Genomic DNA, 115,343 nt, shown 5'->3' on the forward strand with positions numbered 1-115,343 from the left:
TAGGTTTTTGGGTGTGTAGTAACTTCAATTATCCTTAGAATTCAGGGGGTGGCAATTTTTTTGCTTATAAAGCCCGCTATAAAGACATTCTATAGCCTATTTAATATAAAAGTTTTGACAATACGCGATAGGAGAGGGGGGTGGAAATATGGGAGTTATTTCTACAGATGAATGGTTGAAAGAAAGTTTTGACAGGCCATTGGAGTTATGTGAAAAATCTTATCCAAACGCGAAAAATCCTGCTCATTTTTACCAATATGCCAGAAAGTTTGGGATGTATAGGCCATCAAGAAAAACGTATGAACTTTTCCTGTCACTAAAAGAGCAAAAGGCATGGGACCATATTCAATCCTTTTATGATCACTATCGGGTTCTGTGGCAAGGGCCGGATGTGAAACTTTATATTTTTCCTGTTGAACCGATTCATCCATTTATAACAGATTTTAAAGGACGCTCAGGGCTGACATTTCCGGATAGTATCTTTTTATTTCTTTCTCCGGTCAAGGACGTAAAGTTATGGGAATCGCTTGTTGTTCACGAATACCATCATGCAGTAAGGATGAACCGTTTTCAAAAGGATCCGAAAGAGTATCATTTGCTGGATTCTCTCGTTTTTGAAGGGCTGGCAGAACAGGCAGTAAGGAAGTATTGCGGCAAAAGTTATAACGCGGAATGGATGGACTCTTTTAGTCGGGACCAGCTGCAGTTTTATTGGAAAAGGTTTTTTGAAAAGCACCTGTATGTCAAAAAAGATCATCCGCTGCATGATGATTTGTTATTTGGCGGAAAAAGAGGCCTGCCTGCTATGACGGGATATGCAATAGGTTCTGAAATTGTTAAAGGCTATAAACCCTTAACTGTACTGAATTCTTTTGAACTTCCCTCTGAAAAATTTCTTTTAGAAAGCAATGCTTTTCTCGATTAAACCTGGCAGGCATCCAATCAAACGGGTCCCTGCTTTCTTTCTGTCATGAGACGACCCCTCTTGAATATATTTATAGTAGACAAGCCTGAAAAGAAGTGAGTATTTGTTAACCGGGGGAACGCCATGCTGTTTAGAGCCGCCGTTTATTTAATTGGATTTGGACTGGCAATGGTTGGCGGGATCAATATCATCGCCTACTTAAACCTCTTGCCAATGGGGTATAGTTACTCGCAATATTTGATGTTTATAGGCAGGCGTCCTGAATGCTACTTATTTCCTGCCGGTCTCATCATTATCTGGTTTTCCATCTATGGTTTTCACTCCGGAGACGATCCTCCTTCCCGATGATGGATTTACAGGAATAAATTAACTCCAGCCTGCCCATACTGAAAAACAAATAGTTATGAAGTGAGGGGTTAAGGATGCTATATCTTCATGATGTATGGGTCAACTGGTTTGAAGGGGAAGAAAATGGATACAACGTTTGTCATTTTCATGAGTGGAGAAGAGGAGAAGATGTGATTGAGCTTCTTGATCAGGTACCACTTTTGTACATCGAGCATCAGTTATTTGATATGATTGAAAACGATATGACAGATCTCCCCCAAGAATTGTTAAATGACATTTGCAAAAAGGCTTATTTACGAAAAAACCATGAACGGATCGCATTGGAATATTGTTTCGTCGTTACAGATGGACAAGGGATCATGGCAGTGGATACGATGGGATATTCGATACCGCTTAGAAAAAGCAGGCTTATTCCCCGCCAGGAGCAGCTTGTTTTTGAGATGATTGAGGGAAATGAACAGGTAAAGTATATATTCAATCAGGAAAACAGGAAAAAAGAATATCACATTTTATCACCTGACCCAGTCTTAATGCGAGGCTTGACAAGAAGAGAACGCCATTTAAAGCAACTTCTTTTTATGGCGCTGGACCAGCTTTTTCACTCGAAAAATACGGCAGAAATCAGGTATTGGTATACAGAATGGGCTCCTCATTTGTATTCGGATATCCAAATGATGGACTTTGACAGCGTTTGGAACCATTTATATGAAGAAATAAAATATGGCTGGTCGGAAAAACATCAATTAATATGTGAGAATATGGTAAAAGGCCAGCCGTTTTTTGAAAAACTCTGGGAAATGGAGTATGATTCAAAGGTCAATTAAAAATTCCCCTTTTCAAAAGGGGAATTTTTTTTAGATTGACCTTCACAAATATTATGATCTTTTTCTGCCAAGTCCCATGGCATTTTCCATTTTTTTGAGCATCCGATTGGCTTTTTTACTTGCTTTTTCGGCACCTTCATCCAAAATGTCATCGAGCTCTTTGGAATCAACCAACTGGTAATATCTTTCCTGAATGGGACTCAAAGCTTTTACAACGACTTCTGCCAAATCTGCCTTGAAATCTCCGTATCCTTTTCCATCATATTCCTTTTCAAGCTCCTCAATGGACTTGCCCCCGAGGATGGAATAAATCGAGAGAAGATTAGAGACACCAGGCTTTTGATCCCGGTTAAACTTGATGATACCCTCAGAGTCTGTAACTGCGCTTTTTATCTTCTTCTCAATTTGCTTAGGTGTGTCAAGCAAGGTGATAAATGCCTTTTGATTGGAATCAGATTTACTCATTTTTTTCGTCGGTTCCTGCAGAGACATAATTCTGGCACCGACTTTAGGGATTCTGGCTTCCGGAATGGTAAAAATATCATTGTATTTTCGATTAAATCTTTCTGCAAGGTCCCGGGTAAGTTCCAAGTGCTGTTTCTGGTCTTCGCCAACGGGAACCATATCTGTATCATATAAAAGAATATCTGCGGCCATTAAAGGCGGATACGTTAACAGTCCTGCAGAAACAGCTTCTTTCCCCTGGGATTTATCCTTAAACTGTGTCATCCTTTCAAGTTCTCCGATATAAGCGATACATTGAAGCATCCAACTGGCCTGGGCATGTGCCGGGACTTCAGATTGGATAAATAGAGTGGCTTTCTTTGGGTCCAGACCTGCAGCTACATATAACGCGGCCAGGCCCTTTATATTTTTGCGGAGTTCCAGCCGGTCCTGCGGGACTGTGATGGCATGCTGGTCAACAACGCAAAAATAGCAGTCATAATCCTCCTGTAACTCAATAAATTGTTTGATGGCTCCTACATAGTTTCCCAGTGTAATCACACCACTGGGCTGAATACCAGAAAAAATTGTTTCCATATGATGAATCCTCCTACAGTATTGGGCGCAAAGCTTTTGTCGAGCTTTACAAAGCACCTATAAATGTTTGGTCATCGCGGCCAAGCCCCAACGGTCCAACGTTCCATAAAACCTTCAGGTGGAAAAAACCATTCGTCCCGGGCAAACCTGTGACGAATGGTTAAAGTTTGGACCGCCGAAGTAATTTTTTGGTGAAATATGTAAAAATACTGAACTATACTGCTTAATCTATGACATCATTATAAAGGTTAAACGCTTGACAATCAAGCAACTGCAGTGTTTCCCGGGCTTTTGGTATAAACGGGCAGTAAAAACAATCGTTTCTTTATCAAGCAAATATTGCTAAAATAGGTATGAATTAACGTACGGAGCATAAGGGCTTTTTACAAAAGGAGAGAACTAGTTTTGACTTTTAGAAAATTATTGGCCGTTGCCGGGGTGATGGGGATAATGTCATTAACCGCCCATCCGGTATTGGCTGAGGAAAACCTTTCCGTCCACTCTCATTCTGCAAGAGAAAGTGCAATGGCTTTGAAACCATTGCCCGTAGACTCGCCTCGTTTTGTATACGATTCAGGCCTGAATTTCGAGTACCCAGATGCGGTTAGAGGAATTTATGTAACCGGACATTCAGCTGGAGGAAGCAGGTTTGATGAACTGATGGACTTGGTTGATTCAACAGATTTAAATGCCATGGTCATCGATGTGAAAGATGACTGGGGTAACGTGACGTTTAAAGGTAAACAGGATTCTTCCTTTGCAGAAATTGGGAAAAGTTACATTCAGGATCCCAGGGCCTTGCTTGAAAAAATGGAAGAGAAACAAGTTTATCCTATTGCTAGAGTAGTAGTTTTCAAAGATTCCATTCTTGCAAAAGAAGAACCGGAGCTTTCTTTTAAGGATGACGGTAAAGTGTGGGCCAATGGGCGAGGAGAATCTTTCGTCAATCCATTTTTAAAGGAAGTATGGGATTACAACGTAAATATAGCCATAGAAGCAGCGAAGCTGGGTTTCCAAGAAATTCAATTTGATTATGTACGGTTTCCTGAAGGATTTGAAAATCGTGACGATCAATTGGAATACGGAATGGGCGAGTATAAAGATTTGGAAGAGGATAATGTACAAAAAAGGGTACATGCTGTGACTGACTTTGTTGCCTATGCACGCGAAAAATTAAAACCTTACGGAGTCAAAGTATCTGTCGACATATTTGGTTATACGGCTACGCTTCCCGAAGCTCCCGGGATCGGACAAAACTTCAGCAAAATCTCGGAGAACGTAGATGTCATATCCTCCATGATCTATCCAAGCCACTGGACTGGCTACTTTGGTATTGAAAAACCGGATTTGGAACCTTATAAGCTTGTCCGCGAATATGCGAAAGTGGAAAACAAGAAGCTGGCTGAATTAAAAGATCCGCCTATTTCCAGGCCTTGGCTTCAGGATTTCACTGCCTCTTACTTGGGGAGCGGTAACTACCAGGTATATGGAAAAGCTGAAGTAGAAGCACAAATCAAAGCACTCCATGACTCGGGCATACACGAGTATTTGCTTTGGAACGCCGGAAACACATACTCCAAAGGAGTAGACTATACGCCGGACAAAGAATAAGATGCGTTTATGCATGGAAATGTTTTGACTGGATACAGTAAGAAATAGAAAAAATGTAAGGAGGGTGTTTTAACCCTCTTTAAAAGGGTAAAATATAGCAGAAGATCTATTGTAACAGTTCCTTTGAAAGGAGGAATACAGATCGTAAAAATTCCAAAAATAACTATTCAATCAGCCGAAAATAGTGTATAATACATAATAGAAAGTGTTTAATAATAATCATTTTAAATAACTATTTTTTTATATATGTATTCACAAAGTTCTTTACAGAATTTAAATATAAAATGGGAGTGTTTCATTATATGGTCACATTATACACTTCACCAAGCTGCACATCATGCAGAAAAGCTAGAACATGGCTGGAAGAACAGAATATACCATACAAAGAACGCAACATCTTTTCCGAGCCATTAACCCTAGAAGAAATTAAAGAAATTTTAAGGATGACGGAGGACGGAACAGACGAAATAATTTCAACGCGTTCAAAAGTATTCCAAAAGCTGAATATCGATTTGGACTCCCTTCCGCTTCAGCAACTGTTTGATATTATTCAGAAGAATCCGGGACTGCTTCGCCGGCCGATTATTCTCGATGAAAAACGTCTGCAGGTAGGTTATAATGAGGATGAAATCAGACGTTTCTTACCGCGGAAAGTCAGAACGTATCAGCTTCGCGAAGCTCAAAAGATGGTCAATTAAATTGATGCCTTTAAAAACCTTCATGCTCTGGATCAGATGTATGGAGGTTTTTTTGCTAAATACAAAAAAGACCATTTATGGTTTAAAGATCAAATGGCATTTAGCCGGCTTAGCTATTTTAACGGTGTTCAGTTGAATTTTTTGAAAAATCCCTTGATTTTACTGCATATATTAGTTACGATAGGCGCAACATTGTTGATAGGCATATGATGGTTTATGAAATGGGGATAAATAATGTTTCCCTTTTTGCGCGGTTTATCATAAAATAAGGAGTACAAGGGGAAGAAAAATAATCATTTATACTTTGCACCTTGCCGGGATAATTATCCCTTCAACACGCCACCCTACAAAAGAAGGGAGAGTTGTTTTGTGGAGATCGAGCGTATTAACGAAAATACAGTAAAATTTTACATTTCGTATGTCGATATAGAAGAAAGAGGCTTTGACCGTGAAGAAATTTGGTACAGCCGCGAAAAAAGTGAAGAGCTCTTTTGGGAAATGATGGACGAAATTCATCATGAAGAAGAATTTGTGCCGGAAGGTCCGCTGTGGATTCAAGTTCAGGCACTTGACAAAGGCCTGGAAGTGTTGGTCACTAAAGCGCAATTGTCCAAAGATGGACAAAGGTTTGAATTGCCGATCCCTGACGAAAGGCTGAAAGATCTTCCAATAGATGAAAGAATTGAGGAATTTCTTGACAATCATCTTCAGTTTAACCATGATGAAAGACAAGAAGATGACTTGCTTGAATTTGTCTTGTTGTTTAATGATTTTGAAGATATCCTTGATCTTTCTAAAAGGCAGGGCCTGGATGAGATCCACACGAAGCTTTTCTCGTATGAAAACAAATATTATTTATACGTGAAATTCATGGATGATTTTTCAGACGAAGACCAAATGGAAGATGTATTAAGCATTCTTCTGGAATACGGCCATGAATCCTCTTTGACCATTCACCGTCTGGAGGAGTATGGGAAAACAATTATTGACCAGGACGTGTTCCACACATTAAGTGAATACTTCGCTTAAAAAAACCGATTTCTTATGGAATCGGTTTTTTTATGTTTCAGTGGGTTTGTCAAACGATATAGGTATGATTTTGTGTAAAATCCAGTTCCGATCGACAAAATGCCCTGGTAAGCCCTGTACATAAAGCACTGGTGTATACGATGCTGCATATAGCACCGGCCATGCTCGGGTGGTCCACCCTGTACAGCTGGTTTGTGTCCTGGATAGCTATAGGATGAACCCAATCGAGTAGTGGAGTGTGAAAAATGAAAAGCGAAAAGCAAAGCCCGCAGATCAATTCAATCAAGATGTAGAAATCCGAAGACAAAACTTAAAAAGGAAGTTGAAAGCAGTGGGTTGGCTTCAGGTGGTGGGTCAGGTAGTGAAGCAAATTTACTTTCTCAGCTTTATTCAATAAGTGACAACCCTGCTGAATCCTTAGGAGAAAAAACGTTGCTGACAGGAACGTGGATACAGGCAGCCGGGCAAGTTCTAGAGGCGCTGGGAGTACCTAAAGAAGTTGCAAAAGACAATATTGAAATAATCATTGATGGACAGAGACTCGCCATAACAGGAGACATCTTACAGGGTGCCGGTGCTTTAATTGCAGCTGCTGGTGGAACTGAAGTATTTTATGAGGAGTATACTACGAATGTACCAGACTTTATACCTTAAGGAAGGATCTATTCCAGTACATTTTTTTCCATTAATAATAAAGGCAGCCCCCGCTGACAGAACATATTTTTGTCTACCGCTGCCATAGGAATTGCGTGGGTCCAAGCGTGCAATCAGCATTATTGGATGAGCAAAAACAAAATGGTCATATTACAAGATCGGGGAGAGGGTTCCTCGCTCTGTTTTCTGGTTCCTGGAATGTGATTTAAAAGTCACAGCAGTTGTACAAGTTGGGTTCTGTTTCGGACATTATATTTTTGATAAATATTTTGCAGATGCTTTTTAACTGTATTGGCAGATATGAATAGCCGATCGGCAATCCCTTGATTTGTGTATCCCTCTTTTACTAATTTGGCCACTTCGGCTTCGCGTTTTGACAGAAGAGGATAGATATGATCCAGTCTTAACTGATGAAGTAAACAAGAGGTGATGATATCGGACAAATACTGAAGGCGCAGGCAATCCTTTTTAGAAAAGGGTCTTTTGCCTATTTTTTGTGGAATTCTAATTATACCAATCATCGTACCTTTATAGGTTAATGCCAGTACCAACTCATCGAAATATCCATAAGAGTCCATAAATTGATAGTAGGGGGACTGTAAATATAATTCAGTATCAATTATATCCGCTAATCGAATAGCTTTTTTCCTTTGATAAAGGTCAAAGTTTTTTTGGGGGTGCAAAAAGTCGTATTGATAATATTTCTCCTGATAATCAAAAAGGGCTTGTTCACATAGAAGATAAGCTTCAGGATCCTGTAAATGACCAGATCTGTCGACATGCCAAAAGATTGCTTCATCATAACCAAAATATACAGAAAGGTTTTCCAGAATGGCTGTACGAATGCTGCATGCAGGCTTTGCAATTTGAGCTGAAAATTGTAGCATCTGCTCGTATTCAGCAATCGTTAGGATCATACTTACCGCCAGCTCCTTCACTTTTATAGTAGTTTCAATTCTATTAAACTATTGTAAAAATTACAAAAAATAATACTTTTGGGTAATAGTAAACGTGGAAATTATACCTTTTAATAAAAGATGACTAATGGATTTGGAGGGGATCAATTTGGAGAAAAAAACCGGATTTATTTGCGATGAAAGTTATTTTTGGCATAATACTGGAAATGGTGCTTTATTTATGCCGCCAGGCGGATATATTGAGAGTGATATCCATGGAGAAAATCCCGCTACTAAAAGAAGGTTTAAAAACTTGCTTGAACGCAGCGGTCTCATGAAACAATTAATTCAAATAGCTCCCCGTTCTGCTACAGTAGAAGAGATTAAATATTATCATACTGAAGAATACATCCATAGAGTCAAAGAATTAAGCGATGCCGGATTTGGAGATGCAGGTGAGCTGGCAATTGTAGGAAAGGAATCCTACGAGATTGCTCTTCTGTCAGCAGGAGGAGCCATCACAGCTGTTGAATCGGTTGTCAAAGGGGAAGTGGATAATGCTTATGCCTTAACAAGGCCACCGGGCCACCACGCAGAGGCTGATTTAGGGATGGGATTCTGTCTGTTTAACAATGTGGCCATTGCAGCTAAGTATGCCCGTAAAGAATTGGGGATTCAAAAGGTCATGATATTGGACTGGGATGTACATCATGGGAATGGAACAGAATCTGCTTTTTATGATGATCCAAACGTTTTGTTTATTTCTCTCCATCAAGAGAGATTATATCCAGCCGGACGCGGAAGGGCAGAAGATGTAGGGAAAGGAAAGGGAACAGGGAAAAATGTAAATATTCCGCTTCCGGCCGGGACTGGGAATGCCGGCTATATGTATGCGATGAGGGAGATTGTACAACCCGTAGCAGAGCAATTCAAGCCAGAATTAATCATAATTTCTGCAGGTCAGGACCCCGGAATGTTTGATCCTCTTGCACGTATGATGATAAATGCGGACGGTTTCAGACAAATGGCCCGCTTTATGGTGGACTTGGCGGATGAACTTTGTGATGGGAAAATTGTAGCTTGTCACGAGGGAGGATACAGTACTGCGTACGTTCCTTTCTGTTCTTTGGCCATCGTTGAAGAAATGTGCGGACACCGAACAGATGTGGAAGACCCATTTGCGGAAGGGTTTAAAGATCTTCCAATTGAAGAATTATATGATATTCAGCGCGAATTTGTAAATAAAGTAAAGGACATACAATCAGCTTATTGGAATTTCAGCGTGAAAGTATAGAGCAAAGGAGAAAGCCCTCCCGGTAGCATTTTAACTGGGAGGGTTTTAATGCTGGCCTATTCACTGATACAAGAGAGTTTAAGGAGGACAAACAGCGATGATGAAGAATATAGTACATTAGAAAGGAGTGGTGTTTTGTTAACTGCATATACAAAAGAAGGTGAATTAGTTACTCTGATTGGCGCTGCCCGTGAGCAAATTCTTCAGTCTAGAGAAAAAGAAACATTTTTTTGCCCCATTTGCGAGGAGCCGCTTATCTTAAAAGCAGGCCACGTAAGAATTCCTCATTTTTCCCACCGGCGATTTTCCCCATGTACGTATGTCTCTACTGAACCTGAGAGCCGCAAGCACCTGAAAGGAAAGCAGGATCTTTATGAATGGTGCAAATCTCATCAGCTGCCTGTATTACTGGAGCATTATTTGCCGGAGATTAAGCAGCGTCCGGATTTGCTTGTCCGAACAGAGGACCGTACGTACGCCATTGAGTTTCAATGTACGCCTATTCCGGTAAAATCAGTGGCAAAGCGAACTTCCCGTTATCTTTCAGCAGGAATCACTCCTGTCTGGATCCTAGGGGGAATGCCTTATCATAAAAAAAGGAACAACCAAACTTTCGAATGGAATGAATATTACTGGTCTTTATCTGTCAAATATGATCAAAATATCCTCCTGGCAGGATATGAGCCTGATCATGAAATTTTTTCTTTATTAACCCGCGTAACCCCTTACACCCCAAGGAAAGTATTTGGCCGATTAAGGCAATGGCCCATCTCTCAAGTTGACTTCCCTTTCTGCCACTTCAGAGACAGCTCTGATATTCCATTGAAAAACTGGCTTGCTGAAAAACGGAATTGGATGCAGCAAAAGGTTCGTTATGGAAACTTGGCAAGAGACCCCTTCCTGGAGGCAGTGTATACAAATAAGAAAAATCCCTTCCTGTTGTCACCCGTTATCGGTATTCCTGTTTTTTATATGGAAAGTTTTATTTCCCATCCGGTTGAATGGCAGTTTTTTATATGGGCTGATTGTCTAAAACAAATAAACTTAAACAAAAATATTTCACTCAAGTATATTACTTATAAGCTTCAAACTAGAATAAAAAAAGGAGAACTGTCTCTAAGAATCCTTCCCATGCATGAAAGAGATCAGTGGAAAAAAGCAATTGCTCACTATTTTCAATTACTTGAACAACTGTTTTATTTTCAACAAGCAGGGAAAGACTTATATAGAAGTTCAGCGCCTTTTCCGTGGCCATCCCATGTGGATCAAACAGGTCGCATGGAAGCAGATCTATTTACGGCATTAGCGAAAATTCAGGACAAATGTCTGGCAGGATTTTCTATTCAGTAATAGAATATGTAAGATATATGCAAATGGGATCATGACAACGAATGGAGGATGCGAAATGAGCCAGGATTCAAATGTAAAAACTCTTCCCGGCCGATCTGAGGTGAAAGAAGAACTGACGTGGAGGCTGGAAGATATTTTTCAGACTGATGAAGAGTGGGAACAGGAATACAGTTCCATTCAGAAGGCCATTCCCGAGGGTGAAAAATATAAGGGCACGCTTCATGAAAGTGCAGAAACATTATATAACGCTTTACAATTTCAATCTCAGCTTTCTGAACGATTGGGTAAACTTTATACATATGCACATATGCGTTATGACCAGGATACGGCCAATTCGCATTACCAAGGGTTAAATGCACGTGCTGAATCGCTGTATTCACAGTTTGGAAGTGTTTTTTCTTATATTGTTCCAGAAATTCTGGCAATGGACGAAAGCAAGCTGAAAGGCTTTTTGGAAGAGAACGTGGATTTACAGCTTTACGAGCACGCATTGGATGAAATTAACCGGCAGCGCGGACATGTGTTAAGTGCAGAACAAGAGGCATTGCTTGCCGAGGCTTCTGAAGTTCTTCGTTCATCCAGCAATACATTTGGCATGTTAAATAATGCGGATCTTGTGTTTCCGGTGATAAAAGATGAAGAGGGGAACGACGTACAGCTGTCACATGGAAATTATATTCGGTTTTTGGAAAGTCAGGACCGCCGTGTACGGGAAGAAGCGTTTAAAAATGTATATGATACATATGGGAAATTTGCCAATACATTTGCCAGCACGTTAAGCGGAACGATTAAAAAGGATAATTTCTATGCGAAGGCAAGAAATTATAAATCAGCCAGGCATGCGGCTTTATCAGGGAATAATATTCCGGAGAGTGTCTATGACAACCTGGTTTCCACCATTAATCATAACCTGCACCTTCTTCAGCGGTATGTCGGTTTGAGGAAGAAAGTTCTTCAGCTGGATGAACTGCATATGTATGATCTGTATGTTCCGCTTGTAAAAGATGTAGATATGGAAATCAAGTATGAAGAAGCGAAGGAAATCCTGTTGGAAGGTTTAAAGCCGCTCGGTGATGAATATATCAAAATTCTGAAAGAAGGTTTTGACAACCGCTGGGTTGATGTTGTGGAGAACAAAGGCAAACGGAGCGGAGCCTATTCTTCAGGTGCATACGGAACCAATCCGTATATTTTGATGAACTGGCAGGACAATGTAAATAATTTATTTACATTGGCACATGAATTTGGGCACAGTGTACACAGCTACTATACCCGTAAATATCAGCCTTACCCCTATGGAAATTATTCCATCTTTGTTGCAGAAGTTGCTTCTACCTGCAATGAAGCTTTATTGGGAGATTATTTGCAGAAAACAACCGATGATAAGCTGAAACGGATGTATTTGATTAATCACGATTTAGAAGGATTTCGCGGGACCGTATTCAGGCAGACAATGTTTGCCGAATTTGAACACCTCATTCATCAAAAAGCGCAAAACGGTGAGGCGTTGACACCAGATCTCCTTACACGGCAATATTACGAGCTGAACAGGAAATATTTCGGAGAAGAACACCTTCATATCGATGAAGAGATCGGACTGGAATGGTCCAGAATTCCTCATTTTTATTACAATTATTATGTATACCAATACGCAACAGGTTTCAGTGCCGCTACTGCTTTAAGCCAGCAAATCCTTAATGAAGGGGAAGAAGCTGTAAAACGGTATCTGCAGTTCCTGCAGGCAGGTAGCTCAGATTATCCGATTGAGGTATTGAAAAAAGCAGGGGTTGATATGACATCCGCTGCTCCCATCGAAGCAGCCTGCCGAGTATTTGAAGAAAAGCTGGATGAAATGGAAAAGCTTTTAAATGAAATGTAAAAATAGTGAAAGAGCCGGCTAACGTGGCCGGCTTTTGTTTTTCCGTAAGGCCTTATGAAAAAAGGGAGGGAGGGCTACCTTCCGTTTCTAAGCTTTTGCCGGATTCTCCTAAAAACTCCAGGGGTTCCGGTATGCCATTCTGTTCGATAGGGGGCCCCCGAGTTGCTGAGATGCCCTCGTGTTGCGTAAGGTTTCTCTCAAAAATGCCCCCGAGTTTTCGAAACCACGTCATCTTCGGTTGGTTTCTTTACGAAACACTCCTGAGCTTTGAAAGAACATCCAGTTCGGAGGGATTTACCTACGAACACCTTAAAATTTTGACAAGGAGGCTATTTTACCGTAAGGATCCCGCAAAGCCCAAAGTCCCCAATCCAGAAGCTTGAAGGCTTTCCGCCCGTACTCCAAATAAAAAATTGCAGCCCGAGTGCTGCCGCAAATGCATCCGTACGCCTAATGAAATCCTCTGAACTTATTCCGGCTATTCAAAAGAGAAATGAAAATGAGTATGGATAGGAATAACAAAGGGGCTGTAATATAAATGGGGATTAACTGCATGAGTCCAAGCATATTTATATAAAAGCTAAAGATGAAAAAAAGGATGATGAAGATCATCAGGATTTTCCGCATGCTGCTTTACCCTCCTTTTCATATGCCTGCTTTAGATGGTTATGCAGGAGCCCCTTTTTTATGAACAAAAAAAAGAAAGGCAGGGAACCTTTCTTTACTAAAATGAGCCGCATCTCCAAAATGAACCATTGACTGTCTGAACTTTTTCCACCTTTTGCTGAAGTTGAAGTTTCTTCAATTTCCTTTCCATTTGCTGGTATGAGACGTCATATATAATAGACAGCTCATGAGTTGAAACAATGGTTTGACCGGAAAGATATTTTTCCAATGGAGGAATTTTGATCGGATGAGCAATACCATCCAGCATTTCCTTTAAAATTTGAACATAGATGGAATATGAATAAAGGCCAGTAATTTTCAATCCTTCATCCTCAATATGTTCGTTGAAAAATACCATGGCCGGCATTTCCGTTACATCCATTTCAGATGAAATTCTGATATCGCATTGGAAAGCTCTCGCAGCACTTGATGAATAGATGTCCCGGATAAATTCTTTGATGTCCAGTCCTGCTCTATAGGCGCATTCTTCTAACGTATTAATATCCGTTATATTTGCCTGTTCAGCAAACAGCATTTCCTGCAATCTGTGTAAGAAGCGGTTCCCGGCTTTTTTTCCCTGCAGTTCGGCAGCTTTGATGCTGATCGCAGCTAAATGGGGTACAACTTCGCCGGGCTCCGGAAGTTTTCCGGCAGCTTTCTGGCGTTTATACTTTTTGCCGCTGTTCAATACAGTAAGATCCCCGCAAAGCACATGTTTCAACGTGAAATATTCACCGTATTGAAGTTCCAGTTTCTTTATTATAGGCATGAGCAGCCAGCATTCTTCGCAAAATGGATCTATAAAAACATAGATTTCAAGCGGTTTATTCCGAATATTACTGGATTTAAGCAATTTCTGCTCTTTCCATTCCATCACAGTGCGTCACCCTGCGTATTTTCATCAGGTGTGTTGATCATATGGTTGGCTGTCATGGCAAGCCTGGAATAAAAAAAATCCCGAAAAGAGGGTTCAAGTTCAACTTCATCCATGGCATCACTCATGCAGCTTAACCAAGCTTTAGCTCGAAGTGGAGTAATTTCATGGGGTAAATGCCGTGCCCGCATCATAGGATGTCCATGTTCTTGTGTATATAAAGGAGGTCCCCCCAAGAATTGAGTGAGAAACTGTTTTTGCTTTCTGGCTACTTCTGATAAGTCATCAGGAAATATAGGAATTAAGTCGGGATGATTGCCAACCCGTTTATAAAAGGCATCCACAAGGGAGGATAGCTTTTCTTCTCCAATTGCGTCATACGGCGTCAATCTCTTTTCAACCATATGAATCGCTCCTTTTTCTAAAATAGTAAGTACATTGTATCAACGCCTATAAAATAACACAACCAAATCGCATTACAGCGATTGTTTCAAAAAAGACTGCCCCCAAAGCAGATAGATGCTTCCTGGACAGTCCTTGCAATAAAGCTTTATTTCAATGGTAAGTTGCATTTTTCATTGGTTAGCTGTTAAACGTATCCGTTACTCTTCTGACATAATTTTGAGTTTCTTTAAAAGGAGGAATGCCACCATATTTGTCAACATTGCCGGGCCCTGCATTATAGGCTGCAAGAGCCAACTTGAGGTTGCCATGATACTTATCAAGCATGCTGCGCAAGTATTTGCTTCCTCCCATGACATTTTGTTCCGGATCCATAATATCTGTGACACCCAAACCGCGTGCTGTGGCAGGCATGAGCTGCATTAAACCGGAGGCCCCCGCTTTACTGACTACTTTAGGGTCAAAGTTTGATTCATGGCGAATGACAGACTTTATTAATTTTGCGGGGAGGTTGTATGTATCCGCAGCACGCTGAATAATTTGTTCCAAGGATCCATGTTGATGTAATGGGGCCGCGTTATTGGTTTTTTTTATGGGAACTGTTTTTTCTGCAGGCTGTTGGAACGTATTCTGAAAAACCAATCCGAGTGTATTGAGCTGATCTGCCGCTTCTTTCATCGTCCCCAAATGGTTGGCTGTAATCAGCTCCTGAAGCAAGGATGCAAACGGTGGAGTGCCCGATACCATTCCGGGGTTTGCGGGCCGGCTGGAAAAGCTTTGAAGAGACTGCAATTCAAGCAAAGTTTTAATATGGCCTAATGTATTCATACAGATCCCTCCCTTTTTGCATGAAAAAACCTCTTAATTTTATTATCGGATTCCTTCCTGGGAATGTTAAGTTTATATAAAAGTTCATAAAAATCTTTTTCTCCCTGAAAGGCATTTGATTCATCGACTTCATACTCAATTTCAAAATCTTCCTTATGTAAATAAGTATTATGGTCGAACATCAGCCATCCATTTTTATAGCGGGCCTGGGATCGTTCCGTTTGAAGCATCCCCTGATATTCGATCGAGGTAAAGGATGTCTGCATCAAAGTTAATTCTTCCCTGACCTCACCTTGTGGCACTCCCTTTCCTGCCAGCATGGAAGAGGCTTCTTGGGGGGAGATGGACTGATTAATTTCCAGGTTTCCTACAGGGGCTGCTTTCTTTAATGTAAGCTCGCAGCTGCCTTCTTTTTCTCTGATCCTCAGCGCAGCTTGCTGCATCCCAAGTGAGAGGTTTTTTGTATCAAAATAGTAGTTTTTTTGAGTAATAAAATCATTTTTTCTAACCTGAAAGTATTGTAAAAGGACGTCGAAATCCTCTTTATTAACCATATTTTTAAATTCTACTTCAATATTTCTGCTCAATTTTGTTCTTCCTTTCTAACGCCATAAGTTTATTATCGCTTTTTTGAGTACTTTGTTCAATGTATGTCTGCTTACTTTTATGCTAAAATGGGTTCGTATAAGAGCCTGAGCTCAAGCAAGATCATAGAGGTGAATGACGTTTTGGATCATTGGGATCAATTTTTAGCACCATATAAACAGGCTGTGGAAGAATTAAAAGTGAAGTTGAAAGGATTGAGAGGCCAATTTGCCAATCAGCGATTTCACTCGCCTATTGAATTTGTAACTGGCCGGGTGAAACCAGTAGCAAGCATCTTAGTAAAAGCAAATTTGAAAAATATTTCGATGGATAAATTAGAGAGGGAAATTCAAGATATTGCCGGACTCAGAATTATGTGCCAGTTTGTGGATGATATCCAGACTGTCGTTCAGCTTCTTAGAAATAGAAATGATTTTCGTATCGTAGAAGAGCGGAACTACATTCATCATAAAAAGCCGAGCGGCTACCGCTCCTATCATGTGGTTATAGAATATCCCGTACAGATGGTGGATGGTGAAAAGAAAATTCTGGCAGAAATTCAAATCCGGACGCTTGCTATGAATTTTTGGGCCACCATTGAACATTCTCTCAACTACAAGTATCACGGACAAATACCTGATGAAATTAAAAAAAGATTGCAGGCAGCTGCAGAAGCAGCCTTTCATCTGGATGAACAAATGTCTGAGATTAAAGATGAAATTCAAGAAGCTCAAGTTTATTTTAAGAAAAACAGAGAAACCAGTGAATGAACAGATGGGAACTTAATATGGCTGACAGAAAGGGTGCACAGGATGAGGTTTTCAGTGCTTTCTAAAGGAGATTCGACTTCCAATGCGTTAATGCAGAGAATCATTACCTATTTGCAGGATTTTGAATTGATTTACGATGAGGAAGAACCTGATATTGTTATTTCTGTTGGTGGTGATGGCACGATTTTGTATGCATTTCACCGCTACAGCTCAAGGTTGGATAAAGTCGCTTTTGTCGGGGTACATACGGGCCATTTGGGATTTTATGCCGACTGGCTGCCCGATGAAATTGAAAAACTGGTAATTGCCATTGCAAAAACACCATACCAGGTTGTTGAATACCCATTGCTTGAAGTAACCATCCGCTACAGAAACGGCGGAAAAGAATCGAAATATCTCGGTATGAATGAGTCAACTGTTAAGAGCACTGTCGGTACGTTTGTAATGGATGTGGAAATTAGAGGAGAACATTTTGAACGCTTTAGGGGAGACGGTCTCTGTGTGTCCACGCCATCCGGAAGTACGGCTTATAACAAAGCTTTGGGAGGAGCGATTATTCATCCCGCCATCCATGCCATTCAACTTGCTGAGATGGCTTCTATCAACAATAAGGTGTTCCGAACGATTGGTTCTCCGCTCATTTTGCCTGCTCATCATACCCTTACGCTAAAACCGGTATATGTGCATGATTTTCATGTGACCATTGATCATATTAATGTGATGCATCGTGATGTGAAATCCATCCAGTTCCGGGTTGCAGACGAAGTTGTACGATTTGCACGTTTCCGGCCGTTTCCATTTTGGAAAAGAGTCCATGATTCATTTATTTCGGATGAAGAGTAGGGAGAAAGATGTCACGGTTTACACTGGAGTGGGTAATCTCCAATAATGATGCAGGAAAAGAAATTAAGACATTTTTGGGCGAGGAACACATTTCAAGAAGGGCTTTGTCGGATATAAAATTTGCCGGCGGGTCCATTTTAGTGAACAGTAAGGAGAGAAATGTCCGTTATGTATTAAAAGAAGGAGACAAACTGGTCGTTGCATTTCCTATTGAACCGGTGAATCCCAATCTGGCCAAAGAGCGGATCCCTCTGGATATAATCTATGAAGACAGAGATCTTTTAATAATTAATAAACCGCCATTCATGAGCACTATTCCTTCAAGGGAACACCCCGCAGGAAGCATAGCCAACGCATTGGCGTATTATTACGAACAGAAGGAAGCACTTGAGCCTGCCATTCATATTGTAACAAGGCTTGACCGGAATACTTCAGGCCTGCTCCTGGTGGCAAAACATCGTCATGCCCATCATTTATTTGGCCTTCTGCAGCAGGAGGGGAAAATATTTAGAGCGTATGAAGCCGTTGCAACGGGGGTTTTTAGCAGTAAAAAAGGCATGATTGATAAGCCGATAGGCCGAAAGCCAACAAGTATGATTGAAAGAGAAGTAAGAGATGATGGAAAAAAGGCCGTAACCATTTTTGAAGTGAAGAAACAAATGAAAGAGGAAGCTTTTCTGAGACTGGTTTTACAGACAGGAAGGACCCACCAAATTAGAGTGCACTTGGCTCATATCGGCCACCCTTTGCTGGGAGATGAATTATATGGAGGACCTTTAAGTAAAATATGCCGCCAAGCCCTGCACTGTAGTGAACTTTCGTTTATGCATCCTTTTAAAAAAGAAAAGATGTTTTTTCAGGCTCCGCTGCCAGAAGATATACAGCAGCTTGTCAGATTAAACACATGATCTTTTATTGGCTTGCGGGCAGTCCAGTGAGAACGAATGAGATAAAAGGACTGACCGCAGATGATGAAGTTCATTATATAAAAGCTCTGTGGTGATGGTAATAAAACTTTGTAAGACGGCAAGTGATAGATGATGTCAGCCGAACTGTTATCCAGGGAATAGTTTGTAAAGGCCGTCCAGAATCGATCAAGTTGCCCGTATAGGTGCCATAAGCTGCAAAAACGGTCGCCAAGAAATGTTCAAGCCCGCTGCTCGTGCCCTGCAAGGTTTAAAACGGCCGCATACATTCAGAACAGTTGATCAAACTCCCGGGCTGGCCGGAGGCATTGAAGTAAAATAATAAAAACCGCAGCTGGTCCTATGGATCGCATATGGTGATACTGTAAAATTTCCATGTGAGCGCAAACAGCCTGCAATGTTCTCCCGAGGACAGCCGCACCTAATTTCGGGACTCCACCCATTTCATGTATTCCACCGTCAGAAAAATGGACACTGAAAATGATGTTTGCTGTGCGATAAAGTAACTTTTTCATTCCGTTATTAAGGAAATGAACTGAATTTTTCCGGTACATAAGGCATCGTGGAGGGGACGGACACTGTTTCTCTCTCCGGATATCTTAATGCAGTCAATTTCCCGCCAAATACGCATCCTGTATCAATATTGATCGTCCGGCCTATGATCCGAGGTTCTGCCACAGGCGTATGTCCATATACAATATATGCACTTCCAGTATATTTTTTTGCCCAATCCCTTCTGACCGGCCTTCCGTCCGGGAGTGTTTCTCCGGTAATATCCCCATATAGTACAAAGGTTTTTACACTTTTATTTTTCTTTCCTATGTATTCTGCTTTTATACCGGCGTGTGCAATGACCAGACAGCGGTCATCAAGGATATGATATAGCGGAGAACCTTCATATAATTCCATAAACATTCTTTTATAATGGTTTTCTTCTTTATGTGAAAGATTGTTTAATTCGGCTACAGTTGTTTCAAGTCCGTGGGTAATTTGAACATTTCGCCCCAGAAAATATCTATACAGTTTATTGCAGTGATTTCCGGGGGAATAATAGGCCCCATGGTGTTTCCACAATTCCCAAACGGTTTTGATGACTTTCAGGGAGTCGGGGCCTCTGTCCGTCAAATCGCCGACAAATCCCAAAACTCTTCCTTTCGGGTGCAGAGGTATGCCTTTTTCCCAAGAATAACCGAGCTTTTGTGTAAGGCTTTTTAATTGAGAAAAGCATCCATGAATATCGCCGATCACATCTATTTTCAACTTCATCCACCCATTTCTGTTGGAATACATTTTACCATTTCTCTGTATAATTGATCTTTGCTATTATTATTGTATGAATCGCCCAATGAACATGCAAATATCGGGCGACAGGGGTAAAGGACTTTATTCAGGAAAGAACGAGCGGAGAGGAGGCAAGTCCAAGTGCTTGAAATCAACCAAGAAGAACAAGAACAGTTAAATGAAGAACTATTGCTGGAAGCATTGCATCAAGAAAATATTATGGAATTTCGAGAAGAGTTTTTGAATTTGCACCCTTATGATCAGGCAAAATTTTACTATAAAGCGGATCATGAGGATCGGCTGAAAATTTATCAATATTTATCTCCAAAAGAAGTGGCCGATTTTTATGAAGTGCTGGATTTGGAAGATGATGAAAATAAAGATATATTGGCAGAAATGGAGCCGCAGTATGCTGCGGATATGCTCTCTTTCATGTATACGGATAACGCTGTTGACGTGTTAAATACGCTTGATAAACTACAGGCCACAAGCTATTTGACCATTATGAACAAGGAAAGTGCGCAGGAGATCAAAGACCTGCTCCACTATGAAGAATCAACGGCCGGAAGTATCATGACAACGGAATATATTGCCATTTCAGCAAACCAGACCGTCCGCTCCGCCATGCATATTTTGAAAAATGAAGCTCCAACCGCTGAAACGATCTACTACGTGTTTGTCATTGATGATGACAGAAGACTGGTTGGGGTAATATCACTCCGTGACCTCATCATCAGCAACGATGATACGATGATTTCAGAGGTTATGTCTTCGAGGGTGGTCTCCATTACTGTGGATGCCGACCAGGAGGAAGCGGCCAAGCAGATGCGTGATTATGATCTGCTGGCCCTTCCGGTTGTTGATTTTCAAAATCACTTGCTGGGAATCATTACAGTTGATGACATTATTGATGTCATTGATGAAGAGGCATCAGATGACTATTCCAAGCTGGCAGCTGTAATGGATGTTGACACACTCGACAAGAACCCCTTATCTGCTGCAAAAAAACGTCTCCCTTGGCTGATTATCTTGTTATTTTTGGGGATGTTTACCGCCAGTTTAATCGGGAGGTTTGAAGATACGCTAAACCAGGTATCTATATTAGCAGTGTTTATTCCATTGATTGCCGGAATGGCAGGGAATACTGGGACACAGGCACTGGCCGTAGCTGTCAGGGGGATTGCAACAGGAGAACTGTCAGAAGAGAGCAAGTGGAAAATGGTCCTTAGAGAAGGCGGAACAGGATTGATTACAGGCTCTATCTGCGGAGTGCTGGTCGTTGTTGTTGTCTATTTATGGAAAGGTGAGTTGTTCCTCGGCTTCCTTGTCGGGTTCTCCATTTTAGCTTCATTATTTGTTGCTACATTGGCTGGTACCCTGGTTCCCATTCTTATGCATAAGCTAAAGATTGATCCGGCAGTTGCTTCAGGTCCTTTTATTACAACGATGAACGACCTGACTTCGATCTTGATTTACTTCGGCCTGGCCACCATGTTTATGAACTATTTGATTCACTAATAATCAAATGAGAAACTTGCGTAAAAGCAAAAAGGAAACGGGGGAAGAAGCCTATGGAATCGGAATCATCTCTTATTTCACTTGTTATTGTCATGCTGGTTGCTTTTGTAACACCGCTTCTTCTTCATCGTTTCCGTTTATTCTTTATCCCGGTTGTGGTTGCGGAAATTATTATGGGTCTTATTATCGGGAAGAGCGGGCTTAATATAATTTCTCACGGCATGTGGCTGGACACATTGTCGACACTGGGGTTCATTTTTTTAATGTTTCTCAGTGGACTTGAGATTGACTTTTCCGCCTTTGGCAGAAGTGGAAAAAGGGGAGAGCTGCCAAATGGAAAAAAAGAACCGAACCCGCTGGCTGTGTCCTTTGCCATTTTTGTGGGTATTTTCCTTTTGTCTATCATCCTTTCCTATTGGTTTGTAAGGGCAGGCTTTGTTGATAATATGATGCTGATGACCCTGATTATTTCAACAATTTCTTTGGGTGTAGTCGTTCCCACCCTAAAAGAAGCAGATCTCATGAAAACCGGTATTGGCCAAACGATCCTCCTCGTAGCAGTTATTGCCGATTTGGCAACGATGATCCTGCTGTCCGTATTTGTTTCGCTGTCCGGTGACAGCGGCGGGCAAATGTGGCTGATCCTCGTGTTGTTTGCTACAGGGGTAGTATTTTACTTTATTGGGGCCCAATTTAAAAAAGGAAACATGATTGCCCGATTGTCAAGCGGTACTGTTCAAATTGGGACGCGTGCCATATTCACGTTGATTATGGTTTTGGTGGTCCTGTCTGAATCGGTTGGAGCAGAAAATATCTTGGGAGCTTTTATTGCAGGGACACTTGTTTCACTCCTTAACCCGGACCAGCAAATGATTCGCCAGCTGGATTCATTTGGATATGGTTTTTTTATTCCTATTTTCTTTGTCATGGTTGGCGTAGACCTTAATCTTTGGGCGTTGTTGAGCAACAGGAACATGCTCCTGCTTATTCCGCTGTTATTAATGGCTTTGTTTATTTCTAAGCTGGTTCCGGTGCTCCTGTTAAGGCGGTGGTATGATAAAAATACGGTATGGGCGTCTGCATTTTTACTAACCTCCACATTGTCACTGGTCATTGCAGCAGCCAAAATTGCTGAAAGAATGAATGTGATCACTGCGGAGATGAGCGGTACACTCATATTAGTGGCAGTCATTACTTGTATTTTGACACCTGTCTTATTTAAGAAATGGTTCCCGAAAGAAAATACGGTAAAGAAAAAAACCCGCGTCAATTTTGTAGGTGCCAATCAAATGTCTCTTGCAGTCTCCAAAGAACTGAACGCAACGGAATTTGATGTGACCATTTATCATAAAAAAATCGAAAAAGCAGACTCGCCGACAGCGGATTCAACATTTGATATTAAGGAAATTGACGGGTATGATGAGGCAATATTGGAAAAGGAAGGTGTCTTTACCGCCGATATTTTATTTATTGCAACGGGGGATGAAGAATTAAATGCAACGCTCTCAATAGCGGCAAAAGAACGTGATATCGATAGGGTCATAGCCAGAACCGAGAGCCCCGATCTGGCCAAACTTTTAGCGGAACAGGATGTAGAAGTCTTTTCCATGATGCTGGCGACGACCGCGTTAATCAAAGCTTTGATAGAATCCCCCCATATTGCTGACATTATGACGAGTGAAGAGATAGCCCTGCACGAAATTCAGTTGAAAAACAGAACATATGATCAAATGACGCTCCGTGAATTCCCATTTACAGGCGATGTGATTATCGTTAGGATATTTAGGGGTAAAGATTCTATTATTCCTCACGGCGATACAGAGCTGCAATACAACGACCGGTTGATTGTAACAGGATCATTTGAATACGTTGAAGAATTGACAAGGGAACTGCAATATAAATAACAAGATCTGGGAGATTCCTGTTTACAAACCAAAAATGATTCGTGTATGATTAGTACTAGGTACTAATAACATGTAATAAAGTTTGTTTAGGGAGGAATAAATATGCTGTCTTTGGCAGGAAAAACCTTTGTCGTCATGGGGGTAGCAAACAAAAGGAGTATTGCGTGGGGAATCTCCAGGTCTTTACATAAGGCAGGCGCGCGTCTGATTTTTACGTATGCAGGAGAGCGTCTGGAAAAAAGTGTGCGCGAATTGGCTGTGACATTGGAGGGGCAGGAATCACTTGTTCTTCCGTGTGATGTAACAAAGGATGAAGATATTGAGGCTTGTTTCAGTCAAATTAAAGAACAGGCTGGTCCCATCCATGGGATTGCTCACTGTATTGCTTTCGCGAACAAAGAAGAATTGTCCGGTGATTATTTAAATGTAACCCGTGACGGATATTTGCTTGCTCAAAATATCAGCTCCTATTCTTTGACGGCTGTGGCCAAGGCCGTTCAGAAGCTGGATCTGATGCCTGAAGGCGGAAGCATTGTCACGATGACCTATCTGGGCGGCGAAAAGGTGGTCACAAACTATAACGTCATGGGAGTGGCCAAGGCTGCTTTGGATGCGAGCGTCATGTACCTGGCAAATGACTTAGGAAAGTACGGCATAAGGGTCAACGCCATTTCTGCCGGTCCGATCCGTACATTATCGGCTAAAGGAATCAGTGATTTTAACAGTATTCTAAAGGAAATTGAAGAAAAAGCACCGCTTCGGAGAACAACTACACCTGAAGAAGTAGGGGATACGGCTATATTTTTATTCAGCGATCTTTCCCGCGGGATTACAGGAGAACGTATTCACGTGGACTCCGGCTATCATATCTTGGGAAATTAAGAATAAGGCAGGGCTGTCCAGAACATCAACAAACGATTTTCTGGACAGCCCCTTTTGTTTTTCCGGAGTTGCATCAAAGCTGGAAATGCATACATATATTATGAAAGTCTCACCGATGGAGGAGAGAGTCTGGTATGAACACCGAAAAGCAACCTGCTCACCCAAAGCCGTTATTATATATTGTGCAGCCTGCATTTTCAGAACCCAAGCAACTCATACAAAAAGAATTTACCTCTGACGTTGAACAGGCTCCTGTTGAAAGGGAATTACATGAGAAGAATATGAAAGAAATAAGGACGGCAGGAGAGACCGAAGAGGAAGAAGTCATTGTGGAGGAAAATGAGGCGGCGGAAAATCCTCCTGTTTCAGCTGCAGCGGACTCCAGACCGCCCACTATTCCACCCAGAGCATTAACTGGGGGACTTACTCCTGTAAAATCCTTTAAGGCTATGACGATTAAGGAAAAGCTCTATGATTTAGCGAACCGCCCCCAATTTTATTCCTGCTTGTTTTTGACTGAAAAAGACACGGTTATTGGGAAGTTACACAAGTTGCAGGATGACCGAATCATCGTAGTCTCAAATTCAGGTGAATGGATAACAATTGAAAAAAAACAGCTGGCGGATATCCGTATCTATGGGTAATGAAAAAGACGGAAATGGCCGCTGCTCCATTTCCGTCTGTTAACATTCTTTGCTCGAAGTCATTAATCACAAAGCTGCAGGTCGACATCCGCAATGCATTGGACTGCACAGAAGCAATGAAGGTCGACTGTAATACAGCTGTTGCTGCGGCCCCAGTCTTTTACCTCGCATAGCTGAGCGTAATCAATATTGCCATTGGCATCTATGATGTTGACAACCGTTCTGCCGTCACTCTTCAAAGGCACCAGTACCCTTAATGTTGCACAGCAGTTATCAAAAATTTCCTCTACCCGGAAATAAATTGATACACATTTACCTTGGTGTCCTTTGTAAAGTCCTTTCAAGAATTCACCGTTTTTAAACGTTAATGTGAATACGCGAGTGTCTGCGTGTTTTTTACCGCGTACACCCAAATCTCCAAGCGGCTCTACAAAACAGCTGGATGTGCATGGCTCGCACTCGTCTTCTGCTTGATCTTGTATATCTTTAATGGCTTTGACTACCTGACAGACGCAATTTAGTGAACAACCGCAGCCGCCGTGTCCTTTATGTGAGGATTGGCCGCCGGTATGATCGAATGAAGATTCCATTTCTTCGAAGCCCATTATATTTTCCTCCTTCTGTGATGTTCATTGACATTAATAACATATACATCAATGGGTCATAGTGTAACGGACAAACGCCTGTTTTGGTCAAAATAGGCAAATGAGGAGCGTGAATACGTATGACTTGGCTGGAATTTGTACTGTTTGGGATGGCTGCATTTCGTCTCACCAGGCTTATCGTATTTGACCAAATTACTGATTGGATGAGACGTCCTTTTATGGATAAAGTTGAGGAGATAAACAGTGAAGGAGAGACAGAAGTTTATTTCCTCCCTAAGGAAAGCGGGCTGAGAGGATGGTTAGGGGCACTGCTCAGCTGCTACTGGTGTACCGGTATTTGGGTAACTGCCGGAATGTTTTTGGCACGCACATACACACCTCTATTATATAAACCGATGGTAATAATTTTTGCTGCTGCAGGCCTTGCTGCTCTTATTGAAACATGGGTACAATCAAAAAACATAGGATAAACTGGGAGTTTGGTAAAACTGCAATACATTTTTTTCATAAGATAGATGTAGATGCACCCTGCATCCAATATATGTACAGGAGTGATAGGATGAAAAAATACGGAACTTCTTCCAATCCGGCTGTGCCTGTCTATAAAAAAAAGAAAAGAAAAAAAGGTTGCGGCTGCGGAGGATCTATGAATCGGCCAAGATAAGGGAAGCGATCAAACAGGGATATTCTTTGTTGAATATCCCTGTTTATTTATTTAGGGCAAGACTGCTTCTTATTTTCAGTCATAATTTGCCTGGAATAGTGAAAAATAAGCGTATCATGATTCAAGCGGAGGTAGCCATGCTAACGAAATCAATCAAAATTACTGTTATAGCCGCGTTTCTTTTCATGTTTGCCGCATGTTCCTATGACAGCGGAAAAGAACATGATGAGAGTGATACGGCACTGATCAAAACGACCAGTCCTCCGCCCATTGAACTAAAAGAAAGAGAAGAGGATGATTCGGTCGCCTATCAGGTCAGGAAAGAAGTACTCAACATGGACGAGATCTATGATGCAGCAATTATTGAGGGCGATAAAGAAATTATCGTTGCCTACAAAGTAAAGCATTTTCAACGGTTCCGAATGAAAAAAATTGAGAAAGACCTGACGAAAAAATTAAATAAGAAATACCCGGAGGACAAATTTATCGTTTCAAGCGATTACAAAATTTTTTTGGAGGCCATCCGGTTAAAAGAGGATTTAGATGATGACAACTTATCCAATGATGAAGCATCCAAGCGATTCAAAAAAATTATCCGGTTAAAAGAAGAAATGACATAGGAGAGAGTATGATGTCCAGCAAAAATAAAACGAAAACACCAGAGCAGATTCAATATGGCCAGCTTCAGAAAAAATATGAAACAAAACGCCCTGTATTAAAAAATTGTCTACGAGCTTTTTGGATAGGCGGAACCATTTGTTTAATTGGGCAGGCGGTCACATATTTTTACATTTACTTTTTCGACTTTACAGAGCAGACAGCAAGCAATCCGACAGTTGCGACAATGGTATTTTTTGCTATGCTGCTGACCGGGTTCGGGATATATGATCATTTGGCTCAATATGCAGGAGCAGGAAGCGCCGTACCCGTAACAGGATTTGGGAATGCAGTGATTTCCTCTGCCATTGAACACCGAAGCGAGGGCTTTGTGTTAGGGGTGGGGGGCAATATATTTAAGCTGGCAGGTTCAGTGATTGTATTCGGAGTATTCTCAGCGTTTATTATTGCGTTAATTAAAACCATTTTGGTGGAATGGGGAGGGTTATGATGCTGGTTGGAAGCCAAACATGGGTTTTTAACGATAAGCCGGCGATTCTGTCAACAGGGGTAATTGGCGGACCTTTTGAGAAACAAAGCAGGATCGCCAATGCCTTCGATAAATTCTATGATGATTTATGGATGGGAAAGGATTCATACGAAAAAGCACAAACTGTACTGTTAGAGGATGCCGTTGACACTGCCTTAAGAAAAAAAGCACTAAAGGAAGAAGAGATCCAGTTCTTTTTGGCAGGTGATTTAATCAATCAAATTACACCAACGAACTTTGCTGCCAGAACAAATCAAATTCCACTTTTAGGATTGTTCAGTGCATGTGCCATTTCAACACAAGGACTTGCGCTGGCAGCCATGATTCTTAATAGCAGGGGAGCCGAGTACATACTGACTGGCGCTTCCAGCCATAATGCTTCTGCAGAGCGGCAATTCCGCTATCCGACTGAATATGGCGGCCAAAAACCTCCGACTGCCCAGTGGACAGTTACAGGAGCAGGCGTCGCATTGGTTGGTTCAGGAAACCTTGTTGATACACCTCATCCCAGAATTACATCTGCTACGATTGGAAAGGTGATTGACATGGGATTGACTGATCCCTTCAATATGGGGGGAGCAATGGCACCTGCTGCTGTTGATACCATTCAGCGGCATTTAGTTGACCTTGGTGTGGATCCATCCCATTACGATTTAATTGTGACCGGAGATTTGGCTGAAGTAGGAAGGAAGGCAGCATTAGCTCTTTTTGATCAAAAAGGCATTGCTATTCAAGATCAACAGTTTCAGGATTGCGGGCTCATGGTTTACGCAAAGGATCAGGAGGTTTTTGCAGGAGGGAGCGGACCGGGCTGTTCTGCGGTCGTCATGTACGGGCACTTGCTGAATGAAATGAAAGCAGGAAAATATAAGCGGATATTGGTTGCTGCTACCGGATCGCTGCTTTCACCCCTGTCAGTACAGCAAAAAGAATCCATACCTTGTATAGCTCATGCTGTTGCAATCGAATATAGTTAAAAGGAGGAATTGTATGCTGGCCATGTTTTTTTGGGCGTTTGTCATTGGCGGCGTCATTTGTGTAATTGGACAGTTGATGTTTGATGTGTTTAAACTTACTCCGGCCCATACATTAAGCACGATGGTTGTAGCAGGGGCGATCCTGGCCGGATTTGGGCTTTATGAACCATTGATTGACTTTGCCGGGGCAGGAGCGACCATTCCAATTACCAGCTTTGGTAATTCCCTCGTGGATGGTGCGATGAGAGAGGCTGAAAAGCATGGGCTGATCGGAGTCATTACAGGAATGTTTGAAGTGACCTCCTCCGGGATTTCGGCCGCGATAGTTTTTGGCTTTCTCGGGGCATTACTGTTTAAACCTAAAGGGTAACAGATATGATCTATTTTTAACTCACCAAAAATAGCTTCCTTCATAATATATAAAAGATGAAAAGGAGGCTATTTTAAGTGATGGATAACCAATTTTTTAAGAATATTGAAAGTAAAACCGGTGTAAATATGGACGAAGTACTTAAACTTGCGAATTCTCTGCAAAACGCAAACTTTAAAGATGAAAAGACAGTCCGCCAAATCATTCGGAAAGTAGCCAAAATTGCTAACCGGCCTGTCTCCAGAGAAATGGAAAATAAAATGGTGCAAACGATTATCAAAGATGGCAGCAAGCTGGATATGAACACCATCGCTGAAATGATGAACAAAAAACCATAGAGCGGCCCATGAACAGGCCGATATTGCCGGGAAAAACCGGGAGAAAAGGTGTACGGACACTTTTCTCCCGGTTTTTTAAAAAATGTAAAAATTAAGGTTTAAAGTCCAGTTTTTGGGGTAAACAATAACGATTAATAAAGAAAGGAGTGTATAGTAGAGTGGGGTATATTGCACCCATAAGAATTGTTCAATATATGGAATATCAAAAAAGAATACAGGAAAGCTCTAAAGTTCATGATCCCATGCCGGTGCATTTTACACCCCGGATCTCACTCAGCCCTCATACGAGGTTGGGGAAACAGGAATGGGGAATTCCGAAGTCTTATCCATATGAAAGCAGAAATACTGGGGGGAAAAGACTACCCCATTATACAGGCAAAGGACAGTATATAAACGAATACATTTAGTCAATCGGAGGAATGGGAGAATTGGAATTTAAGGAAATATCAGAAAAATGCTTTTATTTCAGCAGCCCGGTCAATATCGGCTATGTGTATCAAGGGGGTGAGGGATTGCTGATTGATACCGGCATTGACAGAGGAACGTCCAGGAAAATAGTTAAGCTATTAAAGGAAAAGAACTATCCAATCAACTACGCCATACTTACTCATGCCCATACCGATCACTATGGAGGTGCTGCCAGCCTGAAAAAAGATCATCAGGTCAAATTATATGCACCCCGTTTGGAAGCTGTAATCATGGAGAATCCCATACTGGAGCCGATTTATTTATGGAACGGAGCTATGCCTATTAGGAAATTAAGGAATAAGTTCCTGGAAGCAGCCCCTGTAACGTTGGACGGTGTCATCGAGGAAGGCAGGCAAATGATTGGTCCTTTTAATTTTGAGGCAGTCAGCCTGCCCGGACACAGCTACGGACAGTCGGGGATTCTAATAAACGGTATCCTGTATGCTGCAGACAGTTATTTTGGCAAAGAAGTGCTCGCGAAGCATAAAGTACCCTTTATTGTGGATGTCGATGCTGCAATCCGCTCCTTGAAAAAATTGAAGACTCTTTCTTTTGAAGGGGCCATCCCGGGGCACGGTGAATATGAAGCAGATATTGAAGAGACGGTAGAGGCAAATATCAACTGTCATTTGAACATCCGGGAATTTCTTCTTCACTGTATTGCTGATTCTAAAGAAGGTATTCCAATGGATGAATTACTGAAGAAGTTATTTAAACAATATGGGTTAGAGACAAGCGAAGTTGGCCAATGGCTCCTCTATCGCACTTCTTTTACCGCATACATATCCGATTTAATAGAGAACAATGCGATATCATTGGCAGTAAGGGAAAGTAAACTATGGCTTAGGAACAATCCCCTTAATGCATAGCAGATCATACCTTAAGGGGATTGTTTAGTCCAATTTTTTTGTCATTTTCCGGTGAGGGATACCTGCATCAAGAAATTCATCTGACACTACTTTATATCCGAGCTTTTCATAAAAAGGAATGGCGTATGTCTGAGCACTTAATACAAGTTCGTCTACTAAGGCTGTCTTGGCGTAATCCTCGATGGCCTGCATTACTTGGGCTCCAGCGCCTTTTCCCCGGTATTTGGGAAGGATGCAGATGCGTTCTACCTTCCCCTTCCCGTTCAGGATTCGAAATCTGCCTGCCCCTGCTGCCTTACCGGTTTCATCATACAGGACAAAATGGGCGGCATTGTCTTCGTGTTCGTCGATTTCAATGTCAAGCGGTACATGCTGTTCCTCGACGAACACTTTTTTCCTGATATAGAAGGCATCTTGAAGCTGTGATTCAGTTTCAGCCTGTATGACCTTCATTTACTGATGATCCTTTCCTAGACGGAATGTCTCATAGACAGTCCAAGATTGATTTTCCAACTGATAGACAAGGTGGATCCGGTCAACCATTTCTTCATGTTCTACTCCCAGCATTCTCAATTGCCCATACACGTCAGAATGTTCGTCATTTGACAGCTTTTGTCCAATAGTAATATGAGGGACGAAAGGATGGTCTGGTTTTTCCCCCGGTAAAGACTCATAAAGGTCATCATAAATTCCTTCCAGTTCAGGAGTCTTATCCGCTTTCAGATGAATCGTGTTATTAATGGGCTGGAACGAGCTCACTTTTCGGATATGCAAAGTAAACGGTTCATATTTTTTTGCAATGTCTTCTATTTTTTTAGTAATTTCTTTTACATTCATATCGGTTTCAAAAGCAGCTTTCAAGGTTACATGAGGAGGAATCAGCGCATAATTAGGGTCATATCTTTTCCGGTAGGAGTTCGCTAAATCCTGCAATGTTTTAGAAGGAAATATAACAATTCCGTATTTCATTTCAATCAAACCTCCCTATTTTAATCAATAATTCAATCTTTTTTATCTTTTAACTATAACATATTCCTACAATGATTTCCTATAGGACGTAAGAAAGAGTTAATTCCGGGGCAGCATCATGGACAAGGCTCTTTTGACATCGGGCTGCCAATATTTCCAGGAGTGCCCGCCGTCAAACTCTTCATAAAAAAATTCAAAACCTCTTTCCTGGAAAACCTTATGGAGCTTTCGGTTCGGTGTCAGAAAATCTTCCACTCTTTCTGGTGAAAACGTAATTTTATTTTCATCTTTTCCAATCACATGATACACATCCAGCAGTTGCGGATCCTGATGCGACCTGACAGCTGCCAGTACTTCATCATTTACAAATGGCGAGTGCATGATCACCTTGCCGAATGTGTGCGGATATTGAAGAGCGGCCATTAAGGACACTGTGCCTGCCAGACTGTCCCCCATCAGTGTCCGGGACTTCCCAATGCTGGACGTAGGGTATTTCTGTTCCAGCCATGGAAGCAGTTCATGTGCCAAAAATCGGATATATAACTGGTTCTTCTCACCTTCAGGATGATATTTTTCCCGGCGATCCTTTACGTTTTTATAAGGAATGCCAACAATAATGACGTTTTCAATCTCACCATTCTCAAGAAGTTCATCTGCAAAGCGTGACAGTCTTCCCATCTGAAAGTAATCTTTTCCATCTTGTACAATTAAAAGAGAATATTTGTATAAATCTGAATAGGATGCAGGCAAATAAACGAGAAGCTCCAACCGTTCATTCATCTCTTTACTGTAAAATTCAATTTCAGAAATTTTTCCTTGTGTCATTTTGTAAAAGCCTCCCTAACTTAATCTCAGTTCACATTTTACCATACGAAAATTTTTATGAAAAAGATGGGGTTTTTTATAATGGCTTCAGGGTATAAATAAAAGGAGTAAGCGAGCGGGCCGATAACTATAGTGAATGTTTGCCTGCATTGAAGCAATTATGCTAATATTTTTGCTAATAATACCAAAAAAGGGAGGAATTTACATGAAAGGTAAGAAATCTCTTTTATATGTCGTATGGGCGCTTGCACTTTTACTGCTTCTGGGAGCCTGTGGAGGTGGAGAAGGAGAAGAAAACGGTGGAGAACAATCGTCCGAGGGAGAAGGCAAAGATTATGGTGTTAAATTCCTTAGTATTGCTACCGGCGGAACCGGTGGAACTTATTATCCGTTAGGAGGAAACTTTGCCAACATGATCAAAGAGCAGACCGGAATTGAAACAAATGCGGTAACATCCGGTGCCTCCGCGGAAAATATGGCACTCCTCGATAAAGAAGAAGTGGAAATTGCTTTTACACAAACAGATATTGCTACATATGCAACAGAAGGAACAAGAATGTTTGATAAAAAGATAGAAAACATCAGCGGTTTGGGAACTTTATATCCTGAAACCATTCAAATTGTAACAACAAAGAAGTCTGGCATTGAATCGGTAGAGGATTTGAAAGGAAAAACAGTTTCGGTTGGTGCTGCAGGTTCGGGAACCCTTGCGAACGCAGAACAAATCCTGGAAGTTCACGGCATGACATTTGATGATATCAAAGCCAGAAACCTGTCTTTTGATGATTCCACAACGGGATTGCAAGATGGTACGATTGAGGCCGCTTTTATTACGGGAGGAACGCCTACCGGAGCAGTGGAAGGCCTTGCTGCGACAGAAGACGTCGTGATCGTACCAATCGCTGATGATAAAATTGCTGAATTAATTGAGAAATATCCTTATTATTCCAAAGATACAGTCAAGGAAGGAATGTACAATGTTAAAAGTGACGCAAATACAGTAGCCGTACAAGCCATGCTGGCAGTGAAATCTGATTTATCAGATGATCTTGTCTATGATATGGCAAAGGCGATTTATGATCATACGGATAAAATCGGTCATGCAAAGGGTAAGCAAATAAGCGCTGAACATGCCTTGGAAGGAATGGCCATTGACCTTCATCCCGGTGCAAAAAAATACTTTGATGAAAAGGGCATTTCTGCAGAGAATGAATGATGAACCACAGCGAAGAGAATAGACCGATTCATCTGATCGGTCTATTTTTTCTTTCTGGATATGAAATCTCGGGGGAATGAGATGAAACCCGTCCAATGGATCATATGTTCTGTATTGGCCATTATTTTATTAGGGGTGCTGTCCGCTATACCGATAACGGATGCAGTGACGATTGTATCCATAAAAGAAGAGAAGATGCTGGCTTATTTTCCTGTGGAAACCGAAGGAAGCCGGTTCGACATCGTTTATACACATTCTATTCACCTCACTGAGGTGAGAGACTCATATGTGATATTGAATGACGGAACTATACGGCAGACAGGACTGGAATTTGAAGATACCGGAGTAGGTATGCCGGCTAACGCAGAAGAAGGGGAGACATTCAAGCTGAAAGATGGAAAATATTATATTGATAACATGAAGCGGGATTTTTCTTGGATAGATCTCAGCACCGGACAAGTAAGAGCAAATCACCGTCTCGTTGTACGGGGCAAAGTCATACCGTTTTCAACTTTTGCTGAGCCGGGATCTCTCGTCAGGATCAAAAAGGAAAAGATATCTTTATGGAGACAATGGGAAGGAGTGAAGATTGTTGGCAGATAAGAATATCCATGAAACTTTATCAGAAGAAGAACAACAGAAAATATTAGAAAAATATGACCCGGAATCCGCAACAAGAAAGGTAAAAGGACCGCTGGGCTGGATAATCTTTATTGGGCTGCTGGCTTTTTCTGTTTTTCAGTTATATGCCTCGATTACGCAGGCTATACCGAGGCAAATTCTGCTATCGGTTCATTTGGGATTTGCTCTTTCTCTCATATTTCTGTTATTTCCAGCTAGAAGAAAGACGAGAAGAAAGGATACGGTTGCCTGGTATGATTTGATATTGGCACTCATATCTGTAGGAATTGGTGCCTATTGGCCGATCATGATAGATGATATTGTCAATCGGGTGGGTACGCTGACCACACTGGATTTAGCGGTAGGAACTCTTGGTGTGCTGTTGACATTGGAGGCAACGCGCAGGGCAGTGGGTCTCCCAATTACGATCATTGCAATTTTATTTCTGCTTTATGCTTACTATGGCCCCTCCATGCCGGGATTTCTTGCACATCGAGGATTGGAATTTGAAAGCTTAATCAATACGATGTTTTTTACTTCTGAAGGGATTTTGGGGACTCCCTTGTATGTATCGGCAACTTTTATCTTTCTCTTCTTGTTATTTGGAGCCTTTCTTGTCAAAACGGGCGTTGGTCAGTACTTTAATGATTTGGCACTTTCCATCGCTGGGAAAAGAGTCGGGGGACCGGCAAAAGTTGCCATTTTTTCAAGCGCCTTACAAGGGACGATCAGCGGAAGTTCTGTTGCTAACGTGGTTACCTCCGGTTCCTTTACGATCCCGATGATGAAAAGGCTTGGCTACCGCAAGGAATTTGCCGGTGCAGTGGAGGCTTCTGCTTCAACGGGCGGACAGATCATGCCGCCAGTGATGGGGGCAGCAGCCTTCTTGATGGTAGAATTCATTGGTATTCCTTATTGGGAAATAGCCAAAGCTGCAGCGATTCCGGCCCTCCTTTATTTTTCGGGCATCTGGATTATGACTCACTTTGAAGCGCGGCGAGTTGGATTAAGGGGATTGACAGATGACGAAATGCCTGACAGGAAGGAAGTATATCAGAAGATTTATTTGCTTCTGCCTATTTTACTGGTGATTGTCTTGTTGATGAGCGGGATCAGTGTTATGCGTGCGGCACTGTGGTCCATTGTCGGGACGATCGTGGTGAGTGCGATCAAAAAAGAGACAAGGCTTGGTTTGAAGGATATGATTGAGGGACTGGTAGATGGAGCAAGGACTGCCCTTGCGGTTGCTGCAGCAACTGCATCAGCGGGTATTATTGTCGGGGTTGTAACCAAAACAGGACTGGGTCTAAAACTGGCAAATGGGCTAGTCGGCCTGGCCAATGAACAGCTGTTGTTAACGCTGTTCTTTACGATGCTGACCTCGCTTGTCCTGGGGATGGGTTCACCGACCACTGCGAACTATGTTATTACCTCGACGATTGCAGCTCCGGCTATTATTCTATTAGGTGTTCCTGACTTATCAGCCCACATGTTCGTATTTTATTTTGGGATTGTGGCAGACATTACACCACCGGTCGCGTTGGCTGCCTTTGCCGCATCAGGCGTATCGGGAGGCGAACCGATCCGAACCGGGGTCAATGCTTCCAAACTGGCCATTGCCGCTTTTATTATTCCCTATATGTTCGTATTGTCCCCTGAATTACTGATGATCGATACAACAATTCCGTATCTTATTTGGATGGTATTTACAGCCTTTACAGGAATGATTGGCATCGGTGCTGGAATCATCGGTTTCTGGTTCAGAAAAATGGTTTGGTATGAGCGGATCATTTCTATCATTGCAGGCCTATTGCTGATGTATCCAGAGGGGATGTCGGACGTCATCGGACTAGTCTTGTTTTTGACCATGCTCGCTACCCAAATGATGACGAAAAATAAAGGTAAATATAAATTAGCAGAAAATGGATGAGAGGAGTGCTGCTTCTAGAGCAGCGCTCTTTCACTGTTCAAAACTATTTTCAAGAATAGCAGTTGACATTCCTTCATCACTGTTATATATTATTAATTGTCGACTTGCTAATACTAATTTGATTCCGTAGCTCAGCTGGGAGAGCGCCACCTTGACAGGGTGGAGGTCGCTGGTTCGAGACCAGTCGGAATCACTATACTTAAACGCTTGATCCATAAGGGATTGGGCGTTTTTTCTTTTTCATAGACTTAAAAGAATCCTATTTCTGCCGGCATTTTGACGGCGAACCGTTGATTCGCGTTGTTTTTAGAGTAGTTTTTATTATGCTTATTTTGCTGAAAAAAATTGGCCTGTAAACGAATTTCCTGTAAAAGCTTTCCAACCGGATGCATTGAAAACGGGTGGAGGACGATTGATTCGGCATAAATTGAAATATATAATCATACATGCTCTCCGGTATACATCAGCAACGCTTTAATTAATGAGGAGTGCATGCATGCGAAAGTTATTTCTGAACGATTGGGTCCTGCTGATATAAAAACGAAAATGAACATTTACGGTCATGCCTTAAAACTAGCCGATGAACTGGCGACACAATAATGAGATGATGCCCATGTTTCGGAACCAAGTAAAGGTATTGTATTGGACTCGATAATGGTAAAATAATTGGGAAAATAGACAAGTGCGTCCGCATGTTCATTTACCGGTATGTATACGCAAAGAGGCGCAAGATCATAGCAGTTTTCAAAGAGGTTTATTTGAATAATGGAAAATTACTCCGGCATAGTGAGGCAGGAATAATCGTACCCTTGCTAGATGAAATTTTAGAAGAAATAGAAATTCGGATTGGGGCGTACTTTTATTTTGACCGCAGAGTTTCCGAATGCTTTAAAAGGATACATCGGCATTTGCTTGGTTTACGTTGATTAAAATACATAGCCGGATGAACTCTGCTATTCATCAATCGAGAAAAGTTCCTGAATACTTTATTCGGATTTTTTTATTTTGAATATGGGGAAATATACTCTACCTCCAACAATGTTTTTGATGAAGACTGCACAAAATGACTCAGATTACCCAGAAACAATGGAAATAACTGATGCAGCAAGCATAAACATTCTTTCGAGATATATTTTACTGTATAGAACTTGTTTTTGGGAATCGAAAGGGTGGAGGCCCCGGTTCGGGACCAGTCGGAATCGCTAAATGAAAAAGGCGCTGTTCCCTAAATAATAAGGGAATGGCGCTTTTGTAATATTCACCAATTACCTCTATTTTCATACAATCATTTATCCATAAATAAAAATGGAATCAGCTTCGGTAAGTCCGATAAGTCCTCTATTTGTTAGTGCTTTAAAGCTCCGTTTGCTTCTGGAATGGAATCCTTGTCAAGGGCATTCATTTGACAGAAATATTCCAGAAAATTTTCAGCCCTTTTGATTTGCTCCTCATCTGTTTTTAGCGCGATAATATCTATTAAGATTTGAGCAATACAAACATTATCAAAATAACGATATTTACCTGAATTCCATGTCGTTCGGTGAGGATAGTTCTTATTGATATAATAATTCCAGAAAAGCATTTTCTTTGCTTCTTGATCCGTAAGTTCGATTCTAAATTCTGCATGGGACGGAACCATTCCATCATTGGTAAGATTGCCGGAAAACGTTTCATTTACCATATATAAACCAAGAATCCGCCGTTTGGTTTCCGGTTGATCCGCCTCTCTTGCAGTCAGAAGACCTGCGCTGTTCGGACCCAAACGAGATGCTCTGTTTGGCTGGCCTTCATGTTTTCCGCTTTGAACCTTGCCCGTACTTACTTGCCAGCCGGAAAATACATGTTGTTGCTCTTCTTCGTCCAACCAGAAAACAATTTGTGAGCTTTCATGAATTTTATGGGTCTTCAGTTTTTTTCTGCGCTGCTGTTCAAGCGCCCGCCGCTCTTTTTCTTCTTCACGTTTCCTTTCAAGAGCTTCTTCTTCCATTTCCCTTTTCATCAGGATTTCCTTCAAAGAATTTGCAGTATTCCGGTCATTGAGGGTGATAAATCTCCCAAAAGCATCAGGATAAACAAATTTTTTGATCTCCTTATTAAAATCAATGGTGATAATAGAGTCATCATGATCCACAATATTTCCTTCACCAAAGACTTTGTGGGTGATTTTTTCATTAATTAAATTCACTCATCAACTCTCCTTATAAAAATACTTAGTATTTATTTTGACCTATTATTTTCTAATTAGTCTGCTTTCCATAAAGTCAATTGACCGATTAGAGCGAATACAATTTTTAAAATAAAAAAATCGCACTCAAATCCTGATTGAAAGAATTGCGTACGATGATCGGATGCTTTCTCAAAATTAATATAAGTTTAGTTTATCATACAATCTAAGATAATGCAAATTTCTATATTGACAATAAGGATTTGGGTGTCTTATAATATAAATTTTGATGTGAATTTAATCAGGGGATACGGATGACATGGCAGACCTGTTGCAGCATGTCTCAAGAAATTTTGAAGGCATACATACACAGAAATTAGACACATAGAATAGGACATTTTGATTTTATACTGACAATATTAAGTTCCTTGTAGTATATTGGCATTTCATCATTATTGAAGTAAGAAGCTTAAGTATTCCGTTCATGTAACTATGGACGGTATTTCCAGTTGAAAAAATATGAAGAGTTCAATCAGAGACTAAGAACAACGGTCCCAATGTTTCGAAAAAGAACCACTGAATCATTTATTTGCCAATGGATATATATAATTGAATTCCGGAAGAGAAACTTCCGGAATTTTTTGTGCCTGAACCCGCATGTTGTGCGTCATGATACTCGCTAGTTTGCGAGTTTTAAAGGTTTTATGCCCTTACGAATGATATATAGAATGCATTTCATATAAAAAGGAGGTGCTATACAGTTAATGGAACTTGTCTTTAGCGGGTATAGAATTTCTCAGTCCTACGGCTGGAAGCCGTTTGGAAGCGGATTACAGTTTCATCAAGGTATCGACTTGGTCAAATCTCATAAATCTCCTGTTCACGCATTTACAGAAGGTACGGTTTTATATGCGGGAATGGGTAAAACCGGTACAGGTTTAGGTAACTATGGAAACGTTGTATTTGTGAAGGATAAAAACGGGAGAGGACAACTATACGCTCACCTCGATAGTGTGGCAGTGAAGGCCGGTGCTTCAATTAAAAAAGGACAGGTCATCGGGTATCAGGGGATGACAGGACAAGTGACCGGTTCCCACTTGCATTATGAAGTTCGGAAAAAAACAGCCCCTTCCTACGGGTGGGAGTCTGATCAGGTGCACAGCACCCTCGAACCGACTGCTTATCTTCAAAATTTCTATCCGCAGCCGGCTCCAGCAACATTCACGAAGTATATCGTAAAAGCAGGGGACACGCTGTCTCAAATTGCTAATCATTATCATACCACCGTAAATATCCTTAAAGCTGAAAATAACATCAGTAATGAAAACCTCATCAGGGTCGGTCAAGTATTGAGAATTCCCAATGCAGGCAACCCGGTCTACTACACAGTTAAATCCGGAGATAACTTAACCGAAATTGCCAAAAATTACTATACCACCGTAAATAAACTAGTAAGCATGAACGATATCAAGAATATCAACTTGCTTCAGGTTGGACAGAAATTGCGAGTTAAATAATATTTGTCGTTTAGCCCATCTTTTTGTAGGTGGGCTAAACGACCGAAGTCAGTATGTAAACATATTGGCAACAAAAATGAGCCCAAAATTTTCTCAATTCCTGCCTGGATTTTTTGCAGAACTTTATAGGTCCTATTTTTTAACAGATACAGAATCCTTAAACATGCCTTGGTCCTTGATTTAATTGCCTTAATGGAATATATTTATACAGTATTCATACATAGACGCTTTTTGGAAATGGGCAGATGATTTTGGCTGCTTTGACATCGCTCCGAATTACTGTAATAAAGAAGAAGCGTTTAATCTCATAAAGGTTAAACGCTTCTTTTATTCGTTTACTCTGCTGCGAATCTACCAGGAAAATATTTTAACAGACAAGAAGGCGAAGACATCATGTGGTTTATTTTTTCTTTATTGACAGCTTTATCTTGGGGGGCTGCGAATCTTTTTTATAAAAAAGGTTCAGACAGTAATGACAGGTACAGTCATTTGAAAATTGTTACAATGGTTGGGCTTGTTATGGGGATTCATGCCATTTTATATATGGCGGTGAAGGGAATCAGTTTTGATCCGTTTGATATGATCCGGTACTTCCCAGTGTCTTTTATGTATATTTTATCCATGACGATTGGATATATTGGCTTGCGATATATAGAGTTATCGATCGCTGCCCCTGTCCAAAATTCTTCCGGGGCAGTCAGTGCCGTTTTACTTTTTATTTTTTTTCCGCGTGAACTGAGTATGGTTGAAATTTCTGGCGTTGTCATCGTGACGGCGGGGGTTATCGGTTTGGCGGTTTTGGAAAAGCAGGCGGAAACAGCCGCTTGGCAAGCGGGGAATGTCGGGGTTGACAAGAAATATCAAATAGGTGTACTGGCCATCATCTTTCCGATTCTTTACAGCTTAATAGATGGAATCGGAACATTCCTGGATGGGATTTATTTGGATGAACTGACGCTGATCAGCGAGGATTCCGCTCTTTTGGCCTATGAATTTACATTTTTCATTGTAGCGATTATTTCTTATTTATATGTGACAGTAGTAAAGAAACAGAAGTTTTATATTTTCAGAGAACGTGATAAAGGGACCGCAGCCATTTTGGAAACGGTCGGTCAGTTTTTCTATGTGTTTGCCATGGCAGGCAATGCTATGATTGCTGCTCCGCTGATTGCTGCCCATGGAATTTTCTCAGTTATACTATCGCGGATTTTTCTAAAAGAGATCATGACCTCCAGACAATACATGATGATTGCTGTGGTCATGGTGGGGATCATTTTGCTGGGATTTGCCGAAGGATAATGATCAATAAAAAAAACTGAACGACAATCAGTCCCGCCTTAAAAGAGAAACTGCTGTTTAAACAAAGAATTCTTTCAGGAATCCGTGCTTTATGGCAAAACACTTGATTGATGAAAAAAAGTTATCCATGTACTCTATTGATCAGTAAAAAGCTATACACACATGAGGCCTGACGGGCCTCTATTTTTATGCCATTCGTTACGAAAAATTCAAATTTTGTTATGATGGATAAGACAACAAGAAAAGAAAGGAAGAGATATTATGCTTGATTTATTAGCCTCGCATGCATCTGTGCGAAAATACAAGGATGAACCGATTTCTGATGACACATTTCATGAACTGCTACAAGCAGCACAACATGCCGCCAGTTCCAACTTTGTACAGGCCTATTCTGTGGTAAGGGTAAAGGATCCCGGCAAGCGGGACCAGCTTGCGGAGCTTTCAAAAAACCGCAAACAATATGAATCAGCTGCTCTGCCGCTAGTGTTCTGTGCCGATTTTAAAAGACTCGAGCGGGCAGCGGCCCTTCACGGAAAGGAAATCATAGGTGATACAGCCGAAGCCTTTTTGGTTGCTGTGATTGATACTGCTTTATTTGCACAAAACTTTGTAGTTGCTGCAGAATCAAAAGGTTATGGGATTTGTTATATCGGCGGTGTCCGAAACAATCCTCAGGAGATCAGCGACCTGCTGGGGTTGCCGGACCATGTTGTTCCACTATTTGGATTGACCGTTGGAGTTCCGGATGAAAGAAATGAAGTAAAGCCGCGGCTGCCGGCCGAAGCCATTTTGCATGAAGATACATATGATGACAGCCGCTATGATGAGATTTTGAAAGACTATGATCAAGTCATGAAAGATTATTATCAGCAGCGCTCCAGTAATCGTAAAAACATTGGCTGGACGGATGGAATGGCTGCCTTTATGTCCCAGACCAGGAGAGAATATATGTTGGAATTTTTGCAGTCTAAAGGCTTTTTGAAAAAATAACGCCAATACTAAAGGTGAATCCGAATATTTATGCCAATTCAGAAGGAAAAGCAAGTTGAATATAGCTTTTTAATGGGGAAATAGCCGAAAGGGATATTGGCGTATCTCGAATAGTCCAATATTACACAAAACCCTTGATAACTCTTATTGGAGTAATCAAGGGCTCAAAAATCTACAAACTCGTTATGAAATCTTGCGTCAGCTATCTTAATTGAACCGCCGTAAATGGAACCGTTCGTACGGTGGTGTGAGAGGTCGGGAGTTGATCACTCCCTCCTACTCAATTCATTGCTTTTCCAAAACGGCAGGATTAATTAAAGTAGGAGGAATATCTCCATTCAATCCGGCATCCAGGTTTTTCGCGGCCAGCTGGGACATTTTCAGCTCGGTTTCGTGAGTGGAGGAGCCGATATGCGGTAATGTAACAACATTTTTCATATCCAATAACGGATGGTCATGCTGTACGGGTTCCTGCCGGAAAACGTCGAGTCCTGCAGCAGCAATTTCATTATTTTGAAGGGCTTCAACTAATTCATCTTCGACAACGGTTCCACCTCTGGAACCATTGATGAAAATGGCTGATTTCTTCATAAGGCCAAACTCTCTTTTTCCGATTAAATCCATTGTTTCGCCGGTTAAAGGAGTAATAAGCAGAACGAAATCAGATTCCATCAATAATTCATCCAGACCGCGGTAAGCTGCATTGAACTTTTCTTCTGCTTCCGGTTTTCTTGTCCGGCTGTGGTAAAGAATATTCATATCAAATCCAAGATGGGCACGTTTAGCAATGGCTTGGCCAATTCTTCCCATTCCAATAATCCCCAGTGTTTTATGGTGAACATCCACTCCATAGTGTTCCGGCTCTAAATCTGCCTTCCATTCTCTGGATTTGACATAATGGTCCAGTTCCGGAATCCTCCTTGCCGTTGCAATCAGAAGGCCAAATATGGCATCGGCTACTGTGTCCGTTAAGACTCCAGGCGTGTTCGTTGCCATAACGCCCCGCTTGGTCATTTCTTCTATATCCAAATTGTTATACCCAACCGACACGTTGCTGACAATTTTTAACTGAGGTGCTTTATCCAGCAACTCTGCGTTTACGGGCAGCTCCAGTCCAATAATTCCTTCAGTTTCTTTCAGCCGTTCTAAAAAAGCTTCATCAGTATGCGGGTTGATCCCTTTAAAAAACTGGACATCATACTTTTTTTTCAATTCTTCAAGTACAGGCTTCTCAACACGGTTGTATGCAATGATTTTCTTTTTCAAATTAACTGACCCCTTTCCCCAGTCATATGTTTTTCTCTTTCTTCATTGTACACGAAGTTTTTATTTGATCCAGTCAAGCATTTTCGCAAGGCCAGTGCTTTACGTCTGTGCTCTTTTGCTATGAAGGAGGATTTATCCTAAAGTTCCATTGAAAGATGCCGATAAACAATAAGTATGGTGATATATGAAAAAAGGCTCAAAAACCGTGTTTGATCTTTAATAAGGGAGGAAATGCCATGGCTCTTTTTAAACTGGGGAAGTCCCGCGAGGAACCAATCACTGAAGCAGACTTCTATCCAAAAAATATTGGTATTCATACGAATGATTCTTCGATTATAGACAAAATGAACATGATTGAACTGACGGAAAAAGATATGAAGACCTTAAAAAAACTACAACCGATCATTAAAGAACATATAGAAGAAATTGTGGAAGAATTTTACCGGGTTGTTATGGAGGTTGAACACTTACAGGCGATTATTCATCAGCACAGTACTGTAGACAGACTTCGTCAAACGTTGACCGTCCATATTATCGAGATGTTTAACGGGGTGATTGATGAATCGTTTATTGAAAAGCGGCTGAAGATCGCCAAAGTCCATTATGTCATCGGACTTGAACCATCATGGTATATGGGTGCTTTCCAAAATATTAACGACATGATATCTACCCTGATCTTTAAGGATATAAAGGATCGGAGAAAACTGCAGGCCGCACTTTCTGCAGTCAATAAAATGCTGAGCTTTGAACAACAGATAGTACTAGAAGCTTATGACAGAGAAAATATGAAAAAATTAAACTCTCAGTTTGAAGAGGGAAAAGTCTACCTCAAAAATAAAATGAATGCTGTCAGCGAGGGGCTGGTCAGTCTTGCAGAACAGACACAGGCTTCTGTTGTAACGCTCAGCAGTAACATAAGAGAAGTTAATGAAACAACGACGGAAAGCAATGAACAAGCCATGATTGCAAAAAATTACGCGGATGAAGGCCAAGCCAAACTGAGGGAATTATTGGACAAAATCAGTGTGATGGACAAGTATTCAAGGGATATGATTGACAGCATCCGCCTCCTTGGAGAATCTACTGATCAAATTTCAAGTGTCATCCATATTGTGCAGGATATTGCCGAGCAAACAAATATTCTGGCTTTAAATTCTGCCATTGAAGCAGCTAGAGCGGGTGAACACGGTCGAGGGTTTGCCGTTTTGTCTCAGGAAGTCCAAAATCTTGCGGAGCAAACGAAAAGCTCTATTTCGCAAATCCATGAGCTGATCTCCAATTCCAATCAATATAAAGAACAAGTCATTAAGTCACTCAATTATGTTGAAGAAGCACTCATGTCCGGTATATCAACGTCTGAACATACCCAGGAGGCTTTTTCTAATATTGCTCAATCCATCCAGCAAAACAGCATGACGGTTATAAAGGTACAAGAGCAAATGGACAACTTAATCCAAGTTGTCAGTGAAATTGAACGTGCTGCTGCTTCAGTAACAACATCGGCTGAAGAATTAAATGAAGCGGCCATGGCCTAATCTTCTTTAATATCCCTGTGCAAAGAGGGAGTGTGCGCTTTTAATCATATGTAGTGAAGGGTTTTACAAAGTAAATGGCCGAGGATAATCAACGAACAGGAAAAGGGATGATATCTATGAAAAAATGGTTTCTTAACCTAAAAACTTCAGTGAAACTGTTATCCACATTTATCTTTATCGCGGCTATTATGGCTGGCGTCAGTGCTTTTGCCATCATCAATATGAACAAAATTAACACGATTGGTTCGGATATGTATACCCAGGCATTAGTTCCGATGGAAAATATGGCTTTGGCGAAGAACGACCTGCTCCAGTTAAAGGCTGCCTGGCGTGACATTGCTTTAACGGAATCCACGGCAGATACTCATGTAAAGATGGAAGAAGTAAAATTATTAAGGGATAATATTGAAGAGAACATCTCCATTTATGTAGATTCATATGTGAATGAAGATGAAGCGGCGAAACAGGAAGCACAGGAATTTTTCAATACATTTATGTCAGACTTTGACACATATAATACGGCCTATGACACTTCTGTACAGTCCGTCACATCGGACAGAACGAAATTTCAGCAGCTGGATGAAGAGCTGGATGGACTTCATAACCGCTTGACAGGGCATTTGGATGAAATCTGGGAAGTGGATATGGCCATATCTGAAGAGGAACATCAGCGATCCCAAGATCTTTTCTTCACGACTACTGTGATCATGGTAATCATAGTAACGTTAACCATTGCCATCTGTATCATGCTGGGAATGATGTTAACGAGAGCTGTTGCAAGACCACTCAGAAATATATCCACTGTCATGGAAAAAGTCGCGGATGGGGATTTGACTGTTTCAGCTGATATCGATACGAAAGACGAAGTGGGATTATTGGCGCAGTCGGTAAATACAATGGTCTCTAAATTGAGGCAGACCGTTCAGAATATATTAAGCGCAGCCGAAAACCTGTCAGCATCTTCTGAACAGGTGTCAGCGAGTATGGAGGAAATTACAAGCGCAAGTACCAATCAGGCCAATGCAGCTCAAACCATGAATGAGCTTTTTGGTGAATTATCCGAAGCCATTCGGTCGGTTGCCCAAAATACAGAGGAGGCTGCTGAACTGGCAAATCAAACGGTTCAAATTGCAGAAACCGGTGAAAAAGTAGTCCTTTCTTCGGTGGATGGAGCGAATGCTGTAAGTGAGCAAATTGCAAACTTGGAGAAGGATTCTAACAAAATAGGAGAAATTATTGAAGTCATTGACGATATCGCCGATCAGACAAATCTGCTTGCGTTGAATGCGGCAATTGAGGCAGCACGCGCCGGGGATCAGGGCAGAGGTTTTGCCGTTGTCGCCGATGAGGTTCGAAAACTGGCTGAAAGAAGCAGTGAGGCTACGAAGCAGATCACTGGTATCATCGAAGAGATGCAGAAAAATACGACGCTGAGTGTCAAATCGGTTGCGGAAGGACGTGCCTTTACAGAACAGTCCGGTGTAGCCTTTGAAAACATTATTAAAATGGTAAATGACACAGGAAACAAGGTAACAGAAATTGCGGGAGCCAGTGAACAGCAGGCTTCTCAATCTGAGGAAGTGCTGTCATTTATTGAAAATATTTCTGCTGCCACCGAAGAAGCGATGGCCAGCACCGAAGAAACTGCGACTGCTGCACAGTCGCTGGCAGACCTTGCGGAAGAACTGAATCAATCCGTTGCGGTATTTAGGGTGAACAAATAAAAAAAGCTACTCATGTATGGGAGGGAAAAGAAGATCCGATTTCTTTTCCCTTTCTTATTTTTAAAAAAAAAAACGAACATTAGTTAGCGAAAACAAACATTTTATCAGAAGGCTTGTGATAACCGGCGCCATACAATTGTAATAAATCCTTTTATTATCCATTAAACAAAGTACTTTCTTTACCGATAAACCGTTTGAATATTTAATATCTGATTAGTCTTAAGGTTGTTTCATCTGATTCTGGTAGAACTTCAAGAAAGAAAAGGAAACATCAAAGAGTCAGGTGTTTTGTACCTTCATGGAAAGGGGCTTTATGGATGAATCAATAATGGATGATTGAAACAAGGCATAGATGTTGGTGTATATCACGAGTGACGATAAACATATAAAGTGAGGAGAGTTGAACATGCGGTGGTACCTGAATAGAAAAACGTCTTTTAAACTGTTATCAGCTTTTATTCTTATTGCTGTCATTCTTATTGGAGTAAGTGTATTTGCCATGACGAGCATGAAGAAAATTTATGAAAATGTTTGGATGACCTATGAGAAAACATTAGTACCCATGGATCACCTGACCCAGGCCCAAATCGATCTTTATAAATTAGATACGATGTGGAAAGAATTTGTGTTATCTGAATCAAATACAGTGAATACTGAGCAGATCAATAGTATGAGAGAGGATATTGAAAAAAACGTTCAGATATATGTAGATGTTTATGATGATTTTGGAGAAGAGATCCAGCAGCAAGGGGCAGCATTTTTGGAGGAGTTTTCTTCTAGTTTCAATCAATATAACGAAACATACGACAGTGCTATTCAGGAAATTTCTTCAGATCGGACCCAATTTCAACAGCTGGATTCAAGGTTAAACACTTTGCATGAGGATGTTACCGGTCAAATTGAAGAGATTAAAGCTGTAGATATGGAAATCAATGCTGAATCTTACGCTGCTTCAGGAAATCTATATACTGCCTCAAACACTATCATGATTGTTATTTCTCTATTGACTCTTGTAATATGTATCGCCCTCGCGATTTTACTCACGAAGGCGATTGCCCGGCCGTTAAAGGATCTGTCCAGTTTAATGGAAAAAGTTGCGGACGGAAATTTAAGTGAAACTGCCGATATTCAAACAAAAGATGAAGTGGGAATGCTGGCACAAGCCGTTAATACGATGATCTTAAATTTAAGGGAAACGGTTCAAAACATTTTAAGTGCAGCTGAAAATTTGTCGGCTTCCTCTGAGCAGGTATCCGCCAGCATGGATGAAATCGCCAGTGCCAGCAGTAATCAGGCTGATGCCGCACAAACAATGAATGAATTATTTGGAGAGCTGTCCGAAGCTATTCAATCTGTTGCCCAAAATACAGAAAAAGCGGCGGAATTAGCAAATCAAACCATACGTGTCGCACAAGATGGTGAGAAGGTAGTAATGTCTTCCGTAGAAGGAACGAACCAAGTAAGCGGTCAGATGGCTGCCCTTGAACAGGATTCAAACAAAATTGGGGAAATTATTGAAGTCATTGATGATATTGCTGACCAGACAAATCTCTTGGCGCTTAATGCGGCAATTGAAGCTGCACGTGCGGGTGACCAGGGAAGAGGATTTGCTGTTGTGGCAGATGAGGTGCGCAAGCTTGCAGAAAGAAGCGGCGAAGCGACTAAACAGATTACAGCTATTATCCAACAAATGCAGGAAAATACGAAGCACAGTGTGCAGTCCGTTCAAGAAGGACTGAAATATATAGAACAGTCAGGCGAATCGTTTGAACATATTATTCAAATGGTAAATGAAACAGGCAATAAAGTAACAGAGATTGCGGGGGCCAGTGAAGAGCAGGCTGCCCAGTCGGAAGAAGTACTGTCATTTATTGAAAGTATTTCTGCTGCAACCGAGGAAGCAACGGCAAGCAGTGAAGAAACAGCATCTGCTGCACAATCGCTGGCTGATTTGGCGGAGAAACTCAATCAATCGGTGGCGGTATTTAAGTTGTCTGGTAATAAAGAGGTTTAGCTCTTTCAGGTTTTGCGGCCTTTTTCTGAATAGGAGCTTAAGACCATCTGCTAAATAAATGAAAACAAATGCCGATAAAAACAATGTCGGTGTTTGTTTTGTTCTATATATATTTAACCAGTCTTTCTGAAAAGATAAAGTGGTCTTTTTAGATAATGGATCCGTTTTTAAATAGTGAAAAGGAGGCTGCTTCATGAGCTCACAACATAAACAGTATGTTGTATTTGCCATTCATCAAAATCTGTATGCTGTATCTATTCTTGATGTTTCAGAAATCATTCGCATGCAAACGGTCAAGTGGATCCCTAACTCGCGCGAGGAATTTCTGGGTGTGATTCATTTAAGGGAGCAAGTCATTCCAATCATGAGTTTGCACCGGATTTTTTCTGAGCCCGATAAGACCATTGATTCAAAAACGAGGATGATTGTTTTGAAAGTCAATGGGCTTGATTTTGGCTTTGTGGTAGATGAGGTAAATCATGTCAAGTTCTTGTCAGATGAGCATATCAGCCCGGCACCGCACATGTCGCAAAGTGAGTGGATCCAGGGAGTCTATCACCGTGACGGCGAGACAATCGCATTGCTTAATTTGCAGACACTAACAGAGCATGTCGATCTACAGAAAGTCTTATAAACGGAAAAAAGTGAAGAAGACTTCTCAAATATAGGGCAGCGAATGTTTATGCAAGCTTCTATAACGGTTGTGAATGTGACTGATCCTTCTGTCTGATGATCAGAATCGAACAGCAAAAAATACCGCTGCAAAGTGGCTGCAAGTCGACGGCTGGTTGGCCTGAGACTGTATTTGCTCCTTTTTAATAAGAACATGGATGCAGTCGTTTCACAACACCAATTTTGGGAGTAGTTACAAAAATGGATAGCAGGTGACGCAAGATGGGGCAAGCAACCCAAGAACAATATGTGGCCATTGGAATTGAAACAGAAAAGTATGCGATCAATATTCATGATATTGAAGAAATTATTCGAATGCAGGATATTACAAAAATACCCAATGCAGAAACGCATATTAAAGGGGTCATTAATCTGCGTGGAAGGATCATCCCGGTTATCAGTCTTAGGGATCGATTTGGCTTGAATGAAGAAGAATACACAAAGGACACACGGATCGTTGTGGTCAAATATGAAGATGAGATGGTTGGAATCATTGTAGACAATGTCAGCCAAGTCATGCAATTCAATGACATCCAGCCATCGCCTGATACTTTTGGAGGGGTACAGGCTTCCTTTTTTTCAGGCATAGGTCATGCAGAAAACGGGCTGGTCAGTATTTTAAACTTGGATAAAGTCCTCCAAAGATAGGCGGTGACAATAGATGGATACGTTTGATACGAGTGAATTTATGGGGGTATTCATTGACGAAGTAGATGAGCAGCTGGATATCATCGACCAGGAAATTCTAGCGTTGGAGCAGGAAGGAGAATCACCGGAAGTTATTCAAAGGCTTTTCCGGGCAGCACATACATTAAAGGGTTCGTCAGCTACGATGGGCTTTGATGACATGACAAAATTAACCCATGGCATGGAAAACTTGTTGGACCAAGTCCGCAATCACCAGTTGTCAGTGAGCCATGATTTAATTAATCTTTTATTCAAATGTTTGGATGAACTAAAAGTATTAAAGGAAGAAATTATTGAAGAGGCAGAAGAGAGAACTGATATAACTCCCTTGATTGATGAAGTAACAAACTTCGGATCTGCTCAGCCGAAAAAGGAAGAAAAGCATGATGATGTACTGGAAAGTTCCCCTGGTATTCAGGAAATCATAGCCTCCGGCGTGGAGCAGGGATTACATATTTTACATGCCGGGATAGTCTTATCCGAAGAGTGTGAAATGAAATCTGTCCGTGCCTTCTTAATACAAAACCAGCTGGAGTCTGAGGGAATTGAAATCCTTCAATCCATTCCTGATTTAGACCAGTCCGGCATAGAGGAAAAGGATTACGAAACGATCGAGATATTGATGGCTTCCCCCCTGGGAAGTTCGGATGTGCTGGAACTGTTGGAATCCATGACAGATGTGGATCAGGCGCTTGTCAGTGTCCATGACCAGCAGAATCCAAATCAGGGAACAAGTGAAACCGATCAAACAAAACAGGAAACGGCGGCTTCAATCCTGGCAGATCAGCAAGCCAAAGCTGTACAAAAAAAGAAGGATAAGCAGCCGGCAAGCCCCAGTCATCAAAAACCTGAAGACAAACGTTCTAAAGGGCAAAAGAAAGGGCAAACGATTCGGGTGGATGTAGAACGCTTGGAGCATCTTATGAATCTGGTAGGAGAGCTGGTCATTGATCAAACCAGGATCAGCCAAGTGAGCGGCGTACTGCACAACCGATATACAGATGATGATACGGTCAGCGATCTTGATCAGGTGTCAGACCACATAGCCCGTGTGATCGGAGAATTGCAGGAAAGCGTAATGAAAGTAAGAATGCTCCCGATCAGACAGCTGTTCAGCCGATTTCCGAGAATGGTCCGGGATCTTTCTCAATCGCTTGATAAAGAAATGAATCTTGTGATTGAAGGGCAAGAAACTGAATTGGACCGTACAGTCATAGAGAAAATTGGAGACCCGTTAATTCATTTGATACGAAATGCTGTGGACCATGGAATCGAAACAAAGGAACAAAGAGCCAAAACTGACAAACCGATAAAAGGACTTTTGCGAATTACGGCAAGTCATGAAGAAAATCAAGTGGTCATAACAGTGGAAGATGACGGGAAAGGCATTGATCCGGAAAAAATGAGAGCTTCTGCTGTAAAAAAAGGTGTGATTACCGAAGAAGAAGCTGAAAAGCTGAGTGATGAGGAAGCAGTATATCTGATTTTTCGACCGGGATTTTCCACCGCAAAAGAAGTAAGCAATGTTTCTGGCCGAGGAGTCGGAATGGATATTGTGCGCAGTCACATTGAAAGTTTAAACGGAATTATCGAACTGGATTCGAAGCTTGGAAAGGGAACTGTATTTAAAATTAAATTGCCATTGACACTTGCAATTATTACAGGATTAATCATCAAGCTGGCTGAGCGGACATTTATTTTACCTATGAGCAACGTAGTGGAGATTGTAAGAATTCATCCTGAAACCATTCAGACTCTTAAAGGCAAATCGATTGTGGTTGTCAGAGATCAAGTGCTTCCTGTCGTTTGGCTCCACGATCTGTTTAACATTCCCAGAACGGATCCGGGCGGAAGGCAGCTTCCTGTTGTGATTGTTGGTGTCGGAGAAAAGAAAGTGGCACTTATTGTAGACGAGCTTCAGGGGAATCAAGAAATCGTTGTAAAATCTTTGGGAAAGTATGTTGGCAAAATAAATGGTATTTCAGGAGCAACTATTCTGGGAGACGGACGTGTGGAATTAATTTTGGAAGTTGCGGGGATTAACAGAATGATCAATCAATCATAAATGTTTGAGACAGGGAGAGAAAAACATGCTGAGAATTTTAGTCGTAGATGATGCAGCATTTATGCGCATGACGTTAAAGAAGATGCTGGAAGAGTTTGGACATGAAGTCATTGGAGAAGCGGTTGACGGAAATGATGCAGTAGAAAAATATAAAGAGCTTAAACCGGATTTGGTCACGATGGATATCACGATGCCGAACAAAGACGGCATCACTGCAACGAAGGAGATCAAACAATATGACCCAAGTGCGAAAGTGCTCATTTCTTCCGCTATGGGACAGGAAACAATGGTTAAAGAAGCCATTATTGCCGGGGCTGTGGACTTTATCGTCAAGCCGATCAATCCTCAAAGAATGATGAATGCCGTGGCGAAGATAGCCAAATCTTAGTTAGATTCAGCACTGTTTTTGTTAGAAGACATTGAGTGAACAGGAAAATTTTGACTGCTTGCTTTCCCATTTTATCGAACGGACGGAATATCGTGTAATAAGTGAAAGGCTGAAGGTGAAGGAATGCTAGACGTTTTAGACATCAACCGTGATTACGACCTTTTTATTCAAAGAATAAAAAAGAAGACCAACATTAATTTACAATTATACAAAGAAGACCAAATGAAGCGCAGATTAACTGCATATAAAACAAGAAAAGGATTTCGTACATTTGATGATTTTTTTAAGGCAATGATGCAGAATGAGCAGCTCTATGAAGACTTTTTGAATCATATGACGATTAATGTAACAGAGTTTTTCCGCAATCCGTCGCGTTGGGGAGTCCTGGAAAAGAATATCCTCCCACAGATTTTAAAGGGTAAAAGGAGAATCAGATGCTGGAGTGCTGCCTGCTCGACAGGAGAAGAACCTTACAGTCTTGCCTTGATGCTTTCTTCATTCTTTGAATGGCAGGATATCCGGATCTTGGCAACTGATATCAATCATCAAGTGATTGCCAGGGCAAAAGAAGGAAAATATAAGGAGGAAGCACTTAAAAATGTACCTTCCTCAATGAAGGATCGTTTTTTTGAGCACCGGGACGGCCATTACGAGATAACCGCAACCGTAAGGAAAAGCGTTCAATTCAGACAACAAAATCTTCTGTCTGATCCTTTTGAGTCGGGTTTTGATTTAATCATTTGCCGGAATGTCTTAATTTATTTCACAGATGAGGCAAAGGTTCAATTGTTTAAAAAGTTCAGCCGGGCATTAAACCCGGGAGGATACCTTTTTGTCGGCGGTTCCGAGCAGATCTATCAACCTCAGAAATACCAATTAGAAGAGACCGACACCTTTTTTTACAAAAAGACGCAGGAGAGATGGACATGGTAAAAGTAAAGGTGCTGGTCGTAGACGACTCGATTTTTATGCGCAAGCTCCTTTCTGACATTATTTCGAAAGACGGACGCCTGCAAGTGGTCGGAACTGCAAAAAATGGGCGGGAAGCTATTCAACTGACGGAAGAATTAAAGCCTGATGTAATTACGATGGATATTGAAATGCCTGAAATGGATGGATTGACAGCTCTGCGCTGGATCATGCGGAAATTTCCAACACCCGTTCTGATGGTGAGTTCCCTTACCGAGCAAGGAGCATATGAAACGATTAAGGCACTGCAGTTGGGGGCAGTGGATTTTATTCAAAAGCCTTCCGGCTCGGTCTCACTGGATCTGTATCGTGTGAAGGATGAATTGCTGATGAAAATTAAGGCAGTCTCCAAGGCGAGGCTGTCCAATGAACCAGTCTCTTTGAACTCCAAAGCACAAGAACCTAAAAATCCAGCAGTCATGTCAAAGTTAGAAAAGCCCAGGCCGGGTACGAAAAAATTCAGGCAGATTTTTGCTATTGGAACATCCACAGGAGGGCCAAAAGCTCTTGAAACAGTAATTAAAGGGCTTCCGTCAGATTTTCATGAACCGGTTGTTGTTGTTCAGCATATGCCTCCTAAATTTACAGAATACCTGGCTAAGAGGCTGGACGGCATTTCAAACGTGCATGTTGTAGAAGCGCAAAATAACCAGGTGATCAGCGGGGGAACCGTTTATATTGCTCCAGGTGACTATCATATGGAAATAAGAAAAAGAGGTTTGGAATACCGGATCAAACTGAACAATGAGGAGCCTTGTAACGGACACCGCCCATCTGTTGATGTCTTATTTGATTCTGTCAGCAAACTGGATCATTTGAAGCGGCATTTTATTATTATGACCGGTATGGGCGGGGATGGTGCCAAGGGCATGATGCGTGCCAAAAAGTCTGGAGCGGCCTCTACAACAATTGCCGAATCTGAAGAGACCTGTATTGTCTATGGCATGCCAAAAACTGCGGTCAATCTGGGATGTGTCGATCATATCCTGCCTCTGCCCAAAATTTCTTCTAAAATCATTTCCCTATCTAAAACATAGAATAGGAGTTTCAAAGGTATAGGCTCCCGGAACTTTACGGGAGTCATTTTTTGTATTATTTTCATTCTCTATTTGCAAAAAAAGCGTATCGCAGGATTGGGATAGATATATAAACTATCCACAGAAGCCGTTTCATTCATCAAAAGACTATGCCGACGGTGAGACTTGCGGCAAAAAGCAAGTCTTTCCTATTGTTTTCTGATAATATAGTATAAGAATGCCTGATCAAATTTTAATGAAAGAGATGATTGACGGTGGAGACTCTTAAAATAGCTGTGATACCAGGAGATGGTATCGGACCCGAAGTCATTGCTGAAGGGGTAAAAATTTTAAAAAGAACGGCTGAGCTTGACGGCAGGTTTCAATTTGATTTTACATACTTTCCATGGGGTTGTGAGTATTATCTTCAACACGGAAGGATGATGGATGAGGACGGAATCGATCAGCTGAAGGCCTTTGATGCCATTTATTTGGGGGCTGTTGGTTATCCGGGGGTTCCGGATCATATTTCTTTATGGGACCTGTTGCTGCGCATCCGAAAATCATTTGATCAATATGTCAACATTCGCCCGATCCAGCTGCTGAATGGAGCCCCCTGCCCTCTGTTGAATGGCAGCAAGGAAAAAATAAATATGCTGTTTATTCGTGAAAATAGTGAAGGAGAATATTCGGGTGCAGGGGACTGGCTATTTAAAGGAAAACCCGAAGAAGTTGTGTTGCAGACAGGAGTGTTTTCCAGAAAGGGGACAGAACGGATTATCCGTTATGCGTTTGATACTGCAAAGAAATCCGGAAAATCCGTAACAAGTATTAGTAAAGCGAACGCATTGAATTATTCCATGGTTTTCTGGGATGAAGTATTCGAGGAAGTGAGCAGGGATTACCCGGATGTTCCGACCTATTCTTACCTTGTTGATGCGGCAGCCATGCACATGATCAATGATCCGCAACGGTTTGAAGTAGTGGTCACTTCCAATTTGTTTGGAGATATTTTGACGGACCTTGGAGCAGCGCTTGCAGGAGGGATGGGGCTTGCAGCAGGAGCAAATATTAACCCGGAAAGGGAATATCCCTCCATGTTTGAGCCTGTTCATGGTTCAGCACCTGATATTGCCGGGAAAGGAATGGCCAATCCTTTGGCAGCTGTCTGGTCCGCCAGCCAAATGGTAGATTTTTTTGGTTACGAAGATACAGGAAAGACACTCTTGGATGCCATTGAAACCTTGCTGGAAGAAAACCGTGTGTTGACACCTGATCTTGGCGGAACAGCATCTACTTCCGAAGTAGGAGACCGTGTATCCGACATTTTACAAGAAATGATTTAGAATAAGTGAGTAAACGATAGCGACAAGGAGAGGAATGTCATGTCTAAACAAGAGAAGCAGCAATTATTTAAAGAGGCACTTGGAAATTATCCGACAGGTGTCACGATCGTAACAGCAATGACAGAGGAAGGGACGCCCGTAGGGCTGACAGTAAATTCTTTTGCCTCTGTATCTCTGGATCCGCTGATGATTTTATGGTCTATTGATCACAGAGTTTCCTCAAAAGATACTTTTATCAAAGGTGAAAAATTCGCAGTCCATATTTTGGGGGCTGATCAAGTGGAGCTATGTAAAACATTTGCTACCCCGAATGTGGACCGGTTCAGTACATGTAAATGGAGCACATCCGAGCATAACACTCCGGTCATTGAAGGAGCATTTGCAGTCCTCCAGTGCAAGCTTCATCAAGCAGTTGAAGCAGGAGACCATACGATTTTAATAGGTAAAGTATTGGATATTGACATTGAAAGAAAAGATCCGATGTTATACCACCGCAGAAATTTCGGTGCCATTCCAGCTGAATTTTATACAGAAATAGAGAAAAATAAATAACAATGTTTGCCCAAAGTGAAGGCAGGTTAAAAGTTTATTATATAGACCGGTGGATGATTAGCCAAAAATGCATAAAGAAAGGGTGATAGAGGATGGACGTGTTTTTTATTACAGGTGCTTCAAGGGGAATCGGACTGGCTCTTAGTAAAGAACTGCTGGATAAAAGTCATGTGCTGGTTTGCACGGCTCGATCACGGAATGAAGAACTCCTTGACATGGCAAAGAAGAACGGCTGCCAATTGGTGTTCCTTGAATTTGACCTGACTGATGTCTCCAAGCTGGATTCATTGATGGACAAGATGATCTCATCTATTCCTGGCACACCGAGTTCGGTCACTCTTGTCAATAATGCAGGTGTGATTGATCCGATTGGCCACACAGAGGACAATCAACCGGAGGAAATTGCCAAAAGCATTCAAGTCAATTTGACTGCTCCTATGATTTTGTCATCTGCTTTTATCCGGAAGCTCAAAGGTCACCATATTCCAAAACGAATCGTGAATATCTCTTCGGGTGCGGGGCGCCATGTGTATTCCGGCTGGAGCAGTTATTGTGCCGGAAAGGCAGGATTGGATCAATATTCAAAAGCGGTTGAATTAGAACAAAAAAACAAGCCATTTGGTGTCAAAATTGTCTCAGTTGCACCTGGCATTGTAGATACAGATATGCAACATGAAATTAGAAAAAGTGATGAAGAATCTTTTGATCTGGTTCAACAATTTATTGGTTATAAGGAAAAAGGACTCCTTAGTTCTCCGGAAGAAACCGCCGGTAAACTGGCCCGTTTGATTCAAGGCGACCATTTCTACGAGATGAATGTTCTTGCGGACTTGAGAAATTACTAACAGACGGTGATCCTTTTATTATTTACGTCTATCCATGAGTCTATATTTGCGAATCACTTTGGGAGCATGTTGAATGATTTCATGAGGAGGGGTTATTCTAGTAACCTTTCTTTTTTATGAGCGTTTCAAGCAAGAGACTTCATGGATCCCGAATATTGAGCGGAGTGGAAAATTGGTTGTCAAGAGTACTTCAAGAAGCCCGAATATTGAGTGGAGTGGAAAATGGGGCGTCAAGAGGGCTTCATGGATTCCAAAGATTAAGTGAGCGATCGTTCCTGAAGGACGGAGAATTCCTGCTAAAAAAGGAAATGCATCCGTGATATTCGTTCCCCTGAAGAATCCAACGCATCTGTGATATTCATTCCTGAACAGCGGAGATTTCCCTGCAAAATCCGTAATCCAATAAAAAGTCATGTTTTTTCAATGATTTCCGTTATAGTGACATAGAACATCCGCGAGGTCTGTATTTTTAAGTAAACCCGCGGTATCTCATGAATACTTGGACTATTGGCCCAGCTTTAATCTCGTTCATTCTTACAACAGGTGAAGGACTTATTCCTTCACCTGTTTTGCATGGTCTCTCCAAATTTCATCCGATAATGGGCTAATGCCAGTAACGGGAAAATGTAATTGTAGCTGTGATAATGAATGTAAAAGGAGGCTGCCATTCCCTGACCGACGGGATAATCCCAAGTCCAATCCCGCCGGTCGAATGAGTCAGATAAATAACGAATGCCCGATTGGATCTCAGGTGTCGGCTTGTTTTCCACTGCGATTAAGGCATCCAGCGCCCAGGAGGTATGTGTCAGATGACTTTTACCCAGAGGGACATACTGATTTTGTATGTCGCTTTTACATGACTCTCCCCATCCCCCATCTTTATTTTGAATGTTCTTCAGCCAGCGGACCGCCTTCGTTATACTCGGGTGATTTCGGTCTGCTCCGACGGCCCGTAATCCTGTTACTGCTGCCCATGTACCATAGATAAAGCAAATGCCCCAGCGGCCGTACCATGATCCGTCTTTTCTCTGATCGCCGATCAGCCACTTTACAGCCGCTTTCATTTGCCGGCTTTGTCTTGGCAATCTCGTATAGTTCCCCAAAAATTCAATGGTCCTCCCGGTAAGGTCTGCACAGCTTGGATCCGATACAATCAAGTTTGCCCGGTCGAACGGCAGCAGGTTTAACAGTTGATGATCCGTGTTCTTTTCGAAGGCAGGCCAGCCTCCATCATTGTTCTGCATGGAAAGAATCCACCGGATTCCCCGATCCCAAGAGGAAAGCATCCGGGTATTTCCAGTTACTGAAGCATATAAAGCTCTTAATGCGGCAGTTGTATCATCCACATCCGGGTTGATAGTATTGATGTCGGAAAATCCCCAGCCGCCAGGTAAAGCATTTGGATTATGAAACACCCAATCCCCATATTTTGTATGCTGCTTTTTTAGTAAATACTCATTTGCCCTTTTGACAGTTCGATGATCAGGAGATAATCCTGCCTTTTGAAGCGCATAAGAAATGAGGGCTGTATTCCAGACGTTTGCCGTCGTATATTGCATATGGGGAAGTCCATCAATGGTACATTTCATTTCCTTAAGCCCCGTAACAGCTTTTTGAATCAAGGGGTCCTCTTTTTTATATCCAAGAGACAATAAGGCAAAAATCATCAAAAACGTGGAGCTAAAATAACTGTACAATGTTCCGTCCGGTTCTATATGGTGAAGCATGTATTGTTTAGCTCTCTCGATGGCAAAGGAACGGAGCTGCCAAGGTGCCAACAGGATCTGTTTGATTCCCTGATCAATGAGTGTAAAAAGCCCGCTGAATGCCCTAATCTCTTCCGTAGTGAAAAATTCCGGAGCCCTTGATACGTACAGATCTGAAAGATCCGGAGTGCCTTTTATCTTCTTTCTGTATTTCTTGGCAGCCGTAATCATGATGGGAACAAGGTTGGCCCTTCCAAATACAGAAAAGTCGTAGAGGTTAACTGGGAACGCGAGCGGCAAGAGCATGATTTCTACAGGCAGAGGAAAAAATGCCGGCCATTTGTATTGGCCTGTCAAAGCAAGCATTACCCTCGTAAGCATCTCTGTTTTTTCCAGTCCGCCATTTTTTAAGATAAAGCTTTTCGCCAGGCGCATCCGGGTGTCCGTTTTTTGGATATAGCCGGAGCAAAGCAATCCATAATAAGCCTCAACTGTATAGGATAAGTTACCTCCCGGCTCATCATAAAAAAGCTTCCAGGCTCCGTTCTTTTCCTGTTTGCTCAGGATCCGTTCCGTTAAGCCCCGAATCAAATCTTCATCATTTATTTCAAGCGCCCTTAATAAAATGATCATATAGGCGTCCGTTTTAACCCCTGTATCAAACGGATCATCCCATGACCCATCAGTTGACTGTTCCCTGCATAATATATCAATGATCTTATTGGTTAAAGCATCGGTATGATTTACCATGCCATATCATCTCCCTGATCAATCGGTTTATCTCTCCATGTTTATTCAGGAATTTACGAGTGCATGCATTTACTGGAGTGATGAGTCATATTATTCAGCAAAAAAAAGAAGCCGGATTTTCTGCCGCTTCGTCTTCATCAACTGAGAAAAAAGCTGAAAGAGCGTTTGATGAAGAAGTGTCCTGAACCGTTGAAAAAGTTAACACATGATGATTTGATCATCGTTGAAAAAATTCAATCCGTTACGCAGAAATATAATTTGAATAATATAACAAGAACGAACGCCTACCTTGACTTTTATATGCAGTATCCCGAAATCCACTGGGCATTCCTCGGTCATGCCGTATCGCGAAACGGCGGTTGGAATATGACAGATCTAAAAGGCGATCTGATATCCCGGCTGCTGGGGGAAAACAAGCAAAAAGAGTTTTTTGATTTCCTGGAGCGGGGTAACTGGCTGATTTTTCAAGATGTGTACCCGCAATTCTTGCTTTATGCAGAATGTGTAAAGCGACAAAAAAATCTATTTTATTTGCTTCCAAGCTTGGGAACTTCCATGTTTATGGAAGTGTTGTGGAATGATTTTTGGGAAACCCGAAATTCTTATACATTGGCTATGGCCCAAGTCATTAATGAACAGAATTATTTAGAAACGAGAGTGATTCAAAACAAGAAATATAAGGAGGAAGTGCTGGATACGCTGGAATTTTTGTTACAGGATTTGCTTTCAATCAACCATCTGTTATTTCCATTGTGCAAAAAAGCAACGGTAACGCCTCTCATAGGAACGACAATCCATCAATTCAGTTCCTTGCATCAACGGATTACTTTGGGCAGAAAGCTATATCAGTTGCTGTTTCGGGACCCTCAACGCCATCGGGAGCTTTTGGCATGGTGTTTGGAACATCCGCATACCGGTTCAAGGAAGGACTATTGGCCGCACCTTTTTAACGATGTTAATGAAGGGGTTCCAGGGCCCCTCCAATTTCGCAGATTACAAGAGTGCCGGTTGACCAGCGGTACGCCAAAGTTTTACAGTCCGAGATTGGAGTATGCCTGGCCGAATGTCCGGCATCATCCCCCGGAACCTGGAGACTGGTTTCATGATCCAAGTGTTGTGCGTTATCTAAAAGAAAATGATGGTCCCGTTGACGAGGACATTTCAGGTGAGTATTGTGAAACATTACAAAATCTCGAACTTGCCGTATTGGCAAAGAAAACAGTATTCCTCTAATTCATATCGGTATGCTTTATCAATGATGTATGCCGCCATGTTAGGAACATATCTGGACTTACTTTTTACCGGACTGCAGTTTTATTCATTTCCGGAAAGACCGTTTTCGGCTGTTTTTCAGATTCATATCGTTTTTACGCTGGTTATCCTTCCTTTTTTATCTTTTTTCTTTCTTTATGTGGGTAAAAGTCTAAAAAGATCGGGAAGGGTCTTGGAAATCATCTTTCTGGCTGCTGCAGGCCCGGTGTTGGAAATGGTGGCGGAGTCATATGGATTGTTTTTGCATACAAATGAATGGAAACACTGGTATTCTTTCGCAGGATACTTTTTGTTCTGGTCATCCGTATGGTTCATCTTTAGATGGACGAATGGGGATAAGGCCATTAAATAATAAAAAAGGAGTGTTGAATAAATGCCGCATTATCCTGGAGGATTTTGGAGAAGGCTTCTTGGCAACTTGTTGGATGCACTTATTGTTGGTATTCCATTGGCGATTCTTTCGTTATTATTAACGGGTCATACAGATGGAAATACATTTACGAATCTATTAAGCTTTTTATATTATTTGCTGCTCCCGGTCTTATGGGCAGGCTATACAGTTGGCAAAAGAATCGCAGGGGTACGGATTGTTAAACTGAACGGTGAAAATCCGGGCATCGGGACGATGTTGCTGCGCATTGTAGTTGGGGGACTTGTGTACATTGTTACACTGGGTATCGGTTTAATCATCAGTGCATTTATGATCGGATTAAGGGATGACAAAAGGGGGCTCCATGATCTGATTGCCGGAACGTATGTTACAACAGAGCCGCCTCAATAGGGAGCATTATCACATATGAAAATACATGTGCTATGATACAATATGGATAAACATTTTCGAACGCAGGCAGGGATCCGGATGAAAAATTGGCACTTGTATTTTCTGATTATCATGGTCATGGTGATTTGGGGTTTCAATGTAACTGCGATTAAAATCATTGTCAGTCATTTTGAGCCGGTCACCATTACAGCGCTTCGAATCTTTATTGCATTTCTTACTCTGTCACCCATGTTATTTTATCGAAGAGAACTGAAAACGTTATCTAAAAAAGATGTGTTATTTATTGGACTGGTGGCAGTATTTGGAGTTCTCGGCCACCATTATTTTGTGTCTGTCGGACTTAGTATGACCAGCGCAGCAAATGGCGGCTTGATTCTTGGGTCGGTACCCATTGTGACAACGGTAGCGGCGGTTATTTTTTTGGGCGACCGGTTAACGTTTTACCGTGTATTGGGATTGGTATTTGGATTTTCTGGGGTAGCCCTGATTATTCTGATGCAGCCAGGTGCTTCATTTAGCTTTTCTATGGGTGATATATTTATATTTTTAGCCGTATTAACACAGGCTGCCAGTTTTATATTAATCAATAAAGTTTCCAATAGAGCAGGAACCCAGATTGTTACCGGGTTTTCACTCATGATGGGGTCGGTCATGCTTTTTGGCTTAAGTCTTGTCATTGAGCCGACAGGTTTATCCTCTTTAAAAACAGGAACCCTTACCGCCTGGCTAGTATTTTTTGCATCCGGGATGATTGCCACTGCTTTTGGACATTTAGTCTATAATCATGCCATTCAGCGGATCGGTGCCGGCCAGGCATCCCTGTTTCTAAACTTGTCTCCCTTTTTCTCTTTGGTCGGTGCTTCTTTGTTTTTAGGAGAAAAAATATATGCTTTTCAGTGGGCCGGTTTTATATTTATCGTTATTGGAGTGGTACTTGGAACCGGATTTATTGAACATAGACAACATGTAAAGATGGTCAGCCATCGGCCGGAGGATTAAACTCTCATTCATAAAACTATTTTATAAGAGACGGAAACCGACCTTTCCGTCTTTACTTTTTAAAAGAGTTTGATATTCTTTTAATAATATATGAACGGAGGGATGTTCATGAAGATTGACAGTACACACCCGATACCGCTCCATATTCAATTAAAAAAACTGATTGAACAGCAAATTACAACTGGCGTCTATCCTGATCAACTTCCAAGTGAGCGGCAATTCATGGAAAAGTATAACGTGAGCAGGAGCACAGTACGGGAGGCCATTAATCTGCTTGTCAGGGAAGGAATATTGGAAAAAAGACATGGAAAGGGAACTTTTGTTTCGGTAAAACCGATTCAAGACTGGCTTGGTCACTTAAGCAGCACAACAGAGGTTATTCAGAAGATGGGAAAAAAACCGGGGGCAAGGCTTGTGACACATTATAAAACAATTCCGGACCCGTATGTCCAAGAGTTGACTGGCTTTAAAGAAGCTTACTTTATTAAAAGGATCCGCTATGCCGATGATATTGCCATTGGTGTCGAACGCCACTATTATCCCCTGGAAATAGGCGAGAAGCTGGTTAAGTATGATTTGGATAACGCGACCTTATACGATCTGGTTCAAAACGAATTGGGCATCCAGTTTGCAGAAGCGGATCAGTTGATCTCCTGCGGGCCTTTACTTGAGGAAGATAAGCAGTATTTGGATATACCATCCAACGTAGGTGTAATGACGGCAAGACGGATAATTAAAGATGCCGAAGGTAAAATCATTGAGTTGGAATCGGCTTTTTATAGAAGTGATATGTATACATTTACAATCAATCTCTCAAGGAAATTTGGGTAGAAACCTATATAGAAGGATAATAAGAATGATAAAAAATCCTGATATCTGAATTGACAAAAAATATTGAAACCTTAGTTCTAATTCGTTATACTAAGTTTAAGTTTGATATTCTAACTGGTACGGACATCCCAACGTCGTGATGTTCGAAAAAAGCATGAAACGGAGGTTATCAGGATGAAAACTGAAGTTGAATTAACAGAAGGACCGCAAACCAAAAAGAGCCACCTCTGGAATGCAATAACCCGCTACAGTCCAAATACAGAGCCCACTATGGCGGTATCAGGAAAGGGCTCCTGGTTTACGGATGATCAAGGAAACCGTTATCTGGATGGAGTCTCTGGTTTATGGTGTTTGAATCTTGGACACGGGCAGCAGGAAATTGTCGATGCAGCTGCGGATCAAATGAAAACCCTTTCTTATTTTCCTCTGACAATGAACCATCCCCCAGCTGTGAAGCTTGCAGGAAAAATTAGTGAGCTTCTCGGGGCGGATTACCAAGTTTTCTTTTCCAACAGTGGTTCTGAAGCGAATGAAACAGCATTTAAGATTATTAGACAGTACCACAATCAAACAGGAAATCCTGGAAAGTATAAAATTATTTCTCGATACAGAGGGTATCATGGTGCAACACTTGGGGCCTTGAGCGCAACAGCCCAGGCCAATCGGAGAGTGAAATATGATCCAGGTGTTCCAGGATTCCTGCACGTTCACCCTCCATATAGTTACAGGTCACTGTTTGACGGCACCCCTGAAGAAACAGATGTAAAAGCAGCCGATCTTCTGGAAAATACCATTTTGCATGAAGGCGAAGAATCGGTTGCAGCTGTCATCATGGAACCGTTCATATCCGGCGGAGGCGTGATCGTTCCATCAGTGAAATATATCCAGCGGGTTCAGGAAATTTGTAAAAAATATCATGTTTTGCTTGTCATGGATGAGGTTGTCTCCGGATATGGAAGAACAGGTGAAATGTTTGGATTTCAGCATGCGCCAGGCGTACAGCCGGACATTGTGACAATGGCAAAAGGACTGACAAGTGGTTACTTGCCTCTGGGAGCAACAGCAGTCAAATCAGAGATTTATAACGTGTTTAAAAAGGAAGGAAAAGATACGCACTTCCGTCATGTATCCACCTATGGAGGGCACCCTGCAGCATGTGCAGTTGCATTGAAAAATATCGAAATCATTGAAAGGGAAAAAATTGTGGAAAGAGTAAGGGATCTAGGGAAATCAAAGTTAGGAAAGCTTCACGAACTGAGTGATCATCCATATGTGGGAGAGGTCAGGCAGGCCGGCTTCTTATTGGGTATTGAAATGGTGGCGGACAAAGAAACTAAGGAACCGCTGGATGATGAGAAAATGGGCTGGGTATTGGCAGAATGTAAAAAACGCGGTTTGATCATCGGAAGAAACGGAGATACCGTTCCAGGTCTGAGTAATGTATTGATCATTGCACCTCCGCTTACAAGTACTGAAGAGGATCTTGAGTTCATCGTGGAGACCGTCGGAGCCGTAATCCGCAATCTTTAAATCAATCTCGGGGAGGAAGCCTTCAATGGATTATGAAAGACTAAAGACGTTTATTGCTGTTGCTGAAAAGAAAAGTTTTTCTGAAGCAGCCAAAATGTTATTTGTCACTCAGCCAACTATTTCAGCACAAATTAAGGCACTGGAAGAAGAACTGGGGACAAAGCTCTTTGAGAGAACAACCAAAAAAGTTGAAATGACACAGCCAGCTTCCATTTTACTCAGATATGCCAAAAAAATTGTTCACTTGAGCGATTCCGCCCAGAAAGAAATATTGGTTTTTGAAGACAATGTGTATGGCGACTTAAAAATGGGCTGCAGCTTTACCATTGGAGAATATGTCCTGCCCGAGTTTCTAAAATTGTTCAAAGATGATTATCCGCATATTCAAATGAGTGTTGATATCACTAATTCAAATAATATTGTTTCCAATATTAAAAACCAATTCATTGATGTGGGACTTATAGAAACACCGATTGAAGATCCGCAAATTGCAGTGGAGCCTTTTATGGGAGATGAATTAATTCTAATCGCTGCTCCCGGATATTTTCCGGATAATGAGATTACGATTTCAGCTGGCCGATTAAAAAATATCCCTCTTATTGTACGAGAAAAAGGCTCAGGAACGCGTGCTGTCGTAAATCAATACTTAAATCAGGCGGGAATGGGAGACGAGGAATTAAACATCGTGATGGAGCTGGGAAGTACAGAAGCGGTGAAATCTGCTGTAGTCTCGAAGCTTGGAGTTTCCATCATCTCCAAGAGCGCCATCCAAAAAGAGCTGAAGCTCAAACTTTTAAAGGCTTATCCCATTAAAGACATCTCATTTTTTCGCCACTTTTACATTGCATACCGTAAGAACGCAGTGTTAAAACAGGCTGCAGAGCTGTTTGTTGAACAAGTCAAAAAAACGGTGGTGGAAAGTAAAAAAGGGGTTTCTTAATCATATCCACATTCGGGTGTGAATATATAGTAGTCATTTTTAAGGAAAATAAGGGAGGAATCTTAATGGCTCAAGTAAAACAAAAAATTGCAACAGGGGTAAAAATGAAAATGACCCCCAGTGAGGCAATTGTTGAAACACTGGTACAGGAAAATGTAAAAGAAATTTACGGAATTGTCGGATCCGCCTTTATGGATATGCTTGACCTATTCCCGACAGCCGGCATCAGGTTTATTCCTGTTCGTCACGAGCAAAGCGCAGCTCATATGGCAGATGCTTTTACAAGAGTATCAGGTACTGCAGGTGTTGTCATCGGGCAAAACGGTCCCGGGATTACCAATATGGTCACTTCTGTAGCTGCAGCGTACCAGGCTCATACGCCGATGGTCGTCATCTCACCTTCTGCGGGAACACCGACCATTGGCTGGGACGGATTCCAGGAAGCCGATCAGGTGTCCATCTTTAAGTCAATTACCAAAGAAACTGTTCGGGTCACACATACTAGCCGCGTGGCGGACTGCTTGCGCACAGCATTTAGAATCGCCTATGCGGAGCGCGGTCCAGTTTTATACGATATCCCTCGCGATCTTTTCTATGGCGAATTGGAAGACCAGATTCTTGAGCCGCATCAATACCGCACAGATGCCAGAGGAAGCGGCGATCCTGCATTGATCCAAGATGCTGTTCAGCTATTGAAACATGCCAAGAATCCTGTGATCATATCAGGACGGGGTGCGGTGGATGCAGACGGAGTGGACACCGTTGTCAAAATCGCAGAGCATCTGTCCGCTCCGGCTGCAGTATCTTACATGCATAATGACGCTTTTCCTGCAGATCATCCGCTGGCTGTCGGCCCCATTGGCTATATGGGTTCAAAAGCGGCCATGAATACGTTAAAAGAAGCGGATGTCCTGCTTGCAATCGGAACCCGTCTGTCTGTATTTGGAACACTGCCGTGTTATGACATCGACTACTTTCCTAAGAATGCAAAGATCATTCAAATCGATATCAATCCACGAAACATTGCAAGGACGCACCCGATTGAAGTGGGTATCATCGGCGATGCAAAAGCTGCAGGTGAAGAATTGTACCGCCAGCTGTTAAAAGTCCAGCCGGAACCTGCCAAAAATGCCGAGCGCATGGCGGAAACCGCAAAGAGAAAAGAGGCTTGGGAGCAGGAGCTCATTGACCTTGCCATGGAACCCGGGAATCCAATAAATCCACGAAGAGCACTGTTGGAATTGACCAGAGCGCTTCCTGAAAATACGATCATTTCAACGGACATCGGAAATGTATCATCCACAGCCAATGCCTATTTGAAATTTAATCAAACGAGACGTCATATTGCAGCTTTAACATTTGGAAATACTGGTTTTGCATATCCAGCCGCCATGGGTGCCCAGCTTGCTGAGCCGGATACACCGGTTGCAGCCATTATCGGAGACGGAGCATGGGGAATGAGCTTGCATGAAGTGAGTACAGCTGTTGAGCAAAACATCCCGGTTATTGCTTGTGTGTTTAATAACAAATCTTGGGCCGCAGAGAAGAAGAACCAGGTAGATTACTATAATAACCGCTTCATAGGTTCAGATATTGAAGCTCCTGACTTTGCGGAAGTGGCCAGATCCATGGGTGCCTTAGGATATACCATCGACAAGCCGGAGGATATTGCCGGAGTCATCAAAGAAGTACTGGAAAAAAGAAAACCAGCCGTGTTGAACATTTATGTGGATGGTACACAGCTCGCTCCGCCGTTCCGCCGGGATGCTTTAAAAATGCCTATCCGCTTCTTGGATAAATACAAACACTTGGATCACGAGAATTGGGAGAAATAATATAAACGATCAATCAGCAGCCGATCCGAAAAACTGAATTGGCTGCTGATTTCTTGTGATGTCATAAAAGTAAATGTTGACTGAGCCATCTGTTCCTAACGGATGTACTTTATTTACCCCTAAAGACACTTCAGTCCTGTGCAACCGACGAACATGTTCAGGGGCTGGAAGCAAAAAAATACAGTGAAACTCTTGAGACTGCGGTAATGCTTCAAGGCCTGTTCCTGGATACAATGTTGGTCCGGCTGCAAAATTTTATGAAAATGCCTTCATTGCGATTGCCGTCTATATGTATCGTTTTACTGACTTTTGACTATAACCAGCAAATAAGGGAGGCTTCAATGCCTCCCTCTTTCCACTGTTCTGACTTTTCAAGAGGATATTAGATTTATAATCTCCTCACGTCTTTCTACAAAATCTGTTTCAGACCTATACATTCGTCCTCTGCCTTCTTCAATCTCATAAGGCAAGTCGCTGTACATTTCTTTAATAATCCGTCCGGGCCTGGAGGAAAGGACGATGATATGAGTCCCAAGTAACAGGGCCTCTTCAACATCGTGAGTAATAAAGAAGATCGTTTTATTGGTTTCTCTCCATATATTCCGAATGTTATCCTGCATTTGCTCTTTTGTCATCGCATCCAATGCACCAAATGGTTCATCCATTAGGACAATACGCGGATCGTTGGCCAAGACACGGGCAATAGAGGCCCTTTGTTTCATTCCACCGGATAATTCATAGGATTTCGCCTTTTTAAATTGTGAAAGGCCGACCATCTCTAAATAATGGTTAACAATTTTACGTCTTTCTTGTAGTGGCACATTTCTCATTTTTAAACCAAACTCAACGTTTTTTTCAATATTTAGCCAGGGATACAGCATTTGCTGCTGAAATACTACGCCTCTATGCCGATCAGGTTTAGGAGAAATCGGCTCCCCATCAAGAAGCACCTCGCCGCTTGTAGCCTGATGGAAGCCGGCAATGATCCGGAGTAATGTCGTTTTCCCGCAACCTGATGGTCCCAGCACACAAACAAAACTTCCTTCTTCAATCTGAAGGTTAATGTCTTTTAAAGCGGTAACGAATTGCTTATCAGTTTGATAGGTTAATTCAACATGCCGCATCTCGATCACGGTAGACTTGGTTTTGGGTTTTGCAATTACCTGATTCTTGTTCATGAGACTTGCCTCCTAATCCTGTTTAAGGAATTCCGGTGCTATAGCCTCTTCAAATGCTTCCAGCTCCGGCACAGATTCAATGGCGTTTTGCGTTTTCAGGAAATCAGCTGTGTTTTTTAGAGCCTCGGCAAACTTTCCTTTTTTATCCTCTGTTCCCAGATACTCCTCAGAAGCTTGTTCTTCGGCATTTAACCAGATCAACTGATCCATGAAAAACCGGGCATCCTCTTTAGAAACATTCAATTCACCTGTCAATGCTTCAGCTGCTTCATCTGTTGATGTACGGTAATACTCTACGGCTTCATCCAAAATCTTTATATATTGCTTTAATACTTCCGGGTGTTTTTCAATGAATTCTGTAGTGGCAATTCCTACATCTGCTGTAATAATGCCATCTTCAGCCAGCTCCCGGCTTGTTAAGATAATCTCCCCATCTTCAAGCATTTCACCAAGGGTGGGGTACCAGACATAACCTCCGTCTATTTGTCCTTGTTTCCATGCAGCCAGCATGTCAGCAGGTTTCATATCTAATATAGTGATTTCTTTTTCGTCTATCCCTTTTAACTTAAGGGCTGATAAAAGGCTATAGTGTGTAGTCGATCCGAAAGAAACAGCAATTTTTTTACCAACAGCATCCTCAAGCGATTTGATGCCGCTGTCTTTTTTGACTACCAATGCTTCATTATCTCCAATGACATCATGGAGCCAAATGACTTGATTTGATAATCCTTGGGCTATCCCGGAAGCTACTGAACTGGATCCGATAAGTCCTACATCAATCTCCCCGGCTGCCATTGCTGTATTCACGTCAACTGCTGCTTCAAATTGAAGCAGTTCAACTTCAACATTATCGAATTTCTCTTCGAACATATTCGTCGCTTTTGCCAGCAGTTCTGCATTAGGAATTACTTGATAGCCAATTCTAAACTTAACCGGACCATCCTCTGAATTGGATGCGGTATTCCCACAAGCACTTAAAGCGAAAAAAGCTAACATCGTTGCAATCGTCACGATCCACCTGACATATTTTTTCTTCATCCCAATGCCCCCCCCCCCCCCGAATTTAATCTTTGCCTTTCCAAGGAATTGTCTTTGCTTCAATTAAGCGAATAATTCTATCTAGTAAGATACCAGTCACACCCATTAGTATAATGCCGACATACATAATGTCACTTCGCAAGTATTTACTTGCATCCAGGACTAACCAGCCAATACCCGATACTGCAGCAACCATTTCCGAAGCTACCAGGGTGGTATAGGCAAACCCAATGGCTGTCCTTAATCCGGTGAATATTTCCGGTAAACAGGAAGGGAAAATAACATATCGAAAGGTCTACCATTTATTGGCACCAAGAGATGCTGCAGAATGAATCCGATCTTCCAATACTCCTTTTACTCCGGATACAGAAGCTATATACATGGGTGCAAATGCAGCCAGATATAATAAAGCTACTTTTGATAAATCACCTATTCCAAACCATAAGATTAATAATGTGTAGTATGACAAGGGAGGAAGAGGGCGATAGAATTCTAAGATGGGGTCCAAGGCAGCTCTAATTTTTGATGAATACCCGCTCAACAGGCCTAAAGGGACTGCTGTGATTAGCGCAAGAAAAAAGGCGGATGCTAATCTATAAAGACTGTCAAACAAATGATAGACTAAGCTATTTCCTTTATAACCATTGACTAGCAGGTCCATAAAAGCTGCCCATGTTTTAGCTGGAGATGGAATGAAAACTTCAGAGAAAAGGTTTAGTTTTGTAACAACATACCATGCCAAAAATACAGTAACGACCGATCCCCACATAATAAGTACTTCATGCGGGATTTTCTTTTTTTTCTTTTCAGGTTCTTCACTTTTAGTACCTTGTAATTGAGAAGGCTCGTAAAGCTGATACATTTCTTCATCGATTTTTTTGTCGGCATTACCATTCATGAAACTTCACCCCTATCATAACCGGATTAATTTTCCAAGATTCTGTCATTTGGTGTGATGCGCTGACTCAAATCCACTTGTTGAATTTCTGAGGTTCAATGATATCTAACTCTATATATGTTTCCGTGTAACAAATATGAATCTTTTCAAGAAATTTTCATTGATGATGTGTACGAGTGGAAATAGGAGGACTTTACATTTATGATAGCGCTTACTATGAAGAGAAGACTGGGTAGAGATTAATCAAATTATATTATTTACGGTGCAAATTATCAACAGATTGTTCATTACAAAAAACTATAGATGTCATAAGATTTTTCATTAAAATAGAGTAAAAGATCATACAGGAAGATCCTTGGTTTATTTTTAATGCTATGAGATTTCAATAAAAAGAAGCATTGGATGCTGATCAATGCTTCCGGAATGGAGTGAACTTCTGTACTCTTATTTTATAAACATTTCCTTCAATTTCCTGTTCCTTATGAAGATGTCACTTTTGTTGCAGAAGCCGTTGGCTTGTGTGGCGCAGATGGGCGTTCATTATCGTTCTTCTGGTGATCTCCCAGAATATATTGATCCAATGCCTCATCCGGAATTTCTTTATAATATTTAAACCTTGTGAGAAAGAATATGGCCCCAAGGGCGATCCAAACAAGTAAAGCAATCCATGACGGCTTACTTAGAAATCCAGGGGAGCCCGGGACAACCAAAAGCAAGAAAAATGAAGAACTGCAAATGACTCCCAGCAATGAGAAGAACTTCTTCCAGGGTGCTACGATCAGTTGTTCTTTTTGGCTGCTTGGCTGTTCAGACCAATTAAAGAGCCGATAAGCAACAAAACATGCATAAAAGTAGGCAATGGTAACCCCGAGGGAGGCCATGTCAACGACCCACAAAAGTGCTTCCCGTCCAAAGAAGGGAGCCGAGAGAGTAACAGCCATTGTAAAAAAGATTCCCATATACGGGGTTTTGTGTTTTGAATGTAACTTAGCAAAGCCAATTGGAAGGATTTTTGCCCTCCCCATGGCAAACAGCAGGCGGCTTGTCGATACATAAAACCCGTTCAACCCTGTAAAGATACCCATCAGCAATGCAAATGTCAGCAAGGAGACTCCGATTTTCCCATAGGCATTTTCAACGATAACACCTGTTCCCCAAACATATCCGGCATCCACGGCGCTTGTCCATGGCATACCTACGCCAGTAGCGATAATCATAACCGAATATGTTAATCCTGAACAAAGCAAGGCGGTTACAATCAATGAAAAAGATTTTCTTGGATGAAAATCGAACTCCTCGGCAGCCTGAGGGATATTGCCGAATCCAACGTAAGCCCACGGAGCAATTGCAACGATGGCCAGAATGGAAACAATAACCGGTTTGTCAGGATTGAAAAGAGGCTGCAGGTGGGCAGGAGAACTTGTTGGATGCATAAACATGGCGATAGTCAGTAAAATAACACCTCCAACCAGTCCGTTACAAAAAATGAATTGAGAAAAACCGGACAGGCTTGTCCCGCGTATATTCAAAAAGGCGAAAATAACTAAAGCCGAGCAGGCAAGAATGGTTTCTCCAGCGTACACTTTCCACCCGGCAATTGTGTACAGATGTCCGACTTCCACGATTGAAGGAAAAATAAACTTTCCCAGAAGTGCAAGGGCAGAGGCATTTAATGCAACGATAGACATATAGCCCAGTGTTAGAAACCAGCCGCAGAAAAAGGCATGGTACCTGCCTAAACCGTAATACGAATAAACGAATTCCCCTCCGGAAACTGGCAGTCTTTCAATTAAATATCCATAACATACTCCTATGAGAATCATAAGAAGGGCGCCTATGGAATAACCAATTATAACCCCAAGCGGGCCGGCCATCCCCATCCAATCAACCGGCAAAACAAAGGCACCCCAGCCGATAGCCGAACCAAATGCAATGGCCCAAACCCAATGAGGTTTTAACGACTTCGCCAACTGCTCACGCTGTTCCATCTGATAACCTCCTAAATGTTTGAAAGCGCATTCAATCAGCTTTCAAAGTTGTATGTACGATTTTAAAATGTCATCTATTTAAAATCAATTATTTCAGAATGTTTGTATTATTGGAAAAATTGATAGGACTGATGGTTTATTTTTATATGCTTTTAAAAAACCATCATGAATAGAATCAAGCCATCTTGATTACATGTGACCATTAGAGGGGAACTTCGATAGAAAAAAGACTATTATTTTGCCCGAAAAGATGCAAATGCTTAATGTCAGGCAGGCATATCACATGTAATCTGCTTTTGTATTTTTTTCATAACCTATACTATTCATGGCTTCTGAATTTTGGTAAGGCATAGCAGATTTAATCTATAAGATAAAGTAAGTTCTTCAAAATAATAAAATGATGATGGAAAATAGAGGAAATCATTAAAAAATAATGATTTACAGAGAAGCCAATGATAAAAATTAATAAATAATAAGGCAAGGTTTTTCCTGAAGTAAGATAAAATTGTATATTCAAATCACTTATTGAATATAGGTAAATTTAGTGTTTTAATGAAGAAAACAGGAAATTTTTACATAAATGGAGGTGGGTCCAATCCAAACAACAAGTGTGTTGGATGAATTAAAGTCGGTTATTCCGGAAGAGCGAATAACCGATCGTGTCATACGTGACCAACTCGGAAACGGAGGAAATGTGATCGTTTCCCCTCAAACTGAAGAGGAAACAGCAAAGCTATTATCATATGCCAATCAAACGGACCAAACAGTTTCGATTATGGGGGCGGGTACGAAGAGAGGGTACGGGGGCCTGATTGAAAGCACAGATATTTTGCTTTGTATGAAAAATTATCATGGAATTGTGGAGCATGTGCCAGGAGATATGACCGTCACGGTGAAAGCTGGTACCCGTTTTAGTGAACTTCAGAACTACCTTGCACAATATAACCAAAAAGTTCCGATCGATCCATTTACCCCATCTGCCTCAACAGTTGGAGGTGTAATTGCAGCCAATGACAGCGGACCCAAAAGGTTAGGATATGGCTCGGCAAGGGATTCGGTTATTGGAATGAGAATCATTTATCCGGATGGAAAATTGATTCGTACAGGCGGAAAGGTTGTTAAAAATGTGGCTGGATATGATATGAATAAATTATTTATCGGTTCTATGGGAACGCTTGGTGTAATATCTGAAGTCACATTTAAACTAAGGCCGATCCCAAAATGTGAAAGCCTTGTGCTGCTGACAATTCCAGAAGATAGCCTCGATATAATCAAGCAATTTTCCGCAAGTCTACTTGATTCGATGATTGAACCGGTGGCATTGGAGTTGATGAACCCTGCTCTTGTTGAAACGTTGGACGGAATCCGAAATACCGCACTGGCCATTGCCTTTGAAGATGTGGAAAGCTCCGTCTTATATCAAGAGAATCGTATAAAAGATATGAAACCGGATGCAGCGGAAATCAGGATTTTCTCCGAAAAGGATTCTCAAGAAGTATGGAAGCGGTTTTATGAGTATCCGCTGAAAGAATCCTCGGATCTATTACAGTCCACTATGAAAATTGGAGCAGTAAATATGGACGTGCTAAGCATCATAGAGGAAACGATGAAACTGGAAAATCCCGGAAGCTTGGATATCCAAGCCCATGGAGGATTGGGCCATGGACTGTGCAAAGTCTATTTGAAAGGGAAGCCGGGTTTGGTTTCCGATGCAATCTTGCAATTAAGAAAAAAAGCTGAGGAAAAGGGAGGATATGCGACGGTCACCCATTTACCGCTGGAATACCGCAAAGAGATAGATGTGTGGGGAGAAAAGCCGCCTTATTTTTTCCTTATGGAAGGTATTAAAAAGACGATTGATCCCAAAAGGATTTTGAATCCACAAAGATTTTTGGGAGGGATTTAATAGTGACTGTTACAGAAAAACAGAAAAATCCAGAACCGGCCTGTACCTCTATCAGTTTAGGAAACTATCTTTGGAACGATCCCCCGGATCCCAATAAATGGGCCGACTGCGTTCATTGCGGCATGTGCCTCGAATCATGCCCTACGTATGAGATAACAGGCCAAGAACAGCATTCTCCAAGAGGCAGGGTACATCTGATTCAGTCGGTTGCTGAGGGCCACCTCGAGGTGAATGAGGAGCTGATTGATCCCGTTTTTGACTGCCTGGACTGCCGGGCATGCACTACGGCCTGCCCGGCGGATGTAAATGTCGGGGGCCTGATTGAAGAAGCGAGAGGACAAATCCGCCAGGCAATGCCTCTAACAGGCCTCAAGAAGACCATTAACAATTTCTTTTTGAAAGGTATGTTTCCTTATCCAAACCGTATGAACAAGCTGGGCAGCTTGCTGAAATTCTATCAGAAGAGCGGTGTGCAGACAATTGTTCGCAAAACCCGTTTAACCCATATCCTGCCAGACCATCTCGGAGAAATGGAAGGTGTCCTGCCGAAAATAGGCCAGCCGGTACGGGAAAAATACCAAGGAGAAAAGGTCATTGAGGCCAAAGGCGAACAAAAAGCAGAAGTGGCTATACTGACTGGATGTGTCATGGATCTCATGTTCAGTGATATCAATCAGTCAACCATTCATGTGTTGACCAGAAATGGAAATGCCGTAACCATACCTCCCGGCCAAACATGCTGTGGAGCACTACATGTCCATGCCGGCGACCGGGAGATGGGCCGCAGGTTGGCCAAGCAAAATATAGAGGCGTTTGAAGAAGCGGAAACGGTGGTCGTCAATGCAGCCGGATGCGGTTCAATGATGAAGGAATACCATGAATTATTTCGGAATGATCCTGAATGGAAAACCAGAGCAGAAGCATTCTCAAATAAAGTGGTGGATATAGCAAAGTACCTTTATGATACGGGATATGATGTTCCTGAGGCCAGCATAGATACGACAATTACTTATCATGACGCCTGCCATTTAGCTCACGGGCAGGGAGTCCGTGAACAACCGCGGGAGCTCCTGCTGAATATTCCCGGTGTGAAAATGGTACACATGCCCAATGCAGATCGCTGCTGTGGAAGTGCCGGGATTTATAATATTACCAATCCTGAAATGGCTGATGCCATTCTTGAAAGCAAAATGGAAAATGTTCCGGAAGAAGTGGAATTGATTTCGATGGGCAATCCTGGTTGTATGCTTCAAATGGCCCTTGGTGTTCAAAAGTATGGCCGCAACCAAAAAGTTGTCCACACCATCCAGCTTTTGGATTGGGCCTATCAAAAGGAAAACGGGGAGGTTGAAGGTGTTGGCCATTAAAGTTCCTGTTCAAGACAGGCACATTGTTCAGCTGGCAAGACTTGTTTCAGGTCCTCGTTCCATTCTTTATAAAAAAGCAGACTTGGCAGCTTATGATTGTGACGGCTTCACGGTTCAAAAACATTTACCCAAAGCTGTGGTTTTTCCAAAAAATACAGAGGAAGTAGCAGCAGTTGTTAAATATTGCTCAGAGAACGGATTGCCATTCCTGGCAAGGGGGGCAGGGACCGGCTTAAGCGGAGGAGCTATCCCGATCAATGGGGAAGTCATTATTAGTTTAACAAGGATGAAGAGGCTGCTGAGCGTTGATCTGGAAAACAGGAGAGCGGTCGTTGAACCCGGGTTTATCAATTTAAAGCTTACAAACGCTGTATCGGATAAAGAGTATTATTATGCCCCTGATCCATCGAGCCAATATTGCTGTACAATTGGCGGAAATGTAGCCGAAAATGCCGGCGGGGCACATTGCTTGAAATATGGGGTGACCACGAATCATATATTGGGATTGGAGGTCGTGTTACCCAACGGCGAAATCATAGAAATCGGGAAAAATGGGATCCCTGATGCGCCCGGCTATGACTTGCTTGGTCTGTTGACCGGATCCGAAGGAACCTTGGGCATTGTAACGAAAATTACGGTCCGTATTCTAAAAAATCCCGAAGCCAAGCAAACAGTTCTTGCCTATTTTGACAACATTGAAGATGGCAGCCAGGCGGTATCAGACATCATTTCGGCAGGTATTGTCCCTGCAGCTCTGGAAATGATGGATCAAATTGCTATTGAAGGTGTCGAAGCTGCTGCCTTTCCCGTCGGACATCCGAAAGATATAGAAGCGGTTTTGCTTATTGAAGTGGATGGAATTAAAGCAGGAATTCAAGAGCAGATCGATCAAATTCTTGAAGTGTGCAAAAAACGGAATGTAAGGGAGGTAAGGGCTGCAAGAAATGAAGAAGAAAGAGAAAGGTGGTGGGCAAACCGAAAAACAGGATTTGGGGCCATGGGCGCCATTTCACATGATTATCTCGTACAAGATGGCGTTATTCCAAGAAGTAAACTCCCCGAGGTATTGAGAAGAATTCATAAAATCAGCAAAGATTCAGGTTTGCGGATAGCCAACATTTTTCATGCCGGAGATGGGAATTTGCATCCGCTCGTTTTATTTGACTCCAGAATACCGGGAGAAACGGAGCGGGCAATAAAAGTGGGAAGCGCTTGTTTGAAAGTATGTGCGGATGCAGGAGGAACGATTACCGGCGAGCACGGCGTCGGGATTGAAAAAAGGGAAGAAATGCGTTTTGTCTTTAAGGATGAAGAGATCAGCGCACAAACAGACATAAGGAAAGTTTTTAACCCAGACAATCTGTTGAATGCCGGAAAGTTATTCCCGACTCCCGGAAAATGCGCAGAAATGAAACAGGAGCTGAAAAAAGCATAGTGAAACCTGATAATTGAATACCTGCAAATATTCTTTGTTTCCATTCCCTGCTTGACAAACAACAGATCAACCTATGAACCGGCAATCTCTATAAGGAAGGGGAAAGTACCGAAATGAGTACTGGTATGCTGGCTATTTTGTCTCTTTTACCCATTATTGCCGTAGGTGTATTTCTTGTTGGTCTCAGGTGGCCCGCCAGCAGGGCGATGCCGATTTCCTATGTTTTGGCTGTTGTATTGGCACTTTTTGTCTGGAAGGTTCCCGGGTTAAATGTAACTGCTGCTACAATTAACGGAGTCATCGTGGCTCTGACTCTGCTATACATTATTTTTGGCGCCATATTATTATTGAATACTTTGCAGGAAAGCGGAGGCATGAAAACGATCCGCCAGGGATTTACCGATATATCCGAGGACAGGCGAATCCAAGTGATCATCATCGCTTGGCTGTTCGGTTCTTTCATTGAGGGTTCCGCCGGATTTGGTACGCCTGCTGCAGTGGCTGTCCCTTTGCTTGTCGGATTGGGCTTTCCGGCCATGGCAGCAGTAGTGGCCGGAATGGTCATCCAAAGTACACCTGTTACATTCGGTGCAGTTGGAACACCTGTTTTGGTAGGGATTCAAACAGGTTTGTCCGCAGACCCGAGCATAAGCAATGATTTTCTCCAATTGGTGACCATGATCGGCGGTAAAGCAGCTGTTTTGCACTTGATTGCAGGAACGTTCATACCACTTTTTGTAGTTTCGTTGATGACCAGATTTTTCGGGAAAAATAGGTCTTTCACTGAAGGACTGAAGGTATGGAAGTTTGCCCTTTTTGCAGCATTTGCCATGACGATTCCTTACGTAATTGTAGCCAATACGCTAGGACCTGAATTCCCCTCCATGACCGGCGGACTTTTGGGGTTGGTGATCGTTGTCTCTGCTGCGAAAAAGGGATTCCTTTTACCGCCAAAGGAAGAAACCTGGAATTTTGAGGATGAGGCCAAATGGGATCCGGACTGGACGGGGAAAGTCACTTTGCAGGATATTGCACACAAAAGCGGATCCATGAGCATGCTTAAAGCTTGGTCTCCCTATGTTCTTGTTGGTCTTTTCCTTGTCTTGACAAGGTTGAAGTTCCTTCCATTTTTGGAATGGACTCAGTCTTGGACAATCGCTTTTGAAAATATGTTCGATTCAGGAATTACAGCAAGCTTCCAGCCGCTTCATTCACCTGGTACGATTTTTATTTTGGTATCTTTAATTACATTTTTCTTACACGGAATGGATGGAAGCGCATACAAAAGAGCTTGGGCTCAATCTGGCAAAACAGCATTGGCTGCGTCCACAGCTTTGATTTTTACCGTTCCGATGGTTCAGGTTTTCTTAAATACCGGCGGGGGTGCAGCAGGATATGAACGCATGCCTATTGAACTGGCAAATGGCGTTGCGGCGCTTGCAGGAGAATACTGGCCTTTCTTTGCCACTTTCATTGGCGGAATTGGTGCTTTTATTGCGGGGAGCAATACGGTAAGCAATATGATGTTCTCCCTTTTCCAATACGATGTGGGATCTCAGATCGGAGTGGACCCTACTTGGATTGTTGCTTTGCAGTCAGTGGGGGGAGCGGCAGGAAATATGATTTGTGTTCATAATGTTGTTGCAGCATCGGCTGTTGTAGGACTCCTTGGAAAAGAAGGTACAGTGATTAGAAAAACACTGTTCCCCTTTGTTTATTACGCATTATTTACGGGGGCAATCGGTTATTCGATTGTGTGGTATTCCCAAAAAGGCCTCTTTAACCTTGGATCATGGATCGCATTGCTAATTGTTTTTGCAGCCATTTATGTCATTGCAACAAATAAAAGGCGTGCCGCGAGACTGGAAGTACCGATGTCTGATTCGATCAAGGATGTAAAATAAGTCCAGGAAGCATTCCCGCGTTTTTGCGGCGAATGCTTTTTTTATTTGGCACTGTTAATTGCAGCAGAAAAATGGATTGTCCTATCACCGGACAACCCTTTATGTTTTTTAATGATCTAATTCAATTGTTTTATTTATGTCTGATGATTCAGTACTTTGGCCTATCATGCGTTTGTAGTAATAGGCAGCCTTCTTTATAAAATTTCCTCCTTCCCAATATTCGGCTGCTTCCACTTTAACTTTTATCAAGATTACGTTTGGATCATCATAAGAAGTTTGCATAATTTCATCGTATACTTTACTCCATAATTCTTTTTTCTTGTCTAAATCCTCAATGATTTCGGCTCTTCCACGGACGGAAACATAGGATTTACCTGCATATGCTACATTTACATCTTGATTGTGTAAGATTTCATCATATTTATTTGTCTCTTTTTTAGTGAAAAACCATAAGTCTCCATCAAACTCTACTTCTTGTGTTTTCATCGGCCGAGAAACAAGCCCATCCTCAGTAGCCGTAGTCAGCATGGCCGTGTCTACATCTTTAATTAACTCTCTTAATGTTTCAATATCCTCTTGTTTCATCATGATCCACTCCTTCCTGCTTTTACAATACCCTCCATACCAACATTTATTCTGGTATAGAGGATGAATAAAATTACTTTAACAGAGCCAAACGAAACAACCTGAATGAATAGAGGAAGTAAATGGTCAACCAGTAAATTCTGGCAGGTAGGAAGCCCCTGTCAGTGAATAGAATGTCCAAACAATGGGAAGGTCTTTTTTTTTACTTATCATTCAACATTGACCTTCAAGAAAGCCTTATATTTTAAAAACTGGCAAATGAACAGGATTGCATTTCGCTTTCCTGAGGAATAAGATGAAAAGGAGATTGAATTGAAAGGATATGTAGCATGGCAAATCAATTAGTAGAAGAAGTGAAGTCGCGAAGAACATTTGCAATTATTTCTCACCCGGATGCCGGAAAAACGACATTAACGGAGAAACTCCTTTTATTTGGCGGAGCTATCCGGGACGCTGGAACGGTCAAAGGCAAAAAGACAGGCAAGTTTGCTACTTCAGATTGGATGGAAATAGAAAAGCAGCGCGGTATTTCAGTAACATCTTCCGTGATGCAGTTTCAATATAATGATTTTCGTATTAATATTTTGGATACACCGGGACATCAAGATTTCAGCGAAGACACGTATCGAACCCTGATGGCTGTCGATAGTGCAGTGATGATTATCGATTCAGCAAAAGGGATTGAGGAGCAGACGCTGAAGTTATTTAAAGTGTGTAGAATGCGAGGTATTCCCATTTTTACGTTTATTAATAAACTTGATCGCCAGGGAAGGGAACCGCTGGAGCTTTTGGAAGAGATTGAAGAAGTATTGGATATTGAGACATATCCTATGAATTGGCCTATAGGGATGGGGAAAGAATTTTATGGTATTTATGACCGTCATTATCATAGAATTGAACTGTTTCGGACAGATCTTGAACATCGATTTTTGACATTGGATCAAAATGGAGAGGTAATGGAGGATCATCCGATTAAACAGACTTCTTTATACAGTCAGGCGCTTGAGGAAGTATTGCTTTTAGATGAAGCCGGCGATGAATTTTCTGTTGAAAAACTGAATGAAGGAAAAATGACTCCGGTATTTTTCGGAAGTGCCTTGACCGCCTTTGGTGTACAGACATTCCTTGACACATACCTGCAATTTGCTCCTCCACCTCAGCCGCGAAATTCGGATCAGGGAGAAATTGACCCGGCTTCAAAGGGGTTTTCTGGCTTTATTTTTAAAATACAGGCGAATATGAATCCTGCTCATCGCGACCGTATCGCCTTCCTCAGAATCTGTTCAGGTGAATTTGAGAGGGGCATGTCCGTTACCCTTTCACGGACTGGAAAACAGTTTAAATTAACCCAATCAACACAGTTTTTGGCGGATGACCGCAGTACAGTCAACAGAGCGGTGAGCGGTGATATTATTGGTATTTATGACACAGGAACTTATCAGATTGGAGATACCATTGCAGAAGGAAAGAAAATTATTCAGTATGAAAAGCTTCCTCAATTTACGCCAGAACTGTTTGCAAAAGTAACAGCCAAAAATGTGATGAAGCAAAAAAGCTTCCATAAAGGCATCCATCAGCTTGTGCAAGAGGGAGCCGTTCAATTGTTCAAGACATACCGTATGGAAGATTACATTTTGGGTGCTGTTGGCCAGCTTCAGTTTGATGTCTTTGTTCATCGTATGAAAAATGAATATAACTCCGATGTAATCATGGAATCGATGGGCTCCAAAATTGCCCGCTGGTTAGACAGTGAGGAAGTGGATGAAGGGCTGTCAAGCCAGCGAAGCCTGCTTGTAAAAGACCGTTTCGACAATCCGGTATTTCTTTTTGAAAACGAATTTGCCCTGCGGTGGTTTACAGATAAAAATCCATCGGTTCCTTTGAAAGATCCGATGGAAATTCAATAGTCGGTATGGGCGGTATTCCCGTCTCCCGTAACAGGTGGAGGACAAATGTTTCCACCTGTTTTCATTGAAAAGGAATAGCAACATCATATGGTCTCATGAATATCTGTCGAATAATTTATTGGAATTTATCTTGTATCTGGCTTAAGGCACAACGCCTTGTTCTTTTTCCTGAGAACTTGCCGTGTTTTATAATCCCCTTTATTTGTGAAAGGAATAAAACTGCTAAAAATGAACACTTAGAAAACGTTCTTAAATCCTGAAAGGAGATCAGCTTGTGAATGTAAGCGGTTATGCCATTCGGCGTCCTGTTTTTACAATCGTTACCATGTTTTTGGTCATCATCCTTGGTGCAGTTTCGCTCATGAAAATTCCATTAAAATTAATTCCTGATATCAATCCTCCTATTGCTGTCGTTGTGACCACTTATGAAGGAGCTAGTCCAACTGAAGTTGTGGAGAAGGTTTCCAAGCCACTGGAAGCCAATTTGTCAACACTTCCCGGAATAAAAAATATCCAATCGTTTTCTGAAGAAGGATCAAGCTTAGTTTTGCTAGAATTCTCATGGACTACCGTTATTGATCATGTGCAAAATGATATTTTGCAGCGAATGGATCAGACTCCGATTCCTTCAGATGTAACCAAGCCAAGGTTATTAAAATTTGATCCGGCACAATTTCCGGTCATCCAGCTTTCATTAAAGACTGATCAAGATCACGAATCATTAAGAAACCTTGCAGACCAATTGACAACAGAGCTGAATAGAGTGGAAGGAGTAGCGAGTGTCAATGTAACAGGAAAAATCACAGAAGAAGTGAATATTGTCCTTGACCAGAATAAATTAAAAGAATACGGTCTGTCCCAGGCTGATATTGTCAACGTAATCCAGGCAAATAACGTTTCAATGCCTGGGGAAACCGTTTATATGGATGGAAAAGAATTAACCACAAGAATCATCAGTACGCTCCATTCCGTGGGTGAAATAAAGGAACTTGCAGTTACGGTGAATCCAATAACAGGGGATCAAATACATATTGGAGATGTAGCTGCAGTAAACCTGGAAAAAGAAGAAGAAGGAGTCATCACGAGAACGAATGAGCAGCCTTCTGTCCTAATGAGTGTCCTACAAGAGTCAGATGCCAACACTGCTGATGTATCAAAGGATTTTCAGCAGGCATTGAACGATTTATTGGAAAAAGATCAATTTAAAGAAATTGAATCAGATGTTTTATTCGATCAGGGTGATTACATCCGGATGGCTATTCAAAATATTGCCTCCTCGTTAGTGGTTGGGGGAGCGCTGGCCATGATGGTTCTATTCCTGTTTTTAAGGAATATTAAAAGTCCGCTGATTGTCGGTGTAGCCATTCCCTATTCGGTGATAGTCACATTTGTATTAATGTATTTTGCAGACTTTGCATTGAACATTATGACACTGGGAGCACTGGCTCTTGGTATTGGGATGCTTGTGGACAACGCCATTGTGGTCATTGAGAATATATACAGGCATTTGTCGATGGGGAAAGATCCGGAAACTGCAGCTAGAGATGGTGCAAAGGAGGTTGCCAGTGCGATCACGGCCTCTACCCTGACAACGGTCGCTGTCTTTTTGCCGGTTGTTTTTATAAGCGGTTTGCTCGGTCAGTTGTTTAAGGAATTTGCATTTACCATTTCCTTCAGTCTATTTGCTTCACTTTTTGTTGCTTTAACAGTCATCCCGATGATGGCAAGTAAGTGGCTGAAAAAGCCAAGAGGAGATATGGAAGCTCGGAGACGCAGATCCAAGCCGATGAACTTCTTGGACAAAGGTGTGCGCTGGTCCCTTCGCCATCGTTTCCTTGTATTGCTTACCTCTTTTCTTTTATTTATAGGAGGAGGACTTGGCCTCTTTACGGTAGGCATGCAGTTTCTGCCGCCGACCGATGAAGGGTTTTTTAGTATCAGCCTTGAATTGGAAGACGGTACTGCCCTAACAGAGACCGAAAAAGCGGTAGAAGTGATCGAACATGAATTAAAAGAGGAAACAAGCGTTGATGCGTATGTCAGTTTAATCGGTTCCACGCAGGAGTTAACGTTTCAGGGCGGCTCGAAAAGCAATACAGCAGAAGTGTATGTGAAAATGAAGCCCTTGGACGAAAGAGAACAGTCTGTATTTTCGTTTACCGATGATTTACAACCGAGAATTGAAGAAAAAGTGGAGGAGGTTCAAAAGGGGGCCGCCATTAAATTTAATGTAGATGCTGCTTCTGGAATTACGCCGCAAACATTGACGTTTCATGTGACAGATACGAATAAAATACGCTTGGACGATAGTTCCGATCAAATTTATGAAGCATTAAAAAAACTGGATCATGTGACAGAATTATCTACAAGCAGAAGCAATACTGTAGAAGAAATACAGATAACCGCAGATCGTGAAAAGGCACTGGAGAAAGGCCTTTCTCCGGCTCAGATTGCTGCGACTGTCAATGATGCAACAAGAGGGGTGCAGGCGGCACAGATCATTAGCGATGATTCCGATGTCTATAGTGTATTTGTAAGATTTAATGAAGACATAACCAGAAATATCAATCAACTAAAAAGCCTGCTGATTCAAAAGCCTGATGGAAGCTATGCTGAATTAGAAGATATAGCTCATATAGAATTGGGAAACAGTCCGGTAGAAATACAAAGAACCAATCAGCAGGACTCTGTCCAATTTACACTTAAATATGATACGGATACAAATATTGGGGATATCTCCGCAAAAGTCGACGAAGTGATTGCGGACTTGGATTTGCCTGTTGAGACGGAGATCACTTATAGCGGCGAGACAGAGCTTCTGGAAGAATCCATCAATGATATGATGATGGCCTTTGTTTTGGCTGTTGTTCTTGTCTACATTGTCATGGCTGCACAGTTTGAGTCATTCAAGTACCCTTTTGTCATTATGTTCACTGTTCCGCTAATGGCTATCGGGGTAACGATCGCATTGGTGATCACGCAAACCCCACTTAGCATCCCTGCAATGATTGGGATTATTATTCTTGCGGGGATTGTCGTGAATAACGCTATTGTCATTGTTGACTACATTAATCAGCGAAAAGCTGCAGGCCTTTCAAGTTATGAAGCGCTTGTCGTATCTGTCAAGGACAGGGTCCGTCCAGTTTTGATGACCGCCTTGACAACAATCTTGGGCCTGATCCCCATTGCACTGGGCCTAGGAGAAGGAACCGAGATGAATCAGCCGATGGGAGTGGCAGTCATTGGTGGACTGTTGAGCAGTACGTTCCTGACAATTTTCGTGATTCCGGTGGTCTATAGTTTGTTCGATCCGGATACAAGACAAATGAACAACAGGAAAAAGCGGGGCTAGAATCATATTTTTGTTGATTTAACATGTTTTATCCATTATAATAAAACAAACAATATAGCTTGACTACCAGTCAAAGGGGAGTAGCATCAAATGAGCGCTTTACCTGCTCATTTGAAACAAAGTCGTCAATTCGTGAAGCAATTCACCGGCTTTGTTGGCATGAATAACATGTCCAGCAAGACCTTTGCCCATCGGGGGCAGAGGTCTTTTTATGTTTCCAATAAAAGCCTGCCGATGGAAAGTTGAGCCATTTCTGGGGAGGGATTTTTTTGGACGTATCCATGTTGTTGGAATATCTTTGGGTTCTGGTCGTACTTATTGGATTGGAAGGAATACTCGCAGCTGATAATGCGGTTGTCATGGCAGTCATGGTGAAGCATCTGCCTAAGGATCAACAGAAAAAAGCATTGTTTTATGGTTTATTTGGTGCATTTGCTTTCCGCTTCATAGCATTGTTTCTCATTACGTTCTTAGTTAATGTATGGCAAATCCAAGCAATTGGTGCAGCCTATTTATTATTTTTAGCCATCAATTATCTTGTGAAAAAATATATGGGATCTGAAAAAGAAAAGACTGTGAAAGAGGGAAAGGGGTCTTCTTTCTGGGTCACTGTTTTAAAAGTGGAAATAGCGGATATTGCATTTGCTATTGACTCTATGCTGGCTGCAGTCGTACTTGCAGTTACTTTAAAACCGACCGGATGGTTTCAAGTCGGAGGGATTGATGGGGGACAATTCCTTGTGATGTTTCTTGGGGGATTAATCGGAGTCATTATTATGCGTTTTGCCGCTACCTCTTTTGTCAGCCTGCTTGCGAAATACCCTGGATTGGAAACAGCCGCCTTTCTTATAGTTGGCTGGGTCGGCGTGAAGTTGGCAGTCATGGTGCTTGCGCATCCAAGCCTGGCAGTGCTCGACGCTCATTTCCCGGAATCAATAGAGTGGAAATTGACGTTCTGGGTCGTATTAATCCTGATAGCTGTTTCAGGTTACGTAACATCCAAAAGAAGGGCTGTCCTTCAGTCCAATAAATCATAAGTTGAAACAGTCCCTGTGCTGCAAACCGGGGACTGTTTTTTTATCAAGCGTGATTTAGAGAGGGGGATAGTCAGCCGCCGTCACAGTGTGTGTGGCAGTCATAGGCGGCTGAGGAAAGGAATACCTATAGCGGTAGGTCTCCGCCTCTGCTTTGCCTACAAAGTTCACTTCTCTGCCGCTTGTAGTTTTATTTATTTTGATTTCCGGATAGTTGAGATTGGGCCTGTTTGACAAGCCTTTTAGTAATCTCGCCGCCAACTGATCCGTTGGCTCTGGAAACAGTATCAGAACCAAGAGTAACACCAAATTCCTGGGCAATTTCCATTTTTACTTGATCTAAATATGCTTCTATTCCAGGAACAAGCAACTGGTTGCTTCTTTGTCCCATTATTTTTCCTCCTTTATGTTTATAAGTCAATGATAGTATGTTCGAATCAAATGATATCCATGCTGGAACATTTGAACAGTACCAACCTTATGACGTTCTTTACTTTTCTTTCGTGCGTTTTTTGCTTATGATGTAAGAACGAAAATCATAAAAGAGGTCATGAAGCAGATGAAACCATTTCATAAAGGAAAATTGTATAGAGTTTCCCTAACGCCTTTTCGCATCTTAGTCGGATATTACTTTTTAACGGTGGGCATTGTGGCATTACTTCTCAGTCTTCCTGCTGCCAGACAGGAGGGAGCCGATTGGTCGGCCATGGATGCGATCTTTGTTGCAGCCAGTTCTGTAAGCGTGACAGGATTAACGACCGTAAGCATCCCCGATACATTTACAGTGACGGGGATATTTATCCTGATTTTTGCACTTCAAGTCGGGGGCATCGGCATCATGACGATCAGTACATTCTTTTGGATTATGTTGGGAAAGAAGATCGGACTTAAACAAAGACAGTTAATTAAAGCGGATCAAAATCAATTGAATCTTTCCGGTCTAGTACAGATGCTGAAACAAATTCTTTATTTAATTATATTGATTGAAGCAGCCGGGGCCCTTGTGCTTGGTACATATTACCTGAATTATTTTTCAAGTCCTCAAGAAGCGTTTTTACAAGGGCTGTTTGCTTCCGTCAGTGCAACTACGAATGCCGGGTTTGATATTACGGGCGAATCCCTTAAGCCTTTTGCACATGATTATTTTGTACAATTTATTACGATGATATTGATTATATTGGGGGCCATTGGCTTTCCGGTCTGGATCGAAATAAAAAAGTTTCTTTTTCATAAAAATACAAACGAACAGTTTCGGTTTTCTTTGTTTACTAAAATTACCACTGCCACATATTTTATATTGCTGTTCGTTGGTACCATTGTAATCATAGCTCTTGAGTTTAATGATTTCTTCGCAGGGAAGTCCTGGCATGAGTCATTGTTTTATGCTTTATTTCAATCCACTACAATGAGAAGTGCAGGTTTACTGACAATGGATATCAATGAGTTTTCTGTACCGACAATTCTTTTTTTGTCGGCCTTGATGTTTATCGGCGCTTCTCCAAGTTCAGTGGGAGGTGGAATTAGAACCACAACTTTTGCGCTGAGTATTTTATTTTTGTTCCACTACGCCAAAGGGCACCGGACCATTAAAATTTTCAATCGGGAGATTCATCCCGAGGATATTATTAAATCGCTGGTTGTATTGATGCTCGCTGTGGTGATGTATTCCCTGTCTGTTCTGCTATTGGCCATTACCGAAGACGCCAGCCTGATCGCCATTATTTTTGAAACCGCATCGGCTTTTGGCACATGTGGGGCTTCCATGGGCATAACACCGACTTTAAGCACCTTTGGTAAGTGGCTGCTCATTCTTCTCATGTTTATTGGCAGAGTAGGAATATTGTCATTTTTATTCCTGATGGCGAAAAATGAAAAAGCACCTGACTTTCATTATCCGAAAGAACGCGTCATAATAGGTTAGTACCCACTTTTTTGTTCGAGGAGGATGTAACATGAACCAAAAGATTAGAATTGGCATTAATGGATACGGAAACTTGGGGAGAGGCGTTGAATACGCATTGAAGCAAAATAAAGATATGGAGCTGGCGGCCATTTTCACCCGCAGAGACCCCAAGAGCCTTCAAACACTGGATTCATCTGCTAAGGTTGTACATATTTCAGAGGTGGAACAATATAAGGATAAAATCGATGTCATGATTTTATGCGGCGGATCGGCAACGGATCTTCCGGAACAAGGGCCAGAATTTGCCAAACTTTTTAATACGATTGACAGCTATGATACCCACGCAAAGATCCCCGAGTATTATGAAAAAATGGATGATGCGGCAAAATCAGGCAATCATATAAGCATTATTTCAGTCGGATGGGATCCAGGCATGTTCTCTATGAACCGTTTGCTTGGAGAAGCAATTCTTCCTGAGGGAGAGACATATACCTTCTGGGGAAAAGGACTTAGCCAAGGTCACTCAGATGCGGTCAGAAGGGTGCGGGGTGTAAAAGCAGGAGTCCAATATACGATACCGATTGAAGAAGCGGTCAATCGTGTCAGAAGCGGGGAGAATCCTGAATTGTCAACTAGAGAAAAACATTTGCGCGAATGTTATGTAGTTGCTGAGGAAGGAGCCGACAAGCAGAAAATTGAGCAGGACATCAAAACAATGCCCAACTATTTTGCCGATTATGAAACAACAGTACATTTCATTTCGGAAGAAGAATTGAAAAAGAACCACTCAAAGATGGTTCACGGGGGATTCGTGATTCGGAGCGGTATTACCGGAGAAAACACAAATCAGATTGTCGAATATTCTCTGAAACTTGACAGCAACCCTGAATTCACTTCAAGCATATTGGTGACCTATGCACGAGCCGCTTATAAAATGAGCCAAGAGGGTCAAGCGGGGGCAAAAACAGTCTTTGATGTGCCCATCGGACATTTATCTCCCAAAACTCCTGAGCAGCTTCGCAAGGAATTATTATAGAAAAAACCGGCGTATGCCGGTTTTTTTGTGAAGAACTTCGTTTTGATGTATCAAGGTTGACAGAATGGACGGGGATCTCGTCTGGTCTATGCCGTCTTTAGACAAACCCAAAAACGTACCCGGGGGGATCTCGGGTGACCGAAAGAGATAGACTTTTCAAAAAAGGTCACTGGAGAAATTTTCTGTTGCCCCAATGAGATAGAGTCCTCTAAAACAGTCACTGAAGACATCCGGTGATAGCGTGAGAACCCAAAACACAATGATTGCCAAAGTGGATTTTGCCCCTTTACTCGATTATGCCATCTGGAAATGCTGCTCGGTTTCCAAAGGATAAAACGAGGACCGGCCGGTGGCAGGGTCAAAATAAACCAGGGCATAGGAGGTTTGTGGAATAATGTTTCCATTGTGTATATATTCACCTAATAAAAATGGGAACTTTTCAATAATCGTATGTTTATATAACTCGCGTTCATTTAACTTCAATGATGCAAATTCACTTCCCGCCAGACTGTTGTCCTCATTGATGGCGGAATAAATGTCGGTGCGCTCCTGCCTGCCGACCGAAGCGGAGGGGGACCACCATAGTTTCCTCGGCTTATAACGATGGTTTAACAAATAATCATATTTCATAATGCCCTCAGCCAATTTTCTGTTCCTGATTTCCTTATCATGCAAAAACTGCAAAAGTCTTTTAAACAGGTCTTCCAGCTGGTGTCCGATGCGTGACCAGCCTTGTTCATCCCAATAAGAACCAAACTCCTGGAAGAAATCAAACGGCGTATCAAAACAGGCAGTTGTGATATAGTCTACCGCATGATCCATTCTGTGACCGTTCCAATATTTTTCCAATACATCTTCGACTTGCTTAATTTTTAAGACATCTTCAAAATCCAGCACATGATTTTGAAGTATTTCATACGGTGCCTGGTCCATATAAACGTATCCAAACTGTTTTGCAGATATTCTTAATCCGGTACCTCTGAGCATTTTTAAAAAGCCAAGCTGCAATTCTTCGGGCTTTAAGGCAAAGACATCATTAAATGTTTTCTTGAAGGAATGATAATCCTCTTCAGGAAGTCCTGCAATTAAATCCAGATGCTGGACGATTTTCCCGCCGTCTTTTACCATCGTTACAGTTCTCGTCAGCTTTTCAAAGTTTTGACGCCTTTTAACAAGCTGATTCGTCAGGTCATTTGTGGATTGAACTCCAATTTCAAAGCGAAAGAGCCCTGGCGGCGCATTTTTATTTAAAAAGTCGATGACTTCCGGACGCATGATGTCGCCCGTAATTTCAAATTGGAATACAGTGCCGGGTACATGTTCATCAATTAAAAATTGAAACATTTCCATTGCATAGCTTCGGCTGATATTAAAAGTGCGGTCGACAAATTTGATGGTCTTGGCGCCATTCGCCATTAAGTATCTGATGTCTTCCTTCATTTGTTCGCGTTTAAAATACCTTACGCCCACTTCAATGGATGAAAGGCAAAATTGGCAGCTGAAAGGGCAGCCTCTGCTTGTTTCAATATAAGTCACCCGTTTGGATAAATTTTCTTTGTCTTCGGGAAAGCGGAAGGGTGATGGCATTTCTCTCAGATCTATTTTTTCCCTGATCGGGTTGATTACTGGTTTATCGTCCTTTACAAAACCAATTCCCAAAATGTCATCCGTACTGCCGCCATTTTTTAATGCATCAAGCAGCACTTTGAAAGTTTTTTCACCTTCTCCAATGACGATAAAGTCTATTTCTTTTAAACGCTTAAGCCAATAGACAACATCGTAGGAGACCTCTGGGCCTCCCAGTATAATTTTGACTTCCGGAAGAACTTTTCGGATGATCTGAATGACTTTGATCGTTTCTTCGATGTTCCATATATAACAGCTAAACCCCAGGACATCCGGTTTTTTGGAAAAAAGGTCTGTTACAATATTGAGTGCGGGGTCATTGATGGTGTATTCTGCAAGCTCGATGGAATGTTCAGGCTCGGCAAATGCCTTTAAGTACCGGATGGCCAGGTTGGTATGTATATATTTCGCATTCAGCGTACTGGCGATTACTTTCATCTGTTGTGCAGCTCCTTTTGTTGCGCTCCTATTTTCTTTCATTTTAACGAAGAATAAAGAAAACCACAAATTGATGTTAAAAAAAGAAGGAATTTTTTGAATAATGGCGAATGGTCCTATTGTAACAGAAAAAAGGAGCGAACCATCGCTCCAGATTATGTCGAACTGTATTCATTTCTTAACCGGTTGGCTGCTTTCTTCCATCTGGTAAAAGTCATTTCAATAAAAGGCTGTGTTAAACCGGTAATTAATTTACTTGAAAGGAGGGCGGTCAAAATAAGACTGGCAATCAATAAAATCGGCAATTGCATTTGATTAATATACTCCTCCATGTTCAGCCCTCTAAATGTCCGGATGATAAATCCGTGCAGCAAGTAAACGTACAAGGTATTTCTCCCCCAACGGGTAAAAAAGAATTGCCGTTTTGGAACAAATGCTAAAAAGCTTGCAGCCATTGCAGCTTGAACAGCATATATGACGGCCCGCTTCACCATTCCATAAAACTCTGCATTTCCCATCTCAATATAGGATTTTGAACCAAAAAACCATTTTTCATTAAAATCGGGGAAGCTAAGTAAGCCAACGGCTACAGTCACCATGATTAAAACTGCTCCCAGTTTTACCCTCGGCTGTACCAAGGCCTCAATCTGTTTCTTGCTCAAGTAATAACCGATTAAGAAAAACGGGAAAAAGACCAAGGTTCTCGATAAACTAAAATAAGTCGAAATCCAGTCGAAATATCCTGCCCCAAGTCCGATCAGAACGGCAAGGGTGAGAGCGTATCCCGGTTTCATACGGTTAAAAATCAGCAGCATGATATGCCAGCAAAACAGGCTGATTAAGAACCAAAGTGACCAATGCGGCTGAAAAAGCTCCAATTGAAAGGTGTCTTTACTGTTTAAAAAGTAGTAAAATATTGCATAGACGATTTGAAATAAAATGTATGGGAGAATTAATTTCTTTGTTATTTTGCTGATATATCCCTTTTCATAGATCCCTTTCGCGAAAAAGCCCGAAATCAAGATAAAGGCCGGCATGTGAAACGTATAAATAAATTTATACAAGAAAGAAATGAAGGCATTTGTATCAATGTAGGATTGAAGGAAATGCCCAAACACGACGAGAAAAATCAATAATATTTTAGCATTGTCAAAATAAGAATCTCGCTTTTTCATTTTTATCACCTGCAACTCTGTTCGTCACTCATTCACTTTACCCTCTACAATCATACTTAAACATTACATTTAGGTAACAAAAGATGATGAGAGCGGGATGGAAAAGGAGAATCTAATATGTCATTTTATTATACTGAAATGGACAGTTCAATAGACAAATTGTTTCTATTGGCGACAGATGCTGGAATGACAGGGATTTATTTCAGTTATGATGAAATTCCAAATCAATTAAAAGAGTCGATGTCTCAACAAGATGACCATCTTGTTTTAAAAGAAGCTATTATTCAGCTGAGGGAATATTTTCAAGGAAAACGCCAAACATTCACCGTACCGTTATCTATTCAGGGGACAACCTTTCAAAAAGCAGTCTGGGAGCAGCTATTGGCTATTCCATACGGGGAAACGAGGTCGTATGCCGATATTGCTGCCGCTATTGAAAATGAAAAAGCTGTTAGGGCAGTCGGCCAAGCAAACAAGGCGAATCGTTTGCCTATTTTAATCCCTTGTCACCGTGTCATTGGAAAAAATAAAAGTTTAACAGGGTATGCGGGGAACCAAATCGATAAAAAGGAGCAGCTTCTTATATTGGAAGGTGTCTTATGACAGTAAGTATGAAAAAGAAACGAAGTTTTGTCATAAAGATGTCTTTTTTTGAATGACTGTTTACAAACTTCCCTAATTTTGAGACAATAAGTCAGTCGAAGAGAACGATGTCGGAGGGAATTACTTTATGTACAGCTGTCAGGATCAAAGGTTATTTTTAGCAAAGATACAGAAGAAACGTGAAGAAATGATGGTTCTAGGAGAAAAATACGGTCTTTGCGCGGATCAAACGGTGACCTGCAGCCGGGAATTGGACAAGCTGCTAAACGATTATTATTATAATTTCCAATCAGAAACCTCTCCAACGTCTTTTCATCAGATGCGTAAACCACCGTTTGCTCTATTTGCAAATGCCTATTCATCAAGAAAAATTCAAACTTCGTAACTATGTCAGGACAGGCCTAGTGTCATACCGGCTATGGGCAAGCCTGAAACTTCAAAGCACAAAATAAAACGCTTGGGCCTTCAATCTTATGAAGCGCCCAAGCGTTTTTTCTTTATTGGTGCCATTTACGACTGCAACACTAAACAGCTTCTATTGGTTTAACAGTAATTTTTTCATTCTCCATAACAGCTTTAAGATGTTTTACATCTTCATGATCCAAGAGAAAATCTGCAATTTGATCTTCAAGCTGTTCTTGGATGGCCCGTCGAAGAGGACGTGCACCAAATTGTGGATGGTAACCGAGTTCGGCTAATTTTTCTTTTACTTCTTCTGTGATTTCTAGTTCTACATTTTGTTCTGACAACGAATGGATTAATTCAGCTATAAGAAGATCCACGATTTTTAACAAATGTTCTTTCGTAAGCTGATTGAACTCGATAATAGCATCAAAGCGGTTTAAGAATTCTGGTTTAAAGAATGAGCCTAGTGTGTCCAAGATGCTTGTTTCTCTCAATGCATCACTCTTATCGAAACCAACTTTAATTTCTTTCACACTTGATCCGGCGTTGCTGGTCATAATTATCACGGTATCTTTAAAGCTAACCGTTCTGCCTTGGCTGTCTGTCAATCTGCCGTCCTCCATGATTTGCAGGAACATATGCTGTACGTCAGGGTGCGCCTTTTCAATCTCATCAAGCAATATAATACTGTATGGATTGCGGCGTACTCTCTCAGTTAACTGACCGGCTTCTTCATGGCCAACATATCCTGGAGGTGATCCGATCAACTTGGATACGCTGTGTTTTTCCATATATTCACTCATATCAAGCCGGATATAGGCATCTTTTGTCCCGAACAATTCTTCGGCCAGTACTCTTGTCAGTTCAGTTTTACCCACACCTGTTGGTCCTGCGAACAGGAAGGATCCGATTGGACGATTCTTGGCCTTTAATCCGGCGCGGCTGCGGCGGATGGCTTTAGCAACTTTCCTTACGGCCTCTTCCTGGCCGATGACTTTGGAAGACAGGCTGTGCACTAAATGTTTCATTTTCTTTTGTTCATCTGACTCCAGTTTACCTACAGGAATCCCTGTTTTCTGCGCAATGATCTCTTCAATGGTTTGCACATCTACAACCAGCCTGTGCTCAGAGGATTCTTCGTTAAGAATTTTCTCCAAGTACGTTTCTTCATCTCGGAGTTTAGCCGCTGTTTCATAATCTTCTTTGGCCAGAGCAGCTTGTTTTTCTTTTTCCAACTCTGCATATCTCTGTAACGCTTCTTCTTTATTTGGCTTAGTGATCATCAAGTTTATTTTTGATCCGGCTTCATCCATTAAATCAATCGCTTTGTCTGGAAGGAAGCGGTCTTGAATATAACGGTTTGACAAGTCTACACAAGCTTTTAGCGCTTCATTTGTATATGTCACACTGTGGAAGTTTTCATACTTGTCCTTTAAACCATGTAAAATTTCAAGGGCTTTTTCCAAGCTTGGTTCGCCGACCAGTACCGGCTGGAAGCGCCTTTCCAAAGCAGCATCTTTCTCAATTTGACGGTACTCTTTAAGCGTAGTTGCGCCAATGACTTGGAGTTCGCCTCGGGCCAATGCCGGTTTTAAAATGTTACCGGCGTCCATGGATCCTTCAGCTGAGCCTGCACCCACAAGCAAGTGAATTTCGTCAATGAACAGCAAAACGTTTTTACGGTTTTGAAGTTCGGCAATAAGTTGTTTCATTCTTTCCTCAAATTGGCCTCTAATACCTGTATTAGCGACAAGAGAAGCCACATCAAGTAAGTAAACTTCTTTGTTTTTTAATTTAGAAGGGACAGTTTCTTCAATAATCTTTAAAGCCAGCCCTTCAGCAATCGCTGTTTTACCAACGCCCGGCTCACCGATTAATACAGGATTGTTTTTATTTCTCCGGTTTAGAATTTCGATGACCCGGTGAATTTCTTCTTCACGCCCAATCACAGGGTCGATTAATCCTGCTCGGGCAGCATCATTTAGATTGCGGCCAAACTGATCAAGAAATCCTCCGCCCTGACCTCCGGCACTTTGTTGAACGTGGGGGTTTATGTTTGGATGAAAGGAATGCCCGCCCGTACCTGGAAAACCTTTGAAGAAGTCATCCAAGTTTCCAAGATTGTTCCCAAACGGCAAGCCTTTCTTCGCAGGGTTATTATTTTTTTCAGCGGCATAACAAGCAGAGCATAATGCCAGGGTTTGCTTTTGTCCGTTCATATTTACATGGAGATGAACATTAGCATTTCTTTGATTACATTTGCTGCATATCATATCGTTATCCCTCCAATATTTAAATTTCGACTTTGACTTTGACTTTCTTTGACTAATGATTGATTAAAAAACAGGTCTTTTTGTTTGATCAAATTTGACCTTGTAGCTTTATTATACACTGACCATTTTTGACTTTCAACCCTTTGATAAAAAAAGCAGATTTTTTTCGTACTTGTCTCATATGGATAAAAGAGAGGAAAGGGGAGCATCAGTTGAAAAAATGGTCAGAGGCTTTCCAAGTAGCAGCTGTATTTGTCGGTACTATCGTGGGAGCTGGTTTTGCAACAGGACGGGAGATCGTAGAGTTTTTTACCAGATTCGGTGCTTGGGGAACAGCAGCCATTTTACTTGCAGGGGTCCTGTTTATTATTTCAGGTGCAAAAATGATGTTGATTGCGATTCACATAAAGGCACAGTCCTTTGAGGAACTCAATCAGTATTTATTTGGCAGGTTCTCTGCAGTTATGAATCTCTTCCTATTTATGATGCTCGCAGGCGTATGTGCAGTCATGCTTTCCGGAGCGGAGGCCTTGTTTACGGAGCAGCTGAATCTTCCGCGTCATTCCGGGCTGCTTTTTACCGTGGTACTTACTTTAATTGTTCTGTCTGCAGGGATTAAAGGGTTGTTTGGTGTCAATGCCTTTGTTGTGCCCTTAATGGTATTTTTCACCTTTTTGGTGATGATTCAGGTCTTTCAAACCGGCAGTAGTTTTCAGTCTGAATTTACTTTTTTGGATTGGAAGGAAGGGGTTCAAGCCGGACTATCAGCCTTTTCTTATGCAGCATTTAATCTCGCTCTGGCTCAAGCTGTTTTAGTGCCAATGGCTATTGAGATTAACGACAGAAATACAGTAAGGCTGGGTGGAATCGTGGGCGGGGTGTTGCTGACCGTCATTTTATTATTGAGTCACATGACACTTGGCACACATACGGATCCTGCGGCCTATGAAATTCCGATGGCTGTCATCGTAAAGAGAGCAGCAGGGGGATTATATTTGATTTATCTTCTTATTATATATGGAGAGATCTTTACATCTGTCATCGGGAACTTGTATGGACTGGAAAAGCAAATACGACAATATATTCCCATCCGCAGTTTTTTCATTCACGCCGGTATATTGGCTGCAGTATATATCGTCAGTCTGGTCAAATATAGTACGCTGCTTGAATGGCTGTACCCGCTATTCGGTTATGTCAGTATTGGTTTTTTATTGCTGTTGCTCATAAAAAAATCATAGCCTGGCGGCTGCACCAGGCTTTGTAGACTTTTAGCAAAAACTAAACAAGTCTTCTTCAGGGTCCCCGGCCAAATCCGGATGCCGTGCACACCAATGAAAGCCCATTTCCAAATCTTCATTTGGCGGAGGTTTATTCCCACTCAATGGTTTTTGCCATCGCCAAAAATGGATCCTCTGCTTGTTGTTGAGAAGGAGTAAAAATCGTTAATTTCAGGAGATCGTTTCCCTGTGGAATAAGGTATGCGCTGACACGATCCTGATCATTTTCGGCTGTAAAACCTGATGCATTTTTGAGCCAATCATGATGGTCAGGCAGGGTTTTCTTAATGTCAGAACTTACCGATTCAAGCTGGGATTTGACCGTTTCAGTTTCTTGCTCAATATTTGCATCTTTTGGAAGGAGTTCAATCCGCATGAAGAGCGTATCATTTTCTTTCATATACAGGACGTCTTTACGCGGTTCTTCACCAGTTAATTCATATTCCGGCAGTACAAACAAAGAAAAATCCTGGTTGTCACTCTGTTTTAAAAACGCCGTTTTCTCAAATTGTTTTCCATTCACTTTGTAGGTAAGATTTTGTTCCATGATCCGGATGTTTCCATTTTCCTGATCTTGATCGGCAGTTGAAGAATCTTCCGCAGAACTTTCGTTTTCTACAGCGGAATCATCACCGGTTGAATCCTGTCCTGATGTCGAATTTGTCTCTTCCTGATTGCCCGTCTCTTCAAGTACAGAATTCGAGTTTTCTTGCTCATTACTATTTGTTGTGCCGCATGCTGAGATGAATGTGAAAGACAACAAAACGATAAGTAATAATAGAAATTTCTTCAATGGTAATCCTCCTGGAGTCAGTATTACATATAACCAGTTCTTTTCTGAGCATGCAATTGTTTCCTTTTTTACTTGAAAAAAGCCGGTTCTTCCATTCCTATATTCGGTATGATACGGGTAATTTTGGAAGGGAACCGGTACATATAATTAAATAATTGAAGGGACTAAAGATGCTCAGCTTATACATTGTGATTAAATACATGACAAGTTTATGTGACATGTAAATGAAAGCTGGTCACGTTTCTTTTTGGCAGGTTCAGCAGGATTCCTGCCTTCATAATAGATGCTTGTATTATAGTTTAACGGACTCTGTAATGATTTTATAATTTCGGTGGTTAATGACTGTTTTTTCCTCTAAATCAAGCTCCCGGTAGTTCTCCATATAGGTGAGGTCAACAATTACAGAGTTTTCATTTATCTTTTCCACAATTCCCCTAAGGCCATTTTTAAATTCGATAAGATCACCGACTTTTGCAACTTTCATTGGCTTCTCCCCTTTATTTTTTTCTATAGTGTGCACTAAATTGAGAGAAAGTGCAAACACTATATACCAAAAAACTCCGCTGTCATAAAGATTTGCAATAGAGACTATCAAAAGAACGAATGATCCCCTTTCCCTGATACGTGCTAGAATGTGTATAACACGCATGAAAGGGGTTGAAGGCGATCAACACAGCGAAAGTGAAAACAAACGATAGTACCAATGCCCAAAAGGACAGTCAAATGATCGGGATGCTTTCCGGCCTTGCCATCTGCCTGGCTGTCATGATGGCTGGAATATTTGTTGCAGATTGGATCGGAAAATTACTGATCGGGTTACACATTCTCCCTCCGGGAAGCGCCAGTCCGGTTTCAGGTATATTTGTCGCCATTCTTTTAGGAATCCTGATTCGAAATACAGTCGGTCTTCACACGGTTTTTACGCAAGGGGTTTCGTTCTCTGTTAAATACGCTTTAAGAGCCGGTATTATTCTTCTGGGACTTCGCCTCAGCCTGGTACAGGCGTTAAAGCTGGGGGCATGGGGGCTTCCCCTGATAGTTGCCTGTATCTCCTGCGGATTGATTGTTACATTATACTTTACACGGAAAATGAATCAGTCAAAAAGATTAGGAACACTTATCGCATGTGGAACAGGAATATGCGGAGTAACAGCTATCATGGCAACATCGCCAGTGGTGAAAGCAAAAGATGACGAAATTTCCTATGCGATAGCAAACATTACGATGTTTGGTTTGATTGGAATGCTTTTTTACCCATATGCTGCACATTTCTTTTTTGCCGATGAACCCATCAAAGCTGGTTTGTTTCTGGGAACAGCCATTCATGATACGGCTCAAGTGGCTGGATCGGCCTTGATTTACAGCCAGATGTTTAATATGGAAAAAGCAGTGGATGTTGCTACAATTACAAAGCTGACAAGAAATCTATTCATCATTGCGGTCATTCCGCTCATATCTTACTTATTTTTCAAAAATGGCGGCGGTACTGAAGATGAGAAAGTCAATATTCCTAAGTGGTATAAATTAATCCCGCTCTTTGTCGTTGGTTTTCTGCTGATGGCACTCATCCGTACAGCCGGGGACTTTACAACTGATCAATCCGGCCAGGCGTTTGGATTTTTTTCTCCTGCAGGATGGGAGGCATTTTATACACAAGCCAGCAGTTTTGGGTCCACCTATTTATTGGGGATGGCCATGGCCGGAGTAGGGCTGTCTACAAACTTTCACATTTTTAAGGGCCTTGGGTTTAAACCCTTTATTATCGGATTCATAGCTGCGGTATCAGTAGGCGCCGTCAGCCTGATCCTCGTATCATTATTTGGCGGGTTGATCTCGGTATAATTTGTAACAAAATTGAAATATATAAAAAGGTAAAAATGAGGTTAGTGAAGTTAGGATTGGGTAATAGAATACTAACCATGACTGATTGGAATTTCAAGTAGTCATGTCAATCTCATTTTTCCCCCTTTTTTGGAAGACCATGAGTCTTCCTTTTTTTGTCCAACATCTCATTATGCTGAACTCGAGGATTTTTCTATATGATATACTTATGTCAAGATTCCGAAGATATAAAAGGAGATGAGAATGTTGGACTTAGGATTAAAGGGGAAGAAAGCGCTTGTAATGGCTTCGAGTCAGGGATTGGGAAAGGCTGTTGCTGAGCAATTGGCAATAGAAGGAACAGATGTCATGCTGGCCAGCAGAAATGAGGAGCGGCTGAAAGAAGTGGCTGAAGAACTAAATAGGCTGCGCGGAGGAAAAGTCGAATACATAAAATGTGATATAACCAACCTTGATGACATTCAAAGGACAGTCAAACATACAGGAGAAGTGTTAGGTGGAATTGACATTTTAATTAACAATGCCGGAGGACCTCCTGCAGGAAGCTTTGAAAGTATGAAAGATGAGGACTGGCAACAATCTTTTGAACTGAACCTCCTTTCTTATATAAGAGTCATCAGAGAAGCGCTTCCTTATTTAAAGGAAAAAGGCGGAAAAATTATTAACATCGCGTCGTCTTCCATTAGGGAACCTATTCCCGGGTTGATCTTATCTAATACATTTAGGCTGGGGATTGTCGGAATGTCCAAAACAATCGCCGATGAATTTGCTAAGTATAACATACTGATAAATACCGTAGGTCCTGGAAGAATCTCAACGGAAAGAGTGCACCACCTTGATGAAGTGGAAGCCAAACGGCAAGGCGTATCTCCAGCGGAAATTAAAGCCCGGTCAGAAGAGAGCATACCGCTTGGAAGGGAAGGCAGGCCAGAAGAATTTGCAAAAATGGTTGTTTTCTTGGCTTCTGAAGGAAACACATACTTGACAGGAAGTACACTGGTTATTGATGGCGGGAAGCTAAGATCTATATAGAAAAGCGTAGGCCGGATGATTAGGGGCGACAAGCTGGAGACAAAACCAATGAAGGCGCATTTGGCCTTCATGGTTTAGTCGAAGCGACCTCGAGCCCTTCCGGCCGGATCTGGATAGAAGAAAAGCGTAGGAGCCGCAGATGGACAATGGAAAAAGGAGGATACTTATATGAAAACAATCGGCTTTATTGGACTGGGCGTTATGGGAAGATCCATGGTCCGCAATTTAATAAAGAACGGATACCCTGCTGTCCTTTATACCCGTACGAAAGCAAAGGCCGGAGAATTGCTTCGGGAAGGAGCCGAATGGCGAGATACACCGCGTGAAGTTGCTGAAGCTTCGGATGTCATCATAACCATGGTAGGCTATCCACATGATGTAGAAAGTGTTTATTTTGGAAATAAAGGCATTTTTGAAGGGGCTGGAGAAGGCAAGATTGTTATCGATATGACAACCTCTACCCCGACCCTTGCCAAAAAAATTTCTGACGAGGCATTGAAATATGGAATGGCGGCCTTGGACGCCCCGGTCTCAGGAGGGGATATCGGGGCCAAAAACGGTACGCTTTCGATCATGGCAGGGGGATCGGAAAAAATATTTAACGAAGTTCGGTCTATATTCTCTGTCCTTGGAAACAACATTGTTTTTCATGGTGGAGCCGGTGCAGGCCAGCATGCCAAAATGTGCAACCAAATAGCGATAGCCTCTAATATGATTGGCGTTACCGAGGCGCTGGTGTATGCCAGGAAGGCTGGTCTGGATGCCGAGAAAATGCTGGAATCGATCAGTACGGGTGCAGCAGGGAGCTGGTCTTTATCCAACTTAATTCCGAGAGTTTTAAAAGAAGATTATTCTCCGGGGTTTTTTATTAAACACTTTATAAAAGATATGGGAATTGCTATTGAGGAAGCCAAAAAAATGGAGTTGGAGCTTCCAGGGTTGGAACTGGCGCAAAAAATGTATCAAACGTTGGCTGCAAAAGGGGAAGAAGACAGCGGGACACAGGCACTGATTAAATATTGGAGTAAATAATTGATCGAGACCCCGTGATCTTCAACATATGGTTCAGAAATTTAAATCGAAAGTTAGAAGATAGGCTGTGCATGAAATTCAGTTTATGGCTGACTTGCTGACAGCCTTTTTTTTATTTAGATCCAACATATTATATATATCCATTTTCAGGCGAACATAGTGTCCTGCTTCCGGCCGAACTAAGCAAGGGACCCAACGTTCAAAACTTTCTCTTTGTTTGCCTGCTCGGAGCCAGGTTCTTCCAGTTAAAAACGTACTGAAAATAGAAATTCATTTCACAAAAAACCGGAGAAGAACATCGTCATCCTTTCTATTCCCTTACCGGTTGCAAGGGGAAGACAACAAATATTAAAAGCTGTCTCCCAACTTTTTAAATACAGGTTTTTGGTGATTTCTATGACGGTGTTTATGTTGATTCTGCTTGGGTTCCTTGAGACCAGTGTATTCTTGGAGGAGCTTTTTGGCATAATTTAAAGACATGCGAGTTTTTGGATTGCGGGAATGCTGATCAAGATGGCCTAAATGAGGTAATTGTTGAAAATCTTCCTTTGTCGGCGGAATATGAAAAGTATAATTGCCACACTTAACTAACACATCTGATTGCTGTTGGCTGAACTTGGGGTTTCTGGAAAAATGAAGTCCGGTTTTTACCGCTTTTTTTTCCTTGATCATTTTTTCAAGTGCCTGTTTTTTTAAGCTGTATAGAAACTTGGAGTCCGTGGCAGTTTTTGCATGCCGGTTTACTATAAATATCGCTTGGGAAAGATTATTGACTGTCGGCTTTAGCGGAGCTGGTTTTTTAACATCCGGATCCACAAATATATTCTCCTTTCTGTGTCTGATGGAAAGTACATATCATTATATCATATTAAAAAATGATGAAAAAGCAAGTCAAGAGTTTATGAATTTATACTTGAAATGGGAGCATGTCAGGTGTATATTTACTGTGTCAGTGAGATGGTGATTACAAGGTTGAACATATATAAAGGACGCATGCAAGGAAGGGGTTGCTGACTTGAAGAAGAACAGAAATTATGAAGCTGTTTTCCTGCCATCAAAATCCGGAGTCATTAAAATATATATTTATGGATTTAAACCGTACGGTTCATGGGGGCAAGTCTATACGAGCATGAATGGGGTTTCCGTTCATGTAAAAGGATATAACCGCAAAAAAACCGTCATACGCGCCCTTAGAAAGCTAAATGAATCTTTATTGAATATAAAAGAGGACCAGTAAATAAAAAACATTGATTTATGGTTTGGCAGCTGTATGTCAGGGTAATTAAAATAGGGCGGCTGCTTCTTGTTTAATCATTTTTATTGATTCATATTACGCTCGCCCTCCCTAAAGAAATTTGCATTGTGAAATCAGCTTCTTTTATAATAAGTGTGTCTTCCCAAAGAAAGGGGTAAAAAACATGTCTCAATTATTAGGTATTATTCAACGACTGCAAACAATGCAAAATATGGAGGGCCATGAGGATGTACCTCAAAGACAGTTTGAAGTAAACGGAAAAGTAATCTGCCAAGTGAAGTTTTTTTCCAATACCGGAACATTTGAAGTGGAAGAATACGATAAAGACAAGAACAAGAAAACGTATCAATTTGATGACGTTGATGCTGCGGCTATAGAAATCTTTGATATCGTCCAGGAAGCAAAGTCCTTTAGTTAATCAGAGATTTTTTAACAAACCTATACTGAGGAAGCCGCCCATTTTGAAGGAAAAGATATTTCGCGTGCCAGATTTGTTTCCCTTTTCTAAATTTATGGTAAAATGATATTAGAAAGATTTTGCTAAAGAGATGAGGGAGTTTAACAATGATTTCCTTTAAAAGTCAGGCGGTCACGGAGCCTAAGCTCAGTGACTACATGATACCGTCTGAAAAAGTAGCCCATGTGCAAATAGGAAATAACTTGGAACACGCTTTGCTTGTTCTTACCAAAAGCGGGTATTCAGCAGTTCCAGTATTGGATGCCCGATTTAAGCTTCATGGTTTGATCAGCTCAGCGATTATAACGGAATCTATATTGGGACTGGAACGAATCGAATTCGAAAAACTTAGCGATAAAAAAGTTGAAGATGTCATGGCAGTGAACATTCCAATCGTATTGCTCAACGACGATTTTAAAAAAGTGGTCAATTTGTTGATCGATCATCCTTTTTTATGTGTTCTTGATGAAGAAGGATATTTTGAAGGCATTATTACAAGAAGGGCCCTTCTTAAAGAACTCAAATATCATCTTTAACTTGAATGAAAACGTTTTTTCAAAGCGGCTCCCTTTACACGGGAGCCTAATTTTTTTATTTTTGCGTTCTGAAGGGAGACAAGCTGTACATGAAGAACGTAGCTTACCCTCAACACTCAATGGATCCTGCTCCTAAAATACATCGAATGCGGGCCGCTGTTCTATTGGGTTCCTTAACGGCATTTGGTCCGCTCTCCATAGACATGTATTTACCTGCACTCCCTGAACTGGCTTCCGGCTATGGAGCTTCAGCATCTTTATCCCAGCTGAGTATCACTTCCTTTTTAATCGGCATGGCCGCAGGACAAATTATCATGGGCCCCATGAGTGATACACTCGGGAGAAAAAAACCTTTGTTGGCAGGACTGATTGTTTTCTCTGTTTCATCGATTTTGTGTGCTGCCATCCCATCCATATGGGGATTGATCTTCATGAGACTGATACAAGGCGCTTCAGCAGCTACAGGAATTGTCATTGCAAGAGCAGCTGCCCGTGATCTATATTCTGGGACAGAATTGACCAAGTTTTTCGCCTTGTTAATGCTGGTGAATGGAGCTGCCCCCATTGCTTCCCCCGTTGCTGGAGGTCTGCTTCTTTCCGTCATGCCATGGAAAGGGGTCTTTATGATCCTTGCCTTCATTGGTGCTGCGATGCTGGTGGCTGTCCTGTGGGGACTGCCTGAAACATTGCCTTCAGCAAAGAGATCTGCAGGCGGTATTTCAAACATGGTTCAGATCTTTATTCAATTAATACAAGACAAAGTGTTCATGGGGTATTGTTTGACACAGGGATTTGTGATGGCAGCCATGTTTTCTTATATTGCCGGCTCTCCGTTTTTGCTTCAAGAACATTTTCATTTATCTCCGCAGGTCTTTGGCCTTATATTTTCTCTGAACGGAGCAGGTATCATTATTGCTGCACAAATAACTGGACGGCTTGCGGGGAAGATCAGCGAAAAAATTTTATTGATTTTGGGACTGATGAAAGGATTGGCCGGCAGTGGCACGCTATGTCTGATGCTTTGGTTGAAGGCAGATCTGATCTTTGTTATATTACCGTTGTTCTTGGCGGTTTCCAGTGTGGGCATCGTTGGAACTTCTTCTTTTTCCCTTGCAATGAACGATAAAGAGAGAACAGCGGGAAGCGCTGCGGCATTGCATGGACTGATGCCGTATATTTTTGGAGCAGCAGCTGCACCTGTGGCTGGCCTTGGGGGCGGTATTATGCCAATGGGAATAACTATGGCAGCTTGTCACGGTTTAGCACTTTCCGTTTATTGGTTTTTCAGCTGGAAAAATTAGAATGTGTCTTGGATCAAAGGGGTTGGAAGAATGAGTGGAAAGGCCAAAAAACGTCCTGATACGAAAAGGCCCTATGTCCTAATCGCCGTCATGCTCGCCATGTTTATTGGTGCGATAGAAGCAACCATCGTTGCTACGGCAATGCCGGCCATTATTGGAGATTTGGGCGGCTTCGCCCATTACAGCTGGGTATTCTCTGCCTATTTGCTCATGAATACCATAACCGTACTTATTTATGGCAAGTTATCAGATTTATATGGCAGAAAGCCGGTACTTACATTTGGCATCAGTATTTTTTTAATCGGTTCCCTATTATGTGGTTTGGCAAATTCAATGAAGCAGCTGATTATTTTCAGGCTGATTCAAGGAGTCGGGGCAGGGGCAGTAATGCCGGTTGCCACAACTATTGTCGGTGATATATATACAGCGGAAGAACGAGCGCAGGTTCAAGGGTATTTATCAAGTGTCTGGGGGATATCTGCCATCATGGGCCCAGCGGCAGGCGGATTACTCGTAGAGTATATCAGCTGGAGATGGGTTTTCTGGGTCAGTATTCCTTTGGGGATTTTATCTGTGATTGGTATCTGGCTGTTTTTGCATGAAACCATTGACAAGAAGAAGCCAAAAGTTGATTTTGTCGGAGCGATTCTACTGACTACAGCTATCTCATCCTTGATGATCATCTTGGTGGAAGGGGGAGTTCGCATATCGTGGGGATCTCCTCAGGCGATGGGACTAGCATTCATGGCTTGCTCGGCCTTTTTACTCTTTCTTTTACATGAAAAAAAATCAGCGGAGCCGATGGTACCGCTTGAAATTTGGAAGATCCGCCCTATCCTGATTGCCAATGTTGTTTCTTTCACTACTGGTTTAATGCTGATTGGGATATCGAGTTTTCTGCCCGCTTATGTTCAGGGGGTGATGGAAGAAAGTGCAACCATTGCCGGATTTACTTTAACTGCTATGTCTATTGGCTGGCCGCTGGCCTCGACGGCTGCCGGAAAGTTAATATTAAAAATCGGATATCGTTCCACTTCTGTCATCGGAGGGGTATTTTTAGTGCTTGGCGGAGGTTTATTTGTTACAATCGTCCCATCAGCAGGGCCTGCAGGAGCTGCACTTTGCTCATTTTGTGTGGGGATTGGAATGGGACTCACGACGACATCCTTCATTGTGCTTATTCAGGGGGCAGTAAATTGGAAACGCAGAGGGAGTACGACAGCTGCCAATATGTTCATGCGAAATTTAGGTAATACGGTTGGAGCTGCTTTACTTGGCGGAATTTTAAACAGCCGGCTCTTGCAGTATTTTTCGGAACATGGTGGACATGCAGGAAAAAATCTCACGCTTGATTCGACAAATATGCTCCTGACAGAAGAACAAAGGTCAGTGCTGAGCGGTCCGGTTAAGTCTCTCATGCAGGAGGGACTGTCTTTTTCTCTGCACTCTGTGTACGTTGCTGTGTTTTTTTTCGGCATTGTCAGTTTGATCTTTATTCTTTTTCTGCCGAAGAAAAGTAATGCGGCAGCATAGATGCAAATTATATTAGTTGAAGAGGGTTGGTTATGTCCGGAACGGATTTTCGATTTTTAACTGTTCTAGCTGAAGAAATGAACATGCGCAAGGCAGCTGAAAAACTTTTTGTTTCCCAGCCGGCTTTATCCCAACGGCTTCAAAATATAGAGAAGCAGTGGGGGACGAAATTATTTTTGCGTTCGCAAAAAGGTCTGATTCTTACTCCTTCCGGGGAAATTATTGTACGGTTTGCCAAGGAAATGATAGAAAAAGAAGAAAAGGTGATGGAAGAAATCCAAGCCCTCGAAAACCATGTCCATGGAACATTAAAAATTGCCTGTGCAACAATTGTAGGTCAAAATTGGCTGCCAAAAGTCTTAAAAAAGTTCGTTCAACTATATCCAAAGGCAAAAATTTCATTGATCACCGGATGGAGCAGTGAAATTCTTAAAGCCTTATATAGTGGTGATGTACATATCGGAATTATCAGGGGAGCGACGGATTGGAAGAGCAAAAAGTTTCATTTATTCAAGGACAGCCTGTATTTGGTAGACAGGGAAATTCAAAACATTGAAGAAGTCCCTCAAACAGATCGTCCGTTCATACAATTTAAAAGCGACTCCAATTATTATCAGGAAATTCAGGATTGGTGGCATCGTCAATTCCATATGGCACCGAAAAGCACAATTGTCGTAGATCAAATTGAGACATGCAAGCAAATGGCCTATAATGGGATCGGCTATGCCATATTGCCGGCAATTACATTGAATGGCACAGAAAGAAATATGCATCAAATCCCGCTTCTTGATGAAAAAGGACTGCCGGTAAAGCGTGACACATGGCTTCTGGGCTATGATTCTGCCTTTGAACTTCGCCAGGTAAAAGCCTTTTTAGAAGTCGTCCGTGAGTATCATGAAGCACATTCCGAATATTAATTGGCTGCTCGTGGCCGGGGCAGCTCTTTCGCAAAAAAAACGGAATGCTTTGCCGGAGCATTTTGCTTTGTTGTCGATATAAGTCATGTTAGACTGAAAGTGAAGGAATAATTATCCTGGGTTTTGGGATACATAATAAGGTGCCCGCGGAAAGCGCATTAATCAGTAATTATTTTTTGTTTAAATTTATTATAATTAATGTTGACTTGTCCGATACGATCTCCTATAATTACAATTGTGATAAGTTTGTGCACTGAGAAAATACATATGCTTTTCTCAGTTGAAAAATTAAATTTTATACGGAGGGATTTATCATGGCAGAACGTATGGTAGCAAAACAAGCTCCACGCTTTGAAATGGAGGCAGTCATGCCCAACAAGGAGTTTGGAAAAGTAAGCCTTGAAGAAAACATGAAAAACGGTAAATGGACAGTCCTCTTCTTCTATCCAATGGACTTCACGTTCGTTTGCCCAACGGAAATTACAGCAATGTCTGACCGTTATGATGAGTTCGAAGACCTTGATGCAGAAGTAATTGGAGCATCTACTGACACAATCCACACACACTTGGCATGGATCAACACAGACCGTAAAGACAATGGTCTTGGAGATTTGAAATACCCGCTTGCTGCTGATACTAACCATGCAGTTGCTCGCGACTATGGTGTTTTGATTGAAGAAGAAGGTGTGGCACTTCGCGGATTGTTCATCATCAATCCTGAAGGCGAATTAATGTACTCGGTTGTTAACCACAACAACATTGGCCGTGATGTAGACGAAACTCTTCGTGTACTCCAAGCGCTACAAACTGGCGGACTTTGCCCTGCAAACTGGAAGCCTGGCCAAGAAACTTTGAACGTTTAATATAGAAAAGCGCAGGCAGCCCGCATATCGGCGACAAGCGCTGGAGAAAAAACAGTGAAGGCGCCCTTTGCCTTCATGGTTTTTTCGAAGCGACCTCGAGCCGATGGCGGCCGTAGCTGGACAATAGAAAGGTGTAAGCGCCTTGGTCAGCCCCGACAAGCATAAGACGATTCCCGAGGAGGCAGCTTTCAGCCGCCACAGGGAATTGGCTTATGACCTCGAGGGGCTAGGCGCTGAAGCTGGACAAATAGAAAAGCGCAGGCAGCCCGCATATCGGCGACAAGCGCTAAAACTGGACAAAGGACAGGCACTCGTGTGTCTGTCCTTCAACTATCAAACCAAAACTTTTCAATGAAGAGAGGGATCGCTATGAAACTGCGTGAACCTATGCCTGAACTTGAAGGTGCAACAGAATGGTTTAATGGACAAGTGACAAAAGATGAACTGATCGGCGAGAAACCGACATTAATCCATTATTGGTCTGTCAGCTGCCATCTCTGTAAAGAGGCTATGCCAAATGTAAATAAATTCCGCGATGATTATCAAGATAAGTTAAATGTTGTTGCCGTTCATATTCCAAGATCAGAAGACGATCTTGATTTGGAAGAAATCAAACAAGTTGCTGATGAACATGGAATTACTCAACCCATTTTTGTTGATAACCAAATGAAACTTTCAGAGGCTTTTCAGAACGAATATGTTCCTGCTTATTATGTATTTGATAAGGACGGGGTGCTTCGCCACTTTCAGGCTGGCGGAGGCGGAATGAAGATGCTTGAAAAACGTGTTAATCGTGTGCTGGGGGAACTGGAGAAAAAGGAATAGCAAGCAACACAGAAAGGCGCTGAACAGGCGTCTTTTTTATGGTTATAGGAGAAGGGCGGCAATATGATTAAAACAGATAAGCTGTTCGAACGCTAAAAAGCTTCGTGAAGCTATTCTGAAAACATGCCACTCTGCTTCACGAAGCCATTTGCTGAAAAAGTTCATCTGCATTTGTCAGGGGCTTACTGTAGAATACCTTCAGCTTCTATAATTCTTTCAGGATGTGAGTAAATATTAAAATGGTCATCACGGGCAAAACCGATCGCTGTTATTCCAAGATCGCGGGCCAGATGTATTCCCAGTGTCGTAGGTGCAGATTTGGAAATAAGTATCCCGATTCCGATTTTGGATACTTTTAACACGACTTCTGATGAAATTCTGCCACTGAAGACAATCACCTTATCTTTTAATGAAATATTTTGGTTTAAACAGTGGCCAAAAATTTTATCCAAGGCATTATGACGGCCAATATCAGAATAACTAAAAAGAAGTTTTTCCGGCGTGCCCAGAGCGGCATTGTGTACCCCGCCTGTCAGCTGAAACTCCTCGGATCCTTCCTGCATTTCCTTCATGAGCCTCAAACATTGCTCTGCAGAAATTTTTCCCCGGGTCATAATCGTTTTAGCCGTTTTGGCATCATTATAAAAATAAAACTGTCTGCTTTTTCCGCAGCATGAACCGATCATTCGCTTTGAATAGAACTCTTTACTGATGACTTGCTTCACCTTTAATTCTACATAAGCCATGCCTTTGTCATCATCTATTTCCAATGAAGAGATATCTTCTATGTTTCGGATCAGCCCTTCAGATGCCAAAAAGCCGATGGTCAATTCCCTGATATGAGTGGGGGTACAGACGATCGTTGCAAATTCTTCATGATCTATATATATGGTTAGCGGATATTCCACAGCTGCCTGATCTTCTATTTCTTCCAATGACTCTCCCGTATATCTTAAAACTTGGAATCGGTTCCTTACTTGAGGGTCCATACAACCACCTTCTTAGCTAAAATCTTGTCGATCATTTTCCACTTTTCATTACTTCGTTTTAAGGTTTATAAATGATGGAAAATGATAGGTTCGTACCGATGTAAAGGCTTTTATCAGGCATTACATTTATTATATACGACAAGTATGTCTCCATCCAATAAAGAGTCTGACATACGAAAGAAAGGGTTTGTAAAGGACTCCAAGTAAAGCGGCTTGTGAGAAACATTCAAGCAGACAATCAGGCTTAAAAAGGAGGGTCCTGCAAACCAGCATACATTTTAGTTGGTGGCATAATTTTTGTTTCGGTCATTGGCGGCTTTTTTCAACTTACGAATGTCTACCCGAATAATAAGCGATACCGCTAAAGCAATAATGAAAAAACCTGCAAAGAATAAAAGACTGTTCCCATAACTGCCTGTCATATCTTTAATTTTGGCAGCGAACATCGGGCCTGCCAAGCCGGCTGCAGACCAGGCCGTTAAAATATAACCGTGGATAGCGCCCAGCTGTTTTGTTCCAAATATATCGCCGATATACGCCGGAATGCTGGAAAAACCGCCTCCATAACAGGTCAGGATGACCGCAAGCATGACCTGGAACAAAATAGATACTGTTGTAAATGGGAGCAGGGCAAACAGGATAATTTGAAGTATAAAGAAAATTGTATAAGTGTTGGGCCTGCCAATATAGTCAGATGCCGTTGCCCAGCCGATTCTTCCAAGCCCATTAAAGACTCCAAGGACTCCAACTAAAGCCGCAGCCTCTATGGAAGATAAACCGATACTTTCCTGTGCAAGCGGGCTGGCTGCTGATAGAATTGCAATGCCGCACGTAACGTTGATAAACAACATGATCCACAAATAATAAAAGCGCGGAGTTTTAATGGCTTCATTGGCTGTCAGCTGAGAGAGGTCTGCTGATACTTGTCCAGATTCAACTTTTTCTTTATAGCCTTTTGGCGCCCATCCCTCAGGGGGTTTCGCCAGATAAAGCGACGATGCAGTCATAATGATAAAATAGGATGCTCCGAGAATAAAAAATGTATTGGCTATTCCTACAGAATGAATTAGGGCATCCATAATAGGACTGCTGATGGCAGCCGCGAAGCCGAATCCCATGATGGCCATTCCCGTAGCCATGCCGCGTCTGTCTGGAAACCACTTGACTAAAGTGGACACGGGAGCGATATATCCCACTCCTAAACCAATTCCTCCCAGAACTCCGTAACAAATGTATAATAGTGGCAAAGAACCCAGTTTTACAGCGAATCCCGAACAAAAAACACCTACGCCAAAGAAAATGGAGGAAAGCAGCCCGGCTTTGCGTGGACCATACTTTTCCACGAAATGGCCCAGGAATGCGGCTGCAAACCCCAGAAATAAAATCGCCAGACTGAACGTAAATTGTACTTGGCTTGCTGACCACCCAAATTCATTGATTAAAGGATTGGTGAAATTACTCCAGGCATAAACTGACCCGATACAAATGTGAATACCAACAGCAGAAGCAACGATCAGCCATCTGTTTTTTAATTTCTCCATTATGTTTTTCCTCCTTCATGAATCCCTCTGTTGTTTGGAAACGCTGCCATGGGAAAACATCAACATCTCCTTTTGACAAAGGGGAGTTTTCATGGAGCAATCCGCCCGGGAAAACCTCAAAAGCAAATGTGAACAATACCCTTGTCACAGTAAAATCTCTTAAAACTACTATAAAGATGCTGATATTTTCCCTACCATGTTAACATGATTTCCATATTTTAGGGAAGTCATTGGCATTGTGTAATGAACACCAATTGGAGTTTACAAGTCTATCATGAGGGTAATCCAATAGTGTAAAAAGGAATTCCAAGGAGGGATTTGACTATGGAAGAAAAGTATGTAATAGGTTCATATGACACGGAACAAGAGGCAGTTACAGCAATAGAACAACTGAAGAGGGAAGGCTACAACGAAGAAGACATATCGGTTATCAGCAAAAACCGCCAGGAAGTAGATGATATTACGGAAGAAACGGATACAAAAGCCCCTGAAGGTGCAGCAACTGGTGCAGCAACAGGCGGCGTTCTAGGTGGACTGGGAGGTGTGTTGGCCGGACTCGGAACATTGGCTATCCCCGGCATTGGTCCAGTCATTGCAGCAGGCCCGATTGTAGCCGGGTTAACAGGAGCAGCTGCAGGAGCGGGGGTTGGCGGATTGGCAGGAGCATTGATTGGAATGGGAATTCCGGAAGATGAAGCGCGAAGATACGACGATGAAGTCAATCAGGGGAAAATCCTCGTTCTTGTAGATAAATCAAAAAGAGAACGATTGCCTTAATGATTCATCGGGAATCTTCCGTCTGTTATGGCGGAAGATTTTTTTGCTTGGTTTTTAGCATTTAATTAAATTTTTTGATCTTCGATGGCTAAGGCCGTAAATTTTGTACCATTCTTGTATTACTTATAAGATAATTGGACATGGTATAATGGGCATTCAATGTTAAAGCTTAAAAGAGGGGAATGACACGCTATGTCACGGTTAGAAGCAGGAACTGTCGTTAGGCTTGGTGGGGCAAGAGAAGTCCCTTTCGGATATTTTTTAACGGATGGGGAAGAAGATGTCTTGCTGCATCATACCGAAGTACCTGAAGATTTTAATCTCGAGCAGGAGCACACGGTCTTTTTATATCAGGATCATCAAGGAAGGTTGTCGGCGACTTTCACCATTCCGGAAATCAGGAAAGGACATTTCGGCTGGGCAGAGGTCGTTGAGGTCAAAAAAGATTTGGGAGTCTTTATACATATCGGTCTACAGAAAGATATACTTATCTCCAAAGACGATCTGCCGGAACTCCATCGGCTTTGGCCGGAAAAAGGCGAATATTTATTTTGCAGCTTAAAAACGGATAAGAAAAACAGATTATTCGGCAGTCTGACAAATGAAAACGAAATACAGAAGATCTCCAAGAGGGCGTCAAAAACGATGTTTAATCAAAATGTCACAGGGACAGTTTACCGGGTTCTTTTGGAAGGGACCAAGCTGATTACAGAAGAAGGCTATTTGGGTTTTATTCATAGAAGCGAGAGAACAAGAGAGCCCCGCTTGGGTGAAAAAGTAACTGGAAGAGTAACCGGCGTAAAGGAAGACGATGGGTCGCTCAATATTTCTCTTTTGCCACGGGCGCATGAAGCCATTGATAAAGATGCTGAGCTGATATTTAATTATTTGGTAAGCCGTGGCGGCAGTATGCCGTATGGAGATAAAAGCATGCCGGAAGATATAAAAGCCAGATTCCAGATGAGCAAAGGCGCTTTTAAACGGGCTTTGGGAAAGTTGATGAAGGAAGGAAAGGTTATCCAAAAAGACGGATGGACTCATAGGAAGGATCAAGGGTAACCATGATCGTTAAACACTCATTGTTTAATTAGAAGTCTAAATTCATCTAGTACCACCTCTGCACAGGGGGCATCCTGATTCTTTTGCTGATCTAACAAGCTCATCTGGATGCCGCCTCTTTCATCTATATCTTTCATCCCTCATTTTATCTTGTGTTTCTTTGTATTCGGAGTAACAGCACTTTTACACTTTAGATTTCATCCTTGCCAAGGAATTTTTCCAATCAATACATAAAAGGAACAAGCTAAACCGCCGAACTCGAGGCATATGATTGTTCCCGTTTCCGCAAAAAGGGCCATTTAAATAACTGTCATGATTATGCTAAAATGGCAACAGGAAGAGTGGAGGAATGAAATTGAAAAGTGAATTCGCAGTCATTGGTCTGGGACGGTTTGGAGGAAGTATCGTTCGTTCCCTTATCGAGCAGGGGATGGAGGTCATGGCGATTGATATTAACGAGGAAAGAGTCAATGAATTTGCGTCCGTTGCCACGCAAGCGGTAATTGCAGATACGACCGATGAAAATGTATTGAAGAATTTGGGTATACGTAATTTTGACCACGTCATTGTTGCGATTGGTGATAATATTCAATCCAGCATTTTAACAACGATTATTTTAAAGGAACTTGGTGTTGAGCACATCACAGTAAAAGCACAAAATGATTACCACGAGAAAGTTCTCCGTAAAATTGGCGCTGACCATGTGGTGCATCCTGAGCGTGATATGGGAAGGAGGATTGCCCATTATATTGTTTCAACGAATGTATTGGATTATCTTGAGTTATCGGAGGAATACAGCATTGTTGAAGTCATAGTAAATGATTTTCTCGCCGGCCGCACTTTAGTAGAGCTTGATGTACGGGCAAAATACGGCATTAATATTGTTGCTATTAAACGAGGAAAAGAGATTATTGTTTCTCCAATGGCCAATGACCCGCTGCAGATGAATGATATATTAATCATCATTGGAGCGGATACAGACATCAACCGTTTTGAGAAAAAAATGTTAAATCAATAAAGATAGGGATAACGGTACAGCCTTCGCCATTTATAAAATGTTACATGTGTTGATAAGTAAAAAGCTGACTCAATCTGCTCGTGGAAAACGAACTTTTGAGTCAGCTTTTTTCTTATATCTCCATAATAATCGGCAAAATCATCGGTCGTCTTTTCGTCCGTTCATATAAAAACGGCAAAAGCGTATCAGTGATTTCGTTTTTAATCTCAGACCATTGTGATGTTTTACGATCCATTACCTTATACAGATGCCTTGAAAGCATCCGCTGTGCTTCATTGATCAGATCGCCGGATTCCCTCATATATACGAACCCACGGGAAATAATATCAGGTCCTGCAGCAATTTTATATTGATCCATATCAATAGAAACAACTACAATGACCAGGCCTTCTTCCGATAAGATTCTCCGGTCCCGCAGCACAATATTTCCGATATCCCCAATGCCGCTGCCATCAATGTATACGGATCCGGACGGTATTTTTCCAGCCACTTCGGCGTGATCAGAACTGAGAGCGAGAACATGTCCATTGTCCATAATAAAACAATGTTCTTCCGGTATTCCGCAATCCACTGCAAGCTGTGCGTGCATTTTTTGCATTCTGAATTCCCCGTGGATGGGCAGAAAGAATTTAGGTTTCATCAGCCGGAGCATAAGTTTTTGCTCTTCTTGTCCTCCGTGTCCGGAGGTATGGATGTTGTTGAGCGGTCCTGCAATCACCTCGGCACCTGCCCGGTACAACAAGTTAATTGTTCGGTTTACACTGCTTCTGTTTCCAGGAATTGGCGAAGATGAAAATACGACTGTATCACCTGGCTGGATTTGAATTTGCCGGTGGGTTCCATTAGCAATTCTTGACAAAGCAGCCATAGGCTCTCCTTGG

General features: G+C 41.8%; 104 protein-coding genes, 1 tRNA gene, 3 pseudogenes and 1 riboswitch (1 of these 109 running past the window's edge). Of the genes and pseudogenes, 79 read left to right on the forward strand and 29 right to left on the reverse strand.

The window, feature by feature from the left end; genetic code table 11:
• The first annotated feature begins 148 nt into the window (after positions 1–148).
• The 3 genes from ACFSCZ_RS02560 to ACFSCZ_RS02570 all read left to right on the forward strand — a co-directional run bounded on the left by ACFSCZ_RS02560 (position 149) and on the right by ACFSCZ_RS02570 (position 2,097).
• Positions 149–925, forward strand: a complete 777-nt coding sequence (locus ACFSCZ_RS02560) for a DUF2268 domain-containing putative Zn-dependent protease (protein WP_380772181.1) — start codon at positions 149–151, stop codon at positions 923–925.
• A gap of 123 nt (positions 926–1,048) precedes the next feature.
• Complete coding sequence (locus ACFSCZ_RS02565) at positions 1,049–1,273, forward strand: YuzI family membrane protein (protein WP_380772182.1); 225 nt, start codon at positions 1,049–1,051, stop codon at positions 1,271–1,273.
• Between the two features lie 74 nt (positions 1,274–1,347).
• Entirely contained in the window at positions 1,348–2,097 is a 750-nt protein-coding gene (locus tag ACFSCZ_RS02570) for a YjbA family protein (RefSeq protein ID WP_380772183.1), read from the forward strand.
• 51 nt (positions 2,098–2,148) lie between these two features.
• Here the strand turns inward: ACFSCZ_RS02570 and trpS are convergent, their stop codons facing one another.
• Complete coding sequence (gene trpS, locus ACFSCZ_RS02575; RefSeq protein WP_380772184.1) at positions 2,149–3,138, reverse strand: tryptophan--tRNA ligase; 990 nt, start codon at positions 3,136–3,138, stop codon at positions 2,149–2,151.
• A 441-nt stretch (positions 3,139–3,579) separates the two neighbouring features.
• Between trpS and ACFSCZ_RS02580 the strand changes: the two genes are divergently transcribed.
• From ACFSCZ_RS02580 to ACFSCZ_RS02595, 4 genes are all read left to right on the forward strand, one after another.
• Positions 3,580–4,749: a putative glycoside hydrolase gene (locus ACFSCZ_RS02580; RefSeq protein ID WP_380772484.1), complete on the forward strand. Its 1,170-nt coding sequence runs from the start codon at positions 3,580–3,582 to the stop codon at positions 4,747–4,749.
• A 302-nt stretch (positions 4,750–5,051) separates the two neighbouring features.
• Positions 5,052–5,447, forward strand: coding sequence for a transcriptional regulator SpxA (gene spxA, locus ACFSCZ_RS02585; protein ID WP_380772185.1), 396 nt, complete (start codon positions 5,052–5,054; stop codon positions 5,445–5,447).
• A gap of 369 nt (positions 5,448–5,816) precedes the next feature.
• Positions 5,817–6,476 (forward strand): adaptor protein MecA, encoded by a 660-nt coding sequence (gene mecA / locus ACFSCZ_RS02590; protein ID WP_380772186.1) that lies wholly within the window; start codon positions 5,817–5,819, stop codon positions 6,474–6,476.
• Between the two features lie 432 nt (positions 6,477–6,908).
• Positions 6,909–7,130 carry a hypothetical protein gene (locus tag ACFSCZ_RS02595; RefSeq protein WP_380772187.1) on the forward strand — a complete coding sequence of 74 codons (222 nt, stop codon included), beginning with the start codon at positions 6,909–6,911 and terminating at the stop codon, positions 7,128–7,130.
• Between the two features lie 212 nt (positions 7,131–7,342).
• On the opposite strand, the gene ACFSCZ_RS02600 is transcribed toward ACFSCZ_RS02595, so the two are convergent.
• The gene (locus ACFSCZ_RS02600) at positions 7,343–8,047 is read right to left on the reverse strand and encodes a helix-turn-helix domain-containing protein (RefSeq protein ID WP_380772188.1); all 705 of its coding nucleotides are present in this window, start codon (positions 8,045–8,047) and stop codon (positions 7,343–7,345) included.
• Between the two features lie 148 nt (positions 8,048–8,195).
• On the opposite strand from ACFSCZ_RS02600, the gene ACFSCZ_RS02605 reads away from it, so the two are divergent.
• Genes ACFSCZ_RS02605 through pepF form a run of 3 tightly spaced genes read left to right on the forward strand, consistent with a single transcriptional unit; the run spans position 8,196 to position 12,549 of the window.
• The gene (locus ACFSCZ_RS02605; protein ID WP_380772189.1) at positions 8,196–9,320 is read left to right on the forward strand and encodes a class II histone deacetylase; all 1,125 of its coding nucleotides are present in this window, start codon (positions 8,196–8,198) and stop codon (positions 9,318–9,320) included.
• A 48-nt stretch (positions 9,321–9,368) separates the two neighbouring features.
• Positions 9,369–10,670, forward strand: a complete 1,302-nt coding sequence (locus tag ACFSCZ_RS02610; protein ID WP_380772190.1) for a competence protein CoiA — start codon at positions 9,369–9,371, stop codon at positions 10,668–10,670.
• A 55-nt stretch (positions 10,671–10,725) separates the two neighbouring features.
• Positions 10,726–12,549 carry an oligoendopeptidase F gene (pepF, locus tag ACFSCZ_RS02615; RefSeq protein ID WP_380772191.1) on the forward strand — a complete coding sequence of 608 codons (1,824 nt, stop codon included), beginning with the start codon at positions 10,726–10,728 and terminating at the stop codon, positions 12,547–12,549.
• Positions 12,550–13,273: 724 nt separating this feature from the next.
• Here pepF and ACFSCZ_RS02620 read toward each other — a convergent pair.
• The 4 genes from ACFSCZ_RS02620 to ACFSCZ_RS02635 form a co-directional block, all read right to left on the reverse strand.
• Complete coding sequence (locus ACFSCZ_RS02620; RefSeq protein WP_380772485.1) at positions 13,274–14,089, reverse strand: ClpXP adapter SpxH family protein; 816 nt, start codon at positions 14,087–14,089, stop codon at positions 13,274–13,276.
• Positions 14,089–14,493, reverse strand: coding sequence for a globin domain-containing protein (locus ACFSCZ_RS02625; protein WP_380772192.1), 405 nt, complete (start codon positions 14,491–14,493; stop codon positions 14,089–14,091). The genes ACFSCZ_RS02620 and ACFSCZ_RS02625 overlap by 1 nt, the downstream gene beginning before the upstream one ends.
• A gap of 178 nt (positions 14,494–14,671) precedes the next feature.
• Complete coding sequence (locus ACFSCZ_RS02630) at positions 14,672–15,319, reverse strand: lytic transglycosylase domain-containing protein (protein ID WP_380772193.1); 648 nt, start codon at positions 15,317–15,319, stop codon at positions 14,672–14,674.
• Positions 15,316–15,906, reverse strand: coding sequence for a CYTH domain-containing protein (locus ACFSCZ_RS02635; RefSeq protein WP_380772194.1), 591 nt, complete (start codon positions 15,904–15,906; stop codon positions 15,316–15,318). Before ACFSCZ_RS02635 ends, ACFSCZ_RS02630 begins: the two co-directional genes overlap by 4 nt.
• Before the next feature lie 141 nt (positions 15,907–16,047).
• Between ACFSCZ_RS02635 and yjbM the strand changes: the two genes are divergently transcribed.
• The 3 genes from yjbM to ACFSCZ_RS02650 are packed head-to-tail and all read left to right on the forward strand — an operon-like array spanning position 16,048 to position 18,425.
• A complete protein-coding gene (gene yjbM, locus ACFSCZ_RS02640) occupies positions 16,048–16,674 on the forward strand; it encodes a GTP diphosphokinase (protein WP_380772195.1) in 627 nt (208 codons plus the stop codon).
• 42 nt (positions 16,675–16,716) lie between these two features.
• Positions 16,717–17,517 (forward strand): NAD kinase, encoded by an 801-nt coding sequence (locus ACFSCZ_RS02645; RefSeq protein ID WP_380772196.1) that lies wholly within the window; start codon positions 16,717–16,719, stop codon positions 17,515–17,517.
• 8 nt (positions 17,518–17,525) lie between these two features.
• The gene (locus ACFSCZ_RS02650) at positions 17,526–18,425 is read left to right on the forward strand and encodes an RluA family pseudouridine synthase (RefSeq protein WP_380772197.1); all 900 of its coding nucleotides are present in this window, start codon (positions 17,526–17,528) and stop codon (positions 18,423–18,425) included.
• A gap of 540 nt (positions 18,426–18,965) precedes the next feature.
• Here ACFSCZ_RS02650 and prpE read toward each other — a convergent pair.
• Positions 18,966–19,703, reverse strand: a complete 738-nt coding sequence (prpE, locus tag ACFSCZ_RS02655; protein WP_380772198.1) for a bis(5'-nucleosyl)-tetraphosphatase PrpE — start codon at positions 19,701–19,703, stop codon at positions 18,966–18,968.
• 162 nt (positions 19,704–19,865) lie between these two features.
• Here prpE and mgtE point away from each other — a divergent pair, with 162 nt between their 5' ends.
• The 4 genes from mgtE to ACFSCZ_RS02675 all read left to right on the forward strand — a co-directional run bounded on the left by mgtE (position 19,866) and on the right by ACFSCZ_RS02675 (position 24,672).
• The gene (mgtE, locus tag ACFSCZ_RS02660; protein ID WP_380772199.1) at positions 19,866–21,242 is read left to right on the forward strand and encodes a magnesium transporter; all 1,377 of its coding nucleotides are present in this window, start codon (positions 19,866–19,868) and stop codon (positions 21,240–21,242) included.
• A 53-nt stretch (positions 21,243–21,295) separates the two neighbouring features.
• Positions 21,296–23,146: a monovalent cation:proton antiporter family protein gene (locus ACFSCZ_RS02665; RefSeq protein ID WP_380772200.1), complete on the forward strand. Its 1,851-nt coding sequence runs from the start codon at positions 21,296–21,298 to the stop codon at positions 23,144–23,146.
• Between the two features lie 102 nt (positions 23,147–23,248).
• Positions 23,249–24,028: an enoyl-ACP reductase FabI gene (fabI, locus tag ACFSCZ_RS02670; RefSeq protein ID WP_380772201.1), complete on the forward strand. Its 780-nt coding sequence runs from the start codon at positions 23,249–23,251 to the stop codon at positions 24,026–24,028.
• Between the two features lie 134 nt (positions 24,029–24,162).
• Positions 24,163–24,672 carry a CotO family spore coat protein gene (locus ACFSCZ_RS02675; protein WP_380772202.1) on the forward strand — a complete coding sequence of 170 codons (510 nt, stop codon included), beginning with the start codon at positions 24,163–24,165 and terminating at the stop codon, positions 24,670–24,672.
• Positions 24,673–24,734: 62 nt separating this feature from the next.
• Here ACFSCZ_RS02675 and ACFSCZ_RS02680 read toward each other — a convergent pair whose 3' ends face one another.
• Positions 24,735–25,277 (reverse strand): CotY/CotZ family spore coat protein, encoded by a 543-nt coding sequence (locus ACFSCZ_RS02680; RefSeq protein WP_380772203.1) that lies wholly within the window; start codon positions 25,275–25,277, stop codon positions 24,735–24,737.
• Between the two features lie 119 nt (positions 25,278–25,396).
• On the opposite strand from ACFSCZ_RS02680, the gene ACFSCZ_RS02685 reads away from it, so the two are divergent.
• From ACFSCZ_RS02685 to ACFSCZ_RS02715, 7 genes are all read left to right on the forward strand, one after another.
• On the forward strand, positions 25,397–25,747 hold the full coding sequence (locus ACFSCZ_RS02685; RefSeq protein ID WP_380772204.1) for a DUF1360 domain-containing protein: 351 nt from the start codon (positions 25,397–25,399) through the stop codon (positions 25,745–25,747).
• Between the two features lie 331 nt (positions 25,748–26,078).
• Positions 26,079–26,561: a sporulation protein gene (locus ACFSCZ_RS02690; RefSeq protein WP_380772205.1), complete on the forward strand. Its 483-nt coding sequence runs from the start codon at positions 26,079–26,081 to the stop codon at positions 26,559–26,561.
• 11 nt (positions 26,562–26,572) lie between these two features.
• Positions 26,573–27,049 (forward strand): stage V sporulation protein AC, encoded by a 477-nt coding sequence (gene spoVAC, locus ACFSCZ_RS02695; RefSeq protein WP_380772206.1) that lies wholly within the window; start codon positions 26,573–26,575, stop codon positions 27,047–27,049.
• Positions 27,049–28,065 carry a stage V sporulation protein AD gene (gene spoVAD / locus ACFSCZ_RS02700; RefSeq protein ID WP_380772207.1) on the forward strand — a complete coding sequence of 339 codons (1,017 nt, stop codon included), beginning with the start codon at positions 27,049–27,051 and terminating at the stop codon, positions 28,063–28,065. Before spoVAC ends, spoVAD begins: the two co-directional genes overlap by 1 nt.
• A gap of 13 nt (positions 28,066–28,078) precedes the next feature.
• Positions 28,079–28,435: a stage V sporulation protein AE gene (gene spoVAE, locus ACFSCZ_RS02705; RefSeq protein ID WP_380772208.1), complete on the forward strand. Its 357-nt coding sequence runs from the start codon at positions 28,079–28,081 to the stop codon at positions 28,433–28,435.
• 80 nt (positions 28,436–28,515) lie between these two features.
• The gene (spoVIF, locus tag ACFSCZ_RS02710; protein ID WP_380772486.1) at positions 28,516–28,773 is read left to right on the forward strand and encodes a sporulation-specific transcription regulator SpoVIF; all 258 of its coding nucleotides are present in this window, start codon (positions 28,516–28,518) and stop codon (positions 28,771–28,773) included.
• A gap of 428 nt (positions 28,774–29,201) precedes the next feature.
• Positions 29,202–30,110 carry an MBL fold metallo-hydrolase gene (locus ACFSCZ_RS02715; protein WP_380772209.1) on the forward strand — a complete coding sequence of 303 codons (909 nt, stop codon included), beginning with the start codon at positions 29,202–29,204 and terminating at the stop codon, positions 30,108–30,110.
• A 24-nt stretch (positions 30,111–30,134) separates the two neighbouring features.
• Here ACFSCZ_RS02715 and ACFSCZ_RS02720 read toward each other — a convergent pair whose 3' ends face one another.
• From ACFSCZ_RS02720 to ACFSCZ_RS02730, 3 genes are all read right to left on the reverse strand, one after another.
• Entirely contained in the window at positions 30,135–30,563 is a 429-nt protein-coding gene (locus ACFSCZ_RS02720) for a GNAT family N-acetyltransferase (protein WP_380772210.1), read from the reverse strand.
• Positions 30,564–31,079: a YjcG family protein gene (locus ACFSCZ_RS02725; RefSeq protein ID WP_380772211.1), complete on the reverse strand. Its 516-nt coding sequence runs from the start codon at positions 31,077–31,079 to the stop codon at positions 30,564–30,566. It abuts the gene before it with no gap.
• A 99-nt stretch (positions 31,080–31,178) separates the two neighbouring features.
• Positions 31,179–31,904, reverse strand: a complete 726-nt coding sequence (locus tag ACFSCZ_RS02730) for an alpha/beta hydrolase (RefSeq protein WP_380772212.1) — start codon at positions 31,902–31,904, stop codon at positions 31,179–31,181.
• A gap of 205 nt (positions 31,905–32,109) precedes the next feature.
• Here ACFSCZ_RS02730 and ACFSCZ_RS02735 point away from each other — a divergent pair, with 205 nt between their 5' ends.
• The 4 genes from ACFSCZ_RS02735 to ACFSCZ_RS02750 all read left to right on the forward strand — a co-directional run bounded on the left by ACFSCZ_RS02735 (position 32,110) and on the right by ACFSCZ_RS02750 (position 35,864).
• Positions 32,110–33,120, forward strand: a complete 1,011-nt coding sequence (locus ACFSCZ_RS02735; RefSeq protein ID WP_380772213.1) for a TAXI family TRAP transporter solute-binding subunit — start codon at positions 32,110–32,112, stop codon at positions 33,118–33,120.
• 81 nt (positions 33,121–33,201) lie between these two features.
• Positions 33,202–33,723 (forward strand): DUF1850 domain-containing protein, encoded by a 522-nt coding sequence (locus ACFSCZ_RS02740; RefSeq protein WP_380772214.1) that lies wholly within the window; start codon positions 33,202–33,204, stop codon positions 33,721–33,723.
• Positions 33,713–35,671, forward strand: a complete 1,959-nt coding sequence (locus tag ACFSCZ_RS02745; protein ID WP_380772215.1) for a TRAP transporter permease — start codon at positions 33,713–33,715, stop codon at positions 35,669–35,671. Before ACFSCZ_RS02740 ends, ACFSCZ_RS02745 begins: the two co-directional genes overlap by 11 nt.
• A gap of 120 nt (positions 35,672–35,791) precedes the next feature.
• A tRNA-Val gene (locus tag ACFSCZ_RS02750) sits at positions 35,792–35,864 on the forward strand.
• A 1,152-nt stretch (positions 35,865–37,016) separates the two neighbouring features.
• On the opposite strand, the gene ACFSCZ_RS02755 is transcribed toward ACFSCZ_RS02750, so the two are convergent.
• On the reverse strand, positions 37,017–37,856 hold the full coding sequence (locus ACFSCZ_RS02755) for a malate synthase (protein ID WP_380772216.1): 840 nt from the start codon (positions 37,854–37,856) through the stop codon (positions 37,017–37,019).
• A gap of 743 nt (positions 37,857–38,599) precedes the next feature.
• Between ACFSCZ_RS02755 and ACFSCZ_RS02760 the strand changes: the two genes are divergently transcribed.
• The 4 genes and pseudogenes from ACFSCZ_RS02760 to ACFSCZ_RS02775 form a co-directional block, all read left to right on the forward strand.
• Complete coding sequence (locus tag ACFSCZ_RS02760; RefSeq protein WP_380772217.1) at positions 38,600–39,352, forward strand: LysM peptidoglycan-binding domain-containing protein; 753 nt, start codon at positions 38,600–38,602, stop codon at positions 39,350–39,352.
• 393 nt (positions 39,353–39,745) lie between these two features.
• Entirely contained in the window at positions 39,746–40,651 is a 906-nt protein-coding gene (locus tag ACFSCZ_RS02765; RefSeq protein ID WP_380772218.1) for an EamA family transporter, read from the forward strand.
• A gap of 261 nt (positions 40,652–40,912) precedes the next feature.
• Entirely contained in the window at positions 40,913–41,641 is a 729-nt protein-coding gene (gene nfsA / locus ACFSCZ_RS02770; RefSeq protein ID WP_380772219.1) for an oxygen-insensitive NADPH nitroreductase, read from the forward strand.
• Between the two features lie 73 nt (positions 41,642–41,714).
• A pseudogene (locus ACFSCZ_RS02775) lies at positions 41,715–41,852 on the forward strand (group II intron reverse transcriptase/maturase); the annotation flags it as partial.
• Positions 41,853–41,926: 74 nt separating this feature from the next.
• On the opposite strand, the gene ACFSCZ_RS02780 reads toward ACFSCZ_RS02775, so the two are convergent.
• The gene (locus ACFSCZ_RS02780; protein WP_380772220.1) at positions 41,927–42,907 is read right to left on the reverse strand and encodes a 2-hydroxyacid dehydrogenase; all 981 of its coding nucleotides are present in this window, start codon (positions 42,905–42,907) and stop codon (positions 41,927–41,929) included.
• Positions 42,908–43,143: 236 nt separating this feature from the next.
• Between ACFSCZ_RS02780 and ACFSCZ_RS02785 the strand changes: the two genes are divergently transcribed.
• The 12 genes from ACFSCZ_RS02785 to ACFSCZ_RS02840 all read left to right on the forward strand — a co-directional run bounded on the left by ACFSCZ_RS02785 (position 43,144) and on the right by ACFSCZ_RS02840 (position 56,720).
• The gene (locus ACFSCZ_RS02785; protein WP_380772221.1) at positions 43,144–44,442 is read left to right on the forward strand and encodes a protoglobin domain-containing protein; all 1,299 of its coding nucleotides are present in this window, start codon (positions 43,144–43,146) and stop codon (positions 44,440–44,442) included.
• Between the two features lie 116 nt (positions 44,443–44,558).
• Positions 44,559–46,166, forward strand: a complete 1,608-nt coding sequence (locus ACFSCZ_RS02790) for a methyl-accepting chemotaxis protein (RefSeq protein ID WP_380772222.1) — start codon at positions 44,559–44,561, stop codon at positions 46,164–46,166.
• Between the two features lie 406 nt (positions 46,167–46,572).
• Positions 46,573–48,180 (forward strand): methyl-accepting chemotaxis protein, encoded by a 1,608-nt coding sequence (locus ACFSCZ_RS02795; RefSeq protein WP_380772223.1) that lies wholly within the window; start codon positions 46,573–46,575, stop codon positions 48,178–48,180.
• Between the two features lie 193 nt (positions 48,181–48,373).
• Positions 48,374–48,814: a chemotaxis protein CheW gene (locus ACFSCZ_RS02800; protein ID WP_380772224.1), complete on the forward strand. Its 441-nt coding sequence runs from the start codon at positions 48,374–48,376 to the stop codon at positions 48,812–48,814.
• Between the two features lie 260 nt (positions 48,815–49,074).
• Entirely contained in the window at positions 49,075–49,500 is a 426-nt protein-coding gene (locus ACFSCZ_RS02805) for a chemotaxis protein CheW (protein WP_380772225.1), read from the forward strand.
• Positions 49,501–49,513: 13 nt separating this feature from the next.
• Complete coding sequence (locus ACFSCZ_RS02810; RefSeq protein ID WP_380772226.1) at positions 49,514–51,604, forward strand: chemotaxis protein CheW; 2,091 nt, start codon at positions 49,514–49,516, stop codon at positions 51,602–51,604.
• A 25-nt stretch (positions 51,605–51,629) separates the two neighbouring features.
• Positions 51,630–51,992: a response regulator gene (locus tag ACFSCZ_RS02815; protein ID WP_380772227.1), complete on the forward strand. Its 363-nt coding sequence runs from the start codon at positions 51,630–51,632 to the stop codon at positions 51,990–51,992.
• A gap of 123 nt (positions 51,993–52,115) precedes the next feature.
• Positions 52,116–52,925, forward strand: a complete 810-nt coding sequence (locus ACFSCZ_RS02820; protein ID WP_380772228.1) for a CheR family methyltransferase — start codon at positions 52,116–52,118, stop codon at positions 52,923–52,925.
• Entirely contained in the window at positions 52,919–53,998 is a 1,080-nt protein-coding gene (locus ACFSCZ_RS02825; RefSeq protein ID WP_380772229.1) for a protein-glutamate methylesterase/protein-glutamine glutaminase, read from the forward strand. The genes ACFSCZ_RS02820 and ACFSCZ_RS02825 overlap by 7 nt, the downstream gene beginning before the upstream one ends.
• A 254-nt stretch (positions 53,999–54,252) precedes the next feature.
• Positions 54,253–55,323 (forward strand): tartrate dehydrogenase, encoded by a 1,071-nt coding sequence (locus tag ACFSCZ_RS02830; RefSeq protein WP_380772230.1) that lies wholly within the window; start codon positions 54,253–54,255, stop codon positions 55,321–55,323.
• 39 nt (positions 55,324–55,362) lie between these two features.
• Positions 55,363–55,875, forward strand: a complete 513-nt coding sequence (locus ACFSCZ_RS02835) for a flavin reductase family protein (RefSeq protein WP_380772231.1) — start codon at positions 55,363–55,365, stop codon at positions 55,873–55,875.
• Between the two features lie 92 nt (positions 55,876–55,967).
• Positions 55,968–56,720, forward strand: coding sequence for a (S)-benzoin forming benzil reductase (locus ACFSCZ_RS02840; protein WP_380772232.1), 753 nt, complete (start codon positions 55,968–55,970; stop codon positions 56,718–56,720).
• 560 nt (positions 56,721–57,280) lie between these two features.
• Here ACFSCZ_RS02840 and shc read toward each other — a convergent pair.
• Positions 57,281–59,176, reverse strand: coding sequence for a squalene--hopene cyclase (shc, locus tag ACFSCZ_RS02845; protein ID WP_380772233.1), 1,896 nt, complete (start codon positions 59,174–59,176; stop codon positions 57,281–57,283).
• Positions 59,177–59,235: 59 nt separating this feature from the next.
• Here shc and ACFSCZ_RS02850 point away from each other — a divergent pair, with 59 nt between their 5' ends.
• The 9 genes from ACFSCZ_RS02850 to xsc all read left to right on the forward strand — a co-directional run bounded on the left by ACFSCZ_RS02850 (position 59,236) and on the right by xsc (position 67,364).
• Positions 59,236–59,361, forward strand: coding sequence for a hypothetical protein (locus ACFSCZ_RS02850; protein ID WP_380772234.1), 126 nt, complete (start codon positions 59,236–59,238; stop codon positions 59,359–59,361).
• A gap of 4 nt (positions 59,362–59,365) precedes the next feature.
• The gene (locus ACFSCZ_RS02855; RefSeq protein ID WP_380772235.1) at positions 59,366–60,409 is read left to right on the forward strand and encodes a DUF2515 family protein; all 1,044 of its coding nucleotides are present in this window, start codon (positions 59,366–59,368) and stop codon (positions 60,407–60,409) included.
• Entirely contained in the window at positions 60,315–60,800 is a 486-nt protein-coding gene (locus tag ACFSCZ_RS02860) for a CBO0543 family protein (protein ID WP_380772236.1), read from the forward strand. Before ACFSCZ_RS02855 ends, ACFSCZ_RS02860 begins: the two co-directional genes overlap by 95 nt.
• Before the next feature lie 21 nt (positions 60,801–60,821).
• Complete coding sequence (locus tag ACFSCZ_RS02865) at positions 60,822–61,229, forward strand: RDD family protein (RefSeq protein WP_380772237.1); 408 nt, start codon at positions 60,822–60,824, stop codon at positions 61,227–61,229.
• 78 nt (positions 61,230–61,307) lie between these two features.
• Positions 61,308–62,228, forward strand: coding sequence for a DMT family transporter (locus ACFSCZ_RS02870; RefSeq protein ID WP_380772238.1), 921 nt, complete (start codon positions 61,308–61,310; stop codon positions 62,226–62,228).
• Positions 62,229–62,336: 108 nt separating this feature from the next.
• Positions 62,337–63,059 carry a GntR family transcriptional regulator gene (locus ACFSCZ_RS02875; RefSeq protein WP_380772239.1) on the forward strand — a complete coding sequence of 241 codons (723 nt, stop codon included), beginning with the start codon at positions 62,337–62,339 and terminating at the stop codon, positions 63,057–63,059.
• Positions 63,060–63,233: 174 nt separating this feature from the next.
• Positions 63,234–64,589 carry an aminotransferase gene (locus ACFSCZ_RS02880; RefSeq protein WP_380772240.1) on the forward strand — a complete coding sequence of 452 codons (1,356 nt, stop codon included), beginning with the start codon at positions 63,234–63,236 and terminating at the stop codon, positions 64,587–64,589.
• Positions 64,590–64,614: 25 nt separating this feature from the next.
• A complete protein-coding gene (locus ACFSCZ_RS02885; protein WP_380772241.1) occupies positions 64,615–65,529 on the forward strand; it encodes a selenium metabolism-associated LysR family transcriptional regulator in 915 nt (304 codons plus the stop codon).
• A 65-nt stretch (positions 65,530–65,594) separates the two neighbouring features.
• Positions 65,595–67,364 (forward strand): sulfoacetaldehyde acetyltransferase, encoded by a 1,770-nt coding sequence (gene xsc, locus ACFSCZ_RS02890; protein WP_380772242.1) that lies wholly within the window; start codon positions 65,595–65,597, stop codon positions 67,362–67,364.
• Between the two features lie 371 nt (positions 67,365–67,735).
• Here xsc and ACFSCZ_RS02895 read toward each other — a convergent pair whose 3' ends face one another.
• The 4 genes and pseudogenes from ACFSCZ_RS02895 to ACFSCZ_RS02910 form a co-directional block, all read right to left on the reverse strand.
• Positions 67,736–68,542, reverse strand: coding sequence for an ABC transporter ATP-binding protein (locus ACFSCZ_RS02895; protein ID WP_380772243.1), 807 nt, complete (start codon positions 68,540–68,542; stop codon positions 67,736–67,738).
• Between the two features lie 12 nt (positions 68,543–68,554).
• Positions 68,555–69,580 (reverse strand): taurine ABC transporter substrate-binding protein, encoded by a 1,026-nt coding sequence (locus ACFSCZ_RS02900; RefSeq protein WP_380772244.1) that lies wholly within the window; start codon positions 69,578–69,580, stop codon positions 68,555–68,557.
• 25 nt (positions 69,581–69,605) lie between these two features.
• A pseudogene (locus ACFSCZ_RS02905) lies at positions 69,606–70,478 on the reverse strand (ABC transporter permease).
• 479 nt (positions 70,479–70,957) lie between these two features.
• Positions 70,958–72,466, reverse strand: coding sequence for an APC family permease (locus ACFSCZ_RS02910; protein WP_380772245.1), 1,509 nt, complete (start codon positions 72,464–72,466; stop codon positions 70,958–70,960).
• Positions 72,467–73,046: 580 nt separating this feature from the next.
• Here ACFSCZ_RS02910 and ACFSCZ_RS02915 point away from each other — a divergent pair.
• The 4 genes from ACFSCZ_RS02915 to ACFSCZ_RS02930 all read left to right on the forward strand — a co-directional run bounded on the left by ACFSCZ_RS02915 (position 73,047) and on the right by ACFSCZ_RS02930 (position 79,078).
• Positions 73,047–74,372: an FAD-binding oxidoreductase gene (locus ACFSCZ_RS02915; protein ID WP_380772246.1), complete on the forward strand. Its 1,326-nt coding sequence runs from the start codon at positions 73,047–73,049 to the stop codon at positions 74,370–74,372.
• Between the two features lie 2 nt (positions 74,373–74,374).
• Positions 74,375–75,739, forward strand: a complete 1,365-nt coding sequence (locus tag ACFSCZ_RS02920; RefSeq protein WP_380772247.1) for a (Fe-S)-binding protein — start codon at positions 74,375–74,377, stop codon at positions 75,737–75,739.
• Entirely contained in the window at positions 75,735–77,174 is a 1,440-nt protein-coding gene (locus ACFSCZ_RS02925) for an FAD-binding oxidoreductase (RefSeq protein WP_380772487.1), read from the forward strand. The genes ACFSCZ_RS02920 and ACFSCZ_RS02925 overlap by 5 nt, the downstream gene beginning before the upstream one ends.
• A gap of 113 nt (positions 77,175–77,287) precedes the next feature.
• Positions 77,288–79,078 (forward strand): L-lactate permease, encoded by a 1,791-nt coding sequence (locus ACFSCZ_RS02930; RefSeq protein WP_380772248.1) that lies wholly within the window; start codon positions 77,288–77,290, stop codon positions 79,076–79,078.
• Between the two features lie 108 nt (positions 79,079–79,186).
• On the opposite strand, the gene ACFSCZ_RS02935 is transcribed toward ACFSCZ_RS02930, so the two are convergent.
• Positions 79,187–79,666, reverse strand: coding sequence for a pyridoxamine 5'-phosphate oxidase family protein (locus ACFSCZ_RS02935; protein ID WP_380772249.1), 480 nt, complete (start codon positions 79,664–79,666; stop codon positions 79,187–79,189).
• Positions 79,667–79,992: 326 nt separating this feature from the next.
• On the opposite strand from ACFSCZ_RS02935, the gene ACFSCZ_RS02940 reads away from it, so the two are divergent.
• The 3 genes from ACFSCZ_RS02940 to ACFSCZ_RS02950 all read left to right on the forward strand — a co-directional run bounded on the left by ACFSCZ_RS02940 (position 79,993) and on the right by ACFSCZ_RS02950 (position 85,959).
• A complete protein-coding gene (locus ACFSCZ_RS02940) occupies positions 79,993–81,570 on the forward strand; it encodes a peptide chain release factor 3 (RefSeq protein WP_380772250.1) in 1,578 nt (525 codons plus the stop codon).
• 274 nt (positions 81,571–81,844) lie between these two features.
• Positions 81,845–84,922 carry an efflux RND transporter permease subunit gene (locus ACFSCZ_RS02945; RefSeq protein WP_380772251.1) on the forward strand — a complete coding sequence of 1,026 codons (3,078 nt, stop codon included), beginning with the start codon at positions 81,845–81,847 and terminating at the stop codon, positions 84,920–84,922.
• Between the two features lie 63 nt (positions 84,923–84,985).
• Positions 84,986–85,155, forward strand: a riboswitch (yybP-ykoY riboswitch).
• 36 nt (positions 85,156–85,191) lie between these two features.
• A complete protein-coding gene (locus ACFSCZ_RS02950; protein WP_380772252.1) occupies positions 85,192–85,959 on the forward strand; it encodes a TerC family protein in 768 nt (255 codons plus the stop codon).
• A 187-nt stretch (positions 85,960–86,146) separates the two neighbouring features.
• Here the strand turns inward: ACFSCZ_RS02950 and ACFSCZ_RS02955 are convergent, their stop codons facing one another.
• Complete coding sequence (locus ACFSCZ_RS02955; RefSeq protein ID WP_380772253.1) at positions 86,147–86,347, reverse strand: small, acid-soluble spore protein, alpha/beta type; 201 nt, start codon at positions 86,345–86,347, stop codon at positions 86,147–86,149.
• Positions 86,348–86,515: 168 nt separating this feature from the next.
• Here ACFSCZ_RS02955 and ACFSCZ_RS02960 point away from each other — a divergent pair, with 168 nt between their 5' ends.
• On the forward strand, positions 86,516–87,877 hold the full coding sequence (locus ACFSCZ_RS02960; RefSeq protein ID WP_380772254.1) for a TrkH family potassium uptake protein: 1,362 nt from the start codon (positions 86,516–86,518) through the stop codon (positions 87,875–87,877).
• Between the two features lie 31 nt (positions 87,878–87,908).
• A complete protein-coding gene (locus ACFSCZ_RS02965) occupies positions 87,909–88,895 on the forward strand; it encodes a diaminopimelate dehydrogenase (protein WP_380772255.1) in 987 nt (328 codons plus the stop codon).
• 294 nt (positions 88,896–89,189) lie between these two features.
• Here ACFSCZ_RS02965 and ACFSCZ_RS02970 read toward each other — a convergent pair whose 3' ends face one another.
• Both ACFSCZ_RS02970 and ACFSCZ_RS02975 read right to left on the reverse strand, forming a co-directional pair.
• A complete protein-coding gene (locus ACFSCZ_RS02970; protein ID WP_380772256.1) occupies positions 89,190–90,959 on the reverse strand; it encodes a B12-binding domain-containing radical SAM protein in 1,770 nt (589 codons plus the stop codon).
• A gap of 155 nt (positions 90,960–91,114) precedes the next feature.
• Positions 91,115–92,134: an acyltransferase family protein gene (locus ACFSCZ_RS02975; RefSeq protein ID WP_380772257.1), complete on the reverse strand. Its 1,020-nt coding sequence runs from the start codon at positions 92,132–92,134 to the stop codon at positions 91,115–91,117.
• Positions 92,135–92,251: 117 nt separating this feature from the next.
• Between ACFSCZ_RS02975 and ACFSCZ_RS02980 the strand changes: the two genes are divergently transcribed.
• Both ACFSCZ_RS02980 and ACFSCZ_RS02985 read left to right on the forward strand, forming a co-directional pair.
• Positions 92,252–92,737 carry a methylated-DNA--[protein]-cysteine S-methyltransferase gene (locus ACFSCZ_RS02980; RefSeq protein WP_380772258.1) on the forward strand — a complete coding sequence of 162 codons (486 nt, stop codon included), beginning with the start codon at positions 92,252–92,254 and terminating at the stop codon, positions 92,735–92,737.
• 127 nt (positions 92,738–92,864) lie between these two features.
• Complete coding sequence (locus tag ACFSCZ_RS02985; RefSeq protein WP_380772259.1) at positions 92,865–93,122, forward strand: aspartyl-phosphate phosphatase Spo0E family protein; 258 nt, start codon at positions 92,865–92,867, stop codon at positions 93,120–93,122.
• Between the two features lie 139 nt (positions 93,123–93,261).
• Here the strand turns inward: ACFSCZ_RS02985 and ACFSCZ_RS02990 are convergent, their stop codons facing one another.
• Positions 93,262–95,415 (reverse strand): ATP-dependent Clp protease ATP-binding subunit, encoded by a 2,154-nt coding sequence (locus ACFSCZ_RS02990; protein ID WP_380772260.1) that lies wholly within the window; start codon positions 95,413–95,415, stop codon positions 93,262–93,264.
• 212 nt (positions 95,416–95,627) lie between these two features.
• On the opposite strand from ACFSCZ_RS02990, the gene ACFSCZ_RS02995 reads away from it, so the two are divergent.
• Positions 95,628–96,653 carry a YkvI family membrane protein gene (locus ACFSCZ_RS02995; protein ID WP_380772261.1) on the forward strand — a complete coding sequence of 342 codons (1,026 nt, stop codon included), beginning with the start codon at positions 95,628–95,630 and terminating at the stop codon, positions 96,651–96,653.
• 130 nt (positions 96,654–96,783) lie between these two features.
• On the opposite strand, the gene ACFSCZ_RS03000 is transcribed toward ACFSCZ_RS02995, so the two are convergent.
• Positions 96,784–97,485, reverse strand: coding sequence for a hypothetical protein (locus ACFSCZ_RS03000; protein ID WP_380772262.1), 702 nt, complete (start codon positions 97,483–97,485; stop codon positions 96,784–96,786).
• 292 nt (positions 97,486–97,777) lie between these two features.
• Positions 97,778–97,969 (reverse strand): YkvS family protein, encoded by a 192-nt coding sequence (locus ACFSCZ_RS03005; protein ID WP_380772263.1) that lies wholly within the window; start codon positions 97,967–97,969, stop codon positions 97,778–97,780.
• Between the two features lie 173 nt (positions 97,970–98,142).
• Here ACFSCZ_RS03005 and ACFSCZ_RS03010 point away from each other — a divergent pair, with 173 nt between their 5' ends.
• From ACFSCZ_RS03010 to ACFSCZ_RS03020, 3 genes and pseudogenes are all read left to right on the forward strand, one after another.
• Positions 98,143–99,327: a YeiH family protein gene (locus ACFSCZ_RS03010; protein WP_380772264.1), complete on the forward strand. Its 1,185-nt coding sequence runs from the start codon at positions 98,143–98,145 to the stop codon at positions 99,325–99,327.
• A gap of 246 nt (positions 99,328–99,573) precedes the next feature.
• Complete coding sequence (locus tag ACFSCZ_RS03015) at positions 99,574–100,359, forward strand: SDR family oxidoreductase (RefSeq protein ID WP_380772488.1); 786 nt, start codon at positions 99,574–99,576, stop codon at positions 100,357–100,359.
• Between the two features lie 159 nt (positions 100,360–100,518).
• A pseudogene (locus tag ACFSCZ_RS03020) lies at positions 100,519–101,391 on the forward strand (NAD(P)-dependent oxidoreductase); the annotation flags it as partial.
• Positions 101,392–101,739: 348 nt separating this feature from the next.
• On the opposite strand, the gene ACFSCZ_RS03025 reads toward ACFSCZ_RS03020, so the two are convergent.
• Positions 101,740–102,207 (reverse strand): YkyB family protein, encoded by a 468-nt coding sequence (locus ACFSCZ_RS03025; protein WP_380772266.1) that lies wholly within the window; start codon positions 102,205–102,207, stop codon positions 101,740–101,742.
• 199 nt (positions 102,208–102,406) lie between these two features.
• Here ACFSCZ_RS03025 and ACFSCZ_RS03030 point away from each other — a divergent pair, with 199 nt between their 5' ends.
• From ACFSCZ_RS03030 to ACFSCZ_RS03065, 8 genes are all read left to right on the forward strand, one after another.
• Complete coding sequence (locus ACFSCZ_RS03030) at positions 102,407–102,628, forward strand: hypothetical protein (protein WP_380772267.1); 222 nt, start codon at positions 102,407–102,409, stop codon at positions 102,626–102,628.
• Positions 102,629–102,809: 181 nt separating this feature from the next.
• Positions 102,810–103,064, forward strand: a complete 255-nt coding sequence (locus ACFSCZ_RS03035) for a YkuJ family protein (protein ID WP_380772268.1) — start codon at positions 102,810–102,812, stop codon at positions 103,062–103,064.
• A 146-nt stretch (positions 103,065–103,210) separates the two neighbouring features.
• On the forward strand, positions 103,211–103,639 hold the full coding sequence (gene cbpB / locus ACFSCZ_RS03040) for a cyclic-di-AMP-binding protein CbpB (protein WP_380772269.1): 429 nt from the start codon (positions 103,211–103,213) through the stop codon (positions 103,637–103,639).
• An 89-nt stretch (positions 103,640–103,728) separates the two neighbouring features.
• On the forward strand, positions 103,729–104,940 hold the full coding sequence (locus tag ACFSCZ_RS03045) for a multidrug effflux MFS transporter (RefSeq protein ID WP_380772270.1): 1,212 nt from the start codon (positions 103,729–103,731) through the stop codon (positions 104,938–104,940).
• A gap of 30 nt (positions 104,941–104,970) precedes the next feature.
• A complete protein-coding gene (locus ACFSCZ_RS03050; protein ID WP_380772271.1) occupies positions 104,971–106,473 on the forward strand; it encodes an MDR family MFS transporter in 1,503 nt (500 codons plus the stop codon).
• 32 nt (positions 106,474–106,505) lie between these two features.
• Complete coding sequence (locus ACFSCZ_RS03055; RefSeq protein WP_380772272.1) at positions 106,506–107,390, forward strand: LysR family transcriptional regulator; 885 nt, start codon at positions 106,506–106,508, stop codon at positions 107,388–107,390.
• Positions 107,391–107,704: 314 nt separating this feature from the next.
• Positions 107,705–108,253 (forward strand): peroxiredoxin, encoded by a 549-nt coding sequence (locus ACFSCZ_RS03060; protein WP_380772273.1) that lies wholly within the window; start codon positions 107,705–107,707, stop codon positions 108,251–108,253.
• Positions 108,254–108,622: 369 nt separating this feature from the next.
• Positions 108,623–109,078 carry a TlpA disulfide reductase family protein gene (locus tag ACFSCZ_RS03065; RefSeq protein WP_380772274.1) on the forward strand — a complete coding sequence of 152 codons (456 nt, stop codon included), beginning with the start codon at positions 108,623–108,625 and terminating at the stop codon, positions 109,076–109,078.
• Between the two features lie 182 nt (positions 109,079–109,260).
• Here the strand turns inward: ACFSCZ_RS03065 and fdhD are convergent, their stop codons facing one another.
• A complete protein-coding gene (gene fdhD, locus ACFSCZ_RS03070) occupies positions 109,261–110,067 on the reverse strand; it encodes a formate dehydrogenase accessory sulfurtransferase FdhD (protein ID WP_380772275.1) in 807 nt (268 codons plus the stop codon).
• 278 nt (positions 110,068–110,345) lie between these two features.
• Positions 110,346–111,608, reverse strand: coding sequence for an L-lactate MFS transporter (locus ACFSCZ_RS03075; protein ID WP_380772276.1), 1,263 nt, complete (start codon positions 111,606–111,608; stop codon positions 110,346–110,348).
• Positions 111,609–111,932: 324 nt separating this feature from the next.
• Here ACFSCZ_RS03075 and ACFSCZ_RS03080 point away from each other — a divergent pair, with 324 nt between their 5' ends.
• The 3 genes from ACFSCZ_RS03080 (at position 111,933) to ACFSCZ_RS03090 (ending at position 114,462) form a co-directional block, all read left to right on the forward strand.
• Positions 111,933–112,385, forward strand: a complete 453-nt coding sequence (locus tag ACFSCZ_RS03080; RefSeq protein WP_380772277.1) for a YflT domain-containing protein — start codon at positions 111,933–111,935, stop codon at positions 112,383–112,385.
• 192 nt (positions 112,386–112,577) lie between these two features.
• Positions 112,578–113,444, forward strand: coding sequence for a CvfB family protein (locus ACFSCZ_RS03085; protein WP_380772278.1), 867 nt, complete (start codon positions 112,578–112,580; stop codon positions 113,442–113,444).
• Between the two features lie 355 nt (positions 113,445–113,799).
• Positions 113,800–114,462, forward strand: a complete 663-nt coding sequence (locus ACFSCZ_RS03090) for a potassium channel family protein (RefSeq protein ID WP_380772279.1) — start codon at positions 113,800–113,802, stop codon at positions 114,460–114,462.
• Positions 114,463–114,574: 112 nt separating this feature from the next.
• Here the strand turns inward: ACFSCZ_RS03090 and rnjA are convergent, their stop codons facing one another.
• Positions 114,575–115,343: the final stretch of a ribonuclease J1 gene (rnjA, locus tag ACFSCZ_RS03095; RefSeq protein ID WP_380772280.1), read on the reverse strand. Its footprint extends 899 nt past the window's final position; 769 of the gene's 1,668 nt are visible here — the last part of the coding sequence; its start codon lies off the right edge, out of view; the stop codon is at positions 114,575–114,577.

The sequence above is a fragment of the Siminovitchia sediminis genome, from assembly GCF_042680885.1.
Lineage (GTDB): Bacteria > Bacillota > Bacilli > Bacillales > Bacillaceae_C > Siminovitchia > Siminovitchia sediminis.

Bases quoted from the DNA above. Each gene is read 5' to 3' on its own strand.
- ACFSCZ_RS02895 (WP_380772243.1), bottom strand. From the start codon at position 68,542: ATGAACAAGAATCAGGTAATTGCAAAACCCAAAACCAAGTCTACCGTG.
- ACFSCZ_RS02645 (WP_380772196.1), top strand. From the start codon at position 16,717: ATGAGGTTTTCAGTGCTTTCTAAAGGAGATTCGACTTCCAATGCGTTA.
- ACFSCZ_RS02790 (WP_380772222.1), top strand. From the start codon at position 44,559: ATGAAAAAATGGTTTCTTAACCTAAAAACTTCAGTGAAACTGTTATCC.
- ACFSCZ_RS02795 (WP_380772223.1), top strand. From the start codon at position 46,573: ATGCGGTGGTACCTGAATAGAAAAACGTCTTTTAAACTGTTATCAGCT.
- ACFSCZ_RS03080 (WP_380772277.1), top strand. From the start codon at position 111,933: ATGGAAGAAAAGTATGTAATAGGTTCATATGACACGGAACAAGAGGCA.
- ACFSCZ_RS02960 (WP_380772254.1), top strand. From the start codon at position 86,516: ATGAAACCATTTCATAAAGGAAAATTGTATAGAGTTTCCCTAACGCCT.
- ACFSCZ_RS02825 (WP_380772229.1), top strand. From the start codon at position 52,919: ATGGTAAAAGTAAAGGTGCTGGTCGTAGACGACTCGATTTTTATGCGC.
- ACFSCZ_RS02760 (WP_380772217.1), top strand. From the start codon at position 38,600: ATGGAACTTGTCTTTAGCGGGTATAGAATTTCTCAGTCCTACGGCTGG.
- ACFSCZ_RS03065 (WP_380772274.1), top strand. From the start codon at position 108,623: ATGAAACTGCGTGAACCTATGCCTGAACTTGAAGGTGCAACAGAATGG.
- ACFSCZ_RS02990 (WP_380772260.1), bottom strand. From the start codon at position 95,415: ATGATATGCAGCAAATGTAATCAAAGAAATGCTAATGTTCATCTCCAT.
- ACFSCZ_RS02865 (WP_380772237.1), top strand. From the start codon at position 60,822: ATGCCGCATTATCCTGGAGGATTTTGGAGAAGGCTTCTTGGCAACTTG.
- ACFSCZ_RS03075 (WP_380772276.1), bottom strand. From the start codon at position 111,608: ATGGAGAAATTAAAAAACAGATGGCTGATCGTTGCTTCTGCTGTTGGT.
- ACFSCZ_RS02810 (WP_380772226.1), top strand. From the start codon at position 49,514: ATGGATACGTTTGATACGAGTGAATTTATGGGGGTATTCATTGACGAA.
- ACFSCZ_RS02735 (WP_380772213.1), top strand. From the start codon at position 32,110: ATGAAAGGTAAGAAATCTCTTTTATATGTCGTATGGGCGCTTGCACTT.
- ACFSCZ_RS02565 (WP_380772182.1), top strand. From the start codon at position 1,049: ATGCTGTTTAGAGCCGCCGTTTATTTAATTGGATTTGGACTGGCAATG.
- ACFSCZ_RS02800 (WP_380772224.1), top strand. From the start codon at position 48,374: ATGAGCTCACAACATAAACAGTATGTTGTATTTGCCATTCATCAAAAT.
- ACFSCZ_RS02820 (WP_380772228.1), top strand. From the start codon at position 52,116: ATGCTAGACGTTTTAGACATCAACCGTGATTACGACCTTTTTATTCAA.
- ACFSCZ_RS02870 (WP_380772238.1), top strand. From the start codon at position 61,308: ATGAAAAATTGGCACTTGTATTTTCTGATTATCATGGTCATGGTGATT.
- nfsA (WP_380772219.1), top strand. From the start codon at position 40,913: ATGCTTGATTTATTAGCCTCGCATGCATCTGTGCGAAAATACAAGGAT.
- ACFSCZ_RS02875 (WP_380772239.1), top strand. From the start codon at position 62,337: ATGAAGATTGACAGTACACACCCGATACCGCTCCATATTCAATTAAAA.
- ACFSCZ_RS02815 (WP_380772227.1), top strand. From the start codon at position 51,630: ATGCTGAGAATTTTAGTCGTAGATGATGCAGCATTTATGCGCATGACG.
- ACFSCZ_RS02680 (WP_380772203.1), bottom strand. From the start codon at position 25,277: ATGGGCTTCGAAGAAATGGAATCTTCATTCGATCATACCGGCGGCCAA.
- ACFSCZ_RS02835 (WP_380772231.1), top strand. From the start codon at position 55,363: ATGTCTAAACAAGAGAAGCAGCAATTATTTAAAGAGGCACTTGGAAAT.
- ACFSCZ_RS02690 (WP_380772205.1), top strand. From the start codon at position 26,079: ATGCTAACGAAATCAATCAAAATTACTGTTATAGCCGCGTTTCTTTTC.
- trpS (WP_380772184.1), bottom strand. From the start codon at position 3,138: ATGGAAACAATTTTTTCTGGTATTCAGCCCAGTGGTGTGATTACACTG.
- ACFSCZ_RS02570 (WP_380772183.1), top strand. From the start codon at position 1,348: ATGCTATATCTTCATGATGTATGGGTCAACTGGTTTGAAGGGGAAGAA.
- ACFSCZ_RS02785 (WP_380772221.1), top strand. From the start codon at position 43,144: ATGGCTCTTTTTAAACTGGGGAAGTCCCGCGAGGAACCAATCACTGAA.
- ACFSCZ_RS02985 (WP_380772259.1), top strand. From the start codon at position 92,865: ATGTACAGCTGTCAGGATCAAAGGTTATTTTTAGCAAAGATACAGAAG.
- ACFSCZ_RS03050 (WP_380772271.1), top strand. From the start codon at position 104,971: ATGAGTGGAAAGGCCAAAAAACGTCCTGATACGAAAAGGCCCTATGTC.
- ACFSCZ_RS02955 (WP_380772253.1), bottom strand. From the start codon at position 86,347: ATGGGACAAAGAAGCAACCAGTTGCTTGTTCCTGGAATAGAAGCATAT.
- ACFSCZ_RS02630 (WP_380772193.1), bottom strand. From the start codon at position 15,319: ATGAATACATTAGGCCATATTAAAACTTTGCTTGAATTGCAGTCTCTT.
- ACFSCZ_RS02720 (WP_380772210.1), bottom strand. From the start codon at position 30,563: ATGAAGGTCATACAGGCTGAAACTGAATCACAGCTTCAAGATGCCTTC.
- ACFSCZ_RS02650 (WP_380772197.1), top strand. From the start codon at position 17,526: ATGTCACGGTTTACACTGGAGTGGGTAATCTCCAATAATGATGCAGGA.
- fdhD (WP_380772275.1), bottom strand. From the start codon at position 110,067: ATGGACCCTCAAGTAAGGAACCGATTCCAAGTTTTAAGATATACGGGA.
- ACFSCZ_RS03085 (WP_380772278.1), top strand. From the start codon at position 112,578: ATGTCACGGTTAGAAGCAGGAACTGTCGTTAGGCTTGGTGGGGCAAGA.
- ACFSCZ_RS02610 (WP_380772190.1), top strand. From the start codon at position 9,369: ATGCTGGCCTATTCACTGATACAAGAGAGTTTAAGGAGGACAAACAGC.
- ACFSCZ_RS02805 (WP_380772225.1), top strand. From the start codon at position 49,075: ATGGGGCAAGCAACCCAAGAACAATATGTGGCCATTGGAATTGAAACA.
- ACFSCZ_RS02900 (WP_380772244.1), bottom strand. From the start codon at position 69,580: ATGAAGAAAAAATATGTCAGGTGGATCGTGACGATTGCAACGATGTTA.
- ACFSCZ_RS02675 (WP_380772202.1), top strand. From the start codon at position 24,163: ATGAACACCGAAAAGCAACCTGCTCACCCAAAGCCGTTATTATATATT.
- spoVAD (WP_380772207.1), top strand. From the start codon at position 27,049: ATGCTGGTTGGAAGCCAAACATGGGTTTTTAACGATAAGCCGGCGATT.
- ACFSCZ_RS03055 (WP_380772272.1), top strand. From the start codon at position 106,506: ATGTCCGGAACGGATTTTCGATTTTTAACTGTTCTAGCTGAAGAAATG.
- fabI (WP_380772201.1), top strand. From the start codon at position 23,249: ATGCTGTCTTTGGCAGGAAAAACCTTTGTCGTCATGGGGGTAGCAAAC.
- ACFSCZ_RS02915 (WP_380772246.1), top strand. From the start codon at position 73,047: ATGGAGGTGGGTCCAATCCAAACAACAAGTGTGTTGGATGAATTAAAG.
- spoVIF (WP_380772486.1), top strand. From the start codon at position 28,516: ATGGATAACCAATTTTTTAAGAATATTGAAAGTAAAACCGGTGTAAAT.
- xsc (WP_380772242.1), top strand. From the start codon at position 65,595: ATGGCTCAAGTAAAACAAAAAATTGCAACAGGGGTAAAAATGAAAATG.
- ACFSCZ_RS03005 (WP_380772263.1), bottom strand. From the start codon at position 97,969: ATGAAAGTTGCAAAAGTCGGTGATCTTATCGAATTTAAAAATGGCCTT.
- ACFSCZ_RS02665 (WP_380772200.1), top strand. From the start codon at position 21,296: ATGGAATCGGAATCATCTCTTATTTCACTTGTTATTGTCATGCTGGTT.
- ACFSCZ_RS02600 (WP_380772188.1), bottom strand. From the start codon at position 8,047: ATGATCCTAACGATTGCTGAATACGAGCAGATGCTACAATTTTCAGCT.
- spxA (WP_380772185.1), top strand. From the start codon at position 5,052: ATGGTCACATTATACACTTCACCAAGCTGCACATCATGCAGAAAAGCT.
- spoVAC (WP_380772206.1), top strand. From the start codon at position 26,573: ATGTCCAGCAAAAATAAAACGAAAACACCAGAGCAGATTCAATATGGC.
- ACFSCZ_RS03060 (WP_380772273.1), top strand. From the start codon at position 107,705: ATGGCAGAACGTATGGTAGCAAAACAAGCTCCACGCTTTGAAATGGAG.
- ACFSCZ_RS02840 (WP_380772232.1), top strand. From the start codon at position 55,968: ATGGACGTGTTTTTTATTACAGGTGCTTCAAGGGGAATCGGACTGGCT.
- cbpB (WP_380772269.1), top strand. From the start codon at position 103,211: ATGATTTCCTTTAAAAGTCAGGCGGTCACGGAGCCTAAGCTCAGTGAC.
- ACFSCZ_RS02940 (WP_380772250.1), top strand. From the start codon at position 79,993: ATGGCAAATCAATTAGTAGAAGAAGTGAAGTCGCGAAGAACATTTGCA.
- spoVAE (WP_380772208.1), top strand. From the start codon at position 28,079: ATGCTGGCCATGTTTTTTTGGGCGTTTGTCATTGGCGGCGTCATTTGT.
- ACFSCZ_RS02880 (WP_380772240.1), top strand. From the start codon at position 63,234: ATGAAAACTGAAGTTGAATTAACAGAAGGACCGCAAACCAAAAAGAGC.
- ACFSCZ_RS02620 (WP_380772485.1), bottom strand. From the start codon at position 14,089: ATGGAATGGAAAGAGCAGAAATTGCTTAAATCCAGTAATATTCGGAAT.
- ACFSCZ_RS02560 (WP_380772181.1), top strand. From the start codon at position 149: ATGGGAGTTATTTCTACAGATGAATGGTTGAAAGAAAGTTTTGACAGG.
- ACFSCZ_RS02885 (WP_380772241.1), top strand. From the start codon at position 64,615: ATGGATTATGAAAGACTAAAGACGTTTATTGCTGTTGCTGAAAAGAAA.
- ACFSCZ_RS02910 (WP_380772245.1), bottom strand. From the start codon at position 72,466: ATGGAACAGCGTGAGCAGTTGGCGAAGTCGTTAAAACCTCATTGGGTT.
- ACFSCZ_RS02930 (WP_380772248.1), top strand. From the start codon at position 77,288: ATGAGTACTGGTATGCTGGCTATTTTGTCTCTTTTACCCATTATTGCC.
- ACFSCZ_RS02965 (WP_380772255.1), top strand. From the start codon at position 87,909: ATGAACCAAAAGATTAGAATTGGCATTAATGGATACGGAAACTTGGGG.
- ACFSCZ_RS02765 (WP_380772218.1), top strand. From the start codon at position 39,746: ATGTGGTTTATTTTTTCTTTATTGACAGCTTTATCTTGGGGGGCTGCG.
- ACFSCZ_RS02580 (WP_380772484.1), top strand. From the start codon at position 3,580: ATGGGGATAATGTCATTAACCGCCCATCCGGTATTGGCTGAGGAAAAC.
- pepF (WP_380772191.1), top strand. From the start codon at position 10,726: ATGAGCCAGGATTCAAATGTAAAAACTCTTCCCGGCCGATCTGAGGTG.
- ACFSCZ_RS02730 (WP_380772212.1), bottom strand. From the start codon at position 31,904: ATGACACAAGGAAAAATTTCTGAAATTGAATTTTACAGTAAAGAGATG.
- shc (WP_380772233.1), bottom strand. From the start codon at position 59,176: ATGGTAAATCATACCGATGCTTTAACCAATAAGATCATTGATATATTA.
- ACFSCZ_RS02625 (WP_380772192.1), bottom strand. From the start codon at position 14,493: ATGGTTGAAAAGAGATTGACGCCGTATGACGCAATTGGAGAAGAAAAG.
- ACFSCZ_RS02980 (WP_380772258.1), top strand. From the start codon at position 92,252: ATGTCATTTTATTATACTGAAATGGACAGTTCAATAGACAAATTGTTT.
- ACFSCZ_RS02970 (WP_380772256.1), bottom strand. From the start codon at position 90,959: ATGAAAGTAATCGCCAGTACGCTGAATGCGAAATATATACATACCAAC.
- ACFSCZ_RS02685 (WP_380772204.1), top strand. From the start codon at position 25,397: ATGACTTGGCTGGAATTTGTACTGTTTGGGATGGCTGCATTTCGTCTC.
- ACFSCZ_RS02935 (WP_380772249.1), bottom strand. From the start codon at position 79,666: ATGATGAAACAAGAGGATATTGAAACATTAAGAGAGTTAATTAAAGAT.
- ACFSCZ_RS02975 (WP_380772257.1), bottom strand. From the start codon at position 92,134: ATGAAAAAGCGAGATTCTTATTTTGACAATGCTAAAATATTATTGATT.
- ACFSCZ_RS03035 (WP_380772268.1), top strand. From the start codon at position 102,810: ATGTCTCAATTATTAGGTATTATTCAACGACTGCAAACAATGCAAAAT.
- ACFSCZ_RS02725 (WP_380772211.1), bottom strand. From the start codon at position 31,079: ATGAAATACGGAATTGTTATATTTCCTTCTAAAACATTGCAGGATTTA.
- ACFSCZ_RS02740 (WP_380772214.1), top strand. From the start codon at position 33,202: ATGAAACCCGTCCAATGGATCATATGTTCTGTATTGGCCATTATTTTA.
- ACFSCZ_RS03045 (WP_380772270.1), top strand. From the start codon at position 103,729: ATGAAGAACGTAGCTTACCCTCAACACTCAATGGATCCTGCTCCTAAA.
- ACFSCZ_RS02860 (WP_380772236.1), top strand. From the start codon at position 60,315: ATGGTCCCGTTGACGAGGACATTTCAGGTGAGTATTGTGAAACATTAC.